General features: G+C 44.0%; 107 protein-coding genes and 1 tRNA gene (2 of these 108 only partly in view). 39 read left to right on the top strand and 69 right to left on the bottom strand.

All coding sequences use genetic code 11. The annotated features are described in order from the left end of the window. On the bottom strand, window positions 1-534 hold the 5' portion of the coding sequence (locus ABD894_RS17450; protein WP_345212350.1) for an FAD-dependent oxidoreductase. 1,281 nt of this gene lie to the left of the window's left edge; only the first 534 of its 1,815 coding nucleotides appear in the window; its start codon is at window positions 532-534; the stop codon falls past the left edge of the window. A gap of 66 nt (window positions 535-600) precedes the next feature. On the opposite strand from ABD894_RS17450, the gene ABD894_RS17455 reads away from it, so the two are divergent. Continuing rightward, window positions 601-1,137 (top strand): YfiT family bacillithiol transferase, encoded by a 537-nt coding sequence (locus ABD894_RS17455; protein WP_345212351.1) that lies wholly within the window; start codon window positions 601-603, stop codon window positions 1,135-1,137. A gap of 106 nt (window positions 1,138-1,243) precedes the next feature. Here ABD894_RS17455 and ABD894_RS17460 read toward each other — a convergent pair whose 3' ends face one another. The 11 genes from ABD894_RS17460 to ABD894_RS17510 all read right to left on the bottom strand — a co-directional run bounded on the left by ABD894_RS17460 (window position 1,244) and on the right by ABD894_RS17510 (window position 10,831). Further along, window positions 1,244-2,044, bottom strand: coding sequence for a hypothetical protein (locus tag ABD894_RS17460; RefSeq protein WP_345212352.1), 801 nt, complete (start codon window positions 2,042-2,044; stop codon window positions 1,244-1,246). 322 nt (window positions 2,045-2,366) lie between these two features. Then, on the bottom strand, window positions 2,367-2,864 hold the full coding sequence (locus tag ABD894_RS17465) for a heavy-metal-associated domain-containing protein (protein WP_345212353.1): 498 nt from the start codon (window positions 2,862-2,864) through the stop codon (window positions 2,367-2,369). An 84-nt stretch (window positions 2,865-2,948) separates the two neighbouring features. Beyond that, a complete protein-coding gene (locus ABD894_RS17470) occupies window positions 2,949-3,344 on the bottom strand; it encodes an HYC_CC_PP family protein (RefSeq protein WP_345212354.1) in 396 nt (131 codons plus the stop codon). A gap of 128 nt (window positions 3,345-3,472) precedes the next feature. Further along, window positions 3,473-4,156: a YiaD family glycine zipper/OmpA-like lipoprotein gene (locus ABD894_RS17475; RefSeq protein ID WP_345212355.1), complete on the bottom strand. Its 684-nt coding sequence runs from the start codon at window positions 4,154-4,156 to the stop codon at window positions 3,473-3,475. Window positions 4,157-4,380: 224 nt separating this feature from the next. After that, window positions 4,381-5,709: a sensor histidine kinase gene (locus ABD894_RS17480; RefSeq protein WP_345212356.1), complete on the bottom strand. Its 1,329-nt coding sequence runs from the start codon at window positions 5,707-5,709 to the stop codon at window positions 4,381-4,383. A gap of 4 nt (window positions 5,710-5,713) precedes the next feature. Then, window positions 5,714-6,397, bottom strand: a complete 684-nt coding sequence (locus ABD894_RS17485) for a response regulator transcription factor (RefSeq protein ID WP_345212357.1) — start codon at window positions 6,395-6,397, stop codon at window positions 5,714-5,716. Window positions 6,398-6,402: 5 nt separating this feature from the next. Then, window positions 6,403-7,278 carry a hypothetical protein gene (locus ABD894_RS17490; protein WP_345212358.1) on the bottom strand — a complete coding sequence of 292 codons (876 nt, stop codon included), beginning with the start codon at window positions 7,276-7,278 and terminating at the stop codon, window positions 6,403-6,405. A gap of 29 nt (window positions 7,279-7,307) precedes the next feature. Next, window positions 7,308-7,646, bottom strand: a complete 339-nt coding sequence (locus ABD894_RS17495; protein ID WP_345212359.1) for a hypothetical protein — start codon at window positions 7,644-7,646, stop codon at window positions 7,308-7,310. Window positions 7,647-7,793: 147 nt separating this feature from the next. Further along, window positions 7,794-8,699 (bottom strand): FAD:protein FMN transferase, encoded by a 906-nt coding sequence (locus ABD894_RS17500; protein WP_345212360.1) that lies wholly within the window; start codon window positions 8,697-8,699, stop codon window positions 7,794-7,796. Between the two features lie 200 nt (window positions 8,700-8,899). Then, on the bottom strand, window positions 8,900-9,973 hold the full coding sequence (gene prfA / locus ABD894_RS17505) for a peptide chain release factor 1 (RefSeq protein WP_345212361.1): 1,074 nt from the start codon (window positions 9,971-9,973) through the stop codon (window positions 8,900-8,902). A gap of 102 nt (window positions 9,974-10,075) precedes the next feature. Then, entirely contained in the window at window positions 10,076-10,831 is a 756-nt protein-coding gene (locus ABD894_RS17510; RefSeq protein ID WP_345212460.1) for a UDP-2,3-diacylglucosamine diphosphatase, read from the bottom strand. Window positions 10,832-11,208: 377 nt separating this feature from the next. Between ABD894_RS17510 and ABD894_RS17515 the strand changes: the two genes are divergently transcribed. After that, window positions 11,209-11,775 carry a sce7726 family protein gene (locus ABD894_RS17515; protein WP_345212362.1) on the top strand — a complete coding sequence of 189 codons (567 nt, stop codon included), beginning with the start codon at window positions 11,209-11,211 and terminating at the stop codon, window positions 11,773-11,775. Here ABD894_RS17515 and ABD894_RS17520 read toward each other — a convergent pair. After that, entirely contained in the window at window positions 11,764-12,834 is a 1,071-nt protein-coding gene (locus tag ABD894_RS17520; RefSeq protein WP_345212363.1) for a beta family protein, read from the bottom strand. The two genes, ABD894_RS17515 and ABD894_RS17520, sit on opposite strands and share 12 nt — an antisense overlap. Window positions 12,835-13,562: 728 nt before the next feature. On the opposite strand from ABD894_RS17520, the gene ABD894_RS17525 reads away from it, so the two are divergent. Then, entirely contained in the window at window positions 13,563-15,680 is a 2,118-nt protein-coding gene (locus ABD894_RS17525) for a prolyl oligopeptidase family serine peptidase (RefSeq protein WP_425562974.1), read from the top strand. A gap of 164 nt (window positions 15,681-15,844) precedes the next feature. Here the strand turns inward: ABD894_RS17525 and ABD894_RS17530 are convergent, their stop codons facing one another. The 3 genes from ABD894_RS17530 to ABD894_RS17540 all read right to left on the bottom strand — a co-directional run bounded on the left by ABD894_RS17530 (window position 15,845) and on the right by ABD894_RS17540 (window position 18,683). Further along, window positions 15,845-16,336 (bottom strand): hypothetical protein, encoded by a 492-nt coding sequence (locus ABD894_RS17530; RefSeq protein ID WP_345212364.1) that lies wholly within the window; start codon window positions 16,334-16,336, stop codon window positions 15,845-15,847. 295 nt (window positions 16,337-16,631) lie between these two features. Next, window positions 16,632-18,398, bottom strand: coding sequence for a S41 family peptidase (locus ABD894_RS17535; protein ID WP_345212365.1), 1,767 nt, complete (start codon window positions 18,396-18,398; stop codon window positions 16,632-16,634). Between the two features lie 69 nt (window positions 18,399-18,467). Beyond that, window positions 18,468-18,683 (bottom strand): hypothetical protein, encoded by a 216-nt coding sequence (locus ABD894_RS17540; RefSeq protein WP_345212366.1) that lies wholly within the window; start codon window positions 18,681-18,683, stop codon window positions 18,468-18,470. 129 nt (window positions 18,684-18,812) lie between these two features. Here ABD894_RS17540 and ABD894_RS17545 point away from each other — a divergent pair, with 129 nt between their 5' ends. After that, a complete protein-coding gene (locus ABD894_RS17545; RefSeq protein WP_345212367.1) occupies window positions 18,813-19,394 on the top strand; it encodes a porin family protein in 582 nt (193 codons plus the stop codon). Window positions 19,395-19,665: 271 nt separating this feature from the next. Here the strand turns inward: ABD894_RS17545 and ABD894_RS17550 are convergent, their stop codons facing one another. The 6 genes from ABD894_RS17550 to ABD894_RS17575 form a co-directional block, all read right to left on the bottom strand. Beyond that, window positions 19,666-19,860: a hypothetical protein gene (locus ABD894_RS17550; RefSeq protein WP_345212368.1), complete on the bottom strand. Its 195-nt coding sequence runs from the start codon at window positions 19,858-19,860 to the stop codon at window positions 19,666-19,668. 232 nt (window positions 19,861-20,092) lie between these two features. After that, on the bottom strand, window positions 20,093-20,695 hold the full coding sequence (gene ruvC / locus ABD894_RS17555) for a crossover junction endodeoxyribonuclease RuvC (protein WP_345212369.1): 603 nt from the start codon (window positions 20,693-20,695) through the stop codon (window positions 20,093-20,095). A 32-nt stretch (window positions 20,696-20,727) separates the two neighbouring features. After that, the gene (aat, locus tag ABD894_RS17560; RefSeq protein ID WP_345212370.1) at window positions 20,728-21,357 is read right to left on the bottom strand and encodes a leucyl/phenylalanyl-tRNA--protein transferase; all 630 of its coding nucleotides are present in this window, start codon (window positions 21,355-21,357) and stop codon (window positions 20,728-20,730) included. 9 nt (window positions 21,358-21,366) lie between these two features. Continuing rightward, window positions 21,367-23,289: a DUF3857 domain-containing transglutaminase family protein gene (locus tag ABD894_RS17565; RefSeq protein WP_345212371.1), complete on the bottom strand. Its 1,923-nt coding sequence runs from the start codon at window positions 23,287-23,289 to the stop codon at window positions 21,367-21,369. Window positions 23,290-23,295: 6 nt separating this feature from the next. Then, window positions 23,296-25,110: a DUF3857 domain-containing protein gene (locus tag ABD894_RS17570; protein WP_345212372.1), complete on the bottom strand. Its 1,815-nt coding sequence runs from the start codon at window positions 25,108-25,110 to the stop codon at window positions 23,296-23,298. Window positions 25,111-25,348: 238 nt separating this feature from the next. Beyond that, window positions 25,349-27,319 (bottom strand): DUF3857 domain-containing protein, encoded by a 1,971-nt coding sequence (locus ABD894_RS17575; RefSeq protein ID WP_345212373.1) that lies wholly within the window; start codon window positions 27,317-27,319, stop codon window positions 25,349-25,351. Window positions 27,320-27,494: 175 nt separating this feature from the next. On the opposite strand from ABD894_RS17575, the gene ABD894_RS17580 reads away from it, so the two are divergent. Then, window positions 27,495-28,646: an acetyltransferase domain-containing protein gene (locus ABD894_RS17580; RefSeq protein ID WP_345212374.1), complete on the top strand. Its 1,152-nt coding sequence runs from the start codon at window positions 27,495-27,497 to the stop codon at window positions 28,644-28,646. A 13-nt stretch (window positions 28,647-28,659) separates the two neighbouring features. Here ABD894_RS17580 and ABD894_RS17585 read toward each other — a convergent pair whose 3' ends face one another. From ABD894_RS17585 to ABD894_RS17645, 13 genes are all read right to left on the bottom strand, one after another. Then, a complete protein-coding gene (locus ABD894_RS17585) occupies window positions 28,660-29,334 on the bottom strand; it encodes an energy transducer TonB family protein (RefSeq protein ID WP_345212375.1) in 675 nt (224 codons plus the stop codon). A gap of 159 nt (window positions 29,335-29,493) precedes the next feature. After that, on the bottom strand, window positions 29,494-30,801 hold the full coding sequence (locus ABD894_RS17590; protein WP_345212376.1) for an alkaline phosphatase family protein: 1,308 nt from the start codon (window positions 30,799-30,801) through the stop codon (window positions 29,494-29,496). A gap of 149 nt (window positions 30,802-30,950) precedes the next feature. Next, window positions 30,951-31,655 carry a peptidoglycan DD-metalloendopeptidase family protein gene (locus tag ABD894_RS17595; protein WP_345212377.1) on the bottom strand — a complete coding sequence of 235 codons (705 nt, stop codon included), beginning with the start codon at window positions 31,653-31,655 and terminating at the stop codon, window positions 30,951-30,953. A 5-nt stretch (window positions 31,656-31,660) separates the two neighbouring features. Beyond that, a complete protein-coding gene (gene rbfA / locus ABD894_RS17600; RefSeq protein ID WP_345212378.1) occupies window positions 31,661-32,035 on the bottom strand; it encodes a 30S ribosome-binding factor RbfA in 375 nt (124 codons plus the stop codon). A 124-nt stretch (window positions 32,036-32,159) separates the two neighbouring features. Continuing rightward, on the bottom strand, window positions 32,160-32,534 hold the full coding sequence (locus ABD894_RS17605; protein WP_345212379.1) for a hypothetical protein: 375 nt from the start codon (window positions 32,532-32,534) through the stop codon (window positions 32,160-32,162). 9 nt (window positions 32,535-32,543) lie between these two features. Next, a complete protein-coding gene (locus tag ABD894_RS17610; RefSeq protein WP_345212380.1) occupies window positions 32,544-33,770 on the bottom strand; it encodes an FtsX-like permease family protein in 1,227 nt (408 codons plus the stop codon). 28 nt (window positions 33,771-33,798) lie between these two features. After that, window positions 33,799-34,440 carry an MBL fold metallo-hydrolase gene (locus tag ABD894_RS17615; protein WP_345212381.1) on the bottom strand — a complete coding sequence of 214 codons (642 nt, stop codon included), beginning with the start codon at window positions 34,438-34,440 and terminating at the stop codon, window positions 33,799-33,801. A gap of 58 nt (window positions 34,441-34,498) precedes the next feature. Further along, on the bottom strand, window positions 34,499-35,224 hold the full coding sequence (locus tag ABD894_RS17620; RefSeq protein ID WP_345212382.1) for a hypothetical protein: 726 nt from the start codon (window positions 35,222-35,224) through the stop codon (window positions 34,499-34,501). A gap of 56 nt (window positions 35,225-35,280) precedes the next feature. Then, window positions 35,281-35,859 (bottom strand): gliding motility lipoprotein GldD, encoded by a 579-nt coding sequence (gldD, locus tag ABD894_RS17625; RefSeq protein WP_486348228.1) that lies wholly within the window; start codon window positions 35,857-35,859, stop codon window positions 35,281-35,283. Further along, on the bottom strand, window positions 35,856-36,656 hold the full coding sequence (locus tag ABD894_RS17630) for a shikimate dehydrogenase family protein (RefSeq protein ID WP_345212384.1): 801 nt from the start codon (window positions 36,654-36,656) through the stop codon (window positions 35,856-35,858). Before ABD894_RS17630 ends, gldD begins: the two co-directional genes overlap by 4 nt. A 308-nt stretch (window positions 36,657-36,964) precedes the next feature. Further along, window positions 36,965-37,423 (bottom strand): hypothetical protein, encoded by a 459-nt coding sequence (locus tag ABD894_RS17635; protein WP_345212385.1) that lies wholly within the window; start codon window positions 37,421-37,423, stop codon window positions 36,965-36,967. A 506-nt stretch (window positions 37,424-37,929) separates the two neighbouring features. Next, a complete protein-coding gene (locus ABD894_RS17640; RefSeq protein ID WP_345212386.1) occupies window positions 37,930-38,154 on the bottom strand; it encodes a zinc ribbon domain-containing protein YjdM in 225 nt (74 codons plus the stop codon). Between the two features lie 66 nt (window positions 38,155-38,220). After that, window positions 38,221-39,204: a pyruvate dehydrogenase complex E1 component subunit beta gene (locus tag ABD894_RS17645; RefSeq protein ID WP_345212387.1), complete on the bottom strand. Its 984-nt coding sequence runs from the start codon at window positions 39,202-39,204 to the stop codon at window positions 38,221-38,223. Between the two features lie 138 nt (window positions 39,205-39,342). On the opposite strand from ABD894_RS17645, the gene ABD894_RS17650 reads away from it, so the two are divergent. Continuing rightward, the gene (locus ABD894_RS17650) at window positions 39,343-41,277 is read left to right on the top strand and encodes a DUF4153 domain-containing protein (RefSeq protein ID WP_345212388.1); all 1,935 of its coding nucleotides are present in this window, start codon (window positions 39,343-39,345) and stop codon (window positions 41,275-41,277) included. A gap of 64 nt (window positions 41,278-41,341) precedes the next feature. Here the strand turns inward: ABD894_RS17650 and ABD894_RS17655 are convergent, their stop codons facing one another. Both ABD894_RS17655 and amaB read right to left on the bottom strand, forming a co-directional pair. Next, window positions 41,342-42,991 carry a S8 family serine peptidase gene (locus ABD894_RS17655; RefSeq protein ID WP_345212389.1) on the bottom strand — a complete coding sequence of 550 codons (1,650 nt, stop codon included), beginning with the start codon at window positions 42,989-42,991 and terminating at the stop codon, window positions 41,342-41,344. Between the two features lie 50 nt (window positions 42,992-43,041). Further along, complete coding sequence (gene amaB / locus ABD894_RS17660) at window positions 43,042-44,583, bottom strand: L-piperidine-6-carboxylate dehydrogenase (protein WP_345212390.1); 1,542 nt, start codon at window positions 44,581-44,583, stop codon at window positions 43,042-43,044. 237 nt (window positions 44,584-44,820) lie between these two features. On the opposite strand from amaB, the gene ABD894_RS17665 reads away from it, so the two are divergent. Next, complete coding sequence (locus ABD894_RS17665) at window positions 44,821-46,224, top strand: tetratricopeptide repeat protein (protein WP_345212391.1); 1,404 nt, start codon at window positions 44,821-44,823, stop codon at window positions 46,222-46,224. Window positions 46,225-46,344: 120 nt separating this feature from the next. Here ABD894_RS17665 and ABD894_RS17670 read toward each other — a convergent pair whose 3' ends face one another. Then, window positions 46,345-46,998: a metal-dependent transcriptional regulator gene (locus tag ABD894_RS17670; RefSeq protein WP_345212392.1), complete on the bottom strand. Its 654-nt coding sequence runs from the start codon at window positions 46,996-46,998 to the stop codon at window positions 46,345-46,347. A gap of 116 nt (window positions 46,999-47,114) precedes the next feature. Between ABD894_RS17670 and ABD894_RS17675 the strand changes: the two genes are divergently transcribed. Both ABD894_RS17675 and ABD894_RS17680 read left to right on the top strand, forming a co-directional pair. Continuing rightward, the gene (locus ABD894_RS17675; RefSeq protein WP_345212393.1) at window positions 47,115-49,568 is read left to right on the top strand and encodes a TonB-dependent receptor; all 2,454 of its coding nucleotides are present in this window, start codon (window positions 47,115-47,117) and stop codon (window positions 49,566-49,568) included. Between the two features lie 320 nt (window positions 49,569-49,888). Next, window positions 49,889-52,132 (top strand): Tex family protein, encoded by a 2,244-nt coding sequence (locus tag ABD894_RS17680; RefSeq protein WP_345212394.1) that lies wholly within the window; start codon window positions 49,889-49,891, stop codon window positions 52,130-52,132. Between the two features lie 12 nt (window positions 52,133-52,144). On the opposite strand, the gene ABD894_RS17685 is transcribed toward ABD894_RS17680, so the two are convergent. After that, window positions 52,145-52,621 carry an Lrp/AsnC ligand binding domain-containing protein gene (locus ABD894_RS17685; protein ID WP_345212395.1) on the bottom strand — a complete coding sequence of 159 codons (477 nt, stop codon included), beginning with the start codon at window positions 52,619-52,621 and terminating at the stop codon, window positions 52,145-52,147. 153 nt (window positions 52,622-52,774) lie between these two features. On the opposite strand from ABD894_RS17685, the gene ABD894_RS17690 reads away from it, so the two are divergent. Beyond that, window positions 52,775-52,885 (top strand) — tRNA-Asp (locus ABD894_RS17690). A gap of 759 nt (window positions 52,886-53,644) precedes the next feature. On the opposite strand, the gene ABD894_RS17695 is transcribed toward ABD894_RS17690, so the two are convergent. The 3 genes from ABD894_RS17695 to ABD894_RS17705 form a co-directional block, all read right to left on the bottom strand. Then, window positions 53,645-54,049 carry an HIT family protein gene (locus ABD894_RS17695; RefSeq protein ID WP_345212396.1) on the bottom strand — a complete coding sequence of 135 codons (405 nt, stop codon included), beginning with the start codon at window positions 54,047-54,049 and terminating at the stop codon, window positions 53,645-53,647. 166 nt (window positions 54,050-54,215) lie between these two features. Beyond that, entirely contained in the window at window positions 54,216-54,689 is a 474-nt protein-coding gene (gene greA, locus ABD894_RS17700) for a transcription elongation factor GreA (RefSeq protein WP_345212397.1), read from the bottom strand. A 254-nt stretch (window positions 54,690-54,943) separates the two neighbouring features. Beyond that, complete coding sequence (locus ABD894_RS17705; RefSeq protein ID WP_345212398.1) at window positions 54,944-55,870, bottom strand: 2-hydroxyacid dehydrogenase; 927 nt, start codon at window positions 55,868-55,870, stop codon at window positions 54,944-54,946. 171 nt (window positions 55,871-56,041) lie between these two features. Between ABD894_RS17705 and ABD894_RS17710 the strand changes: the two genes are divergently transcribed. Continuing rightward, window positions 56,042-56,602, top strand: a complete 561-nt coding sequence (locus ABD894_RS17710) for a hypothetical protein (RefSeq protein ID WP_345212399.1) — start codon at window positions 56,042-56,044, stop codon at window positions 56,600-56,602. 1 nt (window position 56,603) lies between these two features. Here ABD894_RS17710 and rsmA read toward each other — a convergent pair whose 3' ends face one another. After that, the gene (gene rsmA / locus ABD894_RS17715) at window positions 56,604-57,386 is read right to left on the bottom strand and encodes a 16S rRNA (adenine(1518)-N(6)/adenine(1519)-N(6))-dimethyltransferase RsmA (RefSeq protein WP_345212400.1); all 783 of its coding nucleotides are present in this window, start codon (window positions 57,384-57,386) and stop codon (window positions 56,604-56,606) included. Window positions 57,387-57,569: 183 nt separating this feature from the next. Between rsmA and pdxA the strand changes: the two genes are divergently transcribed. From pdxA to ABD894_RS17765, 10 genes are all read left to right on the top strand, one after another. Then, complete coding sequence (pdxA, locus tag ABD894_RS17720) at window positions 57,570-58,625, top strand: 4-hydroxythreonine-4-phosphate dehydrogenase PdxA (RefSeq protein ID WP_345212401.1); 1,056 nt, start codon at window positions 57,570-57,572, stop codon at window positions 58,623-58,625. 281 nt (window positions 58,626-58,906) lie between these two features. After that, window positions 58,907-59,428, top strand: coding sequence for a YceD family protein (locus tag ABD894_RS17725; protein WP_345212402.1), 522 nt, complete (start codon window positions 58,907-58,909; stop codon window positions 59,426-59,428). A 17-nt stretch (window positions 59,429-59,445) separates the two neighbouring features. Next, the gene (gene rpmF, locus ABD894_RS17730) at window positions 59,446-59,637 is read left to right on the top strand and encodes a 50S ribosomal protein L32 (protein WP_345212403.1); all 192 of its coding nucleotides are present in this window, start codon (window positions 59,446-59,448) and stop codon (window positions 59,635-59,637) included. Between the two features lie 15 nt (window positions 59,638-59,652). Further along, window positions 59,653-60,591, top strand: a complete 939-nt coding sequence (gene plsX / locus ABD894_RS17735) for a phosphate acyltransferase PlsX (RefSeq protein ID WP_345212404.1) — start codon at window positions 59,653-59,655, stop codon at window positions 60,589-60,591. Between the two features lie 12 nt (window positions 60,592-60,603). Then, complete coding sequence (locus ABD894_RS17740) at window positions 60,604-61,593, top strand: beta-ketoacyl-ACP synthase III (protein WP_345212405.1); 990 nt, start codon at window positions 60,604-60,606, stop codon at window positions 61,591-61,593. 79 nt (window positions 61,594-61,672) lie between these two features. Then, the gene (gene accB / locus ABD894_RS17745; protein ID WP_345212406.1) at window positions 61,673-62,143 is read left to right on the top strand and encodes an acetyl-CoA carboxylase biotin carboxyl carrier protein; all 471 of its coding nucleotides are present in this window, start codon (window positions 61,673-61,675) and stop codon (window positions 62,141-62,143) included. Between the two features lie 152 nt (window positions 62,144-62,295). After that, window positions 62,296-63,639, top strand: a complete 1,344-nt coding sequence (accC, locus tag ABD894_RS17750) for an acetyl-CoA carboxylase biotin carboxylase subunit (RefSeq protein WP_345212407.1) — start codon at window positions 62,296-62,298, stop codon at window positions 63,637-63,639. A gap of 71 nt (window positions 63,640-63,710) precedes the next feature. Beyond that, window positions 63,711-64,577 carry a twin-arginine translocase subunit TatC gene (gene tatC / locus ABD894_RS17755; protein WP_345212408.1) on the top strand — a complete coding sequence of 289 codons (867 nt, stop codon included), beginning with the start codon at window positions 63,711-63,713 and terminating at the stop codon, window positions 64,575-64,577. 51 nt (window positions 64,578-64,628) lie between these two features. Further along, the gene (gene rpiB, locus ABD894_RS17760; RefSeq protein WP_345212409.1) at window positions 64,629-65,063 is read left to right on the top strand and encodes a ribose 5-phosphate isomerase B; all 435 of its coding nucleotides are present in this window, start codon (window positions 64,629-64,631) and stop codon (window positions 65,061-65,063) included. Between the two features lie 70 nt (window positions 65,064-65,133). Beyond that, entirely contained in the window at window positions 65,134-66,738 is a 1,605-nt protein-coding gene (locus tag ABD894_RS17765) for a M28 family peptidase (RefSeq protein WP_345212410.1), read from the top strand. 36 nt (window positions 66,739-66,774) lie between these two features. On the opposite strand, the gene ABD894_RS17770 is transcribed toward ABD894_RS17765, so the two are convergent. Together ABD894_RS17770 and ABD894_RS17775 are read right to left on the bottom strand one after the other, a co-directional pair. Further along, window positions 66,775-67,479, bottom strand: coding sequence for a hypothetical protein (locus tag ABD894_RS17770; RefSeq protein ID WP_345212411.1), 705 nt, complete (start codon window positions 67,477-67,479; stop codon window positions 66,775-66,777). A gap of 78 nt (window positions 67,480-67,557) precedes the next feature. Further along, the gene (locus ABD894_RS17775; protein WP_345212412.1) at window positions 67,558-68,142 is read right to left on the bottom strand and encodes a Crp/Fnr family transcriptional regulator; all 585 of its coding nucleotides are present in this window, start codon (window positions 68,140-68,142) and stop codon (window positions 67,558-67,560) included. Window positions 68,143-68,282: 140 nt separating this feature from the next. Here ABD894_RS17775 and ABD894_RS17780 point away from each other — a divergent pair, with 140 nt between their 5' ends. Together ABD894_RS17780 and ABD894_RS17785 are read left to right on the top strand one after the other, a co-directional pair. Beyond that, window positions 68,283-69,668 carry a LutB/LldF family L-lactate oxidation iron-sulfur protein gene (locus tag ABD894_RS17780; protein ID WP_345212413.1) on the top strand — a complete coding sequence of 462 codons (1,386 nt, stop codon included), beginning with the start codon at window positions 68,283-68,285 and terminating at the stop codon, window positions 69,666-69,668. Window positions 69,669-69,675: 7 nt separating this feature from the next. Then, window positions 69,676-70,227, top strand: coding sequence for a dihydrofolate reductase family protein (locus ABD894_RS17785; RefSeq protein ID WP_345212414.1), 552 nt, complete (start codon window positions 69,676-69,678; stop codon window positions 70,225-70,227). Between the two features lie 222 nt (window positions 70,228-70,449). Here the strand turns inward: ABD894_RS17785 and ABD894_RS17790 are convergent, their stop codons facing one another. Next, the gene (locus ABD894_RS17790; RefSeq protein ID WP_345212415.1) at window positions 70,450-71,304 is read right to left on the bottom strand and encodes a DUF4198 domain-containing protein; all 855 of its coding nucleotides are present in this window, start codon (window positions 71,302-71,304) and stop codon (window positions 70,450-70,452) included. A gap of 61 nt (window positions 71,305-71,365) precedes the next feature. Between ABD894_RS17790 and ABD894_RS17795 the strand changes: the two genes are divergently transcribed. Genes ABD894_RS17795 through ABD894_RS17805 form a run of 3 tightly spaced genes read left to right on the top strand, consistent with a single transcriptional unit; the run spans window position 71,366 to window position 74,172 of the window. Continuing rightward, the gene (locus tag ABD894_RS17795; protein ID WP_345212416.1) at window positions 71,366-73,342 is read left to right on the top strand and encodes an alpha-ketoacid dehydrogenase subunit alpha/beta; all 1,977 of its coding nucleotides are present in this window, start codon (window positions 71,366-71,368) and stop codon (window positions 73,340-73,342) included. 12 nt (window positions 73,343-73,354) lie between these two features. Further along, complete coding sequence (locus ABD894_RS17800; protein WP_345212417.1) at window positions 73,355-73,609, top strand: hypothetical protein; 255 nt, start codon at window positions 73,355-73,357, stop codon at window positions 73,607-73,609. Further along, window positions 73,609-74,172, top strand: a complete 564-nt coding sequence (locus ABD894_RS17805; protein WP_345212418.1) for an ATPase — start codon at window positions 73,609-73,611, stop codon at window positions 74,170-74,172. Before ABD894_RS17800 ends, ABD894_RS17805 begins: the two co-directional genes overlap by 1 nt. Before the next feature lie 85 nt (window positions 74,173-74,257). On the opposite strand, the gene ABD894_RS17810 is transcribed toward ABD894_RS17805, so the two are convergent. From ABD894_RS17810 to gcvH, 10 genes are all read right to left on the bottom strand, one after another. Then, window positions 74,258-76,150: a DNA topoisomerase IV subunit B gene (locus ABD894_RS17810; RefSeq protein WP_345212419.1), complete on the bottom strand. Its 1,893-nt coding sequence runs from the start codon at window positions 76,148-76,150 to the stop codon at window positions 74,258-74,260. A gap of 83 nt (window positions 76,151-76,233) precedes the next feature. After that, window positions 76,234-76,938: a hypothetical protein gene (locus tag ABD894_RS17815; RefSeq protein WP_345212420.1), complete on the bottom strand. Its 705-nt coding sequence runs from the start codon at window positions 76,936-76,938 to the stop codon at window positions 76,234-76,236. 178 nt (window positions 76,939-77,116) lie between these two features. After that, a complete protein-coding gene (gene ftcD / locus ABD894_RS17820; protein ID WP_345212421.1) occupies window positions 77,117-78,103 on the bottom strand; it encodes a glutamate formimidoyltransferase in 987 nt (328 codons plus the stop codon). Window positions 78,104-78,111: 8 nt separating this feature from the next. Further along, on the bottom strand, window positions 78,112-80,505 hold the full coding sequence (locus tag ABD894_RS17825; RefSeq protein WP_345212422.1) for an ABC transporter permease: 2,394 nt from the start codon (window positions 80,503-80,505) through the stop codon (window positions 78,112-78,114). Between the two features lie 701 nt (window positions 80,506-81,206). Next, on the bottom strand, window positions 81,207-81,788 hold the full coding sequence (locus tag ABD894_RS17830; RefSeq protein WP_345212423.1) for a SprT-like domain-containing protein: 582 nt from the start codon (window positions 81,786-81,788) through the stop codon (window positions 81,207-81,209). 63 nt (window positions 81,789-81,851) lie between these two features. After that, entirely contained in the window at window positions 81,852-83,966 is a 2,115-nt protein-coding gene (gene feoB, locus ABD894_RS17835) for a ferrous iron transport protein B (protein ID WP_345212424.1), read from the bottom strand. Window positions 83,967-83,975: 9 nt separating this feature from the next. Continuing rightward, window positions 83,976-84,191 carry a FeoA family protein gene (locus ABD894_RS17840; protein WP_345212425.1) on the bottom strand — a complete coding sequence of 72 codons (216 nt, stop codon included), beginning with the start codon at window positions 84,189-84,191 and terminating at the stop codon, window positions 83,976-83,978. 90 nt (window positions 84,192-84,281) lie between these two features. Beyond that, complete coding sequence (locus ABD894_RS17845) at window positions 84,282-84,419, bottom strand: hypothetical protein (protein WP_345212426.1); 138 nt, start codon at window positions 84,417-84,419, stop codon at window positions 84,282-84,284. After that, window positions 84,406-84,741, bottom strand: coding sequence for a VanZ family protein (locus tag ABD894_RS17850; RefSeq protein ID WP_345212427.1), 336 nt, complete (start codon window positions 84,739-84,741; stop codon window positions 84,406-84,408). The genes ABD894_RS17845 and ABD894_RS17850 overlap by 14 nt, the downstream gene beginning before the upstream one ends. A gap of 59 nt (window positions 84,742-84,800) precedes the next feature. After that, window positions 84,801-85,181 carry a glycine cleavage system protein GcvH gene (gcvH, locus tag ABD894_RS17855; protein ID WP_345212428.1) on the bottom strand — a complete coding sequence of 127 codons (381 nt, stop codon included), beginning with the start codon at window positions 85,179-85,181 and terminating at the stop codon, window positions 84,801-84,803. A gap of 151 nt (window positions 85,182-85,332) precedes the next feature. On the opposite strand from gcvH, the gene ABD894_RS17860 reads away from it, so the two are divergent. The 3 genes from ABD894_RS17860 (at window position 85,333) to ABD894_RS17870 (ending at window position 87,619) form a co-directional block, all read left to right on the top strand. Beyond that, window positions 85,333-85,914, top strand: coding sequence for a DUF4142 domain-containing protein (locus ABD894_RS17860; protein WP_345212429.1), 582 nt, complete (start codon window positions 85,333-85,335; stop codon window positions 85,912-85,914). A 119-nt stretch (window positions 85,915-86,033) separates the two neighbouring features. Further along, the gene (locus ABD894_RS17865) at window positions 86,034-87,050 is read left to right on the top strand and encodes a Gfo/Idh/MocA family oxidoreductase (protein WP_345212430.1); all 1,017 of its coding nucleotides are present in this window, start codon (window positions 86,034-86,036) and stop codon (window positions 87,048-87,050) included. Between the two features lie 23 nt (window positions 87,051-87,073). Continuing rightward, window positions 87,074-87,619, top strand: a complete 546-nt coding sequence (locus tag ABD894_RS17870; RefSeq protein WP_345212431.1) for a TlpA family protein disulfide reductase — start codon at window positions 87,074-87,076, stop codon at window positions 87,617-87,619. A 6-nt stretch (window positions 87,620-87,625) separates the two neighbouring features. Here ABD894_RS17870 and ABD894_RS17875 read toward each other — a convergent pair whose 3' ends face one another. The 7 genes from ABD894_RS17875 to ABD894_RS17905 all read right to left on the bottom strand — a co-directional run bounded on the left by ABD894_RS17875 (window position 87,626) and on the right by ABD894_RS17905 (window position 95,736). Continuing rightward, window positions 87,626-88,600 carry a transglutaminase family protein gene (locus ABD894_RS17875; protein WP_345212432.1) on the bottom strand — a complete coding sequence of 325 codons (975 nt, stop codon included), beginning with the start codon at window positions 88,598-88,600 and terminating at the stop codon, window positions 87,626-87,628. Window positions 88,601-88,629: 29 nt separating this feature from the next. Next, window positions 88,630-89,565: an alpha-E domain-containing protein gene (locus ABD894_RS17880; RefSeq protein ID WP_345212433.1), complete on the bottom strand. Its 936-nt coding sequence runs from the start codon at window positions 89,563-89,565 to the stop codon at window positions 88,630-88,632. A 149-nt stretch (window positions 89,566-89,714) separates the two neighbouring features. Then, window positions 89,715-91,163: a circularly permuted type 2 ATP-grasp protein gene (locus tag ABD894_RS17885; RefSeq protein ID WP_345212434.1), complete on the bottom strand. Its 1,449-nt coding sequence runs from the start codon at window positions 91,161-91,163 to the stop codon at window positions 89,715-89,717. A 547-nt stretch (window positions 91,164-91,710) separates the two neighbouring features. Next, window positions 91,711-92,496 carry a succinate dehydrogenase/fumarate reductase iron-sulfur subunit gene (locus ABD894_RS17890; RefSeq protein ID WP_345212435.1) on the bottom strand — a complete coding sequence of 262 codons (786 nt, stop codon included), beginning with the start codon at window positions 92,494-92,496 and terminating at the stop codon, window positions 91,711-91,713. A gap of 27 nt (window positions 92,497-92,523) precedes the next feature. Next, the gene (locus ABD894_RS17895; RefSeq protein WP_345212436.1) at window positions 92,524-92,889 is read right to left on the bottom strand and encodes a four helix bundle protein; all 366 of its coding nucleotides are present in this window, start codon (window positions 92,887-92,889) and stop codon (window positions 92,524-92,526) included. Window positions 92,890-92,966: 77 nt separating this feature from the next. Then, the gene (locus ABD894_RS17900; protein WP_345212437.1) at window positions 92,967-94,901 is read right to left on the bottom strand and encodes a fumarate reductase/succinate dehydrogenase flavoprotein subunit; all 1,935 of its coding nucleotides are present in this window, start codon (window positions 94,899-94,901) and stop codon (window positions 92,967-92,969) included. Window positions 94,902-94,956: 55 nt separating this feature from the next. After that, window positions 94,957-95,736, bottom strand: a complete 780-nt coding sequence (locus ABD894_RS17905; RefSeq protein WP_345212438.1) for a succinate dehydrogenase cytochrome b subunit — start codon at window positions 95,734-95,736, stop codon at window positions 94,957-94,959. Window positions 95,737-95,913: 177 nt separating this feature from the next. Between ABD894_RS17905 and ABD894_RS17910 the strand changes: the two genes are divergently transcribed. After that, complete coding sequence (locus ABD894_RS17910) at window positions 95,914-97,056, top strand: TlpA family protein disulfide reductase (protein WP_345212439.1); 1,143 nt, start codon at window positions 95,914-95,916, stop codon at window positions 97,054-97,056. 65 nt (window positions 97,057-97,121) lie between these two features. Here ABD894_RS17910 and pdeM read toward each other — a convergent pair whose 3' ends face one another. Continuing rightward, the gene (gene pdeM / locus ABD894_RS17915) at window positions 97,122-97,787 is read right to left on the bottom strand and encodes a ligase-associated DNA damage response endonuclease PdeM (RefSeq protein WP_345212440.1); all 666 of its coding nucleotides are present in this window, start codon (window positions 97,785-97,787) and stop codon (window positions 97,122-97,124) included. Between the two features lie 1,091 nt (window positions 97,788-98,878). Here pdeM and ABD894_RS17920 point away from each other — a divergent pair. Both ABD894_RS17920 and ABD894_RS17925 read left to right on the top strand, forming a co-directional pair. Next, window positions 98,879-99,367 carry a cytidine deaminase gene (locus ABD894_RS17920; protein ID WP_345212441.1) on the top strand — a complete coding sequence of 163 codons (489 nt, stop codon included), beginning with the start codon at window positions 98,879-98,881 and terminating at the stop codon, window positions 99,365-99,367. Between the two features lie 3 nt (window positions 99,368-99,370). Beyond that, window positions 99,371-100,030 (top strand): GDSL-type esterase/lipase family protein, encoded by a 660-nt coding sequence (locus ABD894_RS17925; protein ID WP_345212442.1) that lies wholly within the window; start codon window positions 99,371-99,373, stop codon window positions 100,028-100,030. A 53-nt stretch (window positions 100,031-100,083) separates the two neighbouring features. Here ABD894_RS17925 and ABD894_RS17930 read toward each other — a convergent pair whose 3' ends face one another. Next, complete coding sequence (locus tag ABD894_RS17930) at window positions 100,084-100,503, bottom strand: nuclear transport factor 2 family protein (RefSeq protein ID WP_345212443.1); 420 nt, start codon at window positions 100,501-100,503, stop codon at window positions 100,084-100,086. Window positions 100,504-100,678: 175 nt separating this feature from the next. Here ABD894_RS17930 and ABD894_RS17935 point away from each other — a divergent pair, with 175 nt between their 5' ends. Together ABD894_RS17935 and ABD894_RS17940 are read left to right on the top strand one after the other, a co-directional pair. Next, window positions 100,679-101,188, top strand: coding sequence for a YdeI/OmpD-associated family protein (locus ABD894_RS17935; protein ID WP_345212444.1), 510 nt, complete (start codon window positions 100,679-100,681; stop codon window positions 101,186-101,188). A gap of 36 nt (window positions 101,189-101,224) precedes the next feature. Next, the gene (locus ABD894_RS17940) at window positions 101,225-101,407 is read left to right on the top strand and encodes a hypothetical protein (RefSeq protein WP_345212445.1); all 183 of its coding nucleotides are present in this window, start codon (window positions 101,225-101,227) and stop codon (window positions 101,405-101,407) included. Window positions 101,408-101,685: 278 nt separating this feature from the next. Here the strand turns inward: ABD894_RS17940 and ABD894_RS17945 are convergent, their stop codons facing one another. After that, the gene (locus ABD894_RS17945) at window positions 101,686-102,117 is read right to left on the bottom strand and encodes a nuclear transport factor 2 family protein (protein WP_345212446.1); all 432 of its coding nucleotides are present in this window, start codon (window positions 102,115-102,117) and stop codon (window positions 101,686-101,688) included. 320 nt (window positions 102,118-102,437) lie between these two features. Here ABD894_RS17945 and ABD894_RS17950 point away from each other — a divergent pair, with 320 nt between their 5' ends. Next, on the top strand, window positions 102,438-105,233 hold the full coding sequence (locus ABD894_RS17950) for a DNA gyrase/topoisomerase IV subunit A (RefSeq protein ID WP_425562978.1): 2,796 nt from the start codon (window positions 102,438-102,440) through the stop codon (window positions 105,231-105,233). Window positions 105,234-105,243: 10 nt separating this feature from the next. Then, window positions 105,244-107,229, top strand: a complete 1,986-nt coding sequence (locus ABD894_RS17955; RefSeq protein ID WP_345212448.1) for a glycoside hydrolase family 35 protein — start codon at window positions 105,244-105,246, stop codon at window positions 107,227-107,229. A 72-nt stretch (window positions 107,230-107,301) separates the two neighbouring features. On the opposite strand, the gene ABD894_RS17960 is transcribed toward ABD894_RS17955, so the two are convergent. From ABD894_RS17960 to ABD894_RS17970, 3 genes are all read right to left on the bottom strand, one after another. Next, a complete protein-coding gene (locus ABD894_RS17960) occupies window positions 107,302-107,646 on the bottom strand; it encodes a hypothetical protein (RefSeq protein ID WP_345212449.1) in 345 nt (114 codons plus the stop codon). 87 nt (window positions 107,647-107,733) lie between these two features. Continuing rightward, entirely contained in the window at window positions 107,734-108,600 is an 867-nt protein-coding gene (locus ABD894_RS17965; RefSeq protein ID WP_345212450.1) for an aldose 1-epimerase family protein, read from the bottom strand. 68 nt (window positions 108,601-108,668) lie between these two features. Next, window positions 108,669-109,496: a 5'-nucleotidase, lipoprotein e(P4) family gene (locus ABD894_RS17970; protein ID WP_345212451.1), complete on the bottom strand. Its 828-nt coding sequence runs from the start codon at window positions 109,494-109,496 to the stop codon at window positions 108,669-108,671. Window positions 109,497-109,763: 267 nt separating this feature from the next. Here ABD894_RS17970 and galB point away from each other — a divergent pair, with 267 nt between their 5' ends. The 3 genes from galB to ABD894_RS17985 all read left to right on the top strand — a co-directional run. Continuing rightward, window positions 109,764-112,205, top strand: a complete 2,442-nt coding sequence (galB, locus tag ABD894_RS17975; RefSeq protein WP_345212452.1) for a beta-galactosidase GalB — start codon at window positions 109,764-109,766, stop codon at window positions 112,203-112,205. A 526-nt stretch (window positions 112,206-112,731) separates the two neighbouring features. Continuing rightward, entirely contained in the window at window positions 112,732-114,477 is a 1,746-nt protein-coding gene (locus ABD894_RS17980) for a class I mannose-6-phosphate isomerase (RefSeq protein ID WP_345212453.1), read from the top strand. Window positions 114,478-114,499: 22 nt separating this feature from the next. Continuing rightward, a protein-coding gene (locus ABD894_RS17985; protein ID WP_345212454.1) for a sugar porter family MFS transporter crosses the window boundary here: on the top strand, window positions 114,500-115,343 show its 5' portion. It continues 545 nt past the right edge of the window; the window shows 844 of its 1,389 coding nt (coding positions 1-844); it begins with the start codon at window positions 114,500-114,502; the stop codon falls past the right edge of the window.

The following is a 115,343-nucleotide window of genomic DNA, read 5'->3' on the forward strand; positions in this document are numbered from 1 at the left end:
AGCGCCGGCCATAGTGGCAACGTCGGCGGTTTCGGTACCATCTATCAGTACGCGGGCTTTTATGGTTACCGGTTTATTGTCAACCGTAATTTCAACCTCCCAGCCTGTACCATCTTTTTTTACAGAGGTAAACGGCGTGTTTAGTTTTACGGTAAGGCGCTTTACGGTATCGGTGATCTTTTTCAGGATAGCCGCGCCGGTGTATGGCTCAAAGCGGAGTACAGCGTTTTGAGTAGTATCATAACCCGGTGTTTTTTTATAAAAATTAACCACATGCTTGCGAAACTCGGCCCAGATGCCGGTTTTAACATTACGATTGGCATCCAGTATGCAAAAGCCTCCACTGGTCATGCTGCCGCCAAGCCATGGGCCTTGCTCTACCAGCATGGTTTTCAGGTTGCTTCGCGAACTTTGTATGGCTGCCGCCACGCCCGCCGCGCCGCCGCCAATAACCAGTACATCGGTTTTAATGGTTTCGGCATAACTGATAGTACATTGTAGAAGGAAACACAGCAGGAGTAACTTTTTTATCATCAGGTTTTAATAATAGATACAAAACGCTAAATTGCTTAAAAGCTTACTTAACCACAAAATATATTTATGGCACTTACCGACGAGCAAATGCGCTACCCCATAGGGAAATTTAGCCCGCCTGCATCTTATACCGTTGATGATATACGCAAATGGACCAATGATATCCGTATGCTGCCCGGCCTGCTGCGCCAGGCGGTTATCGGCCTTAGCGAAGACGAACTGAACACCCCATACCGCACCGGCGGCTGGACATTGCGCCAGGTTGTACACCATGTTGCCGACAGCCACATGAATAGTATCACCCGTATAAAGCTTGCCCTTACCGAAGATAACCCCACCATAAAACCGTACGAGGAAGCCTATTGGGCATTACAACCCGACTATCGCCTCGCCGTTGAGCCATCCCTGAAAATGCTGGAAGGCATCCATCAGCGCATGATAGCCCTCTTTGAAAGCTTTACCGAAAATGAATGGGAACGCACCTTTATTCACCCCGAAACCGGCGCGAGCAACTCACTCAAAAAAACGCTGGCCACCTATTCATGGCATGGCCGGCACCATTTAGCACACATAACGGAAACGAAGAAAAAGTTTACCCCCTAACCCCCTGAAGGGGGAATAAGTAAATCGCTTAAAAGGGGAAGCGCCATCTTGTTGGCGCTTCCCCTTTTAACTTATATATTAATTCCCCCTTCAGGGGGCGAGGGGGTTACAGCCCGAAAATATTATACTCCAGCCTAACCAGGTACATATTCTTGCTGTTTCTTTCCATGCTGTTGTATATAGGTGTACGGTACGATAGATCGACCCGGAAGATGCTGTTAAAGATGAACTGTACCGATGGGGCTACATCCAGGTAGCTTTGGCCGTAACCGGGATTGTTTTTTCCCAGCAGCTCAACATAAAGGTTGACGTTAGTTTGGTCGTAATCCTTATACGTTTTGGGCAGCAGCAGGTAACCGGCAGATAGGGTGTAACCAATACTGTTCACCGCGTTTGCCTGTGGCAGGTGATAATTACCCCGGTTATCAAATGCCCGTAAATAACTCGCAGAACCCGATATGGCCAGTTTGTGCAATAATTGAGTGAACACCAACCCGGTTTGTATGCCGGTATTATCACCTTCGAGCGAAATTTCCTGGTTAACAATGGGGTTATTAATGGTAGATGCTTTGGCAAAAATGGCCCCGCGAAAATGCCGTTGAACGGTATCTACCGACAGGAAACGGTATTTGGCATAAACGCTGCCACCTTCTAAACGCTGCTTGCTTTGATAATAATCAGAAACATAAGCGGAGCCATGTACCATCAAACTTTTGCTGGCGCCGTACATTACTTCGAGGGTAGTGCGATTTTTATAATCGGGTTTAAAAAAGCCCTGGTTCTCTAACCGTATACCTAAGGATCGTGTGGCCATATTGCTGGCCGGTTCAGTATTAACATAAAGTTCCTGCGCATGCAGGATATGGGTTAGCAGCATTAACAGGCTTGCTAATAGTATTTTTTTCATGAGGGATGGTAACCAGTTATGGATAGCTCCTTACGGAGCATTAAAAAATGTAAATAAGCATCTACAAATCGGTAGTCACTATGGGAAAATGTCAATCGGTTAAAAATCCACTATAATTACTCATCCGGTCTTAGCTTCGCTCGACCACCTTCTCTGCTGCGCAAAGAAGGATTTTTGATTTTTTCAACCCTCTTTGTGCTTGCGCAGAGAGGGTCGACCAGCGAAGCGTAGTCGGGGTGAGTTAATTAAAGCGAATCTCCAACCTAACAACATGACCCACCGGAACAAACCGATAAATAATGCAGATAAATTGCGTGCTTCTTTATATAACCACGCAATACACCTTTTTACCATCGCCCATGGCGGGTTTATGGCCCATGTATTTTTTGGCGACTGCGGTTGATGCAAGGCCTTTGTCAACAAACGTAATAGCTACCGGGCCATTAAGCTGTTTGTTATCGGCATTAACAAAATGGAAGTGATTGCCCGAATAATTGAACATGTTATCGCTAACCTGGGTGTTGGCAAAGTTGAATGTCGCTTTTAGGGTATTTACCGCGAAACCGGCATTTTCTACCTTTTTGCTGAGCATATCAAAGTTTACAGGGGCATCCTTTTTAAAGGTGATCACAAAGATATTGCGGTTAAGGTCGGGTTTAATATCGCTGATGAAATCGAGCGAACGCAGGGCTTTTTCGGTAGCCCTTGAACACATGGAGCAGGTAAGGCCGCTAACTTGTAATTCGGCTTTGGTGAATTGTGCGTTGGCCACGCCAACAGAGATAGCCATAATGGCTAAAAATATTTTTAGGGTTTTCATTATCAGTAAAAATTTAAATGGAATAAATAGTTAAGCGCATGGCATTAACCACGCAAATAATTTTGAGCCAATAAAAATTACTGATCAGATACGGAGATTGCAGTTCTTGATGAATACAGGGACTTTTGCTGCTTTGTCGGGCGGGGGAGGGCCACGGTCAAACAGTTTTTGTGATAATGCCTTTTGCGATGAGAGGATGAAGTCTTCAAACGGCAGGGCAGGCATATCGAACGAGAAAAGCTTGGCAAAGATGGAGGTCGATTTTTCGGCCTGGTGTACATCTTTTACTTTAACATCTATCTGCTTATCCTGGCAGCATTTCATTTTGCTTTTGGCCTCGGTGGGGCCGCATTTTTTGGCAGGCAGATCTATCTTTACAGATGCTATCTTTTTACCGCAATAATGCAAATTCAGGGCAAAGCCGGGTACTGTAGCAATGTACAGCAGCAGCAATAGTATGATCCCCGATTTTTTGAGCATGTACAAATTTACTATTATAATAGTTTATAGCAAGTTATTTAACATTTAAATGCAGGTTGTTATATAACAAAAAAGCCCTTGCCAAAATGGCAAAGGCTTCACAATTAACAATGTATTGATTAAAAAGATTATTGACCTGATTGTGTTTTAGCTTCTTGTTTCAAAGCGTCGTTAGCCACAATTACAATCTCTACCCTGCGGTTCTGAGCACGGCCTTCAACTGTTTTGTTATCGCCGATAGGCTCGCCCTCGCCTTTACCTACAGTGCTTAAGCGTGAGCCCTCAACACCGTTTGATGTAATGTATGATTTTACAGCTTGAGCCCTTCTAACTGAAAGATCCATGTTATGGCTGTCAGAACCGGTATCATCAGTATGACCGATGACAGAGATATTGGTTTGCGGGTTGTTTTTTAATGAGGTAGCTAAGTTTTGCAGGTTAGTTTGCGCAGCCGATTTTAAAGCTGTTTTATCTACATCGAACAAAATACCCGAATCAAATTTTACAATGATACCTTCACCTTCGCGGGTTACGGTAGCGCCCGGTACAGTTTGTTTAATTTCTGCAGCTTGCCTGTCCATTTTACGACCGATAAAAGCACCGGCTGTACCACCCACGGCACCACCAATTACGGCACCCAAAGCAGTGTTACCTGCCGCTTTACCTATAAATGCACCTAAAGTACCACCGGCACCTGCACCAATGGCCGCGCCTTTTTGAGTTTTGGTCAAAGAATCGCATCCCGAAAAAATTACGCCTAATGACGCTAATGCAATGCTATACGTAGCTATTTTCAATCTTAGAGTTTTCATAACGATATATGTATCTGATCTGGTTATTTATACTACTACATTGACAAAGCCAATGCCAAAAAGGTTTAAAAGTCTGTTCAGTATTTATTTTAGGGTATTAAATACTATCACTTCATTTTTTTAATATTTACGATAAACTTTTAAGAGCCCAATGCCTGACAAATTAGCCGTAGCTGAAATTGTGGCTATATTTTAGTACAACATATTAGTTTCAGTGCTTCTTTTTAATGCGCCACTAAATTGCGCGGGATGATCAATTTGAATACACTGCCTTCGTTTTTTACAGACGTTACCTCGATCTTTATCTGGTGAAAATCGGCTATGGAACGTACAATGGGCAGGCCCAGGCCAAAACTATCCTGCTGTAACGATTGCTTGAGCTTTTTAAAGCGGTTAAATATATATGGCAGGTCCTCCTCACTTATGCCTATACCGGTATCGGTAATGTTAATGCTTAGGCCTTTGTTGTCCATAGTTCCGTTGATGGTGATGCTGCCACCTTCGTGGTTATACTTGATGGCGTTATTAATCAGGTTGAAAAAAAGGTTGAACAGCAAGAATTTGTTAATATGATAAAGCACCCAATTATCGGGCACATCAATATTCAGCTGCACATTCTTTTGTTCGAGGCGGATGGAGATCTCTTCATAAACCTCTACCAGCAAATCTTTAACCGGGATGGTATCTTCCTTAATAAACTGCTCATTCTCAATTTGCGATATCAGCAGGAGCGTTTTGGTGATGCTCTTTAAACGGTTAAGGATCTTTTGCATCTCCAGCAGGCGCACTTTCATGTCGTCGGCAATGCCTTCCTCATCTACCATATTCTCAATTTTTGATTGCAGTATGGAGATCGGCGTCATCAACTCGTGCGAGGCATTGCTGATAAATTCGCGCTCTTTCTGAAATTTATCGGCAAGGGTTTCAATCATGCGGTGGATGCTGATATCGAGGTGCTGAAAATCGGCCGTAGTAGTCCTGATCTTTCGGTACGAACCAAAGGACGGGAATTTAGTGCCCACCAGTTTGGTTTTAATAATGAGCCGTAAAGGGCGCAGCACATAGTTGGAATATAGCTGATCTGCCAAAATGGTCAGCAAGATCATGCTCACCAACACCTGGAAAGCGATGTTTTGTAACGGGCCACTGGTATCGTCGAGCGTGTCCACGCTTTTACCAACTTCTAGCAGGTAGTTCTTTTTATTTACATGGAAAGTGTGGCTTAAAATGCGGTATTGTATGGTATCGCCCTCCACAATACGGCGTTCGTTTTGTATGGTGTCCATCCGCTGGTCGGGGGCAACTTCATCCAAACTGATGTATTCTTCTTTTAAAAGGGTATAGCTGCCGTAGCTTTCGCCATCGGTAATGTAGTTGCCGATGCCAAGGGTGTTTACAATTTGTAATACCTTTTCTTTTTGTTTGATCAGCTTACTATCGGTATAGTTAATGTTGATCTTGGTGATGAGGGTGGGCAGCAACGCAACAAAGAACACCACTATTACCAGTTTTGATATGGTATTAAACAGGGTGAGTTTGGTGTTCAGCTTCAAGGCGCTACTGGTTTACGGTGATCTTATAACCCAGGCCCCGCACGGTTTCGAGCCAGTTGGGCGGGGCAAAGGCATTTAATTTTTTGCGGATATTTTTGATATGCGCGTCAATATAATTAGAGTCGTAATCATCATTAACCACGCTGCCCCAAATATGTTCGCTTAACTGGTTACGGGTTAGAGTGCGGTTTTTATGCAGAATAAGGTACGCGATCAGGTCGAACTCCTTTTTGGTAATGGTGCTGATGGGCGCGTTGTCATAGCTGATCACACGTTCGGTAAGGTTGATCAAAAAATCGCCCAGCGAAACAATATTATGCTTAATACCGAACTTGCGGCGGGTAATGGCCTGCATACGGCTTTGCAGTTCAAGCAGCGAAAATGGCTTTGGCAGGTAATCGTCAGCGCCCAGATCAAGCCCTGTAATACGGTCGCTGATCTCGGCACGGGCAGTAAGGATAATGCAGGCTGCTTCGGGGTTATTTGTTTTGGCCTCTTTCAGCAGATTCAGCCCCTCATAATCAGGCAAACCAAGATCGAGCAGGATGAAATCGTACAGGTTTACCGCTATCTTTTCAGATGCCGATGCCCCGGTATGGCATATCTCGCAGATATAATTATAATTGGTCAGGAATATTTCGAGCTCCCTGGCCAGTGCTTTTTCATCCTCTACTATCAATACATTCATCAGCCCTAATAAAACAAATAATAAAAAGTTAAATTAAAAAATGATGCGTGTTTATTCATCAGCATGTTTTCCACATTAACGGGTATTGAGTAGCGGTAGGCGGCCTCAATGGTATAATGCGGCATATTGTAAGCTATAGGCACTTTTATATAATAGTTAAGCACCGCGAAACGGCCGTTGTCCTGGTCTTTAGGCGGGCCTTTGGTGCCGTATATGCTTGCTAGGTTGAGCCTGTAAAACCTGTCGTTCGAGTATTTATCTACAAAGTTTTGCGTACCGAAAATTACGTTGAACGATGGGTTGATGGTGAGGTAATCGTTATCGCTGAAAATGCTCCAATCGGGCTCAATCATTTTCGACTGGCTAAGTGTAAGAAAAAAATCATGCGATTTACCGAACAGGAAATCGGCCACTACGCTGGTTTTGGCAAACTTCCAATCGTACGAGTTTTTAAAGTTGATATCGTTTGATGCCGACGATTTAATGATACGCGCCGAATTATTGAAGATAAAGCGGGTATAACTGATAGAGCCCGAAAACTTTTTATTGAACTTATAAAAGTATCCGCCACCCAGGTCAATTTCATCAAACAGCGGATCGTAACCTAAAACCTTAAGCCCCGAACCGTAAATAAACAAGCCCGACTTATCATTATAAATAACATCGGTAGTTATAAAAGGGTATTTAACCGGGCCGGTACGACCAAAAAATATAGCATCGTTACCATAGCTTACCCCAACAGATATTGATTTTTTGCGGATGATGGTATCGCTGTCGGCAGCAAAACGTACGGTATTTTTTAGAAAAAGCGATGGCTCGGCTGCGGCGTTAGCTGCAACGGTAAAGGTTGTTAATAAGAGTAATAGGCCAAGATGCTTCATCTGTAAAAAAAATGGTTCTGTAATAATTATCAACCTCCGTTACGCCTGATAATTTCTGGCGGACGCTCCATACCATCCGGGCGGCGTTCGCGTTTCTTCTTCTTATCTTCAGTATCGTCATCAACCTTTTCGGGCTTTGTTTGCCGCTTAGCTTTAGCTATCTCCTTAATTTGGTTCTTCTCGTCTTCTTCGCGTTGCTTTTTGGTCTTTTTGTTGATGATTGTATCGCCCCTAAGTTGCTGAGTAAAAAGCAAACGTATGTTATATTCATGTAAAAATGAATGTTTGCTGCCATTTTTAATTTCAGCAATCGATAAACATGGCAGTAATACCAGTAACAGTATAATATACGTAAACCACTTTATCATTCAGGAGGGAGGGAGTATAATTATTTCAAATATCGTTTAAGTTATGATAAAATCAACGACTGATGAGGTTATTTTATGATTAACCGCCATAAGTAATTTACCTATGGCGGTTAAGTATTTGTAACGCTTATTTTAAAGCGGAGTAAACTATTTGCTTACGCTTACACCTTTTGAGGTATAAACGCGGTTATGATCGTCAATGATGATGCAAGCCAGCTGGTTTAACTGGTTAATAAGGTACATGCCTGCATTAATGCCAATGCTTAAAACAGGAGTTGCCATAGCATCTGATAGTTCGGCAGTTGGGCTAATGATGCTTACGCTTTTTATAGCGCTCACTTCAAAGCCGTTTTTAGGGTCGATAGCGCCGGGGATACGTTTGCTGTCAATAACAGCATATTTATCGGTATTTACCGAAGTAGCCACGGCCATGTTGCTGATCTCGATATCGGCATAAGGGCGACCTTCCTGTTCAGGATCGGCAGTGCCTATTGTCCATGGTTCGTTATCCGGCTGTAAGCCCCAGGTAAGTAAATCGCCGCCCGCGTTGATAACGCCGCCGCTAACACCCTGCATTTGCAACATTACCTTAGCCTTATCGGCCGCGTAACCTTTGCTTGTAGCCGCGAAGCTGATGCGCATACCTTGCTGTGTTAAAAACACGGTTTGTTTAGCGGCATCAAGCACAATGCTTTTATAGTTAACCGGGCGGGCAGGTTTATCGCTTGTTGAATAAGTAATATCGAACGCGCCGTAAGTAAGTTCAGATATTTCAACAGCACGTTGCACCAGCCTGAAAATTTCGGCATTAACTTTTACAGGTTCAACACCCGCGTTACGGTTAATAAGGTTGATATTGCTATCGTCGCCAAAAGTACTCAGCAGTTTTTCAACGCGGTTAATTTCTCTGATAGCGCTTTCAATATGCTCAGCAGCCCAAGCAGGGTTGCTGCCTACTATACTTATTTCGAAATTATTACCCATTAACATGGCAGTATGCCTGTAAACGGTTAAGTTATTATGGTTATTTACTAATGTTTTTATTGCCAGCATTTTCAGATAAATTAAGATGTACTTAAAAAACTGTGGCGGTTTGTGCCGGGTTATTCACCCTGTAAAAAGCACTTTGCTGCCATTATCTGAAAACGAAGGTAGCCGGGCTTTATGAAATTAAAATGAAAAGCCCTTTTAAGTTAATAAAAGGGCTCCTGTTGAAATATTGTGAGAATATTTTGACAAATAATGCGATAGTATTAAGCTACCGTGCCTTCTTTTAATTTTTCGGCATTTTCTGCAAACTGTAACGATTCCAGTATATCCTGTATACCTCCGTTCATTACTTCGGGTAAATTGTAAATGGTTAAGCCTATGCGGTGCTCGGTTAAACGGCCCTGCGGATAGTTATAGGTACGCACCTTGGCCGACCTGTCGCCGGTAGAAACCATGGTTTTACGTTTTTTAGAGGTTTCTTCAAGGTGCTTTTGCAGCTCCATTTCGTAAACCCGTGAACGTAATACCTGTAAAGCCTTATCGTAGTTCTTCAATTGCGATTTCTGATCCTGGCACTGCGCCACTATACCGGTAGGTAAGTGCGTTAACCTAACCGCCGAGTAGGTAGTATTTACCGACTGGCCACCCGGTCCCGACGCGCAGAACAGATCTTTACGGATATCGCTTACATGCAGTTCTATATCGAACTCATCGACCTCGGGCAGTACCACTACCGACGCGGCAGATGTATGTACACGGCCCTGGGTTTCAGTATCGGGCACGCGTTGTACACGGTGCACGCCCGATTCAAATTTCAGCGTACCGTAAGCATCCTCGGCCAGTACGTTAAACACGATCTCTTTGTAACCGCCCGATGTACCTTCGGTATAGTCAACCAGTTCGGTTTTCCAGCCGCGTTTTTCGCAGTAGCGCATGTACATACGGTAAAGGTCGCCTGCAAAAATGGCAGCCTCATCACCACCTGTACCACCACGAATTTCCACCAACGCGTTTTTAGCATCTTCCGGATCTTTCGGGATCAGCATCAGGCGGATCTTTTCTTCCATCTCATCCTGCTGGGTAAGCAACAGGTCAAGCTCTTCCTTAGCCATTTCGCGGAACTCCTGGTCTTTTTCAGTAGCCAGTATATCCTTATTGGTATCTATATTGCTCATAATGTTGCGGTATATGTTATACTCATCAACAATTTTGGCAAGGTCTTTATATTCTTTGTTCAACTGGGCAAAACGCTTCATGTCGGCCATGGCATCCGGGCTGCTTAGCTCACCTTCAACAGTTTTCCAGCGTTGATTTATTGCTTCTAATTTATCTAACATAGTATTATTCAGTTAATACGGAGCAAAAAGCCTGCCGTAAAAAGTGCACAAAAGTACGGAATTTTCGGGGAATATTTATGGTGTTATAAAGGCCGGCGACAGCTAAGTTAAATCGGGCTTCTCAAAGTATTGCAGCCGCGCTTCGGTACCGTCAAAAACTACATAACTGTTAAAGTTGAACCACTCGCCCAGGTTAATGTATTGGGCGTTATTATCCAGGTTGATCACTACCGGCCGATGATGGTGGCCGAAGATAAAATAATCGTAATGGGTTGTTTTAAGCAAATCGTTGGCAAAGGTTACCGCCCCGCTGTGTACATGGGTATAATCTTTTTTAAGATTACCATCCCTGCTATGCTGCGACCATCCTCCCGCTATGCCTATCCCTAAATTAGGGTGCAGCCTTGCAAAAAGCCACTGGCAAAGCGGACTGCGGAATACTTTTTTCAGTAGCTTATACATGTCATCGCCGGGGCCAACGCCATCGCCATGGTGCAGGTAGAATTTTTTGCCGCCGCGTTCAATCACCAGTTCGTTGCTGATAATGGTTGCGCCCAGCTCTTTGGTAAAGTAATCGAACATCCACATATCGTGGTTGCCTTTAAAAAAGTAGATCTTTACGCCTAAGTCGGCCAGTTCGGCCAGTTTACCCAAAAAGCGGATGTAGCCCCTGGGTACTACCGTTTTATACTCGAACCAAAACTCAAACACATCGCCCATCAAAAAAAGTTCGGCAGCATCATGCTTAATACTATCGAACCAGCGCACCAAACGGGCCTCCCGCTCGCGACTGGAGCTAAAGCTATTGGTACCCAAATGAAAATCAGAAGCGAAGTATAGTTTGTTGCGGGTTAACATGCCCGGCAAAAGTACGATGTTATGGTGAAAGGGCAAAGGGCAAAGGGGAGTTTTGAGGTGAAAGCTGAAAGGGTAAAGCTGAAAGGTGTAAGTGATTAGCGGCTTTCTCAAATCCCCTCCTTGGAGGGGGCGCGTAGGCCGGTGTGCGAAGGCAGGGGTGGGTTTATGCGCCCGGTTCTTATTTTGAAAATCACTGTCCCGTGTTTTTTTTGAAACGATAGCCCCGCTATCCGCTTATACGGCACAGGCATTAGGCGCGAGGCCGGTATTCGCTGCTATCGGGTTTAGGGGTGGGATGATTATACAATTTTACAGTTGAGTTTTGGGTAGTAGATTATATACTAAAAAACTTTGTAGGTTTGCAAAAAATAATATTTATGAAGGATATTGATATTCGACAGAAATTAAAAGATTCTAAACTAATTCATTTTGCTAACGATGGTAGCTCTAAAATTGTTGATGAATTTAGTTTTCCTTCAACTAAATCGAGAATTGATGTTGCTGTAATAAATTGCAGTTTGCATGGATATGAAATAAAAAGCGCCTCTGACACTTTACGACGCTTGCCAAATCAATTGTTAGGGTATTCTAAAATTTTAGATTATCTACATGTTGTTACTGAGCCCAAGTATGTGACACAATTGGAAAAAATAATTCCAGAATGGGTTGGTTTAATAGTATGTCAAGAAACTAATGGCGAAATAATATTTTCGGATATAAAATTGGCAAAAGCAAATTTGAATAAAGAGGCTTTTCATATTGCGAAATTACTTTGGCGTGAAGAATTACTTGGAGTTCTAAAAGAAAACAATATTAAACATATAAAGAAACACCGAAACTGGCTCCTTTGTGAGACACTTGCTAATAATCTTGAACTTGAACTTATTTCAGAGATAGTTCGAAATAAGCTCAAGTCAAGAGTTGATTGGAAATTAGTTAAGTAAGGAAACTATTTTTTCAATATGCCTTGCTGTACTTATTTTAACCCAACTTTCGGGATTGCCAGACGTAATGAGTTTTTTAGCACAATCATTAATTAGACGATCTGCTTCGCTGAATATTACTCCATCATAGTTAGGATTTCTGATTAATTGGGCACATTTATCATGATATTGCCCCATTCCATCTGGATGATTACCAGGTAAAATTCCTCTGAAAATCACAAAATCGTTTTCGCCTGTATATCTAATACTTGACGAGCCTGGAAAACTTTGTGTTGTATCTTCATAAATAGGGTGACGTGTTGCGTAATCTCCGTATGATATTGTGGTAGTTACATTATCATCACATGTTAAATTTTTCCAAATAATCCATTCTTGCCTTGCCATGTTTTTAATGGAATCAGTTGGTATACTACTTAAATCCTTTATAAAAGAACCACAAGCTACAATAACATTTAAATACTCATTTTTTTCAATTGATTTTAGAATCGTAGATATTGATGAAACTGTTGAAATAACATTATCTTCATCTACGTAACTGTAGTCTATAATTAGACTGATGTCATCTTCATTGTAGGTAAATAAATTTTTAATTCTATTAATATCGCCTTGGGGATTTTTTATAATAGGATGATCATTATTAATCCTTATGGCTATTGGGGTAGCACCATTAATCAATTTCCTAAAATATTCTAATGTGTCGTTAGAATATTTTATTCTTAACACGGGAATAACATTGACGCCACTTGAAGCTAATGAATTGTATATTTCTTTGAACTCACGAAACCCATTGCTGCTATGTGTAAGTAGGATATATGGGTCTATTAGAATTTTATTTCCTTCAAACGACCAATTTTCAATAATGTATTTTTTTACATTATTTCCACTGTTTGGTATAAGCTCAATAATTGGAATAGTCGAAGTTTTAGTTTCTAAAGATAATAGTTCTAAGGATTTCAATTCACCTCTCTTAGCTTTAAGTATAGGATAATACGATGTAGAAACATTTGCAACCTCAATAGCTAATTTATTTAATTCACTTTTTTGTTGATTTAATCTCATGGATTTTAATTTTTTTGTCTTATTTAATTCAGTAAATCATTGATTTGTAAGGTTTAAACAGATAAAAAATTAAAAAATTTGTATTCTTGTTTTTTTTTATACTTTTGTCGCGTCTCCGTCAAGACATTCTGTTTAAAAATAGGGTAACCAGCCCCATGAGATGTTTTAAGTCAATTAAAACATTTTTTAGGTTTATATGTATATTGGGCTTAGCAAGTGCCAAACATTATGCCATTTGCCTGATTTAGTGACACTAAAATTCGTTAATTCACTTTTAGGATAATTCGAAAAATACTAATTTAAATTATTGCCTATTACTTGATTCGCTGTCCTTTTGTCAGTGGCTGTACATAGATTTAGGTGCGTTTTTGGCAGTCGATTTGTCATGTGATTGCAAACGAAAGAGTCTTTCAGCTTTTGCGAAACAGCACAACCACAACATCCCTAAACCCGATAGCAGCGAATACCGGCCTCGCGCCTAATGCCTGTGCCGTATAAGCAAATAGCGGGGCTGCCCGAACCGAAGCACTACAGGCATTGATTTTCAAAAAAGATTGATGCTTATTGTAGAAACCCACCCCTGCTACTGCACATTTCCGCCCGCCCCCTCCGAGGAGGGGATTTGGAAAAACCAACAGACAGCTCCCTCCAAACCGCCCTTCAATTGTCACTTTCGGTGTAAACCGCTATATTAGCCACATACATACCCGACCTTGTAATAATTGATCATGAAGAAATTTATCTTTTTACCGGCCATTGCTGCATTGTTGTACAGCAATACCCACGCGCAAAAAATGACTATAAAAACTTTACCCTACCCGCAAACTAAAAAAGGCGATGTTACGGATACTTATTTCGGCACCACCGTGGCCGACCCTTTCCGCTGGCTCGAAGATGACCGCGCCGAAGATACCAAAGCCTGGGTGCAGGCCGAAAACAAGGTAACGCAAGATTACCTGGGCCATATACCGTACCGCGACGCGATTGCCAAACGCCTTACCGAACTATGGAACTACGAAAAGTACAGCGCGCCTTTTAAAGAAGGCAAATACACCTATTTTTATAAGAACGATGGCTTGCAAAGTCAGTCGGTATTGTGGCGGCAGGTAGGGGATGGGGCACCCGAAGTATTTCTCGATCCTAACAAGTTTTCGGCCGATGGTACTACTTCTTTGCAGGGTATCAGCTTTACCAAGGATGGCAGTATGGCGGCCTACCAGATTTCGGAAGGTGGATCGGACTGGCGCAAGGTGATCGTGCTGAAAACCGGCGATAAAAGCGTTGTTGGCGATACGCTGATAGACGTGAAATTTTCGGGACTGGCATGGCACGGCAATGCCGGCTTTTACTACAGCAGTTACGATAAACCTAAAGAGGGCAGCCAGCTTTCGGGTTTAACGCAATACCACAAGTTGTTTTACCATAAATTGGGCACACCGCAAACGGAGGATAAACTGATCTTCGGCGGTGATAAAACACCACGCAGGTACATCGGCGCGGGCCTTACCGAAGACGAACGTTTCCTGATCATCAGCGCGGCTAACTCAACCAGCGGCAATGAGCTGTACATACAGGATTTGAGCAAGCCGAACAGCCCGATTGTTAACCTGGTGGATAACTTTGAAAAGGAGCACAGCATTATTGATAACGAGGGCAGCAAGCTGTTCATTTACACTAACCTGAACGCGCCTAACTATAAAATAGTTACTGCCGATGTGGCCAACGCTAAACCGGCTGCCTGGAAAGACCTGATCCCTGAAACGCAAAATGTGCTTACGGTATCAACAGGCGGCGGCAAAATATTCGCCGAATATTTAAAGGATGCTACCTCGCTGGTGCAGCAGTATGATATGGCCGGTAAGCTGGAACGTACCATCGCCCTGCCATCGGTAGGTTCGGCGGGTGGTTTTGGCGCTAAACGGCATGAGAAGGAGTTATACTACAGCTTTACGTCGTACATATACCCAACCACTATTTTTAAGTATGATATTGCCAGCGGTAAATCAACACTGTACAAAAAGCCAAACGTGCAGTTTAACCCGGAACTGTACGAATCGAAACAGGTTTTTTATACCTCTAAGGATGGTACCAAGGTGCCGATGATCATTACCTATAAAAAGGGTACGGTGCTGAACGGCAAAAACCCAACGCTGTTGTATGCTTACGGCGGTTTCAACATTAGCCTTACACCGGCTTTCAGCACCTCTAATATTATACTGCTGGAGCATGGCGGCGTTTACGCGGTACCAAACCTGCGCGGCGGCGGTGAGTATGGCGAAAAATGGCACCGTGCGGGTACCAAGCTGCAAAAGCAAAACGTGTTCGACGATTTCATAGCAGCGGCACAATACCTCATTGATAATAAATATACCTCGAAAGAATACCTGGCTGTTTCGGGTGGCTCAAACGGTGGTTTGCTTATTGGCGCTACCATTACGCAACGCCCTGATCTTTGCCAGGTTGCTTTCCCGGCGGTAGGGGTGTTAGATATGCTGCGCTACAATAAATTTACCGCAGGCGCGGGCTGGGCTTTTGATTACGGCACAGCCGAAGACTCCAAAGAAATGTTTGAGTACCTGTATAAGTATTCGCCATACCATGCGGTAAAACCGGCCAGTTACCCGGCCACCATGGTTACCACTGCCGATCATGACGACCGTGTGGTACCTGCGCACTCCTTTAAATTTGCTTCGCGCTTGCAGGAATTGCAGCAAGGCCCGGCACCGGTACTCATCCGTATTGAAACCAAAGCGGGCCACGGCGCAGGTAAATCAACCGCCCAGGTAATTGCCGAGCAAGCCGATAAATGGGCTTTCATGTTCCAGAATATGGATGTGAAATGGTAGTTTTTGGGTTGTAAGTTGAAAGTTGTGAGTTGTAAGTAGGTAGTTGATAGTAGTGAATGGTGAGTTGAGGAGAATTAAGCTTGCCTGCTTGGATATATGCGAAGGGCTTCCCTGGTTGGGGAAGCCCTTTTGCTTTATCTAAACTATCAAATCAATCTGTTGTATTAGTCGCGGTGTTTGCCGCCTTTGTCGTGGCCGCGGCCTTTGTCTTTTTTATCCCAGCCTTTGTGTTTGCCGTTGTCGTGTTTTTCCACGTATTTAACGGTTCTTACTTCGGGCCTTCTGTCGCGGATGATCACCTGATCATGGCGACCCCTGTAACCTGAGTATTTCTCGCGGATCACGGTGTTGCGTACCCATGGGGTGCGTTCGTTTACCACTACCTTATAGCTTTTGTACGGATCATATCCGCGGTAGCGTGATGGTAAAGCTGAACGGTGTACCCAAACATTGTTTTCGTATACCACGTATTGTTTGGCAGGTACATCATAGTAGGCATCAATATCGGGCAGATAGTAATAATCTACATGGTTATAACCTACCGGTCCCCAGGCTGGCTGGCTACCTAAATTAATGTTTACACTTATTTGCGCGCTGGCACTTTGTATGGTTAATACACTTATTGCTATGGCTGCGGTTAATATTATCTTTTTCATGTTCGTATCGTTTTTGTATAGTTATGACAGGGTTAACTACGTAATAGTTTAACGGAACGATTGTAACAGGTTTATGTATTTCGGATTTTGGATGTTCGATTTCGGATTTGTTGAGGTGATTCATCAGCAAACCAGCTTCGGAGAAAAGCGGGTACAACGATGGGGACTATGGGCTTAGAGGCAGTCACGTAGTGCAAAAGGTTTGACAACTTTTTAAAAGTTGTCAAACCTCAAACTTTAATAAACGATGAGATTGCTTCATTCTTAGCAATGACAAGGCGGGTATAGCTATATACTACTGTTCATCATCCTCATCAACTGCTTCATCCTTTTTGTCATCAGCCTTTTTTGCCAGTTGAGCGGCTTGTGGTTTGCCTATGGTTTTGTAAGTACCTTGTCCGGTTAATATGGCGGTAAGCTGGGTTTGATCTTGCATGGTTTTAATAGCACGGGCAAGCTCTTTATCGTATTTGAAATGGGTTTCGTAACGGCCCTTTTCATAATAGTAACGCGATACTATTTCATTTTCGAGCAGTTGCTTTATTTCTTCTTTATGCTGTTTAACGTCGTTCTTTTTGCTGGTGAGCAGTTTGTTCTTCAGCACATCGTATTCAGCCTGTATCTCGTTGAATTGTTTTTCTTTGGTGGCCTCCGTTTTCAGTGTGTTCAGCAATTTTTCGGATGTGCTGGTGTAGCTGTAGTTTTTGTCGGCAAGGTATTTCACAAACTCATCGTACTCGGAATCGGTAAGGCTAAAGGTTTTCGCGTCGGCAATTTTGGGGTGACTGTCGTGATATTTAGTAGCATAATCAAACACCAGCAGCTTACCTACCAGGGCCTGGGTAACATTGGCAAATTTATCGCGCGGAATAACAAGATCAGGAGTTACACCACTGCCATCATAAACTGAACGGCCATTTTTTGTTTTATACTCGTGGATCAATGAGTCGGCTACCTTTACTACGCTGCCATCATCCTTACGGTGGGCGTAATCCAGCTCCTGTACGCAACGACCGGATGAGGTATAGTATTTGGCCACAGTGATCTTCACCAAGCTGTTATAAGGCAAGCTGAACGATTGCTGCACCAGGCCCTTACCAAAGCTGCGCTGACCGATAATAACGGCCCTATCCAAATCTTGCAGTGAACCCGCTACAATTTCAGATGCCGAAGCCGAGCGGCTATTCACCAATACCGTAAGCGGCAAGTTAGGCTCGGCAGGGGCACTCATGGTATTATAAACAAAATTCTTTTCCTTTATTTTGCCAATTTGCGATACTACCTTTACATCCTTCGGCACAAACAGGTTAACTATTTTAACAGCTTCCTGCAATATACCGCCACCATTAGAGCGCAGGTCGAGGATGATTCCCTTTGGATTGCTCTTTTTTACCGCGGCAAGCGCGGCAGCAACTTCATCAGATGAGCGCTCCAAAAACTTATCAAGCTTAATATAGCCCATGTTGCCATCAACCATACCGTAGTAAGACACGTTAGGTTGTTTTATTTCGTCGCGAATGAGGTTTTTCACTACCGGCTGGGCAGCGTTTTCGTGCTTTATCAGCATTTTTATAGTGGCTCCTTTAGCGCCTTTCAGTAATTGGCTTACCTGGTCGCTGTTTTTGCTGGTGAGTTCAATATCGTTGATCTTGACAATTTGGTCGCCTGCGCGGATGTCGTTCTTTTGAGCCGGGTAGCCCTCGAATACATCAGACACATACACTTTATTATTGCGCGAAAATATGGTAGTGCCTATACCGCCGTATTGAGTACTTACGTAGTGTAGTTTATAATCTTCAATTTCCGATTCGGGAACAAATTCGGTATACGGGTCGAGGCCGCCGAGCATTGCATCGGCTCCGCTTTTGATCATTTTTGATGAATTGATATCATCAACGTAATTAATGTTTACCTCTTTATAGAGTGATGCAAATACGTCGAGATTTTTGGATATCTGGAAGAGGTCGTCCTTAAAGCTCCATGTAGTAATGGCTGTAAGCGATAGCGCCGCGCCAACAATAAAAACCCTCACCCCTTTTTTGGTAGCCTTTCCCGTATTCATCTTTTTCGTATTAAAAAAATAAATATACGAAAAAGCCCCTCATATAGTATATGAAGGGCTGCAAGGTTTTTAAAGGCGGTTATTATCAATATTAACCAAAGCCTTTTTAAGGGTGAACACCACGTATTTGCGGTCGCGGTCAACCAGCTCCATTATTTTGCTGATCAGGCTGTCTTCCTGTCCTTCGGTATATTGTAATTGCGAATCGGTAAGGTGGTTGTACTTGCGCTGCAACTTTATCTTAACACGTTCCCAATCTTTATTTGAAATGGTTATCTCTGCCATGTTTTGTACTGTTTGTTGCAAAAATATAAAAATTACTATAGCGTCGCCCTAATATATTAACACAAAATGTATTAAACTATTGTTAACTATCATCATCTAAACCGATGTTGAACCAAATTTAATAACACGATGAAAAAGTTAATTTTATGCATAACCCTGCTTACAGCAGGTATTATTAGCGCTAAGGCCCAGGTAACTGTAGGCGCCAAAGCGGGTATCACCTTTTCAAAGATCAATACCGACCAATTAAAAGAATCGAGTGTTACCGGTTACCAGATAGGCGCGTTTGCCCGTGTGGGCGACAACTGGTTTCTGCAGCCCGAGCTTTACTTAGGCAGCAGCGGCGGTAAATTCAACACCAGTAATAACGGTACTGACTACAGCGCCAAAGTACGCTTCACTACCCTCAACCTGCCTGTACTGGTAGGTAAAACCTTTGGCAGCGAAGATTTGAACCTGCACGTAGTTGGCGGTCCGGTTTATTCTTACATTTTAGACGACAGCAAAAGTTTCAGCAGCAACATAGGCGGTGCCGTTAGCGACTTTAACGATTACAAAAAAAGCACGCTTGGTTACCAGGTAGGCGCAGGCCTTGATATTGGTAAAATTACTGCCGACCTGCGCTATGAAGGTGGTTTAACCAAGGTAAATGAACGCTTTGGTCAGCGCCAAAACCTTTGGGTGGTAAGTGTTGGTTTTAAATTTTTATAATGATGAAATATTGATGTGGCGATAGTAGTGTTGCTTCATTGCAGGTCCCTCTTTCCGGTTTAGGAAGAGGGATTTTTTTGTTTGTTAGTTATCATTAGGTTTTAAATCCGGAGAACTTAACAATACTTATATTTTATGCTTGTGCTGTAATTAACGGCAGTCTGCTCTTGGGCGCAGTGCCCCATTACTTTTGAGGGCAAAAGTAACAAAACCCATGTCCAGCAAAAGGCTTCTTTGCCGCACATGGCCAGTCCTGCAAACCGAACAGAACTTAGGGCTGGAACTTTTGCCCTACCGTACTATTCCTCCCCACATGCAACAAGTTCCTATGCCCGTCTTTGCGCTCCTGGCCTCCACAGTTCTGCTCGCTTTCGCCCGAAGCTGTTTGCTGACGAAGACGTATAACCGCCGTCGCTACGGCTACAGCCGAGTGACAGCTATTACGCGGCCTCCGGCCGCATTCCATATTATTAAACTAAGCAAGTTATATACTATAACTCTCTCATTATGAATATGCATAGCATAAAATTCGACTTAAAAATACTTTTACAATACAGCGGCGGGACGCCGCGAAATAGTCGTCACTCGGCTGTAGCCGTAGCGACTGCGGTTCTGTTAAGGCATTTAATATTTTTTTTCAAAGCCCTCTTTGCGAAGCAGAGAGGGTGATCCAGCGAAGCGTAGATCGGGTGAGTTATCTACTTTTTCACCTTCCCTACACCCGCTACCCTATTGGCATTATCCTTAACAAAGGTATCCCAGCCGGAGTATGATTTTTTGCTTCCTTCGCTGCTGCTGCCTCCTGTTATATTACGTTGAAAAGCGTGACAAACCGCTACGGCCAAACCATCGGTAGCATCCAAAAAATCGGGTGTTTCGGTGAAGTTGAGCAGGCGTTGTATCATGCCGGCCACTTGTTCTTTGGTGGCGTTACCGTTGCCAGTGATGGCTTGTTTTATTTTGCGGGGCGCGTATTCGGTGATAGACACATTGCGCGATAAGGCTGCCGACATGGCCACGCCCTGTGCCCTGCCCAGCTTAAGCATTACCTGTATGTTTTTACCGTAAAAAGGTGCCTCAATGGCCAAGCAATCGGGATGGTAATTATCAATAAGGGCTACTGTTTTTTCGAAAATGCGTTGCAGCTTCAGCATGTGGTCGTCAATCTTTTCCATCTTCACCACCCCTAAACTGATCAGTTCTATTTTTGAACCTACCTCTTTAATCAATCCATAACCCATTACGGCAGTGCCGGGGTCAATCCCTAATATGATACGTTCTTTTGTGTTTGATTGCTGCATTTGTTAATGCAAAGGTATTGTATAGTTACGGTTTATTTACGTAGTTCGGCCATATATTGCTGGCGCGATATCATTTTTGCCCCCATCGATTCGAGATGTTCGGTGTGTACCTGGCAGTCTATCAGGTTATAGTTGCCCGTTTGACATAAGGCGATGAGCGCTGTTTTTGAGGCGTTGCTTACTTTACTGAACATACTTTCGCCACAAAATACCTGGCCTGCATGTACGCCGTATAAGCCGCCTGCTAATTCGCCCTGCTGCCATACTTCAACCGAATGGGCATAACCTTGCCGGTGCAATTCTACGTAGGCGTTGATCATATCGTCGGTGATCCAGGTACCATCCTGTCCTTCTCGCGGCACTAATGAACAGGCTTTTATCACATCTGCGAAGGCGGTGTTCATGGTAACGGTAAATTTCCCCGACCGCAATACCTGTCGCATGCTTTTCGAGATCTTCAGTTCACCTGGATACAACACAAAGCGCTCGTGCGGCGAGTACCACAATATAGGCGTATCATCACTATACCATGGGAATATGCCATGCTGATAGGCCAGCAGCAAGCGCCCGGTTGAAAGATCACCGCCTACTGCCAGCAATCCGTCCTCATCGGCCAGTTCAGGATCCGGAAATACTAAGCGTTCATCAAGCCTGAAGATCATCAGGCAAATTTACGCCTTACGTTTTATTACCAATTTTTTATTTTGCGCTTTTGCAATGGCATCCATGTATTGCTGCATTTCGGTGTATTTGGCAGCCGGTATAATATGTGAGTTCAAATTGAATTTGGTAACGCTGTTTACCTGGTTTTTAGCGGCATCGTAACTGTAAGTTACATCGTAGTTGCCGTAAGTGAATTTGAGGCTTTGATTTGCAGGCAGGGTTTCTACCTCAAAACCTTCGGGCAGATCGATCACCGTATTACATACCTTCTGCATCGGGATGCTGAAATAATAATCAGACCGGCGTTTTTCAAGTACCGGGCAGGTATAGCGCCATATATCAAATATCCTCGGGCGATAAAATTGCTTGTTACCCGATGCTATATCATAAAGCTTATCGTACTCCAGCTCAATGTTCAACTCCTTTGTACCATCCTTATCATCAGTAGCTTTAAACTCAAAGGCGCTTGGCTGTTTTATGTTCATTACACGCTGAAAAAACTCTTTTTGGTCGTCGGTTTTCATGGCGGTAACACCTATGTAATCGCTGCGGTATTCGCCTGTGCCCATAATTTTTACTTCCGCTTTCGCGCTGCCATCGGCACTTAGTTTTACATGCACCTCGCTTTTGAACTGGTTATCTTCGGCCTTACTTTTTGGGGTATTAACCAATACACCGCCATTTTCGGTTATCAAAAGCGCGTTACGATTTTCAGTAAAGTTGCCTAATTTGCCAAAAGGCTGTGTATTGCTGGTACATTCCAGCCAGGTGGTGTCACCTTTAAAGGGCACACACAAAACAATATGGTTAAAAGGATCGCTCGGGAATGAAGGCTCGGCAGGTTCGCCATTTTCGCCGCCGTAAATAATGGCATAGTATGACGGGATGTTAACTGCTTTTAGTAAAGCGCCCATGTAGTTTGACAGCGCCTTGCAATCGCCATATTTTTTTTGATCAACAAACATGGCCGGGAAAGGCTTTAAACCGCCAATACCCAATTGGATGCTCACATAGCGCATATTCTGTTGCAGGTATTCGTATAAAAATTTGGCTTTCTCTTTATCCGTTTTCAGGTTGGCGGTCATCTGGCGGATCTCTTCGGCCCGTTGCGGACTAAGCGAGTTTACATCGGCATTAAGTGTTTGGTACCATTTGCCATAATTTTGCCAGCTGCTGATATCGCCCGGGCGACCATCAAACTCGAAGTTATTGGTATTAAAAAAAATACGCTGAGAAACCTTCCATGCAGGCACATCTTCTTCGGGCTTTATGGCCTTTAAGTTTTTAACACTCCAGGTGTAAACTTCATTGCCATCGGCATTGGTTTTAACAGGTTGTACTTTAGTGTTTTTGTTAAGATACCTGAACCCAACAGTCGATGGCGCCGTCACCTTACAAACAGAGTTTTGAACCGCCTGATCGGGCTTTTGTATGTACCAGGCACCCAGATCGAGGTAGCTGTTCATGTTTACCTCCACTGTTATTTCAATAGTAACCGGGTAGCTGGTAATGGTATGGCGGGCAGCTAAAAAACGGTTATCGGTTACTATCGATATACCATCGGTAGCGGCACCATCATACATATCGCTGCGCTTGTATTTCTTTATTAGCTTACCATCAGCATCATAAGCTATCATTTCTATCCGGCTGATGCTGTTGAACTTTTTATCGTAAGGCACCTGTATCACCGCCTCATTATCATCCTTTTCGTTTAATATGGTGGTAACGGTATGCATCTTATTCACCGCCCTGCCCGGGCCTTTTACCACATATTCTTCCATGGCATATCGCACTACCGAGTTCGCATCCTGCTTTAAAGAATCGGGCAAGGTAGATGCCTTATATAAATCGGCAGGGATATCCTGGGCATTAACAAAATCGCATACTGCCAACAGCAGTATGAAACACATCAGTACATTTTTTCGCGTCATCACTTATCAGGATTTTTTGAGGGCTATAGGTTCATTCAGCATTTCGTACATTTTTTTATTAAATTCACGAAACTCCGGGTAATCTTCTTTAAAGTAAATTGTTTTTAAATGGTCTATCGTGAACCTTATAATGATGTTGTCGTCAGATAGGCTTACAATACGTTTAAAGCTCATACTTCCGTCGGGCATAGTTAAACTTGCATTTTGGGGTAAACTTTCCGGTTTATAACCGGCAGGTATTTTATACATGCCACTTATGGTGTAATTATCGCGATATCCATAATCAATATCTGTAAACCTGTTCTCTTTCACAAAGGGGTTTTCTTCAAGTGAGGTTAAGGCATTAACCTTGAAGTAAAGATATTTATCATCAGAATTAGTTAAATCAAGGCTGAAATTCACATTCTGAACTAAAGGTAATGTATCAGTATCAGTATTTTCAAACTTTACCGATGTTATAGTTAGACTGTTATCTTTTCCTTTTAAATATTCAATAAATTTATTTTCGCCATCTGTTTTATACTTTGTAGTTCTGTTTATCTTATTATATCCGAAACTGCTAAGTTGTGCTGTTCCAACCATTTTACCATCCGGCTTAATTTCAGCGTTTACAAAACATGCTTGTCTTACGGGCTGCTCGTTTTGAATAAACACAAGGTCATGATCCTCTTTATCAGTGTCATAATAAAAGCCAAATGAATTAAGTGTGTTATCAGGTATCTCATTATATAAATTAAACTTGTTTGAAGCATCCAGCACGTAGCATTTCGAGCTATCTACGGGAATATAAACTACAGTTCGGTTAAATTGATTTAATACCGGATTGTATGGATTTACTTTGCCATGTTTACGTGTGCTTACCAGCATTGGGTAGGCCGGAATGTTTACTTGTTTCAGCAAGTGAAATAACATCATGTTTATTTCTGTTGCATTACCTGTCTTTTTTTCCCAGGCTTTAACAACGCCATCATTAGTATCCCAATAATCAAGGGCGTTACTTTTCATAGCAGTTTTAATATGATTAAACAGATAAGCAATCCTTTCATCCTGGTTTTTTTGTTGATTAGCTTTTGCTATAATCAGCTGCTCATCAGGTAGTTTCTTATTTAATTGTGCCCCGAAGTTATTGTTGGCGCTTAAATATTTAACTATCTTCTTCCAGGTGCCAATCTCATATTTTGAGCCTAACTCTGAAATTCCACTGAGGGTAAATGATATAGACTTTAAATTATCATATAAAGAACTCATGTAAGGCTCGTTCGGTAGTGAATGTACTTTTTCCAGCGCTTTTGTTTCGGTGATAACATTAAACGTAAAAGTGTTCGTGCCTTCTAACGTTTCATTTTTTTTGACAGTTGTATTTATAACATATGGTTGCCTGTTGCGAGATTGTCTTTTAAAATCAAGATTATCTGGTATGCTTGTAGTAAGCTGACTATAGCGTACCGGTATCAAATCCTGAAAGTACCATGTAGGAAAATTACTCAATGAGAGAGTTTTCCATTTGTATTGATACTCTACAACAGAGCCGGGCTGTACATTTGGAAACGCAAATACAATAGCCGATCTGAATTTATCGATCTGCTCAACATAAATTGACTTTTTATCAAGTTTAGTTATTTCAGTTTTGCCATTAGTAAGATTGATTGTTTGTGCCTTCAAATCCAAAACCTCTTCAAAATGTTGTGTATGGAAATATTCAATACGCACATTAGCATAACTTTTGCCTGCTTCGTTAAAAATTTTAAGGCGTTTATGCCTGTTTTCAATAATTTGTACGTCCGAATTTAATTCATAATGTACCTCTGCCTTATCAAACAATATTTCGGCATTAGCATCGGGTTCAAAATCACAGCTTTTCAGTTGAAGGTCGGCCATATCTACTTTGCCGAATGGTTGCGGCAAGGGTACCGTTTGAGCATGAACAATAAAAGTTATTGCACTTAAGCAACAGCTAAAAAATATTTTTTTCATGTAATAATATAGTATGTACGCAAATGCATTATTGTTATTAGCGCATAAATAAAGTATAGTCAGTTATAAGCTGTTAATAAGTTCATCAACCCTTTTTCAACGCTATAGGCTCGTTCAGCATTTCGTACATCTGCTTGCTAAACTCTCGGAAATCCTGATATTCTTCTTTAAAATAGGTAGTTTTTGCGTGATCAATTATATAACGCACTGTAATAGTTTGATCCTCCTGTAACAACATCCGTTTAAAGGTGATGCTTTTATCGGGCATTACAATGGTCATGCTTTTTGGCAATACATCAACTTTATATCCGGCAGGTATCTTGTAAATGCCACTTACGCTGTAATTATCGCGATATCCAAACTCAATATCTGTAAATCGGTTTTCGCTCAAAAAAGGATTGGTATGTAAAGAGGTAAACTGGTTAGGGTTAAAATAAATATAGTTATCGTCAGACCCGGTAAGGTCAAAATCAAATTTCATTTTTTGCAACAGCGGTAATGTGTCAACATCCATATTATCAAACTTCAGTTCGGATATTTTGAAGTTGTTATCATTGTGGCGTAAATAGTCAATATACTTAGTTTCGCCATCCGTTTTGTACTTGGAGGTACAATATATTTTGTTGTAACTGAAGCTGCTTATTTGTACCGAACCGGCCATTTTACCATCGGGTTTTATTTCGGCATTAATGAAATAGCTTTGCCTTACCGGTTCGTTGTTTTTCAGATACACCAGATCATACGTGTTGCTTTCTTTATCAATATATAATCCTGTAGAATTAAGCAGATTATCGGGCACCTCATTATAAAGATTGTACTTGTTTGTTGCATCAAGCACGTAGCGTTTGGTGCTATCAACCGGTATATATACTACAGCCCTGTTAAACTGGTAAAGAAATGGAGTATACGGGTTTACACGGCCATTGCTGCGGGTACTTACCACCATTGGGTAGGCCTTAACGCCCGATTGCTTAAGCAGGTGAAACAGTATCAGGTTAACTTCTGATGAGTTTCCTGTTTTCTTTTCCCAGGCTTTTACGGTACCATCATAGGTATACCAGCTATCGTCGCCGTTCCATTTCATGGCGTTTCTAACTTCCCTGAAAAGGTAGGCAATCTTGTCATCATCTTTAGCGAAGGCCTTTGCCTTGGTGATAAATGCTTCTTCACCGGCAAGCTTTCTTTTCAGCTGTTTGCCAAAATCTTCATCATCGGCCAGTAGGCCACCAATTTTTGGCCATGTATCGGCACCACTTTGTACAAAACCTTGCGGCGGCCTGATAGATGTAAGCGTGAAGTGTACACAATCCAAATTATCGGCATCCGAGCTCATGTACGGTTCATCGGGCAGCGAATGTACGTTGGCCAGCGCCCTTGTTGACGTTTCATAGCTATAGCTAAGTGTTTCGGTACCATAACCCAGGCTTTCCGAACCATTTTCAGTTTTGTTTTTAGCAAACATTTGCTTGGTACGAAACTGCGGCTTGTAATAAAACCACTCCGGTATTTTTGTGGTAAGCTCGCTGTACCTTACCGGGATCTTTTTTTGATAATACCAACTCGGGAAACGGTATATTGAGTTGTGGGTAATTTTGTACTTATACTCTATAACGCTGCCCGGTTTTACATTAGGTAACGAAAACACCGTTGCAGAAGTGGCCTTGTCAACCACTTGGGTAAATATTTGTTTTTTATCAATCTTGGTAATCTCCGGCTTGCCATCTACTAAATTTATGGTTTGGGCTTGCAGTTCGGTAATATACTCCAGGCGGTTAGCGCTTACATAAGTGATACGGATATCGGCATTCTTTTTACCGTTATCATTAAAAATTTTAATGCGGGTATGCCTTTCGGTAACAATATCAAACTGACGGTCAATGTACACATCGCCCTTGTCGAAAAGTACTTCGGCATTAGCATCAGGTTCAAATTCGCAGTTTTTTAGTTCGAGGTCTGCCTTGTCAATTTTCCCGAAAGGCATAATTGGGGTTACAGTTTGCGCGTTGACAGCTATTGCTGCCATGGCTAAGCATACGCTTAAGTAGAGTTTTTTCATGCAATAAGGTTGGGTATTAATCCAATAGTTTGGCATGAAAATAATTAAAACAATTGGATTGCCGAAAAAAATGAAAATATTTTAATTAACACTCAATTGGCTGTAAATCAAATAAATAATTATACGCTTGCATATTTTAATTGCTTTGCGTAAGTTCAGCCTTTCACTTATTACAATGACCACCATTGCAGCAACCACTAAAAAACGTATCGAGTCGATTGATATTCTTCGCGGAATAGTAATGATGATCATGGCACTCGACCATGCCCGCGATTTTTTCACCCATAACTCGTATGACCCTACCGATCTTACCAAAGCATCAACAGGATTGTTCCTTACCCGTTTTATAACGCACTTTTGCGCGCCAACCTTTGTTTTTTTGGCAGGCACCGGCGCATTTTTATCGCTCAACCGTGGTAAAACCAAGGGCGAGGCATCCGTATTTCTGTTAACAAGGGGTTTGTGGCTGGTATTGCTGGAGTTAACCGTAGTGGGAATAGGCTGGAGTTTCGATCCCGGTATCCATTTCTTATTTGTACAGGTAATATGGGCATTGGGTATCAGCATGGTGGTATTATCATTATTGATTTACCTGCCTGTGCCCGCTATAGCGGCGGTAGGCCTTGTTATGATATTTGGCCATAACCTGTTAGATAGCATCAAACCCGAAAACTTTGAGGGTGGTAAAGCAGCCTGGCATTTTATACACGTAATGGGCATGGCCGATTTAAGTAAAGATTACCATGTTTTTGTATTATACCCGCTTATACCGTGGATTGGCGTAATGGCGGTAGGCTACAGCTTTGGCAAGTTATTTAAACTGGAGCCCGATAAAAGGCAGAAACTATTTTACACCATAGGCGCATCAACGCTGGCCTTATTTGTTATCGTACGTGCCTACAACCACTACGGCGACCCTAACCAATGGACTGACCAAGGTGTTTGGTACCGTACCATCCTCTCGTTTGTAAACGTGCAGAAATACCCGCCATCGCTCGATTATTTATTGATCACCCTGGGCACTTCCATCACCATGCTGGGCGTGCTGGAACATGTGCAAAACCGTTTTACCAATATAGCACTGGTATTTGGCCGTGTGCCGCTGTTCTATTATATATTGCATTTGTACCTGCTGCATACCATGGGGGTGATCGCTTATATTGTTGTTAAAAACCATGCTCCCAATAGCGCAATCATGCAAAATGGCGCGCCACTGTATTTTGTATACATGATGTGGGCACTGGCACTGTTCATCTTATACTTCCCTTGCCGCTGGTATATGAAATATAAAATGACGCATAAGCAATGGTGGCTGAGTTATTTGTAGGATAGATTCCGTACTACTTATCGCAATATTTAAGCAAAAACACATCGGCGCGGGTACTGCCTATGTTACGGATGAACGTCCAGTCGTCGCAGGCTCCTTCGGTGTCGCCTTGTTTGAGTTTCTTTTTGGCACGGCTTAGTACATCGTCAATATAGTCGTCATCAAAGCCTAACTGGTCTTTCAGGCCTTGTACCTGTTTTTCGGCGTTGGCATCGGCCTTGCCCTCTCTTTTGTTTTTGTAATAGGTTACAACGGCATCTTCCAGGCTTTGGCGCCTTTGGTAAGCGGCAATGGCATTTTGTATATCAGCCCCGGTTGCGCCTGTGCACTTTGAAAGATCGGCAGTGAATGTTACCGGTAATACAATATTGCTTGAATGATCGTATCCTGCTGGGATTGTCCATTTGCCAGAGGTGAGTTTTACCACGCGTTTTGCTTCGGCATCCAGATCGATCCCCATGCCTTTTTGAACTTTTACATTGGTTACCCTGCCGCTGCTATCTAACCGGAAAGCAACCTGCACCATACCCGATATGCAGTTTTCGCTTGAATAAGCCGGGTATACTATTTTGCTTTGTATAAAATTATCGAGCGCGTAACGGCCGCCTTTAAAGGTGGGCTGTGGCTGCGCCGATGCTATGCTTAAAGCCAGTACGAATGCGGTAATGCAAAGGATGATCCGTTTCATAACAGCTAATATAGCACTAATAACTAATTGCTTAGCTTTTAGGCCGTATCCTCAAGCTGTAAGCTTCACCTACCAGGCGAAGAATTTATCAGCCAGCCTATCGTGTTAAACAAAGTTTCGACAGGCCAGCTGATAAATGTTTTGTATATGGAGATTCGGTTATTCCAGTAATCCTGCCGGGATTTTTCCATCCACTTTAGGGAACGGGATATCAAGCAGTTTTATCATAATAGGTGTCATATCGCGCAGGTTCATTTCTTCAATCACAGCGCCTTTATGTATTCCCGGGCCATGTGCTATGAGGCCGGTGCGAATATTTTTTGTATCCGGAAAATGGCCGTGCGTGCCGCCTTTGCCGGGCTTAACAGCATTGCCGGTAACAGAGCCGCTGAACGAGGCATCGTGCTCGCCGGTAAGGGCAAAAGCGACATTCGGGTTATAACCGCCTTTGGTTAATTGTTCTTTGCTGATGACGCGATAGTATTGTTTTACGCTATCAGGCTGTGCTTCTAATAATGTTTTCACCTTGTTAGCGGCAGCCTTATCAGATGGATCTTTCAGGTACAGGTACGCGGAGCCGCCAACTGAGTTGAATTGCGCTTTCCAGTCGCCTGTTTTAAGGTCGGTGATCAAGCCGGCTTCTTTCAGCCATACATTGGGCGATATGGTTTTCTTTACATCATAAAATCCGTGGTCGCCGCCAACAAGTAATACGGTACTGTCCCATATGCCTGCTTCTTTCAGGGCAGCTACGATAATGCCTACGGCTTCATCTGCATCGGCTACAGCTTCCTGTACGCGTGCGCCGTAACGGCCTTCACCATGTTCCGCGCCATCTACAGAAAATACGTGAATGGTCATCAATCCCGGTTTGCTTTTCTTTATCACGTACGCGGCAATTTTTGCTATGTTCTGGTTTTTTCCGTGGTCAATCTTGTCAACCCCGCCAAATACTTCCTTTTTCACATCGGCATAAAAGCCTTGTGGTAAAGAATACTGCTCGCGAACCTCATCGCCCAAACCGCCTATGTCCGGTATGTTATAATCAACAGGAGCATTGGCAGATACCGGCCAATAAAGTGAAGCTACCGTCATGCCTTTTGCTTTAGCCGCTTTCCAAATAGTAGGTACGTGGATAGAGCTATCCTGCCAGTAAGGCTGTTGCGGGGCTCCGTCCGGGGTAAATATGTTATTGTAAAATATACCGTGCTTCGCGGGTTGCACACCCGTAACTATGGTGGTATGCGAAGGGTAGGTCATTGATGGGAATACGCTGTTTACGCCTTTGGCATAAGCGCCATCTTTCATCAGCTCGCGCAGGTTTGGCGTTTTCCATTCGCTGTCGAGATAAAAATCAGGGCGAAAGCCGTCAATAGTAAGGAAGATAACATGCTTGGCTTTCTGCGCCATAAGCTGCCCTGTTGTAGCAAACAAGGCAAGTAGTGTAATTGATAATAGCTTTTTCATAAATAATGCCATCCGGGTATTGCGGGGGAGTTAAGGGTATACCCACATACCGGAATATAGAATGGGGCAAAATTGCCGGTAATTTTGTTAACTTATTGTGATGTTATAATTAACAAAATCTGCCTAAACAGCCTCAGGGAGCAGAATTATCAGCTTTTAATAGTGGCGGGAAACTGCAATATCAGGTTAGGATCGGGGATGATACTAAGCCAGCTTTCCTTCTCCGAAAACTTGGCTACGCCGGGATAATCTCCCTGTTTGCCTTGCATATCCAGCATCAATTGAAAATGTAAATGCGGCGACCAATGCCCGTTCTCCGGTATGGCGCCAAAAGTGGCTATTTGTGTGCCTTTATCAATTACCTGCCCAACGGCAAGGTGCAGCAATGAGGTGCGACTTAAATGGCCGTAAAGGCTATACAAAGTCAACCCGGCAATATCGTATTGCAGTATAATGGTTGGGCCGTAATCGCCAAAGTTATCGTTATCCTGAAAGCTGTGCACAATACCTGGTAGCGGCGTGTAAACAGGCGTATCTGCCGCTGCCCATATATCAACACCCAGGTGTAAGCGACGGGGGTCATCGCTCTCGTCAAACAAACTGCGGCCTGCATAAATGGTGCGGTGTTCCATATAACCGCCAACGGCGTAACGACTGCCGGTAGCTTTAAGTTTAGCGGTAAGCCATTCATCAAACTTTTGGGTATCGGCTATCAGGCCCGCGTTTAGTTCGGTATTATCAGCTGTAAGATCGAGTGGAAAAAGCTTATCATTCCCGGCATCAAAATCAACTACCTTGCCAATGGCATGGGGGTAATTATCGAGGTGTGTTGCCAGTGCATGGGTTGCATCCATTAGGCTTATTCTTCGGTATCGGGTTGCCTTGGCTCTTTGCTTATCTTGTCGAATATTTTATCCATGCGCTCAACATACTCGCTGGTATCATCAATAAAAAATTCCAGTTGAGGGATGATGCGCACCTGGTCTTTTATACGGGCACCCAGTTTATAACGAATTTCTGAAGCGTGCGATTTTACAGTTTGTAAGGCCAGCTGGTTATTGTTGTTATTAAAAAAACTTAAAAAAACACGTGCAATAGCCAAATCAGGCGTAACCCTTACTTTAGTAATAGTAACCATTGTGTTAGGCAAATAACTACTGCCCTCGCGCTGAAAAATAGCGGCAAGGTCTTCTTGTATCACTCCTGCAAACTTTTGCTGACGTTTTGATTCCATGATAAGTAATGTTTAAAGGCCGGTAGCCCTGAAGCGTAAAGCTAATATTAAAAAGATAATTGATGACAAATTGTTTGAGCAAAAAGCTGCACGATTGCCATACTGGTATAATAAAAATAAAAATTTAGTGGCAGGCGTCGGCCGGTATTTCTTTGGTTATTTTGATCACTTTTTTCACCACGAGGGTACTGTCATATTCCGATCCGAGGCCATCCTTTCCCGATGGTTCTTTAGTGCCTTCTACCTCAATATAAACTGGTTCGTAAGGTTTTTCAAAGTTCATGCGCGAGTATTGCAATTCAAGCTGTGATGAACTGTCGGTAACCCAAAATTCGTGGCCGTTGTCGCAATCTTCAAACGTACGCACCTCGGGGCCAAAGCTGTATAAGCCCTTGTATACCGAACGCCTGGCCTTACCGCCATTGTTATTACACGAGCTGGATACAGCAAAAAATATTGCCAGGCCTATTACTATATATGTTACGCGAGTTACCTGCATCCTTCAAATTTACAAATCCTGTTTAATTTCATCCAATCGTTTTACACTTAAGCGTGCGCTTATGCCCGATGCTATTACCGCAATTATACCTACTGTTAAAAACACCAGCCCTGTGTTTGATAGCTTAATATCAACCGGGTAAGCATCAATAACGGTTAGCCTGCCACCCATTTTTATGAGCCCGTATTGCTGCTGTACCACGCAAAATATCAGCCCTACAATAATGCCGCTAATGCAACCCGCTGCCGATATCAGCATTCCTTCGAAAAAGAAGATGCCCTGTATCAGGTTCTTATCGGCACCCAGGCTGGTCAGCACTGCTATGTCCTTACGCTTATCAATCACTAGCATGGTAAGCGAGCCAATGATATTAAACACGGCTATAATGAGCACAAAAGTTAATATCATAAACACCGACCAGCGCTCGTAGTTCAACGTTTTATACAGCTCGGTGTTTTGCTGGGCCCGGTTTTTTACCGTAAAATCTTTACCTATTTTGTTAACAATGTTTTGCTGCGCATCATCAAGGTTGGTGCCGGGCTTAAAATTAAGCTCAAGTGATGATACCATTTGAGGCTCATCCAGCAATTCGCGGGTAAAGTTTAGTGAGGTCACCACAATATCATCAAAATCCTGCTGAATAGCAAATACTCCTGATGGTGTAATACTTTTCAGCACAAACTCATTGAGCGGGTTTGCCGAATTGCCCGCGTTGCGCCGCGGCGAATAAATTTGCAGGGTAGCCACCTGGTCGTTAACGTTTACGCCCAGGCTGCCTTGTATTGTACTGCCTATAACTGCAAATTCGGTATTGTTTTCAAACAAGGTGAACGCACCATTAATGATGGTACTATCCAGCTGTTTGTTCTTCAAAAAATCGTTACTAACACCTTTAATGGTGCCTATATATTGCTTTTTACCGTAACGGATCAGCACCTTTTCCTGCAATACCTCGGTGTATGAAAATACCGTGGCATTTTTATGCAGCGAGTTAAAGTAAGGCGTATTAGGGTCGAAGGTTTTGCCCAGCCGGGCCTCAATTTTAAGCTCGGGGGTAAAGTTGCTGTACAGCGAGAGGATCACCTTCTCAAACCCGTTGAATACCGACAGGATGATGATGAGCGCCGCGCTGCCCACAAAAACGCCAAGCATGGAGATGCCCGAGATGATGTTGATGGCATGCATCTTTTTGCGCGAAAAAAGGTAACGCCTGGCTATATAGATGGAGGTATTCAAAATTGCGGGCTGATGGTATGTGTTATCATTAATCGTTAAAAAACGGATTATATTGCTTTTCAAACCTTATTGTTGTTTCGGGGCCGTGACCGGGATAAACCGTGCAATCATCAGGCAGAACAAATAATTTTTCGCGGATGTTTTTGATCAGCAAATTATAATTTCCGCCGGGTAGGTCGGCACGGCCAATACTTCCCCTGAACAGCACATCGCCGCCTATCAATACAGCAGCCTCTTTATCGTAAAAGCATAAATGCGCAGGCGAATGGCCGGGCGCGAAAATTAGTTCAAGTTCGGTATTGCCAAATTTGATGGTGCCTGTTTCGGGCAGGTAAAAATCGGGCAGTGGTGAGTTTTCGTACCTGATGCCGCTTTGGGCGGCATGTATTGGCACATAGTTAAGCACTACGGTTTCGCCTTCGTGAAACTGAGGTTTTAAACCATACTGTTCAAATACAAATTTATTACCCAATACGTGGTCTACATGGCAATGGGTGTTTAGCAGCAGTACCGGTTTAAGGTTGTTATCTTTAATAAAGTTAACCACGGCATTTTGCTCGGTCCCGGTATACATCCCCGGATCAATGATGGCGCATTCGCCGGTTTCATCATATAAAATAACGGTATTCTCCTGGTACGGATTATTTACAAATGTTTTCACTTTTGCCATAGGCCGTAAAAATACGGTTTTTAAATTTTGGAAGGTAGGCGGACATCCTTAATATTAATCACAAATTAATTGGATTTACGTCAAGAACACAAGGCACTCTATATGTTTTGATCTTAATATAACTCTCTTTGCGTTTCTTAGTATTTCTTTCCTGTAGATGAAAAATAATATAATTGCCTAAAAACACGTTCATACGATACTCATAGCTATGAATAGAACTGATGATAGCATTGTAATTTTGCCTTGCAAGAATATTGCAACTATCGAGAGGATTAGCACCAATGTCGACTATCTTATTAGAATCGGCTGCTGTAATTATGTTAGCTGCCCATGCAGTACCTAACATCTCACTTACCACATGATATCTTTCGTCCCAATCAGCCAAATTTAACTTATTTAAGGCATAATTAACTTCTGTTTCAAACGTTCCCGGTTTTAAAGCTACAGGCTTTGATGATGTATCGTAAACAAAATTCCAATAGCTTTTAAATCTTTGAGATGGTAAAGGCACCGCGTAAAACTGATCTTTTTTATTAGACAATACAATGATGTTTTGAGTAGTGTATCCACTATGCCGTAATTCATACAAGTGGATTTTTACGGCAGGTTTTTCTATTTCAACAGCCCGAATCAATTCATAATCTTTTATACCGAAAATTATTAATTGGGGGAATTTAGTATGTGCCGCGTTAATGGCCGCCGCGATTTCAGAGTTAGAATTTGGTTTGCATGAATTAAACAGAACAATAAGTAATGTTAATAAACAGATAGGTATAGGCTTCATATAAGATGAATTTTGTAAACTAAGTTATCTAAAATCCACCAAATTATAAGTTGTTACTATTTCCATTTAAAACTCTTAATCAGCACATCTATATCCTTCTTCACAAAATCAAGCACCGGCTGTATGGAATCAAGCTTGGGCTCGCTGCTGAAGTAGAGCGCGCCACGGAGGTAATGTTTGGTGCTGTCGGTTAAAAAGAATTGTACCGATGATGCCGCGTTGCCGTCAATGGTATAATACAAGCCGTACAATTTACGGTTGGGGTAACTGATTACGCCCTCGTCAATTGAGGTGGCCTTTACCGTATGCTTAAAGGCGAAAGTATGAGCATCTTCAATCAATTCGTCGAATACCTTTTTTGAAGTAACGGGCTGGTAGCTTAAATGCAATACACCTTTAAACTGCGGAAAGTTCATATTTACCCAGCATGGTTTGGCTTTGGCCTTTTCATCGGGGGTAATGTTGGCATAAGTGGGGTAGTCGAACGTAAAGGGGCAACCATCGTTGTATGCGCGGTAAGCCTTTTCGGGGAAATTGATACGGAAGTAGCCCCTCGGCTTAGGCGAATAATCACCATCACTGCCGCAGGCTGCCAAAAACAGTACACATACCAATATAAAAGCGATTATCCTCATGGATGCTTGGCTTTTGAGTTCCATATTTCCCAGGCTTTTTCGGCCTGTAGTATCAACATCTCTTGTCCGTTTTTTGTTGCAGCCCCTTTTTCTTCTCCCTTTTTCAGGAATAGGGTTTGCTCCGGGTTATAGATAAGGTCGTACAGTAAATGCTCGTCGGTAATATATTCGTAAGGTATAGGCGGACACTCATCTATGTTGGGCGATGTGCCTACCGGGGTAGTATTAATAATGATCTTGTGCGATTGGATATGCTGCTTGGTAAGATCTTTAAACAGGATATGATGCAGATTTTCGCGGCGGGTAACGGTACGGTGACCAATGCCGAGTTTATTAAGCACATAAATAACCGCTTTGGCCGCACCGCCATCGCCCAATATGAGGGCATGGGTATGTTGCTTTTTAAGCAGCGGCTTTAACGACATCTCGAAACCGTAAACATCGGTATTAAACCCTTCGAGCCTGAAATCGTGCCCTTTAATGCCTACTTCGCCCGAAAAAGCGGCCAGTACCGGACTTTCTGATGCTACTCGGATGCAATTGATAGCGCCTACCTGCTTGGCATCCTCATTTACCCAATCGATGTATTTGATCACATCTACCTTATGCGGAATGGTAACATTCAGCCCGCACAGGTCGGGATTGGCATGCAGCAGCGCCGAAAAGTCTTTAAGGTTTTCTATCGGGAAGAGGTCATACTGGGCATCGCTGATCTTCTCTTTCTCAAATTTTTCGGTGAAATACTTTTTTGAAAACGAGTGTGACAGCGGATAACCGATGAGGCCATATTTTTTCATCAGGACGAAATTATTTAACAGGCGAATATAACGATGTTATACAATAAAAAAGCGTAATTGCGAGGGATGAAGCAATCGCTATACTACACAGAGCGTCTCTGCAAATCGGTGATTGCTTCATACCTACCCGTGACGTGTTAAAAAAACTGTCATTCTGAACGTTTGAAGAATCTTCTTCGCCATGCTTATCTGCGATAGATGCTTCGTTCCTCAGCATGACAGTGGAGAGTGGGCGTGAGCAATCGTCATTTTACCTTCAAAGTCCAGAAAGGACTAAAATTCTCGCAATGACGTGGTTTTATTTAGCGTTACAACTTAGCAGAATCCTGCAATTCGGTTTCTACCTGGTCGTCGAAGTACAAGCGGTATATCATCCACTCGTTTTTAGGTTTGTAAAACATAAAGGTGAACCTAACCGGCTGCTTTTCGTGCTTCACGAGGTAGCTATACAGCACCAAACTGCCTGATGCTTTCTTTTGTACGATGAGTTCTTTTCCGTGGTAATCACCCAATAGGGCACGCTCAGCGTCAATTTTCGATACCAAATCAACCAGTTTGGTAGAATCAACCAGTTTATTGGTTTTAAATAAACCCATTACAGCGGCATTGGTGCTCTCTTTTCCGTAGGCTTTAAAAAACTTATCAATCAGCGTAGTTGCGCCGGTAACAGTACCTTGTGGTTTAGCCGCATCGGCAGTGGTTTGGGCATAAGCGCTGCCGCCAAGTAAAAAGCAAAACAAGGCAAGTACAAGGGCCGTTTTTTTCATATTAAAGTAATTGTGAGGCATAGTTTAATTGTTTGCCTATAAAATTAGCTATTTGATGTGGAATATAAAAAGGTGGATGATTTTAAGGGTATCAAGTGTAGATAAAGCATCGTCATTGAGGTACGAAGCTTCGTTTTTGCTCTAATTAACGTTAGTCTGCTCTTGGGCGCAGTGCCCCATTACTTTTGAGGGCAAAAGTAACAAAACCCTTTGTCCAGCAAAAGGCTTCTTTGCCGCACCTGGCCTTTGCCCTGCAAATCGTGCAGAACTTAGGGCTGGAACTTTTGCCCCATTTCTTAGCCTTGCCCATATGCAACAAGTTCCTATGCCCGCCTTTGCGCTCATGGCCCCACAGTTCTGCCCGCTTTCAGCCGAAGCTCTTTGCTGACGGAGAATACATGCACAAAAAACGCGTCATTGCGAGGAACGAAGCAATCTCTAAACTGTACAGAGCGGCTCTGCAAATCAGGGATTGCTTCGTTCCTCGCAATGACAAAGACTCAGCGTTATCGCTTCTTTAAAAACTCGGTACGCAGTACGATACTCATACCGTCAACTTTGCAATCAACCTCGTCGGGTTCATCAGTAAGGCGGATCTTTTTAACGAGGGTGCCTTGCTTTAGCGTGGTGCCGCCGCCTTTTACTTTCAGACTTTTTATCAACGTTACCGAATCGCCATCGTTAAGCTGGTTACCGTTGCTGTCTTTTACTATTACTTTATCGTCGCTCATGCTATTATATTAAAAAAGCCTGCTGTTGGGCAGGCTTTCGGTATTTATAAATGTTTTTAGTTACAATTATTTGGTAACGTACATTACTTGCTTAACTGCTTTAACCACTTTTTCCGGGTTTGGCAGGTACTCTTGTATTAAAGTAGGCGCGTAAGGCAATGGCACGTCGCCACCCATAATACGTTGAATAGGCGCATCAAGGTAATCGAAAGCGTCTTTTTGTACTTTAAAAGCAACCTCGGTAGCGATAGAACCTAAAGGCCAGCTTTCTTCAACAATTACCAAACGGTTAGTTTTTTTAACCGAGTTGATGATAGTTTCGTAATCAATAGGGCGTACAGTACGCAGGTCAATTACCTCAGCATTGATGCCTTCTTTTGCAAGCTCTTCGGCAGCGGCGTTAACCACTTTCATTATTTTACCAAAACCAACTAAGGTTACATCAGTACCTTCTTTAGTTACTTTGGCTTTACCAATTTCAATATAATAGGTTTCTTCCGGAACCTGGCCTTTATCGCCATACATTACTTCTGACTCCATGAAGATAACCGGATCAGGATCAAGGATAGCCGATTTTAACAGACCTTTTGCATCATAAGGATTTGAAGGTACTACTACCTTTAAGCCCGGACAGTTTGCATACCAGTTTTCGAAACACTGGCTGTGCTGTGAGCTAAGCATACCCGCGTTACCTGTTGGGCCGCGAAATACGATAGGCACAGAGAACTGGCCACCGCTCATTGACATCATTTTGGCAGCGCCGTTAATGATCTGGTCAATAGCTACCAGCGAAAAGTTGAACGTCATGAACTCGATGATCGGTTTTAAGCCGTTCATGGCCGAACCGATACCTATACCGGCAAAACCTAACTCAGAGATTGGCGTATCTATTACACGTTTAGCGCTAAACTCATCAAGCATACCCTGACTAACTTTATAAGCACCGTTATACTCGGCTACTTCTTCACCCATCAGGTATATTGTATCATCATTGCGCATTTCTTCTGACATTGCCTCGCGAAGCGCTTCTCTGAATTGTATTTCTCTCATTGCGTTAAAAAAGATGTTTTTTACGGTCGCAAATATAATCACTAATGTTTATAATACAACCCGTACTGCTTAGCTTACTAAAAAATTACCCGGCTTATTTATAAGTTTGTTACATTACGCCAACAAAACTTTATCGCTATGAAATTTCCTTCGGTTAAAACCCTGGCAGAAGGTGCTGCAAATACCATTAAACGCTTTCCATTCGAGGTGCTTTTCGCCCTGGCAGGTACTATAGCCGCCACCGTGCGGATCGAACTGCGCGATATTAGCCCGGCAAATGAAAACTGGTGTTACCGCACCATGATGGTTGCCAACCTTGGTTTTCTGCTAAGCCTATCGGTAACATTATATGCCGAAAGCCGCGCTTTAACTACAAATACCAGGTTGTTATTCCGGTTTGGTGCCGCGGTTATAGCCGTGGGCTTTATATTCCTGCTTAATCCCGGTGAGCGACAGGCCGATTATATACGCTTCACCCTGCTTAGCCTGTCGTTTCATTTGCTGATAGCTTTTGCCGCCTTTACAGCCCCGGGGCATGTGCAGGGCTTTTGGCAATTTAACAAAACCCTGTTTCTGCGGATACTAACCGCGGTGTTATACAGCATAGCGCTGGCGTTGGGTATATCCGCCGCTATTGCCGCTACCAATTATTTGTTCAATTTTAAATTTGAGTGGGATACCTATACCATTTTATGGACATGGATCATCGGCATGTTCAGCTCCGTTTTCTTTTTAGCCGGTGTGCCTGCCGATTTTAATGCGCTCGATGAAGATCTGAATTACCCTAAAGGACTTAAGATTTTCACTCAATACGTGCTCATCCCTCTGGCTACTGTTTACGTGCTGATATTGCTGGCTTACGAAACCAAGATACTGGTAGAGTGGAACCTGCCCAAAGGTGTGGTATCGTATCTTATATTGAGCTATTCGGTATTTGGCATATTATCGTTGTTGCTCGTATACCCCATTCGCGAGCAGGAAGAAAACAAGTGGCTTAAAACCTATACCCGTAGTTTTTATTTCTTGCTTATTCCGCTGTTGGTGCTGTTGTTTTTAGCGGTTGGGGCAAGGGTAAACAAATACGGCGTTACCGAATACCGGTACTTTTTAATATTGCTCACCTGCTGGCTGGCCTTTATCACCGCGTATTTCCTGCTGTTTAAGCAGCAAAATATCAAGCTGATCCCAATATCGCTGTGTGTACTTACCTTGCTAACCATATACGGTCCGCAAAGCGGCTTTTCCATCGCGCGGTATTCGCAGCAGCAAATACTGGTTAAACATTTTAAAAAGTACGATGCCTACAAAAACGGAAAGCTGATAAGCCTGAAAGGTAAAAAGATAAAGGGTATAGATGGCAGCCGGACTGTAGCCACGCTCGATTACCTGATAGAGCATTACGATTTTAACTCGTTGCAGCCTTATTTCAATACCGACCTCGGCAAGGTGAATGATTCGTTAAGCATCAAAAAAAGTAAATGGAACACAGGTTTTATTGTTAGCAGGTATGAACTGCGCGATAAAAAACTTACCTGGGTGAAAAAACAACTGGGGTTAACTAAGTACACGGGATATATCTACAACGACACCATTGCCAATGTATCTGTAATAAACGAAGATGCGCAGCGCTTTTATTTTAATAATGAGGATGGCTTAGTTAACGTAAAAGGGTTTGATTATATACTTAACTTAAATATATACGGCAGCGATGTTGCAAGCACCGTTAAAGAAAAGGGAATGGTAATTAAGCAAAGCAACAAGCTTCAAGAAACATATAACTTATGGATTAATGATGAGCTGTTTTCTTTTGATGCCACTGCTATTGCCAAAGAATTAATAGCCAATAAAAAAATTGCTGTTGCCGATACCAGCACAAATGCCGACGATGTTGACAGGCCGAGTTTAAATTATACCATCCCGGCTCAATACTTAACCGTAACAAAAGAGAGCAAAACTTACATCGTAACGCTGGTGCTAAGCGGTTTTGGATTTAGCTATGATGTAGATAAAGCAATAGTACCAACACAGGTGACAGGTACATACCTGCTAAAAAAGAAGATTGATAACAAATAGGCTATAAACAAGAGAAGCGGACTTTTGGGCCCGCTTCTCTTTTATCTAAGTTTGATATAAACTCTTAGTTCTTCCGCTCGCCTTTTAGGGTTGCGGCTATTTCTAATGCCTTCAAGGCGTTTACAATACCGCCGGTTTTTGATAGGGTTGCAAAATCAACTTTTTCATCTTTGCTGCCCGGTTTTAAAACCATAGTGCCATTAAGCGGGGCTGCCGATTGCAGTATTACTTGTTTCAGTTGTTTAGCGCTTAGTTTAGGATAATATTCTAACACCAAAGCTGCCACACCGGCCACAATTGGCGAAGCGAAACTGGTACCATCGGCAGTGTTAAATTCGGCATCCATATCAATAGAAGTTACTTTAACACCCGGTGCAAATACATCCACATTCTTTTTACCGTAGTTGCTGAAAGAACCAGCAAGCGTTTCGTCGTTCTTAGCGCCCGAAGCACCTACCACAATCACGTTATCGGCGTCGGTTGACGAACCATCTTCAAAGGTATCGTTCGGGAATTGCGGTTTGGCATCCACATCGCTGTTATCGTTACCTGCTGCCTGTACCAACAGCACATCTTTTGAGGCCGCGTATTTAAAGGCATCGTCCACCCATTTTTTGTGCGGAGATAGCTTTTTGCCGAAACTCATATTGATGACCTTAGCGCCATTGTTCACCGCGTAGCGGATGGCATTGGCAATATCCTTATCGTACTCATCGCCGTTAGGCACTGCTTTAATACCCATAATGCGTACATTATCGGCCACGCCGTTGATGCCGTAATTGTTATCGCGAATAGCGCCGATCAAACCGGCCACACCTGTACCGTGCGATGCATCAGGGAATTTGGTGATGTTGCTGCCGTAAGGTTTGCCGTCGTTCACATCCGGGTTATCGCCCACAATACGCTTGCGCGATTCCAGGTCGGGGTTGATATCGTTATTCAGCTTGGCCAGGTATTCGCTCAGGTCTTTAATGGTTTTTACGTTATCGTTATCACCGCCCTCCTGTGTAAATATCGACTCCCATATTTGCTTGCTTTGCATTACGGTATCGTTAGTGGTATTGATCTTAGCCAGGTCGGCTTTGGTGAAACCGGCATCCGCCTTTAGCTTCAATTCGTTTTTAAGATAACCGCTGGTGGTCATCAGTACATTCATCACCGGCTGTAGCTGATCAAATTCGGTTTTCGATTTGGTAACGGTAGTATCATGCGTTGAACGTACCTTAACCCAATATTGATATTCTTTTTTATCGGGCGCAGTGGTTTCGGTAAGCGTGGCGTATTTTGTTTTTAGGCGATTGTACTCACGTACCTCCTCGGTAGTTTCGGTATAATCGGCTTTGCCACCCGGACCGCCTAGAAAGTTCCAGCCGTGTACATCATCAATAAAACCATTCTTGTCGTCATCTTTACCATTGCCGGGTTTCTCTTTGGGATTGGTCCACAGTATAGCTTTCAAATCGGTTTGGGCGGTATCAATACCACTGTCAATAGTAGCCACTACCACCGTTTTGCTTTTTTTGCCCTTTAAAAACTCGTAAGCGGGGCCTAAGCTAATGCCAAAATATCCGTCTTTTTTAAGATCGAGCAGGTGCCAGTCTTTAGGAGTTTCTGCTGGCGGGGCAACCGGCGCTACCTGCGCGTAAGTGTTAATGCTGAAGAACAGCGCGCTGCTAATTAAAGGCGCTATTATGAATTTGCGGATATTAAACATGTATTAAATTTTGTTGTACTATTTTGTTTACTCTCTTTTTTAGATTTTGGTTACAGGTCAAACTTTATTCCCTGTGCTAAAGGCAACGTTTTTGAATAGTTTATAGTATTGGTTTGCCTTCTCATATATACTTTCCAGGCATCCGAACCCGATTCGCGACCGCCGCCGGTTTCTTTTTCGCCGCCAAAAGCGCCGCCAATTTCGGCACCCGAGGTACCTATGTTAACATTGGCAATACCGCAGTCAGAACCAACAGACGATAAAAATTGTTCGGCCTCGCGTAAATTATTGGTCATGATGGCGGATGACAGCCCCTGCGGCACACCATTTTGCATAGCGATGGCATCATCCAGCTCTGTATATTTTACAAGGTATAATATAGGCGCGAAGGTTTCGTGCTGTACAATTTCGAAATGGTTTTCTACCTCGGCAATGCAGGGCTTAACATAACAGCCCGATGTATAATCGCCGCCGCTTAAAGCGCCGCCTTCTACTACAAAATTGCCACCCTCGGCTTTGCACTTTTCAATGGCATTAAGGTATAGCTGCACCGCGTCCTGATCAATCAGCGGCCCTACATGGTTATGCTCATCTAAAGGATTACCGATGCGTATCTGCTTGTAAGCATTCACCAGTTTTTGCTTAAAAGCGTCGTAAACACTTTCGTGGATGATGAGCCTGCGCGTACTGGTGCAGCGCTGCCCGGCAGTACCCACCGCGCCAAATACCGCGCCTATCAATGACATATCCAAATCGGCATTTTCGGTGATGATGATAGCGTTGTTACCGCCCAGCTCAAGCAGGCTGCGGCCTAACCTCGCGCCCACGGCAGCCCCCACAGCCTTACCCATACGGGTAGAACCGGTGGCCGAAATCAGCGGCAGGCGTTTGTCATTAGCCATCAGTTCGCCAATAGCACGATCGCCTATGATGAGGCATGATACTCCTTCGGGGATATTATTCTGTTTAAATACTTCTTGTGCTATATGCTGACAGGCAATGGCCGTAAGCGGTGTTTTTTCAGATGGCTTCCAGATGCATACATCGCCGCAAACCCAGGCCAGCATGGCATTCCAGCTCCACACCGCCACCGGGAAATTAAAAGCTGAAATCACGCCTACAATACCCAGCGGATGATACTGCTCGTACATACGGTGGCTCGGCCTTTCAGATTGCATGGTAAGCCCGTACAACTGGCGGCTTAACCCCACCGCGAAATCACATATATCAATCATCTCCTGCACTTCGCCGTAGCCTTCCTGCAAGCTTTTGCCCATTTCGTAGGATACCAAAGCGCCAAGATTCTCTTTGTTGGCCCGCAGGGCATCACCTATTTGCCTTACAATTTCGCCGCGTTTCGGGGCCGGTGTTTTCTGCCAGCTTTTGAATGCTCCGGCTGCTTTTTCCACAACCTTATTGTAGTCATCGGCGGTAGCAAATTTTACTGCCGCAATGGTCTTACCATCAACCGGCGAGGTAATATTTTTCACTTCGGCACCCGCGCTGCTTCCCCACTCGCTACCTGTACTAAACGCATAGTTAATGTCGTTTATATGTAAATGATCCAAAATCTTTGCAATATCGAGGCTCATAATATGTAAATTTGTCAAAGGTAAAAATCTTTAAGGCAATTCATCAGCAACCCACCTTTTGCCGGCTAATTGGTTCATATTTATTATCAGGCAGTTGTATTTAACATCTGTTAATAATGTGCGAATGTTGAAAACTTAATTGCCATATCGATATTTATTGTATGTAATTTAAACGCAGTTAAGCCTAAATACAGTATTATAATTGCATTTAGCATGGTGTTCTGCAAACAAAAATGAATGGAAGAAGAATTTGAATTTGGTTTTACCGAAGACCCAAAATTCTCGGTAGAACGGTACGAAGAGATGATTCGGAATCATGATCAGTACTTTTTTGATGCCCAGGCGTTTGAGAACATTATCGACTACTATATCGAAAAGAACGATCCGCCGAAGGCACTGCAAGTTGTAGAGTATGCCCGTAACCAACACCCTTTTGCCGCTGTATTTTTAATAAAACAAGCCCAGCTATTGGTGGTAACCAACCGCGCGAGCGAAGCATTCGCGGCATTGGATAAAGCGGCTATGCTGGAAGCGTCAGACCCCGATATTTATATTATTCGCGGTAACCTGTACGAAAGCATGGAGCGCTACAGCGAGGCACTCGAAAACTACGAAAAAGCGCTCGACATGGCCGAGGAAACCGACGAGGTATTACTGCATATCGCTTACGTGCATCAAAACATGGGCGATTATGACCAGGCCATAAAATACCTGAAAATGTGCCTTGAGCAGAACATGGAAAACCAGGACGCTTTATACGAGCTGGCTTTTTGTTATGATGTGCTTGATAACCAGCAGGAAAGCGTACAGTTTTATCAGCAATACATTGATAACGAACCGTATAGCTACGCCGCATGGTATAATTTGGGCAACGCCTACACCAAGCTGAGCCTGTTTGAAAAAGCTATTGATGCTTATGACTATGCCATATTAATTAAGGATAGCTTTGCATCGGCCTACTTTAACAAAGGTAACGCGCTGGTTAATCTCGAAAAATATGCCGAAGCTATTGAAGTATACCGCCAAACCTTTGAGTATGAGCAACCCAATGCCGATACTTATTGCGCTATTGGCGAATGCTACGAAAAGCTGGAGCAAATGGACGACGCGCGCGCTTTCTACAAAAAATCGGTTAAGATGGATTCGAAACTGGCAGATGCCTGGTTCGGTATAGGTGTAACACTTGATTTTGAAGAGCGTTATTTTGAGGCTTTGCACTTTTACAAAAAAGCGCTGGATCTTGATATTGCCAATGCCGACTACTGGTTTGCCATTGCCGATGCCGAATACAAGCTGGGCCATATTGTAGAGGCCGAACAAGCCTACGAAAAAGTGGTAGAACTGAACCCGCTGGATGTGGATGCCTGGCTGGATTATTCGTCGATATTATACGAGCAGGATAATTTGGTGAGCGCCATAGAGATCATGACGCAGGCTATCAAAAATAACCCCGAAGCAGCCGAGCTATACTACCGCATGGTAGCGTACCTGTTTGCCAAAGGCGATTATAACGAAGCGCTGAGTCACCTCGAAATGGCATTAACATCCGATCCGGAGAAGCACTATATCCTGTTTGAATACCTGCCGCAATTGCAGCAGAATAAAGTGATCATTGATATCATTAACAGGTATACCCAATAATAAAAAGATTTTATTGTGATGATTTTTTGAGAGGGTCTGTATAGTAATACAGGCCCTTTTTTATTTAGAGGGATGGGGAGATAGGCACATACAACTTTCAACACACAACCTGCAACCAAACTACTCCACCAAAATATTCTCGCCGAACTTTTGCGAAACGGTGGTATTCTCGCGATCAGCAATGCGGATCACCAGTGAATTGTCATAGCTGATCTTTTCTACCAGCGCTATGGTAGTACCGATGCCTATTTCGAGTTTAAGCAGGTATTGGAGAAAGGCGCTGCTGGTATCTTTAACGGCAGCTACGCGACAGGTGGTGCCGGTTTTCATATCGGCCAGGGTTACCGAATAAGGCTTGGCCATTTTGCCGTTGGCCTTTGGTATCGGGTCGCCATGCGGATCATAATCCGGAAAGCCAAGGAATTTATCGAGCCTGTCGGCAAGGGTGGCATCATTAATATGCTCCAGCTCTTCGGCAATATCATGGATCTCATCCCAGTGATAACCCAATTTTTCCAGCAAGAAAACTTCCCATAGGCGGTGGCGGCGTACTATCAATACCGCGTTTTTTTGCCCTTGCGGGGTGAGCTCAACGCCCTTCTTTTTATCGTACTCAATCAGTTGCTTATCAGTCAGCTTCCTGATCATATCCACTACCGAAGCCGGATTATTGCCTAATGATTCGGCAATGGCTGTGGGGGTGATTTTTACGCCCTCATCCTGCGATAGCCGGTAAATGGCCTTTAGATAGTTCTCCTCTGATAAAGTATACATCCTGATATCTTATTTGAAACAAACATAGGCAATAGTCACAATAAATAAAATTAGGCAAACCTAATTTTATTTATTGTGTTAACTAAATTATTTTATATGTTTGTCCAAATTAATTTATGATGCGTAACCTTGCAATCTGCCTCCTTATATTATTATCAACTTTAGCCAAAGCCCAGCACATCAGCATTAAAGGCACCGTAATGGCCGATACCGTGCCCGTGTCGCACGTATCGGTAACTATTAGCGGTACCCGTTTGGGCACGCGTACCAATGCATCAGGTTATTACGAAATACGGGATGTACCGGCGGGAAATTACCGCGTAACATTTTCCAGCGTTAACTATGAGCAGGAGAAAAGCGCCGTAACCATCAGCAGCGACAAGACTGTAATTTTGAACACCAACCTCAAACCTTTTACCTCTAAACTGAACGAAGTGGTAGTAACCGGGGTGTCGCGAGCCACCACGCTGCGTAAAAACCCGGTGCCTATAGCGGTGCTCTCCAAAACCAATCTCGACCAAAACATCAGCACCAACATTATCGAAAGTATTGTAAAGGGTGTGCCGGGGGTAAATGCCGTAACTACCGGGCCTAATATTTCCAAACCCTTCATCCGTGGCCTCGGTTATAACCGGGTGCTTACGCTGTACGATGGCATCCGGCAGGAAGGCCAGCAATGGGGTGATGAACATGGTATTGAGATAGACCCTTATGGCATTGGCCGGGTAGAGGTAATTAAAGGCCCGGCGAGTTTAACCTATGGTTCTGATGCGCTGGCCGGGGTGATCAACATGATTCCGTTTACCCAGCATGATACCGTTGGTTTTAAGGGCGATTTCACCAGCGATTACCATACTAATAACGGCATGATCGGTTCGTCGTTAGGCTTATATTATAAAAAGAGCGACTGGAAATACATCTTCAGGGCTACGGCAAAAGGCGCGCATGATTATCGTAACAATGTGGATGGCTATGTATATAATTCCGGCTTCCGCGAGGTTAACTTATCGGCAATGGCACGCACCGATAAAAAATGGGGATATACCCAAATAGCGGCCACTTTATATAATAACCAACAGGAAATACCCGACGGCAGCCGCGATTCGCTTACCCGCCGTTTTACCAAGCAGGTAGCCGAAGCCGATAATATAAAAGACAGGCCGATAGTGCCCGATAACGAGTTACGATCATACTCCATTGCGCCGTTAACGCAAAGTATTAAGCATTACCGGGTATACTCGCAAAGCAAGTTCAACGTTGGCGAGGGCAGCATCAACGCTATTTTGGGTGTGCAGCAAAACCTGCGCCGCGAGTACACGCACCCAACTATGGTAGAACAACCTGCTTTAGATATCCAGCTAAACACGCTCAATTATGAGGCAAGGTATAACCTGCCAATTTTTTCGGGGTTTGAAACGACTGTTGGTGCTAACGGTTTTTACCAAACCAACCGCAATAAAAACGCCACCGATCTGCCCATCCCGGATTATAACCTGTTCGATATCGGCACGTACCTGTTCGTCAAAAAGAGCTTTGGTAAGGTTGATGTATCGGGTGGCATCCGTTATGATAGCCGCAATATAAAATGGAACGATCTGTATGTTGGGCACGATCCGCAAACGGGTTTCGGCAAGCAGGTTCAGTCCAATACACCCGGTGCCAACTTACAGTTCCCGGCGTTCAGGCATACGTATACCGGTCTTTCGGGGAGCCTGGGTTTAACGTATAACATTACCGACAGACTACTGTTGAAAGCCAATGTGGCTCGCGGCTACCGTGCGCCAAACATTACCGAGATCGGCTCCAACGGGCTTGATCCGGGTGCGCATATTGTTTACCTGGGTAACCGCGATTTCAATCCCGAATTTAGCTTGCAGCAGGATGTCGGTTTTATCGCCTACCTGAAAAATCTGGATATAGTGATGGAGGTTTTCAATAACAATATCAACAACTACATATACCAGGCAAAATTAACCGATGCCAACGGCAATCCGGTGGTGATAGTGCCTGGTAACAGTACGTATCAGTACCAGCAATCTAAAGCGCGCCTGTACGGTGCCGAGGTTACGCTCAACTTGCACCCCGAGGCTATAAAGTGGCTTAGCTTTAACAATAGCCTGGCATACGTGCGTGGTATCAATAAAAACGAGGAACTGATAGAGCGATCAAACGGCGCGGCTAAATACCTGCCATTTATACCGCCGCTGCATGTGCGTTCCGAATTACGGGGCAAGCTGAGCGGTACTTACGGTATCTTCTCAAAAATATATGCTGCTGTTGAAGCCGACATGTATTCGGCGCAAGATCATTTTTACGCGCTTGATAATACCGAAACTTATACACCCGGCTATACCCTCATTAACCTGAGCGCGGGCACCGCCATTAAACCCAAAGCCGCCAAAACATGGTTCGAGCTATTTGTACAGGCCGATAACATTTTCGATAAAGCCTATCAATCAAACCTTAACCGCTTAAAGTATTTCGAGTATTATACTGCATCGCCCAATGGCCGTTCGGGCATCTATAACATGGGGCACAATGTGAGTATGAAGGTGGTGTGGCATTTTTAGGGATTGAGTTATTGCGAGGTGTTTTAACCGCAAAGTGCACAGAGATTTTAGCACAGAGTTACACAAAGGGCTTAAATAGAGTATAAAAGAGAAATACTATATTGTACAATACTTATAATAATCATTCCCAAAAAAATCTCTGTGTAACTCCGTGGCAAACTCTGTGCACTTTGTGGTTAAATTATAAACCTATTCAATCATTATTCTGCGGTTAAAAATCCGGAATCATATTATTAAACCTGCAATCGCTTTAAATCTCCACAATACTTTGATTTCTGCTTAAAGTATCTCAACTTCGCATTCCGAAAAAACAGATACCTATGGTTACTCATTTCAAAAAGATCGCTGCCGAACTTTCCATTACCGAAAAGCAGGTTAACGCTACCGTTAATTTACTGGATGAAGGCGCTACCGTGCCTTTTATTTCCCGTTACCGTAAAGAGCTTACCGGCAGTTTAGATGAGGTAGAAGTGGCCGCCATCCGCGATCGTACACAACAACTACGTGATCTGGACAAGCGCCGCGAAGCCATCCTGAAATCGCTTACTGATATGGGCAAACTTACTCCCGAACTGGAAGCGAAGATCAATGAGGCCGAAACCATGGTATTGCTGGAAGATATTTATCTGCCATATCGCCCTAAACGTAAAACCCGCGCCACCACTGCCCGCGAAAAAGGGCTGCAACCGCTGGCCGACGTAATTATGGAGCAGGGCCGTTTTGATGTAGATGCCGAAGCCGAAAAATATATCGATACCGAAAAAGGTGTAAAAGACCTTACAGAAGCTTTGGGCGGTGCCCGCGATATTATTGCCGAAACCATCAGCGAAAATGCCGATGTGCGTACCAAAATGCGCGAACTGTTTATCGAAAAAGGCACTTTTCAATCAAAAGTGGCCGATGGTAAAGAGGAAGAGGGGATTAAATATAAAGACTATTTCGATTGGACAGAGCCTGTAAAATCGGCACCATCGCACCGGATACTGGCCATGCGCCGCGGCGAAAAGGAAGAAATTTTGTGGTTGGATATTAAACCGGCCGAAGATGAAGCCATCGCTTTGCTGGATGGTACGTTTATAAAAGGCAACAATGCCGCGTCAGACCAGGTGCGTTTGGCCATTGCCGACGGTTACAAGCGTTTGCTGAAACCATCAATGGAAACCGAAGTTCGCCTGTTCACCAAAAAGAAAGCCGACGAAGAAGCCATCCGCGTATTTGCCGAGAATGCCCGTCAGCTACTGCTTGGCGCGCCGCTTGGTCAAAAAAGGGTGATGGCTGTAGATCCGGGCTTTCGTACAGGCTGTAAGGTAGTGTGTTTGGATGAGCAGGGTAAACTGCTCGAAAACGCTACCATATACCCACACACCGGCGCAGGTAATGTTAAAGAAGCCGAGAAAACAGTTAAGCACTTAACTGAAAAATTTAATATCCAGGCTATCGCTATCGGCAATGGCACCGCAGGCCGCGAAACCGAGGTGTTTATCCGGAACCTTAATTTGCCGGGAGTTACCGTGGTAATGGTAAATGAAAGCGGCGCGTCAATTTATTCCGCTTCAGATGTTGCCCGCGAGGAATTTCCGGATAAGGATGTTACCGTGAGGGGCGCAGTATCTATCGGTCGCCGGTTGATGGATCCGCTGGCCGAACTGGTGAAGATCGACCCGAAATCAATAGGTGTTGGCCAGTACCAGCACGATGTTGATCAAAATAAACTGCAAACATCATTAGATGATACCGTAATCAGTTGCGTAAACGCCGTTGGTGTGGAACTGAATACGGCATCGAAACAAATACTGGCCTATATATCGGGCCTTGGGCCGCAACTGGCACAAAATATTGTGGAATACCGTGACCAAAACGGGGCTTTTAAACGCCGCGACCAGTTGAAGAAGGTAGCCCGTTTGGGTGATAAGGCCTACGAGCAGGCGGCAGGTTTCCTGCGTATCCGCGATGCCGAAAACCCGCTGGATACCAGTGCCGTACACCCGGAAAGGTATACTTTGGTAGAGCAAATGGCCAAGGATCTTAATTGCTCGGTGAAAGAACTCATGACCAGCGACAAGCTGCGCAAAAGTATTCCGCTGCAAAAATATGTGTCAGAAACTGTGGGTTTACCAACCCTTAACGATATTATAGCCGAACTGGCCAAACCGGGCCGCGACCCGCGTGAGCAGTTTGAAACTTTCAGCTTTACCGAAGGTGTAAACGCCATTGGCGATCTTAAGGTGGGCATGAAACTGCCGGGTATTGTTACCAATATCACCAACTTCGGCGCCTTTGTGGATATAGGCGTGCACCAGGATGGTTTGGTGCATTTGAGCCAGATCACCAACCGCTTTATAAAAGATCCTAACGAGGTGTTAAAGGTAGCTCAAAAGGTAGAGGTAACCGTTACCGAAGTTGATGTGAACCGCAAGCGGATCTCGCTATCAATGAAAGAGAACGAAAAACAAGCGCCGGCCAAAAAGCATACCGACCGGAATGTGGCAAACAGGCAAAGCAAGCCACAACCCGAAACGGATATAGCAATTAAACTGGCAGCGCTTAAAAATAAATTTAAGTAAGAGGTTTATCCCTTATTCGAGGGTTATTTGGCGTTTGATGCTCTCTTCCAGTGATATAAAGGTTTCGGTACGTTGTATGCCTTTTACGCTTTGGATGTTCTCATTAAGCACCTCGCGTAAATGATTGGTATCATGGCATACTATTTTAGCAAAAATACTCCAGCTGCCTGTAGTATAATGCAGCTCAACAATTTCGTTGATCTCCTTAAGCTGGGTTACAGCTTCCTGGTATTGCGAGCCCTTTTCAAGGTAAATACCCAGGAACGCGGTTATGTCGTAGCCTAACTTTTGGGGGTCAACCTCAAGGCTTGCTCCTTTTATAACTCCCATCTCCTCAAGCTTTTTCATACGTACATGTATGGTGCCGCCGGAAACAATTAATTCCTTAGCGATCTCGGTATAAGGAGTAGTCGCGTTCTTCATTAAGATTGATAATATCTGAATATCAAGATTATCAATTTCTAAATTTTGGGCTTTTCTGTGGGGCATAAATTTAAAAATCTATATTTTAATACAAGTTTAATTAAAATCTGAATAAAAATAAAATATTTTTGTTGAAATATTTGCAAGAAAGTGCCAAGTCCTTTAAATTTGTATCAAGCAAATGACAAAATGCTTATCGTTCATTAATATAAAACACAATGTTGGGTGGTGAAACTTTTGGCAGACACACCTCCTTGTCCCGGTGGCGGAGATCATAGGAAACCAGCAATGGCTAACTACTCTGTGGAGGTTCGAATCCTTCCCCAACAGCAATTCCAATGGCTTGGAATTAACAACAATACTGTAGGATGGTGAAATTTTTGGCAGACACACCTCCTTGTCGCGGTGGCGGAGAAACTGGGAAACTCTTAGCAATAAGAATAACCACTCCGTGGAGGTTCGACCCCTTCTCCTACAGCTCTTCTCATAATTTAGGTTTATAATTGGTTAGTAAAGGCCCCTGCCCATCAGGGGTCTTGCTATTTTAAGGCCTTTTTTCTTTTCAAATTTATATCAAGTTTCAGGGTTGTGGTTCGAGGTTTTCTGTATGATTTCATCAATATTATACGTAGCACTCAATTTCAATATCTTAGCAGTCGCGAGTTTAGCATAGCGCAACTCGTGACCAAGTATGGGGTAAGCTTTCAGCTTACACAAAATACATTGATGAGAGATGTTCTTTAGAATGAAGAAAATGAAACTATAATGAGCTTGAATCAGAGCGGCTGTACGCCTCGTAATACCCGTTGCCCGGCTGGAGCCACAAGTGTGGTAAGATGATTTTTTGTCAATTAGAACGAAGAACGGGAGGAACTACTCTCTTGAGCAATAGCGAAAATATTCTTCATCAAGCAAGTAGCAAACATGCGTAATGAAGAAGATCTCTCACTGCGTTTCGAGATGCCAAGTAGTTTTTCCAACGCCTGTGGGCCGGAGCGACTATATAGGTAAATTAAATCCATCCTAAAACTCCCTCTTTGCGCAGCAGAGAGGGACGTCGAGCGAAGCAAAGACAGGGTGAGTCCCTGGCTAATCCTCTTCCCTCAGCGCTTCTTTTATCTTCGCCGCAGTTTCGGCCAGTTGCTCATTGGTGAATGATAGTTTTGGGCGGGCGAAGTTGATATCGTCAACATTATTTACCGGGATGAGGTGGATATGGGCATGCGGTACTTCTAAACCGATAACCACTACGCCAACCTTTTTACACGGAATTGCTTTTTTAACGCCCTTGGCTACTATTTTGGCAAATAGCTGCAAGCCAACATACACGTCATCTTCCAGGTCGAAAATATAATCAACCTCTGCTTTGGGTATTACCAGCACGTGCCCCTCGGCCAGCGGACTAATATCCAGAAATGCCAAAAAATCATTGCTTTCGGCAACTACATGGGCAGGTATTTCACCCGCTATAATTTTTGAAAATATGGTAGACATAGGGAGGGAGTAGATAGTGGTGAGTAGATAGTAGTTTTTGAGTTAGTGATTTAGTGAATGAGCAAGTGTGTGATTTAGTGAGTGAGCGAGTAGTTTGGTATTAGTATAACATTCACTCATTCACTAAATCAATCCTTCACTTAATAAATTCCTTCACTCAATAAATTTACCTGCTTATTTCAAGTATTTCAAATTCTATTTTGCCGGCGGGTACGCTAATTTCGGTTTTGTCACCTACTTTTTTACCTAACAAGCCTTTGGCAATAGGTGATGATACCGATATTTTTCCGGCTTTAAGGTCGGCTTCGGTTTCTGATACCAGTTGGTAGCTCATGGTAGCGCCGTTTTTGATGTTCTTTATTTTAACAACAGATAGGGCCAGTACTTTTGATGTATCCAGTTTTGATTCGTCAAGCAGGCGGGCATTTGATAATACCTCTTCAAGCTTGGCTATTTTAGATTCGTGGTGCCCCTGCGCTTCCTTAGCGGCATCGTATTCAGCATTTTCAGATAGATCACCTTTATCGCGGGCTTCGGCAATCGCTTTCGCGATATTGGCACGCCCGGTTGTTTTTAAATATTGTACTTCTTCTTTTAGTTTGTCTAAACCGTCTTTGGTGTAGTATGCTACATCTGCCATAACGCACAGTTAATTTAAAAATTCAATTATTATTTTGATTCGCTTTGTCAAAAAAAAACCGCCCTCCCTTTTTTAAGAAGGACGCATTGACTTAGTTTAAAAAACAAACAAGACTATACGGGCCGTATGCCTGTATAGTCTTGCTTTGGTATAAAACGAAGATAAGAGATTTAAATTTTATAATCCAAATTTTTTTGAACGTTAAATTTTAAAGAAGCGTTAATAACCGTTTCTTCCTTATCGCTTAAGCGCTGTTATTTAGGGGGTTCCAGTTTTTGGGCAAGCACCTCGCTTATTTTGCGGTACGAGTCAAAGGTCCATCCCGCCACATGCGGACTAAGGATCACTTTATCTGATTTTCGCAGGTCTTCAAACCATTCTTGTTCGCCTAACGACGGGAACTTTTCTACCTCCAGTACATCCAAACCGGCACCTATAATTTTGCCGCTGTTTATGGCGTTCAGCACCGCGCGTACCCTCGCTGTTTTACCACGTGATGTGTTGATAAAGAAGATCGGTTTTTTAAAATGGAACAGGTATTCATCATCAACCAGGTACTGGGTTTCAGAGGTAAGCGGCACGTGCAGGCTCAATATATCGCTGTGCTTTACAATCTCTTCCATACTCACCTCGCGGGCGTAACGGTCTGAGAAACCGGTTTTATATTTATCGTAAGCTATAACATCAACCCCAAAGCCCGAGAGCTTTTGGGCGAAACTTTGCCCCATGTGGCCGTAGCCGATAATACCCACGGTTTTACCTTTCAGTTCGTAACCGCGGTTCTTTTCGCGCTGCCATAAACCGGCACGCACTTCGGCATCGCCCGGGTTAAGTTTGTTCATTAAAGAGAGCAGCAAACCCATCGCGTGTTCGCCCACCGCGTCTGAATTTCCTTCGGGAGCGTTAAGTATAGTGATGCCTTTTTGCTCGGCGTACTCACCGTCTATATTATCTATACCGGCACCGGCGCGGGTAATAAAACGCAGGTTGGTAGCGGCATCCATCACGGTTTTATCTACCTCAAATTTCGAGCGGATAGCCAGTCCCTGGTAATTGGCAATTACAGGCAGGGTATCGGCCAGTGTAAAATCGGGATGATAATCACATATATAACCTTTGGCCTCGGCGCCTTGCATATAGGCAGGGTGCAGGTCGTCAACAATTAATATTCTATTTTCCAAAATGTACAAGTATTATTAAAGCAAATGTATGAATCTGACGGCTTTGCAACCACTAAATTGAATACATATTGGTAGCAGATTTGTAATAATGCGGGCACTACTACACTCTAACATAAAACTGGCACGCGAATAGCATTATAAATGCAGGGTTTTTCCTTTATAAACATCAAAATGAAACCGATAAAACAAATAGGTACCGATATAAAAGTATACGCCGATAAATTATCCCGCGAGGGTTTCAGGCAAATTTTTGATCGTATAGATCAGCTCAATGTTAAAAAGGGCGTGGATACGCTGGGGCTGGATAAATTTATTAACCAATGCGCTTACCTGGCAGCAGGTTCGGGTGTAATATCGGGCAGCGGAGGTATAGTTACCATGCTGGTAGGTTTACCGGTTGATGTGGTTAACCTCATTACCCAGCAATTTAGGGTAACCATGGCCATTATGTACTATAACAAGGGCAGTTATAAGGTAAGTTTTGAGGAGTTTATGTCGCTGGTGGCAGCATCACTTAAGGTAGAAGCAGGTGTAGCCGTTACAAAAAATATAATGGAGGCCGTTGCCGAAAAACTGGTGATGAAACTTGGCGCACGCGCGGCCCAGCGCCTGATACCCATAGTAGGGGCGGTGATAGGCGGCACGGCCAATTACATCTTCATAAAAAGAATGTCGGAATCGGTTAAGGAGCTGCATACCATAACGAGGCCAATAGCCATACCGGTAAAATAAACTATTTACGACCGGCCTCTATTTTATTGGTCAGGTCTACAAAATCTTTAACGGTAAGGCGTTCAGCACGAAGATCGAGCAACGGTTCGTCGGTCATTTTTTCTTTATTAATGAGCGATGATACGGCGTTGCGCAAGGTTTTACGGCGTTGGTTAAACCCGGCCTTTACTACCTGCCAAAATAATTTCTCGTCGCAATCAAGCTTTTGGGTTTCGTTGCGGCTTAAACGAATCACGGCCGATAATACCTTCGGCGGTGGATTGAACACGCCTGCTTTTACGGTAAACAAATATTCTACCTTATAATAGGCCTGCAAAAAAACACTTAGTATGCCATACTCTTTACTGCCTGCCTTGGCGTTGCAGCGTTCGGCTACTTCCTTTTGAAACATACCTACCACTTCCAGTACCTGGTCGCGGTTATCCAGTATCTTAAAAAGTATTTGTGAGGATATATTATAAGGGAAGTTGCCTATTACCGCCATTGGGCCATTAAAGGTGGTTGCAAAATCAAGCTCCAAAAAATCGGCATTCAGCAAACGGCTGCCCAGTTGCGGATATTTCTTCTGCAAAAACAGGTACGATTCGGTATCGATATCTATCAGTGAAGTTTCGTATTCGGTTTTTTGCAGCAGGAAATCGGACAGTACGCCCATACCGGGGCCTACCTCCAGTACCTGTTGGTAACCTTTTTCGGGCCGCAGGCTCTCTACAATTTTTGCGGCTATATTTTTGTCAGTAAGAAAATGCTGACCCAGATGCTTTTTTGCCCTTACTAACGACATGCTATACAATTATTAAGCAAATTAAGGCATATTTGTGTTTTAATCAGGAACTTTAAACCTAAAAATCTTTTATTTGCAATTTGCTAAAGCTAAAAAGACAAAATAATAAGTATAAAATAAGGCATTAAAGTGCATAATACCGGCGTAATATTATTGCAGACCGGCGTAAACCACATATATAAAATGAGCGGAAAAATAAGAGTAGGTATCAGTATAGGCGACGTAAACGGCATAGGATTAGAGATAATCATAAAAACGCTGTCTGAAAGCAAGGTTTATGAATATTGTACACCTGTTGTTTACGGGCATACCAAGGTAGCCTCATTTTACCGCCGCATAGGCAATGCTACGGAGTTTAATTTCAATGTAATTACCCATCCATCGCAAATGCAGCATGGCAAACCCAACATGATCAATTGCTGGGAAGAGGATGTAAAGCTGGAGCCCGGTGTAATAAACGCTACCGGCGGCAAATACGCGCTGCTGTCACTGGCACGCGCTACCGACGACCTGCTGGCCGGCGAACTCGACGCTTTAGTAACCGCGCCTATCAATAAATATAACATTCAAACAGAAACGTTCAATTTCGCCGGCCATACCGAATATTTGCAGCAAAGGGATAACGCTGCCGAGTCGCTGATGTTTTTGGTGAGCGATACCCTGCGGGTAGGGGTGGTAACGGGCCATATCCCGGTTACCAAAATAGCGCAAAGCATTACGGTTGAAAAAATACTGGCCAAGCTTAAGCTGATGGATGCCAGTCTGCGTAACGATTTCTGGATCCGTAAACCTAAGATCGCCGTGCTGGGCCTTAACCCGCACGCGGGCGATAATGGCCTGATAGGCAGCGAAGAAAAAGAAATAATAATACCGGCCCTTGAAGAAGCCCGTGCTAACGGCATTATGGCGTTTGGCCCGTATGCCGCCGATGGTTTTTTTGCCAACGGCAGCTATATGCAGTTTGATGCCGTGCTGGCCATGTACCACGACCAGGGTTTGATCCCTTTCAAGCAGATCGCTTTTGAATCGGGCGTAAACTTTACCGCCGGGTTGAATTTTGTACGCACCTCGCCCGATCATGGTACCGCTTATGACATTGCCGGGAAGAATATAGCATCAGAAGTATCATTCCGCGAGGCATTGTTTTCGGCGCTGCACATCGTAAAACACCGCCGCGAAAATATTGAACTGAACGAAGATCCGCTGGCCTTTACCAAGCTAAGCCGCGACAGGGATTAAGTCCCCCGGCTTATAAATGCGGATTTTTTAAAGGTTATTTCATACACAGCGTTTAATAATAAGCATACCTTTGCAGTAATTACTGTAAGTAATTGGTGGTTAAGTATTGATAGCGGTACGAACACCTATTTGCGGCGAAAGCCGAATAAAAGGCAGGTGTTGCTAACCGGACGATCTTTATCATCAACACGGTCAGTTGGTTAGCGGGTGTTTTTCATAAATAAAAAAACACTTTACAGTTATAGTATTTTTCCATACATTTGCGGGCTAATTGTTGCTCATTGAAATCGCTTAGAAAATATTCGATTCCGTTTACAGGTTTGGCTTTAGGAAAGCACCGGTTTGAGTTTGATATCACAGACTCATTCTTTGATGAATTTGAATATTCATTGGTGAAAAAAGGCAACCTCAAGTGTGTGGTAGAACTGGAGAAGCAGGAAACTATGCTGATACTGGATTTCCATATTACGGGTACAGTTAATATGAATTGTGACAGATGCTTATCTGAATACCTGCAACCTGTAGATATTGAAGAACAGCAGATAGCAAAATTCACTGAAGAAGAAATTGACGGGGACGACGACATCATTACCCTCGGTAAAAATGATCACGAGATCAGTATAGCCGCGCTGGTGTATGAATATATTAATGTATCGGTGCCATTTATAGCAGCGTGCAGTAATGAAGGTAACGGCCGCGATTGTGATAAAGTAATGCTGGAAAGCCTTGAAAAGCTATCAGCTAATGATGAACAGGATGAGACGACGGACCCGCGTTGGGACGCGCTCAAGAAGATTAAATAAATTTATACCAGGAAGTTATGCCACATCCAAAAAGAAAAATTTCGAAATCAAGAAGAGATAAACGCAGAACGCATGATAAAGCAGTAGCGCCAACTCTAACTACTTGTGCCACTACAGGTGCAGTTCACCTGCCACACAGAGCTTATACTGTTGATGGTAATTTATACTATAACGGTAAATTACTTATAGACAACACAGCAGTAGCATAAGTTTAATTTTCTGAAATGAAGATTGGCTTAGATATTATGGGCGGTGATTACGCTCCCAAAGCTACGGTTTTAGGGGCTATCGAAGCTTATAAAACATTATCCGCTGACCAAAAGTTAGTACTTATTGGTGACAGGGAGATTGCTACATCCATTTTGCAGGAAAATAATGCGAACCCTGACAACTTCGAGTTTGTACACACAACCGAAGTGATAGGCATGGGCGAGCACCCTACCAAGGCCATTGTTCAAAAGCCCGACTCAAGTATTAGCGTTGGGTTTAAGCTGCTTAAGGAAGGCTATATTCAGGCTTTCTCATCGGCAGGTAACACAGGTGCCATGCTGGTAGGCGGTATGTTCAGCGTTAAAACCATTCCGGGTGTTATACGCCCGGCCATGACTACCATTGTACCCAAACTGAAAGGCGGTTTGGGTATTTTGTTGGATGTAGGTGCCAATGCTGATTGCAAACCCGATAACCTGCTGCAATTTGGCGTGCTTGGCAGTTTGCTTGCCGAATCGGTATATGGTATCAGCAATCCTCGGGTAGCGTTAATGAATATTGGCGAAGAAGAGGAAAAGGGTAACCTGCTTACCCAGGCATCATACCATGTAATGAAGGATACCAACATGTTTAACTTTGTAGGTAATATTGAAGGCCGCGATTTATTTAGCGGCGAGTTTGATATTGCCGTTTGCGATGGTTTTACAGGTAACGTTATCCTTAAACTTGCCGAATCCTTTTACGTGATCACGCTTAAAAAAGGATTTAAAGACGAATTTTTTGACAGGTTCAATTACGAGCAATACGGCGGCAGCCCTATACTCGGTTTAAACCAGCCTGTTGTTGTGGGGCATGGCATATCAAGTCCTGAGGCCATAAAAAATATGGTTCTGTTATCAAAAAATATGGTTGAGAGCAACCTTATTGATAAAATTAAGCAAGCATTTCAGTAAAATATTGAAAAGATGAGTAAAATTCATGCTGCTATTACCGCTGTTGGAGGTTACGCGCCCGATTATATTTTGACCAACCAGGAACTCGAAACCATGGTTGATACAAATGACGAGTGGATAACTTCGCGCACCGGTATTAAAGAGCGGAGAATACTAAAAGGCGAAGGTTTAGCCACATCAGACCTCGCCGTGCCCGCAGTTCAGGATCTTCTGAAAAAGCGTGGTATAGGCCCCGAAGAAATAGAACTTATTATATTTTGTACTACTACCCCCGATTTGCAATTTCCGGCAACGGCAAATATTTTCGCGCATAAAATTGGCGCGGTAAACGCCTGGGGCTGGGACATGCAGGCTGCATGTTCGGGTTTCCTTTTCGGCTTAACTACCGCGGCGCAATTTATTGAGAGCGGTAAACACACTAAAGTACTGGTAGTAGGTGCCGATAAAATGTCGGCCATGATTGATTATACTGACCGTGCCACTTGTATCATTTTTGGCGATGGCTGCGGTGCAGCTTTAATTGAGCCCGATTATGAAGGTAACGGCGTAATTGATTCTATATTAAAAAGCGATGGCTCGGGTATACCGTTCCTGCACCAAAAGGCAGGTGGTTCACTACGCCCGGCAAGCCACGAAACCATTGATGCCCGCGAACATTTCGCTTACCAGAACGGCCCGGCTGTATTTAAGTTTGCTGTAACCAGCATGGCTGATGTAGCTGCCGAAATTATGGAGCGTAATGAGCTTGGCGCCGATGATATTGCATGGCTTGTACCACACCAGGCCAACAAACGTATTATTGATGCCACTGCCAGCCGTACCGGCGTAAGCCCCGAGAAGGTAGTGATAAATATTGAGCGTTACGGCAACACAACAAACGCAACCATCCCGCTATGCTTATGGGAGTGGGAAAATAAATTTAAAAAAGGCGACAACATTATTTTAGCTGCTTTTGGCGGCGGGTTTACCTGGGGTTCTGTTTATTTAAAATGGGCTTACTAAAATAATTTTCGCAACTTTTTTCATTTAATTTGTTATAACTTAGATAATCACTTTATCCCCCAACCAATTAATACCAGATATGGATATTAAACAAATTCAGGATCTTATTCGCTTTGTTTCAAAAGCCGGTGTAAACGAAGTGTCAATTGAGCAAGTCGACTTTAAGATCACGATAAAGACGAACCAGGCGCCAACTATTGTTAACGCTACCATACCGGCACAACCTGTTGCAGCACCTGCACCGGTTGCCGTTGCTAACATTGCCGAGCCTGTGGCCGCCGCTGTTACCGCGGTTGCCGAAAATGCTAACTACATTACTGTAAAATCGCCAATGATCGGTACTTTCTACCGTTCGGCCGGACCCGAAAAACCTATGTTTGTTAACGTAGGCGACGAGATAAAACCGGGCACTGTGGTTTGCATTATTGAAGCCATGAAACTTTTCAACGAGATTGAGTCGGAAGTATCGGGCCGTATCGTTAAGATACTGGTTGATAATTCTTCTCCGGTTGAGTACGATCAGCCTTTGTTTTTGGTTGAGCCAATATAATATATACCGATGTGCAGATGTACAATTGAAAGATAATTGATGTGCAAATGTGCAGATACGCGAATACCTTATTCAACCATCTGCACATTTGCACTTTTTAGCTTTGTTACATTTGCATATCGGCACATTTACACATCTGCATATTATAAATTATGTTCAAGAAAATATTAATAGCTAACCGTGGTGAAATTGCCCTGCGAATTATTCGCACCTGTAAGGAAATGGGCATCAAAACAGTAGCTGTATATTCAACTGCCGACCGCGAAAGCCTTCACGTGCGCTTTGCCGATGAAGCGGTTTGTATCGGTCCGCCGGCAAGTAAAGATTCTTACTTAAATATCCCTAATATCATTTCGGCTGCCGAGGTTACCAACGCTGATGCTATCCATCCGGGTTATGGTTTCCTGTCTGAAAACGCCAAGTTTTCGGCTATTTGCGCAGAGTATGGTATTAAATTTATAGGTGCCACTGCCGATCAGATCAACGCTATGGGCGATAAGGCATCGGCAAAGGAAACCATGAAGAAGGCCGGCGTGCCAACCATTCCGGGTTCGGAAGGTTTGCTTAGCTCGGTAAAAGAAGGTATCGCCATTTCACGTAAAATTGGTTATCCTGTAATACTTAAAGCTACTGCCGGTGGTGGTGGCCGTGGTATGCGCGTGGTATGGAAAGATGAAGAGTTTGAAAACGCATGGGATTCTGCCCGTGCCGAATCAGGCGCAGCCTTCGGTAACGATGGTATGTACCTGGAGAAGTATGTAGAAGATCCGCGTCACATCGAAATACAGATAGTGGGCGACCAATACGGTAAAGTATCGCACCTTTCAGAACGCGATTGCTCTATCCAGCGCCGTCACCAAAAACTGGTAGAAGAAGCGCCATCGCCATTCATGACCGAAAAATTGCGTAAAAAAATGGGTGATGCCGCTGTAAAAGGCGCTAAAGCCGTTAAGTACGAAGGTGCAGGTACCATTGAATTTTTGGTTGATAAGAACCGCAACTTCTACTTTATGGAGATGAACACCCGTATACAGGTAGAGCACCCGGTTACCGAAGAGGTAATTAACTTCGACTTGATCAAAGAACAGATCAAGGTTGCTGCCGGTATCCCTATCTCGGGTAAAAACTACGAGCCAACAATGCATGCCATTGAGTGCCGTATCAATGCCGAAGATCCTTTCAACAACTTCAGGCCGTCACCGGGCCGCATTACCAATTTCCACTCTCCGGGTGGCCATGGTGTGCGTGTAGATACACATGTGTACTCGGGTTACAGCATTCCGCCTAACTACGATTCAATGATAGCGAAGGTTATTTGCGTGGCGCAAACCCGCGAAGAAGCCCTGAGCACCATGGAGCGCGCGTTGAGCGAATTTGTTATCGAGGGGATAAAAACAACTATTCCTTTCCACCTGAAATTGCTTAAAGACCCTAACTTCCGTGCGGGTAACTTTACTACCAAGTTCATGGAAACCTTTGAATATTCTGCAGATTAAAAAACTGATTTGATACAATAGAACGTAAATGCCCTTGCTACCCTAAAGCAAGGGTATTTTAAAATACATACATGAGCGACGATAACAAACTTATTAAGGCCATCAAAGATAAAGGCAAAACCATGGAAGCCGAAATGTCTTTCTTTGATCATTTGGAAGCCTTAAGATGGCATTTAATAAGAGCCTCCATCGCTATCGTTTTCTTTACCATCCTGGCGTTTTGCTTTTACGATTTTGTGTTTGATAAAGTAATTATGGGCCCAATGGATCCGCAGTTCTTTACCTATCGCATGCTTTGTAAACTGGGTGATTACCTGCACAGGCCGGGCTTTTGTATAGATAAAATACCGGGTAAAATTATCAATACCGAAATGGCCGGGCAGTTCACGCTGCAGATCAATTCGGCGCTCATCATCGGTATTACGCTTGGTTTCCCTTATTTACTATGGGAAATATGGCGCTTTGTTAAACCTGCGCTCCACGAAAAAGAACGTAAATCGGCCAGTGGCTTTGTATTTTACGCATCGATGCTGTTTGTATTAGGTATCCTGTTTGGTTACTATGTGGTTACGCCAGAGTCTATCTCGTTTTTGGCGGGTTACCAGGTAAGTAAAATAATTGAAAATACGTTCACGATAGATTCATACCTGTCATCGGTAGCTACGCTTACGCTGGCTACGGGGATAGTTTTTGAGTTACCAATTATTGTTTACGTACTATCGAGCCTTGGTGTTTTAACCGCCAAGTTTATGAAGAGCGGCCGCCGTTACGCGGTGGTGGCGATACTGGTAGTAGCAGCGGTAATTACCCCTACACCCGATATTTTAACCATGACGGTGGTTGCCATACCGCTGTTCCTGCTTTACGAAGTGGGTATTGTGGTAGCCGGTGTGGTGGAGAAAAGAAAGCTGAAGAAAGAAGAGCTGGCCGCACTGTAATATCAAAATAGTTACTTATAACTTTACACAATTATTAATACATTTAAAGCCATGAAACAAGGTTTAAAAATTGCTATTGGTGCAGATCATGCCGGGTTCGCGTTAAAGGAACAGGTAAAAGAATTGCTGGGCGATGCAGAGGTAAAAGACTTTGGTACTTACTCTACGGAATCAGCCGACTATCCTGATTTTTCACACCTTGTAGCATCAGCAGTTGAAAAAGGCGAAGCCGATTACGGTATCCTTTTATGCGGTACCGCTAACGGTGTTGCCATTACTGCCAACAAACACCAGGGCATCCGCGCTGCACTTTGCTGGAAACCCGAAGTAACCGTACCTGCACGCAGTCATAACGATGCCAACGTACTTTGCATACCGGCGCGTTTTGTAACCCTTGAAGAAACCAAAGAAATACTCGATATATTTTTCACTACAGAATTTGAAGGTGGCAGGCATGCTACCCGTGTAGGTAAAATATCTTGCTAATAATAAAGCATAAAGACCTATCCCGGGAGTAATTCCGGGATTTTTTAGTTGATAATAATTGTACATGAACATGAAGAAGGTAACATTATGGGTTGCGGCAGCGGTGGTAATCACCTCGGCTGCGTATGCCCAAAAAAATCCTGTCGCGGTGAAGTATGCAAAATACATTAGCGTAGAGGATGCGAAAAAACACTTAACCATACTGGCATCTGACGAGTTTGAAGGCCGCGAAACAGGCAAACCGGGTGCCGATAAAGCAGCGAAATATATAGCCGCCGAATTTAAAAAACTGGGCTTACAGGCCCCGGTAAAAGGATCGTACTTTTTAGATGTGCCTTTAACCGAAAACTCTTTCAACATCAGCGCGTTTACCGCCAACGGTACTTCATTTGCAAGCGGTAAAGATTTTTATTCTTTCGGTCCGGCTGTTGCAAAAACAGTTACCGCTAACGATATCGTTTTTATAGGTTATGGTATTGGCGATGAAAAATACGACGACCTGAAAGGTATTGACATTGCAGGCAAAGTAGTAGTTTACATTTTTGAAGGTGAACCCATGAAAGGCGGCTTATCGGTAATTACCGGTAAAGCCGAAAAATCAGAATGGGCTACCAGCCGCAGCAAACGCGTGCAATACATCCAAAGCAAAAAACCTGCGCTTATATTGGGTGCAAGTCCGGCGGTGGCTAACAATATTAAACGTTATGGCACAAGTATTTTGGCACCACGCTTAACCCTTAAAAAGGAAACTGTTGCGGCAACCGCTCCTGAATTGCCTGTGGTAATTAACATCACTACCGATGTATTTAACCAACTACTGAAAAGCACAGGTAAAACTTATGAGCAACTGAAAGCCGAAATAGATTCAACAGGTACGCCAAAATCGCAGGTGGTTAAGGCAGAGGTATCGGTATCTTACGGTACGGTAAATAAAGATGTAAAGGCTGTTGACGTATTAGGTTTCCTTCCGGGATCAGATCCTAAACTGAAAAAAGAAGTGCTGGTAATATCGGCCCACTATGATCATATTGGTTTAGAGCCCGAAGGCAAAGCAGGCGACCGCGTTAATAATGGTGCCGATGATGACGGATCAGGTACTACAGGTGTATTGGAAATTGCCCGCGCTTTCACCCAGGCTAAAAAAGCAGGTAAAGGCCCTAAAAGGAGTATCCTGTTTTTAGGTAACGTAGGCGAAGAGAAAGGTTTATTAGGTTCTGAATATTATTCGGAACACCCGGTATTCCCGTTGGCTAATACCATTACCGATTTGAACATCGATATGATCGGTCGTGTTGACCCGGCCCATAAGGATAACCCCAACTATTGCTACCTGATAGGTTCTGATAAATTGAGCACTACGCTTCATAAGATCAGCGAGAAAGCTAACTCAACTTATACCAACTTAACAATTGATTATAAGTATAATGACCCTAACGATCCGGAGAAGATCTACTACCGTTCTGATCATTATAACTTTGCCAAGCACAACATCCCGATCATTTTTTACTTTAACGGTGTGCACGAAGATTATCACCAACCCGGCGACGAGGTAAGCAAGATCGACTTCCCGATGCTGGTTAAACGCGCGCAACTGGTATTTTATACCGGCTGGGAACTGGCCAACCGTGCCGAGCGCCCCGTGGTGGATGTAAAGAACGATATGCCTGCTGAATAATATTAGGCATTATTGAATATTATCAAGAGGGATGGGTTAATAACTCATCCCTCTTGTTTTTTGCCAGGATTTGGCTTTAATAAGTTGTTTGATAGAAACTAAATGCGCGAACAGTACTGTTGGTACTACAAAACAAGGCAGCCAATAATAAGGGAATTGCAGGATAGCGATGTTAGGCTGATCGAAACCAAACTGCTGCACCGACGATGGAGCCGATAATAAGGCGATGACCACAATGTTGAGCAGCAAAGCAATGCAGATAAAGTTCCAGGCCAATAAAATAGTTTTGTTGAGGAACGGTTTATAATAGCCGAACAGCAAAATAAACGGTGCCGTTAACCCTGATATGATATCAAAATTATGACCCTCAAAAGTCATGATACGAGGGATGTAGTTATGTTGATAAAGTAAAAACAGCACAATTTCTACCGCTATGCGTATGGTATGCAAGCCGGTAAGCCAGCGGGCGTTGCTGTTATCTATAAATGCTTTGCCTGCTTTGGTTATAAATAATAATATTATCAGGAGTACAGGTGGCGCCACCAGGAAAACGAACCTTGGTGGTAAACTGGTTATGTTGTGATAAAAACCGGAGTTCACTACAAAGGCTTGTATAACTAACCAGGTGATCACAATCGCCGCTACGATGGCGGGCTTAGGAGTTGCTTTAAGTAATATAACTAAGGTAAGTAAAGCGGTAACTATAAATAAGGCGTTTACATAAATTGGTAAAGTTTCCATTTGCGTTGTTATTAATGTAATGCAAATGAATGGTTATGCGGCGGTAATAATCTTGCCATTTGGCAATAAATGAGTGTGTTAGCTTTTTTTGCCAATTTCCTTACGGATGCGGCTGAGCGAAGTGTCGGTAATACCAAGATAGGATGCAATGGTTTTTAGCGGCGCGTTCCTGATAATTTCCGGATTGGTTTTTAATAAGTTCGCATACCGCTCTTCAGCAGTTTCGGTAATCATAGATAGTGTGCGGGTTTTAAGGGCGGTAAACCCCTTCACCAAAACAGATCGCCCAAACTCCCGGAACTCCGGCATGGCATGAAACAGCGTATTCAGTTCTTCATAAGTGATAAACCAGCCTTTGCTATCCACTAAAGCCTGAATGTTCTCTTTAGACGTAACCCTGTTAAAATACGATGATACTTCAAATACCATTTGATTTGGTGAGTAAAATCCTGTGGTAACTTCATTGCCCTCTACATCGTGGGCAAAAGCTCGTAGAAAACCACTGGCTAAAAAAAGATAATGGCTGCAAATATGGCCGCTTTCTAAAAAGTACTCGTTTTTGGCAATAGCTTTCTCTTTAAAATGGGTGGCAATCTTTTGCGCCCCTGTTAACGATACCAGTTGACTATTGTGTAAAAACTGAACTAATTGAGCGTTATCCATCAAATAAAAATAGTTAAAAAACGGTTGGCTTTCTTTGGAGCTGTAAAGAAACCATTTTTAGGTATTCATGTTCACAGCCATTGGGGTTTTAAAACTTTAAGCAGGTACAGTTTTTTGTAAAAAATATTAACTTAGCCTTTATGGGAAACACTGCCGACGATTTTTTGATTGCTGCTGAGGATAAGGCATTTGACATGAACCACCGCGCCATTATCAATAATAGTATTGATAAGTATGACAACGCGGTAAAGGTGGGGCTATCAAAAATAGCCAACCTTGAAAATGCCAAACGCAAAGCGCACGTCATTAAATGGAAGGTGATGGAAAACCTGGATAAGCTGTTGCCCGAGTTTGAATCTAATTTTCAGCGCCGCGGCGGCAAGGTGATTTGGGCTAATGATGCTGAAGAAGCCAACAAGGAGATCCTGAATATATTACAGCGGGTAGGGGCCAAAACGGTAGTAAAATCAAAATCGATGGCTACCGAAGAAATTCACCTGAACGAGTTTTTGCAGAATAACCAGGTAGAGGCCATAGAAACCGACTTGGGCGAGTATATATTACAACTGCTGGGGCAGGCGCCTTACCATATTGTAACCCCGGCCATGCATCTCTCCAAAGAGGATATCGCTAAGCTGTTCAACGAAAAATTTGGTACGCCGATAGATGCTACGCCCGAGCAGATCACCCAAAAAGCACGCGAACTATTACGCGAAAAATATTTGCAGGCCGAAGTAGGCATTACAGGCGCTAACTTCCTGATAGCCGATTCGGGCAGTATTGCCATCAGCGAAAATGAGGGTAACGCAAGGTTGAGCACCTCCTTCCCGAAGGTACACATCGCGGTGGTAGGTATTGAAAAACTGATCCCATCCATTACCGACCTCGACCTGTTTTGGCCTATGCTGGCCACACATGGCACCGGGCAAAACTTAACGGTATACAACACCATATTAAGCGGTCCGCGGCAGGCCAATGAAACTGATGGCCCCGATGAAATGTATGTGGTATTGTTAGATAACGGGCGCACTAACCTGCTGGCTCAAAAAGATCAGCGGCAGGGATTGTATTGCATCCGTTGCGGGGCATGTTTAAGCGCTTGTCCGGTTTATCAAAACATAGGGGGCCACAGCTATCAAGCTACTTACAGCGGCCCAATAGGCTCTATCATTACCCCGCATACTGATGGTATGGATAAGTTTAAGCACCTGAGCTACGCATCGAGCTTGTGTGGTAAATGCAGCGAGGTGTGCCCGGTTAAAATTGATATCCATAAAATGCTATTGCTTAACCGCCGCGACGCGGTAAACAGCGGATTGGTAACCAAAAAAGAGCAATGGGGCTGGGCCTTATGGAAAAAGGGCATGCTAAGCCGTAAACTCACCGATTTTTTTAGCGGGAAAACTAAAAACTATTTCATCAAAATGTTCTTTAATAAAACCTGGGGCCACCTGCGCAATCTGCCAAACGTAGCGGATAAATCATTTAGCAAGCAGTGGCAGCAAAAGGATAAATCAGAACTATAACAATAACATGCGGAAGATAATATTGAACCTGGCCATGAGCCTTGATGGTTACATTGAAGGCCCTAACGGCGAGTACGACTGGTGCTTTGCCGACCAGGATTACGGTATGGAAGAGTTCACCAACAATACCGACGCGATATTCATAGGCCGCAAAAGTTATGAACTGATAGCCGCCGAACCCGAAATGTTCGGCCCTAAAAAGCTGTATGTGTTTTCGGATACACTGCAACAGCCCGGAGGTAATGTAGAAGTGATCAGAAGTACCGATTTTGTAGATGCCATTGAGCGTATCCGCCACGAGGAGGGACTGAATATATGGCTTTTCGGCGGCGCGAGTTTGGTATCAAAATTCATTGAACACGATCTGATCAACGAGATGATGTTGTCGGTTCACCCGGTAATTTTAGGCGCAGGCAAACCCCTGTTTCAAGATATTAAAGAACGTACCGAGCTTACGCTGATCAAACACATCCCTTATGATACCGGTTTAGTGCAGTTGTACTACACCACCAAACCCAAGTTTGATTTGAGCATGCTGGATATTGATCCTAACTTTTAGGAAGGATACCATAAAAATGTCATGTTCCTTGCGCTCGTTTGTAACGAGCGCTTAACATGGGATAGCGATTGCATCGCACCGAGGCGTCACAGACGCCAAGCCACTTTAAGCACTCGTTGCAAACGAGCGCAAGAGTATATGAGTGCAAGGGTATATAAACCAAAAAACGGGGCCATCAAATGACGGCCCCGTTTTAGTTTGAAAAATTATTAATGTTAAAGTTTAGTGTTTATCGCCAAAGCCAAACTCTTTGTAGGTGTTCGGCAATTCGTTAGCGCTACTGAAAGCGAAGGTGTATGATGTCCACCAGGTATCGAAATCAGCATTTTTATCGGCAGATGCTTCGGTACGTACCGCTTTTAACATGTAAATACCTTCGCGGCTTAATTTAAAAAAGAATTGTCCGTTGGCATCGGTTACAAAACGTTCGGGGTAAAGGCTGCCCTTACTCGTCCTGATGTACAGGTCAACATGGCCCGATTGTAGTAACTTTCCCTTAAAATAAAGGAGCCCGGTAATGTCATCGCCGTAGTTTAATTTGTACGGGTTGTTCTTCAGCACAATCTCGTATTCATCGCCCAATACCTTATCAAACACATTGCCCGATTGCTTGTCAACCATCACGAGTGTTTTCAGAAAGCGGCTGTAGCGCTCGCGGATATATTCGTCTTTAATGCTTTTCGCTTTGGTGGCAGCCTCGGCCATATCCTCGGTTTCGAGATGTTTTACATAATCTTCGCTCTCGGTTTCGTGTATCACCGGCGCGTGGGTAAGGTGCAACAGGGCCAGGCCGCTGTTCAACATTTCGTGCTCGGGGATGGACAGGATGCTATCCTTTGTTGATGCCGGAACATCCGCCTTTTTTGAGCCTTCGTACAGTTCAAATTTGGGTGCCGATGGTTTCGGACTTACATAGTAATCATCTTTTTGAGGCAGTATGCCGCTGAATATCTTCACATTCAGCTTATCGCCCTTATGCAGAAAGAAGTTTTCGGCCAATAGATAATAGTCGTTGCCGGCCGTAAAGCTGACGAGGACAAAGAACAGTAATTTTAAAGGATAAAAAATGCGTTTCATGGGCCGTGGAGATTAATTATCCAAACATACAAAGTTTTAAAAACTTCAGTAGCTTAGCTATATGATTTTTGACCGCAAAAACCTGGATAATGACACTTTATTGGCATTTTACAAAAAGTTGTTATGGCCTCGCCTGGTTGAAGAGAAAATGCTGATACTGTTGCGGCAGGGGCGTATCGGCAAGTGGTTTTCGGGGATAGGGCAGGAGGCTATTGCCGTAGGCAGTACGCTGGCCATGCACCCCGACGAATATATTTTACCCATGCACCGTAACCTTGGTGTATTTACCACGCGCGATATCCCGCTTTCGCGCCTGATGGCGCAATGGCAGGGCAAGGCTTCGGGTTTTACCAAAGGGAGGGACAGATCTTTCCACTTTGGTACACAGCAATACAAGATCATCGGGATGATATCGCACCTGGGGCCGCAATTGGCTTTAGCCGATGGTATTGCGCTGGCAGATGTTTTGGCAGGACGCAATAACGCTACGCTTGTGTTTACAGGTGAAGGAGCCACCAGCGAAGGTGATTTCCATGAAGCGTTGAATGTGGCCGCGGTATGGGATCTGCCGGTTATCTTTTTGATAGAGAATAATGGCTATGGCCTCTCTACACCAACCAATGAGCAATACCGATGCACCCATTTGGTTGATAAAGCCATTGGTTACGGTATGGAAGGTCGGCGGATAGACGGCAACAACATCCTCGAAGTATACCATACCATCAGCGAACTGGCGGCCGATATAAGACAACGCCCGCGCCCGGTATTAATTGAGTGCGATACCTTCCGGATGCGAGGACACGAGGAAGCATCGGGCACTAAATATGTGCCGCAGCATTTCTTTGACGAATGGAAACAGAAAGACCCGCTGGATAATTATGAGCAATACCTCATTAGTGAGGGTGTTTTGAACCAGAATATGATAGCCGGGTTAAAAGGAAATTTCTGGTTATCTATAGAGCAGCAACTGGAACAGGCTTTTAACGAACCGGATATTATTCCATCGGTAGAGACGGAACTGGCCGATGTATATAAGCCACACGATGCCTCGCCAATACCTCATGGCAACACGTTTACCCAAAAGCGATACATTGATGCCATAAGCGATGGCTTGCGGGCTGCTATGCGCGAGCACGATAACCTGGTAATAATGGGGCAGGATATTGCCGAATATGGTGGCGCGTTTAAAATAACACAAGGTTTTGTTGAAGAATTTGGCAAAGCAAGGGTGCGTAATACCCCGATATGTGAGTCGGCCATTGTGGGCGCGGCCATGGGCTTGGCATTAAATGGCTACAAAGCGATAGTTGAAATGCAGTTTGCCGATTTTGTAAGCAGTGGCTTTAACCAGGTAGTAAATAATTTGGCTAAAACATGGTACCGCTGGCAGCAGGGGGTAGATGTGGTAATTCGCATGCCCGCAGGCGGCGGTACAGGAGCAGGGCCCTTCCATTCGCAAACCAATGAGGCATGGTTCACCAAAACACCCGGACTAAAAGTAGTTTATCCCGCCTTCCCGGCAGATGCCAAGGGTTTGCTGCTTGCCGCTGTGGAAGATCCTAATCCCGTAGTGTACTTCGAGCATAAATACCTGTACCGCAATATCAGCGCGGAAGTGCCCGACGGCTATTATACCATTGAGATAGGCAAGGCCGCTACAATACAAAGCGGCAACGAGGTAAGTATTATTACCTACGGATGGGCGGTGCACTGGGCTATGGAATACGCAGCTGCGCACCCGGATATATCTATAGAGATCATCGATCTGCGAAGCCTGCAACCCTGGGATAAGGAAGCGGTAGAAGCAAGCGTGAAGAAAACCGGGAGGGTTGTGATCTTACACGAAGATACCCTGACCAACGGTTTCGGCAGCGAAATAGCCGCGCACATTGCCGAACATTGTTTTGCCTGGCTGGATGCCCCCGTAATGCGTTGCGGTAGTCTGGATACGCCGATCCCCATGCATATTGGCTTGGAAAACCAGTTTATGGCAAAGAGCAGGTTAGGGGAGGTGATGGATAAATTGATGAAGTATTAGTATCTTAGTATTATGAAGACTCTGGAAGAGATTTACGCGGAAGACCCTACCCAACGCATTATTGATGAAGGCGCCGACTTTGGCGCTAAAGAAATGCTGCGTGCCGGGCTGCCTATTTACTACCGTGATGAGGCTTACCCGGAAACAATGAAAGGCAATTTTTTTGTAAAGGAGTATCCAAACGGTGCAAAGTTTTTAATACATAAAGAGCTAACAAGTGATTTTCGTTTGCTTGAAGAACAAGTTAAGCTACTAAACGAACAATAATGCCTCACCTTACGGTAATTGCCGGACCTAACGGTTCCGGTAAAACAACTTTATCGGCCTATCTTATTAATAAAGGACGCATTAAAACCACGGTGATTAATCCTGATGAAATTGCTAAGCAAGAATTAGGAAGTTATGAATATCAAACAAAAGCCGCAAAAATCGCTCTCGAACGGCGCGCAGATGCACTAAATGATCATACCGATTTCGCTTTTGAAACTACCTATTCCGGTAATACAGAAATTGCTGCTATACAAAAGGCTAAAGCAAGCGGATATTATATTACATTATACTTTGTGGCACTGCAATCGGTAATTGATAATATGACGAGGGTAGAGGAGCGCCGATTAAAATCGGGACATGACGTGATGAAGGAAGATATATTTCGGCGTTATGATAAATCGAAATCCAACTTGTTAAACAATATAAAGCTATTTGACAAGGTTTATTTATTTGACAACTCGGGTACACAGCGATCAAGAGTTGCCATATTTAATGAGGGCAAGTTAGTTTGGCTCAACTCAAAGCATGCTACTCATCCTTTTTATCATGAATTATTTTGATATAGCGGCAAATTCAATATTATAAAAAAACAGGGATACCTTTAAAAAGGTATCCCTGCTTTTTTATATATGATCGGCTAACCCTTTACACTGCCTCTGCCAAATCCACTTCCGGTTCGGTGGCTATTAGCGGGTTGATTGTTTCGTCGTCTTTTTCAACTCGGAGGTTTTGCACAATGTGCTGCTGGCGGGTTGGGGTATTTTTGCCCATGAAATATTCCAGCAGGCCTTTAATGTTGGCATCTTTTAATATCACCGGGTCAAGGCGGATATCTTTACCAATGAACAAACCAAACTCTTCGGGCGATATTTCACCCAAACCTTTAAAGCGGGTTATCTCGGGTTTGTTGCCCAGTTTGGCAATGGCATTGCGGCGCTCTTCATCGCTGTAGCAATAAATAGTTTCCTTTTTATTACGTACCCTAAACAGCGGTGTTTGCAATATAGATACGTGCCCGGCCTTCACCAGATCGGGGAAGAATTGCAGGAAGAAGGTCATCAGCAACAAACGGATGTGCATACCATCCACATCAGCATCCGTAGCCACTACTATATTGTTGTAGCGCAGCTGATCAATACCATCTTCAATATTCAAAGCGTGCTGTAACAGGTTGAACTCCTCATTCTCGTACACTACTTTTTTGGTCAGCCCGAAACAGTTGAGCGGTTTACCCTTTAGGCTGAATACCGCCTGAGTCATTACATCGCGCGATTTGGTGATCGATCCGCTGGCCGAGTCACCCTCGGTGATGAACAGGGTTGTTTCCTGCTTGCGTTCGTGGGTATCATCAAAGTGCAGTTTGCAATCGCGCAGCTTACGGTTATGCAGCGATGCTTTTTTTGCACGGTCGTTAGCGAGTTTTTTAATACCGGCGATATCCTTACGTTCCCGTTCAGATTGTAATATGCGCGCTTTTAAAGCATCGGCAGTTGCCTGGTTTTTATGCAGGTAGTTATCCAGTTCGCGCTTTACAAAATCATTGATAAAGCCACGTACTGAAGGCCCGTCAGGTGCAACACTTTGCGATCCCAGTTTGGTTTTTGTTTGCGATTCAAACACCGGTTCCTGCACTTTAATAGCTATCGCGGCTACTATTGATGCACGGATATCAGCCGCGTCATACTCTTTATCATAATGCTCGCGAACGGTTTTTACCACTGCTTCACGGAAGGCGGCCTGGTGTGTACCGCCCTGGGTAGTATGCTGTCCGTTCACAAAAGAGTAATACTCTTCGCCATATTGCTGGCCGTGGGTCATGGCTATTTCTATGTCTTCGCCTTTCAGGTGAATAATAGGATAACGAAGGTTAGCGGTATCTGAATTGCGGTTCAACAGATCGTAAAGGCCGCGTTCCGACAGGTATTTTTGTCCGTTAAAGTTGAGTGTAAGCCCGGCATTCAGGAACACATAGTTCCATATCATGTTCTCCACAAACTCCGGGATGAAACGATAGTGACGGAAAATGCTGTCGTCAGGTGTAAAGTTGATGGCCGTACCGTTGCGTTGGGTGGTTTCTTTTTCGGCTTCGTCACGTATTAGTTCGCCCTTTTGAAACTCGGCTATTTTGGTGCGCCCGTCACGGTACGATTGTACAGTAAATGCGGCCGACAAAGCGTTTACCGCCTTGGTACCCACACCATTTAAACCTACCGATTTTTGGAAGGCCTTGCTATCATATTTACCACCGGTATTGATCTTTGATACGCAATCGATCACCTTACCCAGCGGTATACCACGGCCATAATCACGAACAGTTACTTTCTGATCGCTCATATTCACCTCTATGGTGCGGCCGCTGCCCATCACAAACTCATCTATCGAGTTATCAATGATCTCTTTCAGCAATACATAAATACCATCATCATAGGCCGATCCATCGCCCAGCTTACCGATATACATACCGGGGCGCAGGCGGATGTGCTCTTTCCAATCGAGCGACCGTATACTATCTTCACTATAATTTGCTGCTTCTGCCATATAATAAGCTGATATAAAAAATTTACAGGGCAAAAAAGCCTGTGTTTAAGCAAAAATAAAATTTTGAGAGAAACCTGCGGCAGTTAATCTGCTAACTTATTAACAATTGTTGCCGATTGCCTGAACTTAAGGCTGTTACCCGCTTTGTCAACATTCTTAAAAAACTCGGGGTTCTTTTCGTTGGTAAAGCATATCATTACAATATTACCGGTGTGGTATTTTTGAAGCGTGATCAGCAGCGCGTACTGGTAACGTTTAGTATCGGGCAGATCGAGCAGGTTAAGCATGTATGATTTGCCTGCATCGGCCCGGTAGCGGTTTAATACCGTTGCGGGCAGGTTTTTGGTAAACGACGACTGATCGCCGGTTAAGGCCGAAGCCTGCGCTTTACCAATTTCGATATAAACCGAATCGGGATTGGCCAGTTTAAGCTTTTCATCGCCCATTACACGCTCGTAACTTGCCCAGTTTTCTTTTTGCGACCGCACCTGAAACCATACCTCGAAATCCTTCCCCGGAATTTCCATCGCGTAATCAAAAGAAAAATCTTCGTTATTAACCGCCGGAATTTCTTTAAAACCCTGCGGCATTATAAAATCGGCATTGGCGCGGTTGGTGATGCGTTTAAACTCGGCAAGTTGCTCGCTGATAACTACAGCGGGTTTTGGCTTGGGTGCAGCAAGTTTGTGTTTACCCTTTGTTTTAACCTGTGCAGTGCCATGTAACGCTATAAAAGCGCATAGCAATACAAGCGATAAGGTTTTCAGCAGTTTAAGTATAGGGTTCACTTTTAGCAGGTAACTTTATATCCGAAGGTAGTTCAAACAAACATTAATTCAAAATTATAATATCAATTCAAAAAATATTTAATAAGCTAATTATAACTTTAAAATTACTTTATAAAACATTTTGAGGCGGTTATGAAACCTGCAATCGAATGTTTGGTTAAAGCACCGCCGGGGGTATTTAATTCAGCAAATATTCTATCACTCTTTTCTGCGGATCAAACTCACCTAATGCATCCAGTTTTAAATATTTTACAGCCGTATATACCAGTTCACTTTCAGCTGCATCGGGCTGTAAACCTTGCTGTGCGCGGCTAAAACTTCCGGCTTGCAGCAGCGCGTTTAAAGGAACAAGACCGATCAATTCACTTCCGGTTAGCGATGTGCCATGTTTGGCCGCCTGTGCTTTTACTTCCTCAAATACGGTATGTACAGGTGTTTGGCTAATGTTGGTGAGGTTCATGGATACCTGGGCCGCGCCATACTCTTCCATATACCAGCCGATGGCCTTCACAAATTTTAAAGCCCCGGGCACACCTTTGTGCCCGCGCTGCCTTACGGCGTAGGCAATGGCATTGGCCACAGGTACTGATGTGGTATCAAGCGTGATATTGTAGGCTACCAGGTAATTGCGTGCACCAATAACGGTGGCGCCACGTTTGACATCCAGTTCCAGCGGGCCAAAATCAGGTTGCCAACCCGGTTGTTTTATCTTGCTGAAAAAGCCCTCATATTCTCCCGAACGGATAATGGCCAAGTCGCTTCGGCTTTTATTGGGCTGCGATTCTTCGTACAAATAAACGGGAATCCCCAATTCATTACCCACACGTTCGGCAAGGCGGGCGGCATAGCCCACAACTTCCTGCATGGTAACGCCGCTCACCGGCACCAGCGGACAAACATCTGTTGCGCCCATGCGCGGATGTTCGCCTTTTTGGGTACGCATGTCTATCAGCTCACCGGCTTTTTTAATGGCTAAAAACGCGGCTTCAATTACACCTTCGGGTTCCCCCGCAAAAGTGATCACGGTACGGTTGGCATCTTTTCCGGGATCCACATTTAATAATTTTACACCGGTGGTGCCCGCTATTTCGTTCGCCATAGCGTTGATCACTCCGGTATTGATACCCTCGCTAAAATTGGGTACACATTCTATAATTCGCTTCATGCGATGGGTTATTCTGTTCGTAAACTTTTTACAGGATTGGCAATGGCTGCCTTTACTGTTTGAAAACTGATGGTAATAAATACCACTGCTAAAGTAGCAAAACCCGCGGCGGCAAACATCCACCAGGTTATATTTATGCGGTAGGCAAAGCCCTGCAACCAGCTTTGCATAAACAGCCAGCTTAAAGGCGCGGCAATTATAAAGGCTATTGCTACCAGCCAAACGGCCTCTTTACCCAGCATATTTACTATGGTAGCTACCGACGCGCCAAGTACCTTGCGGATACCGATTTCTTTACGGCGCTGCGCGATGCTATAGGCTGATAACCCCAGCAAACCCAGGCACGATATCAGGATAGCCAGTGTTGCAAAGCAACTAAACAGCTTACCAAAACGCTCTTCCGATTGGTATTGGGCATTGTAAGCTTCGTCGGCAAAAAAGTAGCTCATGGGCATGCCCGGTGTAAGTTTTTGCCATTGGTTTTGCAGGCTGGCAATGGTTTGTTTAATGTTTTGGGAAGATACATTGAGCGTTAAAAAAGTATAAAAGCCGGGTGCCATGCGCAGGGTAAGCGGTTGCACCTGCTCCTGGTAGGAGTGGTAATGAAAATCTTTCACCACACCTATTATAGTGCCTTTTTTGTGCAGTTGCTCAAAGTGTTTGCCAATGGCCTCGGCGGGATTGTTGTAGCCCAAACTGCGGGCGGCGGTTTCATTAATGAGCATGGCTTCCCACTTATCGGTACTGAACTGCTTGGAGAAGTTTCGGCCTGCTACGATCTTTATTTCGTACTGCTTCAAAAAGTCTTCGTCAACCATGTAGGCGTCGGGTTGCATGTCGACCATTTCACGGCGGGCATCTTCTATTTTGGTTGGGAACTTGCGGTTGGCACGCCCCGGTACACACGATGCCAGGCTGGCTTTGCTCACGCCCTGTATTGCGGTAAGTTGCTCTTTCACGGCATCGGCATGGTCGTATATGCGGTCGTCGTGATGGAAATCAATTACCAGCGTATGGTCTTTTTTAAAGCCCAGCTCGTGGTTCTGCATAAAATCGAGCTGCTGATATACCACAATAGTACCTACTATCAATATCACCGAAATGGCAAACTGACCAACCACCAATACCTTGCGAAATGTAACCGCGCTTACACCCGATGTTATTTTGCCTTTGATAGTGCTTAATGGCTCAAAGCCCGAAATAAACAGTGCCGGATAAATGCCCGATAATAAGCCTAAGATCAGCGTAACCCCAAAAAGCAGCAGAATATAAATGCTCTGTTCAAAAATGCCGGTAGCGATGGTTTTGCCGGCCAGACTGTTGAACAAAGGCATCAAAAGCAGACTTAATAATACAGCTACAGTAAATGCCAGCGCGCATAACAAAACGGCATCCAACAGGAACTGAATAATGAGCTGCCCGCGCGATGCGCCCAATACCTTGCGTACGCCTACTTCTTTTGCCCGGTTAAGTGACAGCGCCGTGGTGAGGTTAATAAAGTTAAAGGCGGCTATAAACAACACGAAAATGGCTATCACACCAAATATATATACGTTGGTAATATTTCCTGTTAAAATGCTGCCGCCTTTATTGCCGCGTGGTTTCCCCTTCAGATACACATCAGTAAGCGGCTCGATATTTACAGTGTATTTAGCTTTGCTTTGGTCGAAATTTTTGTTGACGAAGCCCGGCAACATGGCTGTTAGCTGCGCCGGGGCATAATGCTCATCCAGCAATATATAGGTATTAAAACCGAACTTGCTCCAGTCGCTCATCCAGCCATTATAGTTTTCGGCGCCCATCAGGCTTTGCATAGATAGCAGTATGTCAGTCTTAAAATGCGAATTGTTCGGAATATCTTTCATTACCCCGGTAATGGCCGTGTTGTACTTGCCATCAAGCAGCAGGGTTTTACCCACCGGGTCTTCATTGCCGAAGTAACGGTGCGCGGCACTTTCAGATAGCACGGCGTTGTAGGGCGCGTTAAACACGGTAGCCGGTGTGCCGCTGATCAGCGGGAGCGTAAATACATCAAATATAGAGCTATCGGCATACGCAATGGTTTCCTCACTAAAATGGTCGTCGTCCTTACGCACAATATAATAGTCCATAAAAACGCGGGCGTAGGCTCTTACTCCCGGCGAAGCCTGTTGCAGAAAAGGCCCCATGGCCGCGGGCGCGCTTTCGTAATTGGTACCCGCGCCGGTTTTAACATCGGTAACCACGCGGTAAATACGGTTGGCCTTGGTGTTAAATTTATCGTAACTCAACTCAAAATTGATATACAGCAACGCGAAAAAGCATACACAAAGTCCGCAAGCCAAACCGGTAAGATTGATGCCTGTAAAAACCTTATTGCGCCACAAATATCTGAAAGTAGTTTTAAAATAGTTTTTTAACATAGGAAGATGTGTTTAACTTTTTAATTGCTGTAAGATAGGGAAGTGGGTTTTGATATGCAAATGAGAGGAGAAGTAGAGGATGATAGAATCAACGGAAAAGTCGCTCGTTTCTACAGCAGTCGCTACGGCTACGGCCGAGTGACAGCTTTCCCGCGGCGTCCCGCCGCTGTACTGTAAGACATTTCATTAGCCGGTAAGCTGAAAGCTTACCCCATGCATACGTCACGAGTTACGCTATGGCTAAACTCGCGACAGCGGGTAGGTTAGCTTTGATAACTTTTTAAAAGTTGTCAAAGCTGGGGCACGCTTTTCGTCAGCAAACAGCTTCAGGCGAAAGCGGGCAGAACTGTGGAGGCCAGGAGCGCAAAGGCGGGCATAGCGGACTTGTTGCATGTGGGATGGAAAGCGGGGCGGGGCAAAAGTTCCAGCCCTAAGTTCTGTCCGGTTTGCAGGGTATGGCTCTGTGCGGCAAAGAAGCCTTTTTGCTGGACATGACCTTTTGCTACTTTTGGGGCATAGCCAAAAGTAGTAGCCTCTGCGGCAATGAGCAGGCTGATATTGATAATAGCACAAGCTTAACCTAAGTAGAGATTGCTTCGTGCCTCGCAATGACGCGATTTATATACGAAGCACAGAATGCAACAGGATTGCTTCGCAATCACAAAGCACTTACAACTTGCAACACACAACCTACAACCAACTCAATCCTCCACCAATTCCACTTCAGCTACCGGGCTAAACAGATATACCCGCTTAGTACTTACTTCTACACATTTATATCGCTTACGCAGCTTTTCTTCCTTACGAAAAACTCGGCCATCTTTTAGTTTGAAGAGGGCTTTCATGGGTACCTTTTCTACCACGTGGATCGACTCATCCTTTACATCGTACTTGCGGAGCGAGCGGTACAGATTAAGATCGCTGCAACTGGATGCGGCGGGGTTATTAAGATAACTCGTTATGGCCTGTTTAATATCAGGCGGAAATACCTCTTTATCAAAAAATGGCTGCATCATCTTCTTAAAGTTGAGCTTCCACTCGGTGCCGTGGGGTTTTGCCTTTTGTTTATGCTCGTTCCAGGTGTGTAGGTGGGCGAACTCATGCACCGTTGTTACTAGGAAAGCGTAAGGGTTGAGATCAAAGTTGACCGAAATGCGGTGTCCTTTGCCATCATAAGGCGGACGATAGTCGCCAAATTTGCTGTTACGGTTACGTGATATTTTAAACTCGCACTTAAAGTAGTCGATCCAGCGGCCGATAAGCGGGGCAGCTTCGACGGGCATGTATCTTTCAAGAATTTTTACTTTATCCAATTTTTACCTCTATTCAAATATAAGCTTTTTGGCTTATTTTAAAATAATGTAAGTAAGTAAACTCGTTACATAGGCCAGTATGGTCATGTAGGCGAATTGTATTGCAGGCCATTTCCAGTTTTTGGTTTCGCGATAAACTACCGCTACCGTGCTTGAACATTGCATGGCAAAGGCATAAAACATCATCAGTGAAAACGCCACCGCGGTAGTAAACACCGGCTGCCCGGTTTGCGGATTAGTAGCACTATGCATTTTTTCCTGTACCGATTCTATCTTGTCGGCATCGCCATCCACACTGTAAATAGTGGCCATGGTACCTACAAATACTTCACGTGCGGCAAAAGAGGTGATGAGTGCTATGCCTATCTTCCAGTCGAAACCTAATGGACGTATCACCGGTTCAATAACGTGACCCAGCACACCGGCGTAAGAGTTTTCCAATTTTTCGGATGCTACTATGCGCTGCAATTCGTCAGGGGCCACCTTTTGGGTATATTGAGGTTGACTGTACTGTTTTTCTATTTTTTCAAACCGATCACCTGGTCCGTAAGAGGCCAGCACCCAAAGCACTATGGATACTGCGATAATCACCTTACCGGCTTCCAGCACAAAGGCCTTTGATCTTTCGTACATAGAATACAGTACGTTCTTCCAGCGTGGCATGCGGTAAACGGGCAACTCCATAATGAAGTAGCCGCGTTCTTTTGCCTTCAGTATAAATTTAAATACGTAAGCCACTATAATTGCCGATAGCAAACTGAACAGGTACATGGCGGTAAGCACCAAACCTTGCAGGTTAAATATCCACCAAACATTACGGCTGGGTACTACCAGGGCGATCAACAGGGTATAAACCGGTAAACGTGCCGAACAGGTTACCAATGGAGTAACCATAATGGTGATCATGCGGTCTTTCCAGTTTTCGATAGTACGGGTACTCATAATAGAGGGCACCGCGCAGGCAAAACCGCCGATAAGCGGCACTACCGATTTCCCGCTGAGGCCTACCTTGCGCATCAGCTTATCCATCATAAAAGTAACGCGGGCCATGTAGCCGGTATCTTCTAGTATGGATATAAACACAAACAGGATAGCAATTTGCGGGATAAACACCATTACACCGCTTAAACCTGCAACCACCCCGTCAATTAATAAACTGGTGAGCGGCCCGGCAGGCAGGGCATCGGTAAGGATGCCTTCGAGCCATACAAACAGGCTTTCTATCAAATCCATCGGGTATGATGACCAGGCAAATATCGACTGGAACATAAACAACAGTATGCCCAGAAATATCACAAAGCCGAATACCTTATGCGTTAAAACATGGTCTATTTTATTGCTGAAAGTTTCTTCGTGCGCGGTATCGGGTTTCTTAACGGCATCGTATAACAGATCGTTAATGAAATTGTACCGGGCTATGGTTTCAACCGCCTGCGATTTTTGCGAGTGGAAAGAAAATTCCTGCTCTATGCACTCGATACGATCGCTTTGCTCGGTTGATAAAAATTTTAAAGTTTCGTGTTGATGAGCCAGTTGCAGCGCAAAGTAGGAGTTATCAACCTCAATTTCCTCGCTGATCTTGGCGATCAGTTCGGGCGCTATTGATCTGATGTCGATAGTATCCTGTTGCAGCGCGAATTTATTGGCGTAAGAGATCGCTTCCTTTAACGGCACGATACCCTCACCTTTACGGGCGGCAATGGGTATAACAGGCACACCCAGCTTTTTAGCGAAAAGGTCAACATTAATATCGATTCCCGATTTACGTGCCAGATCCATCATGTTAAGCGCAACGATAACGGGGATCTTTAAATCGGCAACCTGGGTGTATAGTAAAAGGTTACGCTTAAGGTTGGTAGCATCTAAAATAACCACCACCAGATCGGGTGTTACAGTGCTGTGTTTATCGGCCAAAACCGAAAATACGATAGACTCGTCGTGGCTTTTAGGGTAAAGGCTATAGGTGCCGGGTAAATCGATGATCTCGGCGCGGCGGCCATCAGGCAGTTGAGTGTAACCAACTTTTTTATCAACAGTAACCCCGGGGAAATTACCTACTTTTTGGTTTAACCCGGTTAGTATATTAAAAAGACTTGATTTACCGGTATTGGGGTTCCCTACTAATGCTACTCTGATGTCGGCTCTCAATGCTAAAAACTATTGTAAAATAATGGTTGAAGCCTCAAATTTGCGTAGGCTCAACTGGTATCCTGATACATTTATAGCTATGGGGTCGCCCATGGGGGCAATGCGGGTAACTTTAATAGGTTCGCCGGGAAGGCAACCCATTTCCATTAGTTTAACAGACATTTCCAGATCGGTAAATTCCTTAACTACTCCGGTTTCTCCTACTTCAAGTTGCGACAGATCCATTTGCTAATTGTGTACGCAAATATAAGCTTATTTAAACCCAATCCAAATAAGCACTGTCACTAAAGCATAATAAAGGAAAAAGAAAGATGTTTAAACCGCCTTTTTTGCCTTAGCAGGATTTTGATAGCTGAAATGCGGGCACTGGCAATCTTTTTTAAAGATACCGCATGATGATGCCGCCATGGCCATCACTAAACCTACCGCAATTAAAACCTTATTTTTTAACATACTTCACCGTTCCAAGTGTAATTAAAATACTGAATGCGCCCATGCAAGTACCTACACCATCGGCAAAAAGATCATTCCAATCGGCGCTGCGCCAGGTAAATACGTAGAGCTGCAATAGTTCTATAACGCCGCCAAAAATTATTATTGCCAGCGTTATGGCTATGCCGGTTGTATACGATAGCACTGTTGCATTTTGTTGCCTCATTTTACCGTTAAAGCAAAACACGGCAAATACGAAAAACAGGCCGCAGTGCACCAGTTTATCAAAGCCGGGGAAAAACTTTTTTGATTCGGTAGCCTGCCCCATCGGCATATTGCACATTATTAAAATAAATAAGGCCCACAAAATTGCGGGCCCGTAATATTTAAAAGCTTTTGCCATTAAGCGCCCACCAATGCTGAATAATCGTCTGCCGATAAAAGGCCTTCAATATCCGCTACATCTGCAGGGGTAATTTTCACTAACCAGCCATCGCCGTAAGGATCGGTATTTACCAGTTCAGGCTCGCTGTCTAAAGCAGGGTTAACCTCTACAATAGTACCGGTTACCGGTATAAACAGGTCTGATACTGTTTTAACGGCTTCGATAGTTCCAAAAACTTCTTCTTTGGCAACTTCCTGGCCAACGGTAGTAATATCTATATAAACAATATCACCAAGTTCTCGCTGAGCAAACTCAGTAATACCAATGTAGGCATCGGTGCCATCAACTTTGATCCACTCGTGATCTTTGGTGTATTTTAATTCGGCCGGAAAATTCATGTCGTTAATATTTTAATGCCCAAAAATAGTAAAACTTTAAGCTAACGCAATAGGCAAGTTTTTATAATCATATATATCAACCTTATTTAATAATTAGGTAATTAAAACCTATCGTGGTAAATATTGTTAATTAATAAATAAAAATACTACCATGAAAAAACTAAGTTCAATGATGATGATCGCCCTGGCAGCACTTGCTTTCCAGGCATGTAACAACAGCGCTAAAGACAGTAAAGAAACTGCCGACAGTGTTAACGAAGTAAAAGACACCACCACTACAGGTGCCACAGGCATAGCGGTAGATGAAGGCGATGCCAAATTTACTACTACAGCCGCCAGCGATGGCATGGCCGAAATTGCCTTAGCTAAATTAGCGCAGGAAAAATCAACCAATACCGATGTAAAGAGCTTTGCCGCCATGATGATCACCGATCATGAAAAGGCTGCTGCCGAGCTTAGCGCCATAGCCGAAACAAAAAACATCACCCTGCCATCGGCACCAACCGAAGAACAGCAAAAAATGCAGGCCGATCTAACTGCAAAAAAAGGCGCCGATTTTGACAAAGCTTATATTGATGGCATGGTTAAAGCGCACGAAAACGCGGTATCGTTATTTGACGATGCTTCAAAAAATTGCAAAGATGCCGACTTGAAAGCTTTTGCTACCAAAACACTGCCTACTTTAAAAGCGCACGAAACGCACGTAAAATCAGTGCAGAAAAAGTTAAAATAAGCCTAACCACCGCTTATTTGTATAACAGGAGAACCCCAAACGGTTCTCCTGTTATGTTTTAAAGGTAATTTTTTAGTGAGGTTATTCATCAAGCGCACCATTAATTGTATAATTGTACTATGGCAGCACCTATTGTAGCAGGCTTAATGGCCTTTGGCATGTCGGGCAGGGTTTTCCACGCCCCTTTCCTCGAAACCAGTCCCGATTTTACACTGAAAGCCGTGGTTGAACGCAACCAGAAAAAGGCACAGGAACTTTACCCGGATGTGATCAGCTATGATGCTTTCGACGAATTACTGGCCGATGATGAGATTGAGCTTGTAGTGATCAACACCCCAAACTATACGCATTACGAATACGCCATGCGCGCGTTAGGTGCAGGCAAGCATGTTTTGCTCGAAAAACCTGCCGCGGCTACCGTTGCCGAAGTAACCGAAATGTATGACCTTGCCCGCAAGGTTGACCGTAAACTGATGGTTTATCAAAACCGCAGGTGGGATAGTGGCTTTCTTTCTGTAAAGGAAATAATAGAAAGCGGCCGTCTTGGCGACCTGATAGAAGTACACTTCCGTTTCGACAGGTATAAACCACAACCGGGGCCAAAACTTTTTAAAGAAACCAAAGAGTTTGCCGCCAACGGCGTAGCTTATGATTTAGGTCCGCATTTAATTGATAACGTGATCGCCCTGTTTGGCCGCCCGTTGAACTTTCATAAAGTAACGGCATCACACAGGGACAATTCGGAAGTGGTTGATTACTTCCAGTTCCACATGGCTTACCCTAACCAGGTGAACGTTTACATTACCGCCGGTTTACTTATTGCCGAGCATTTACCCGCATTTGTGATACATGGCAAACTGGGCAGCTTTGTAAAAACCCGTACTGATGTGCAGGAGAGCCAGCTTGATGCAGGCATGATGCCTACCGACCCGGCCTACGGTATTGAACCCGAAGGCAGCGAAGGTAAACTGGTGACCTTTGACGAGAACGGCGAAAAACAAATAGAATGGATAGCCTCGAAAAAAGGCGATTACAAAAGTTTATTTAAAGCGGTGTATCATACCATCCGCGAAAACGCGTTATTCCCGGTAACTGAAGAACATATAGCCTGGCAACTGGAATTATTAGAGGCTTAAGGTTTGATAATATAAAAATGAAGATGATCAAGAAATTACTTTTCCTGGTGGCTGCCGTAGCGATGGTAGCTTGCATACAAGCAAAAAACCACGATAACACTACCGCCGACGGTAGCGCGGCCGCTACAAAGCAACAAACACCGCAAACCGGCAACATTGACCATGTACCGCCGTTTAAAATAGTAAATACCGATAGCGTTACTATTACCCAAAACAATCTTAAAAAAGATAAGCCGGTAATGATCATCTACTTCGCGCCTGATTGCGGCCATTGCCAGCATTTGGTAAAAAGCCTTAAACCGGTGATGAAACAGCTATCAAACGTGCAGGTAGTAATGATCACCTGGACACAGCTTTCTACCGTTAAAAAATTCTATAAAGATTACGGCCTGGCCGCTTACCCTAACTTTACTTTGGGTACCGAAGGCTACTCGCTGAATGTACAACGCTATTACCAGGTAAAAGAAACCCCTTACATCGCTATTTACGATCATAAGGGGCAACTTGTAAAGGCCTATGAAAAGGTACCTGAAATTGATGAGCTGATGACTTCCGTTAAAAAGGCTTAAACCTTTTTATTGTTGCTGCTGTTGTTGTTGCTGAATCATTTCCATATAGCGCTGGTAACTGTTTTTTGAAAACTCGGTTACCTGATCGGCTATTGGTACTTCAATAATTTGCCTGTCGCTATTGCTGCCAAAGGCGTTTTCTTCGTTTACCGATACCGATACTACCAGTTTGTGCTGCGACGAGCCTTTGTAAACTCCCTTAACCGGCGAGCAATCCGAAAAGTTACGGCCTACGGCTAAACGCACGTGGGTTTCGTTAGCTATACAGTTATTGGTTGGGTCGATACCTAACCAGCCAAAATCGGGGATGTAGGCTTCAACCCAGGCATGGGTAGCACCTTCGCCGCGCATACCGTTGCTGTTGGTACAAATGTATCCGCTTACATAACGTGCCGGGATGCGAACAATCCGCAGCATTTCAGTAAGTATATGGGCAAAATCCTGGCACACACCGCCTTTTATTTTCCATATTTCATCCAGCGTGGTATCTACCGTGGTAACACCTTTTATGTATTCAAAATTATCAAACACGTACTGGCAAAAGCGCAGCACTATCTGGTAAGGGGTATCATCGGGTTTGCGTTCGCTATCTACCACTTTTTGCAGTTCGGCCAAACCTTCAAAATACTCCTGCCTTAAAAAATCGATATAAGGCACCATGTTTTGCAAACGCTGAAGATCATCCCACTGGTGCGACGGAAAAATATCATTTACCGGCAATACACGGTGGCGCGTGCTCACATGTATTATCGAGTTTATCACCAGTGAATTGTGCGATTCGCTGTAGGTAAAGCTGCCTATCTCATTGCCGAAATAATCGGTATGGCGATCAACGTTGGGGTTACCGGTAATGGTTACCTCCTGCTTTAGCACCTCCTGGTATTCATCATTTATAGGAAACAGGATGACCTGGTTGGCACTGTCGCGCACAAAGCCATCATATATATATTTGGTGACATGCTGTATCTCAAATTCGGGCATAATATATTGATTTAGAACCGGTACTTAAATTATGAATTGGCAAAGTAATACTCGTTAAGGGCATTGCCTATGCCATAAAGTTCGCTCCGTATCTGGGTTAAAAACAGATGCAAACCTTCCTGCCTGATGCTCCTTACCGAACTGTATTTGATACGGCTTTGCAACCTGCCTATCTGGAACGACATTTCCCTGAAGTTCTCCAGGTTGTTATCATTCTTCAGCCTGTCGAAATAGCGCTGTATATTGTTTACCGAATAAATTACCGAACGCGGGAAATCATTATTTAAAACCACCTGCTCCAGTACATTTTCGGCCTCAAAACCCTCGCGGTATGTTTTTAAATACAGCTCGTAACCGCCTAATGATAACAGCAGGTGCTTCCAGTATGTGGTATCAGTTAACAGGTCGGGGTTATCACTTATCGAGCCAAACTTCATATCCAGTATATCAACCGACTGGATGGCCCGCTCCAGGTACTTGCCTATGTTCATGAAACTGCGGCCTTCGCCACGCTCCATCGTAATTTCTACTGTACCATAATAAAGCATTACCTGTTTTATCAACACATCCAGTACGCCGATAGGGTCTTCGCGTTGAAGGGCACGTTCCAGCTTATTGTCTTTTACCGCGTGGTAATATTCGTTAAGGCACTGCCAAAGATCTTTGGTGATGTGCTCCTGCACGCTGCGCGCGTTTTCACGAGCCAGCGTAATAATGTTAAGGATAGAGTTTGAATTGGTTTTACCGATAACCATATCTTTTAATACGGCACGGCTGTCATTCTCCAGCTTTTGCGCTTCCTCGTCATCCAACCCCGCGAAAATGCGGATCACCGGCTCCCAGGTAAACTCCTGAATGGTATCCTGCGATGAAGCGTAATTAATTTTAAGCATACGTAAAATACCATCGCTACGCTCAATGTACCTGCTTAACCAATAAAAACTTGATGCTACTCTACTTAACATAGTTTGCTATTTCGAATTTCGAATGTTCAAATTCGGATTTATAATTTCTGTAACTAATCTCTGTGCCTGATCTTCTGTTCAATTTCAATTATAAGTGCTTATATAATAGCACCGGTAAAAATTCGAAATTGAACATTCGAAATCCGAAATCAGGCTAATACCCAAGTATCCTTACTGCCGCCGCCTTGCGAGCTGTTTACTACCAGCGAGCCTTCTTTGAGGGCTACACGGGTTAGGCCGCCGGGTACAATCTCAATACCATCCGGACCGAACAGGGCATAAGGCCGCAGATCGATACGGCGGGGCTGCAATTCGCCCTGCATATAACATGGCGCTGCCGACAGGTTAATGGTTGGCTGGGCGATAAAGTCGCGCGGGTTCTTTAATATTTCAAGCTTGTACTCTTCGGTTTCTTTTTCGCTGGCCGCGTGGCCCATCAGCATACCGTAACCGCCACTTCCGTTGGTTCTTTTAACTACCATGCTGTTAATATTCTTGAAAACATGCTCACGCTCATCCGGGTTTCCCAACTGAAAAGTAGGCACATTTTTAAGTATCGGCTCTTCGTTCAGGTAATATTTGATCATGTCGGGCACATAGGCATACACGGCTTTATCATCGGCCACGCCATTGCCTATGGCATTTACAATGGCCACGTTCCCTTTACGGTAAGCGCCCATAATACCTGCCACACCCAGCATACTGCCCGGGTTAAACACCAGCGGATCAAGATAATCATCGTCCACACGGCGGTAAATTACATCTACCTGCTGCAAGCCGGTGGTGGTTTTCATATATACTTTGTGGTTGTTCACCACCAAATCGCGACCCTCTACCAGTTCAACCCCCATTAAGCGGGCGAGTGTGGTATGCTCAAAATAGGCCGAGTTATATATCCCCGGACTAAGCAATACGATAGTTGGATTATGAATTTGCCTTGGCGATAAGGCCACCAGGTTCTTATATAAAATATTAGGGTATTCAGTCACGCTGCGAACACTGCATTGCGGCAGCAGATCGGGAAACAAACGCTTGGTGATCTCTCGGTTTTCCAGCATATAGCTTACGCCCGATGGGGTACGCAGGTTATCTTCCAATACATAGAATGTTCCATCGTGATCGCGGATCAGGTCAATCCCCGAAATGTGTACATAAATATCGTAAGGTACCTTCAAGTTATACATCTCGCGCAAAAAGTGCGGGCACGAGTAAATGATCTCGATAGGAACTATGCCATCTTTAATGATGAACTGGTTGCTGTAAACATCTTTAAGGAAATGGTTAAGCGCGGTAAGCCTCTGCTTAATGCCCCGCTCTACAAATGCCCACTCGCTGGCCGTTATAATACGCGGAATAATATCAAAGGGAAAGATCTTTTCGATACCCTCGCCGCTGTTATAAACGGTAAAGGTAATACCCTGGCTCATGAACAACCGTTTGGCTAATTCTTCCTTTTTGTTCAAATCATCAGCCGATTCGCCGGAGATATACTCTATTACTTTACGATAATGCTCTCGCACGTTATTATCCGCGCCGTACATTTCGTCCCAAACACCATTTATTGGGCTATATTTATTAAAATAAGCTGATTCCTGCATAAATAACTACCTTAAATTCAAATATTTTATAACAACTTATTTTCAACATTGTAATTTATGAAGTAATTTAATAAATAAACAATATAAAATTGAGATTTTTATAATTTTATTCAGTTAAACAAGCATATTTTTCATTGTTGATGGATTTTAAGGTAAGATTTTATAATTATAAAATAATTGTAAAGTGTAATTTGTTTGAGTTAACAACAAATAAAGGAATTGAGGTTTTGATTATCGGGTGTGGGATAGGGTTTGACATTTTTTTAAAATTGCCAAAGCCGCGATGATGAAGCAGTTTTGCCAAATATACGATACAGTGTGTATAATTACGTCATTGCGAGGAACGAAGCAATCCCCGACTTGCAGAGCCGCTCTGTATAGTATAGAGATTGCTTCGTTCCTCGCAATGACGATAGTTGGAGGTAACACGATCCAGAACGCGACGCGATTGCTTAGTACCACAACGACGACACTCAAAAAAACTCCAATAAAAAAGGCCTGAGAATAATCTCAGGCCTTTTAATGTTGTGAATTTTTAAAGTATCAATTACTCCGCATGCTCATTAGCATGTGCTTCCCTGAATATTTTAGCACTCAGGAAATCGTTGTTCATGCGGGAGATATTGGTTAATGTAATTTCTTTAGGGCACTCCGCTTCGCAGGCACCGGTGTTGGTACAGTTACCAAAACCTTCTTCGTCCATTTGCGCCACCATTGATTGTGCACGGCTGTAACGCTCGGGCTGACCTTGCGGTAACAAGCTGAACTGTGTTATTTTAGCCGATACGAACAGCATGGCCGAAGCATTTTTACATGCTGCCACACAAGCGCCGCAACCAATACAGGTAGCAGAGTTAAATGCTTCATCAGCAATAACTTTAGGAATAGCGATGGCATTGGCTTCTGGCACGCCACCGGTATTTACCGATACGTAACCACCTGCCTGTTGTATACGATCGAACGCTGAACGGTCAACCGCCAAATCTTTTACTACCGGGAAAGCAGCCGCGCGCCATGGTTCAATGGTGATGGTTTCGCCATCTTTAAATGAGCGCATGTGCAACTGGCAGGTAGTAATGGCGCGTTTTGGTCCGTGCGGACGGCCATTGATGTACAATGAGCACATACCGCAAATACCCTCGCGGCAATCATGATCAAAATATATAGGCTCCTCACCTTTGTGGGTAAGGCTTTCGTTCACCACATCGAGCATTTCAAGGAACGACATGTCCGGTGAAATCTGCTCTGCTTTATAAGTTACAAACTTACCTGAAGTTTGTGAGTTTTTCTGGCGCCAAACCTTCAGCGTCAGGTTCATATTTCCGTTACTCATCTTTTATTAGATTTGAGATATGAGATTTTAGATTTGAGACATCGCTTTTAACTTCTGCTGAAATGCATAATTCATTTTCTGCAATTCATCTATCTGTTTAAGCAAGCTATTCATCAAATCATCATTTAATAGTCTTAACCTGTTTGAAATTACCAACTGGGTTTGCAACTCGTAAGAAGATCCGTTCGCGATCCCTAAAAAATTACAAAACTCCTTGTTTGAATTTCGTCCTGCACCCTCTGCTATGTTTGAAGATATTGAAACTGCTGCCCTTCGTGATTGATTAGTTAATCCAAATCTTTCATCTGCCGGAAAACTTGATGTGGCTTTGTAAACCTCCACTGTCAAGTCTATCGCTTTATTCCATATTTTCAGTTCTTTCAGGTTGTGCATTTTATTTGCTGATATCAGATTCAGATACGGTTATGAACATTTTGATGTCTCAAATCTCATATCTAAATTCTCATATCTTACTTATAATTTCTCTGTGCTAACTTAACGTTTTCAAATACCAGCTCTTCTTTGTGCAGTTCTTCGGGTTGGTTTTCACCTGTAAATGCCCAGGCTGCCACAAACGCGAAGTTTTCATCGTCACGTAAAGCTTCACCTTCTTCTGTTTGCGATTCGAGGCGGAAGTGGCCACCGCATGATTCACGGCGCATTAAAGCGTCGGTAACCATCAGTTCACCAAGCTCGATAAAGTCGGCCACACGACCGGCTCTTTCAAGCGCCGCGTTGATCTCTTCGTTTTCGCCTGTTACAATAGCATTCTTCCAAAAATCGGCTTTCAGCTCCTGTATTAAACCTTTAGCTTTTCTCAAACCTTCGTCGGTACGTGCCATACCGCAGTACTCCCACATAATGTGGCCAAGCTCGCGGTGGTATTCGGTAACGGTTTTGGTACCTTTAAGTGCCAGCAATTTATTTACGTAAGCTATTACATCCTGTTTGGTTTGTTCAAAAGCAGGGTGTTTGGTATCAACCGGCTTAGGGCCTGTAGTAGCTAAGTAATCGCCCAAAGTATAAGGGATAACGAAGTAACCATCAGAAAGACCTTGCATTAATGCAGACGCGCCCAAACGATTAGCACCGTGATCGCTGAAGTTACACTCGCCCAAGGCATATAAGCCCGGTACGTTGGTGCTCAGGTTATAATCAACCCAAAGGCCGCCCATGGTATAGTGTACCGCAGGGTAAATACGCATTGGTTGCTTATATGGGTTTTCATCGGTTATCTGGATGTACATATCAAACAGGTTACCATATTTGGCGGCAACTGTTTCCTGGCCTAAACGCTTGATAGCGTCGGCAAAATCCAAAAATACCGCGAAGCCCGAACCGCCCACACCTTTACCTTCGTCAACCATTTCTTTAGCGTTACGTGATGCCACGTCGCGCGGTACAAGGTTACCAAAGGCAGGATATTTTCTTTCGAGGAAGTAATCACGGTCGTCCTCTTTTACCTGGTCGGCAGTGATCTCTTTTTTGCGGAGTTTCTCGGCAACTTCTACCGTTTTAGGCGCCCATATACGACCATCGTTACGTAACGATTCAGACATCAGCGTAAGCTTCGACTGGTGATCGCCGGTTACCGGGATACAGGTAGGGTGAATTTGTGTGTAGCAAGGGTTGGCAAAGTAAGCACCACGCTTGTGCGCGCGCCATGCCGCGGTAACGTTTGAACCAATAGCATTGGTTGAAAGGTAAAACACGTTGCTGTAACCACCGGTACACAATAATACCGCATGACCTGCATGGGTATCAATGTCGCCTGTTTTTAAGTTACGGGTTACAATACCTTTGGCATGGCCATCAATGGTAACCACGTCAAGCATTTCGTGGCGGGTATACATTTTCACTTTGCCGGCATGTATCTGGCGGTTTAATGCCGAGTATGCGCCTAACAGTAATTGTTGTCCGGTTTGGCCGCGGGCATAAAACGTACGCGATACCTGCGCGCCACCAAAAGAACGGTTATCTAACAAACCGCCGTATTCGCGGGCAAAAGGAACACCCTGTGCCACACATTGGTCAATAATATTTACTGATACTTCGGCCAAACGATAAACGTTGCCTTCGCGGGCACGATAATCGCCACCTTTAATAGTATCATAAAACAAACGGTAAACACTGTCACCATCGTTTTGATAGTTTTTTGCTGCGTTTATACCACCCTGTGCAGCAATGGAGTGCGCACGGCGGGGGCTATCCTGAAAGCAGAATGCCTTAACATTGTAACCAAGCTCGGCTAACGTTGCCGCTGCCGAAGCGCCTGCCAAACCTGTACCTACAACAATAATGTCGTACTTACGTTTGTTGGCGGGGTTAACCAGTTTCAGGTTAAATTTATGCTTGCTCCATTTTTCGGCCAAAGGGCCTTGAGGAATTTTAGCATCTAAACTCATATCTAATTATCTCTAAAGTCTAATTCCTATACAATTCAAATCCGCTTCTCTGCAATTAGTGCTTGCAGAAAAAATAAACTATCGGCATGGCGGCAAAGCCAATCGGTATAATAACCGCGAAGAACCAGGTGCCGATAAACTCAACAATTGGGGTATACTTACGGTGTACCCAACCTAAGCTGCGGAACGCGCTCTGGAAACCATGTAACAGGTGGAACGATAATGTACCCATTGCCACTACGTATAGTATTACATACCATAGCTGGCTAAAGCTGCTGGCTACCTTGGTATGAATGTCTTTTACACGCACAATTTCTACATTGTTTTCGGTGGTGTAAGAATGCTCAAACTCCGGGCTTTCGGGTTTAAAATCGGTAACGGTGCGTTCGCCGGTAAGCACGTTGGTGCGGTACTCTTTAAAGCCTACGGTATCAGTATATTTATACTTATACCAAAAATCGCTCATGTGTATCACAATGAACAGGAACAGGATAGAACCCAGCAGCCCCATGTTTTGCGACGACCATGAAGTAGGTGATTTTGGTGCCGAAGCATACCTTACCGGGCGGGCCTTACGGTTTTTAACAGTAAGCACAATGGCATACAACGCGTGTACCAATATGCTTATGTACAAAATGTAAGCAATTACCTCGATAGGCGGAAAGTGGGTTAAGAAATTTGCGTACACGTTAAAGCTGTAGCCTGCATCATTAGCAAACAATTGCAGGTTACCGGCTAAATGCACGATCAGGAAAGTACACAAAAACAAGCCTGTTAAAGCCATTATCAGCTTTTTGCCCAGCGACGAGTTAAAGGTTTGTTTAAATTCGCTCATTATACTGTAAAATTATTTCGGCAAAAGTATCCATTAAATACTAAAACCCGGTTAATGGTTTAGCTATAATCGATTGAAAAAGTTTATTTAGAAACAATCTAAGTGTTGCCGCCTTATTTGTAACTTTTACAGTTATAATTAGATATTCTTATATATTCGTAGCATAAATCTATTTGCATGAAATACGTATATATTGTTTTAATGGCACTTGTAGTTGCCGGCTGTAACCGATCGGCACGCATAGAAATTGATGGCACCGCCAAGAACCTGCCCAATGGCGTTTTCGGTATTGAAGATGTTGCAGGCAAGCCCGTTTATGGTAATAATGTTGCCAATGGCAAATTCGCGGTGAATGAAATACTGGAGTATCCGGGTTATTACGCCATGAAATTATCTGATGGTGGCAACAGCAAAGAAAAGCCCACTCTGCACGAAATTTATCTGGAGAATGGTAAATACACCATAGCGATAGACGGCAGTAACCTGGCTGCTTACCCAACTATTACATCACCTTCAAAAATACAGCAGGAGCTTTCTGCCTATTACAAACTGGTGGATGAAATTTCTACCGAAGGCAACAAACAGATCAACATGCTTACCGCCGTTTTAAACAGCGATATGGCCAAAACAATGGCGCAAGACAGGTATGTAGAAATGGTGAATGAGCTTAAAAAAGCGCAGGACGAGAAAACGGCTAACGAGGCTAAAGCGATAGGTAAATTTATTGATGCCAATCCAAAAAACGTTATCGCGCCGCACATCATGATCAATCTTGATTATCAAACCAACCCTAAGTATTACTACGATATATTTAACAAGCTGGAGCCGGAAGTAAAGAACAGCGAAGAAGGTAAACAGTTAGGTGAAAAACTTGGTCAGCTGGTAAAAGTACTGGAAGGTCAGCCCGGTCCGGAAATTTATGGTACCGATCCGGAGGGTAAAAAATTCGATCCGAAAAGCATCCAAACTAAAGTAGTGCTGGTTACTTTTTGGCGTGCCGGTAACGAGGTGAGCCGTAAAAACCATAAAGATATTATAGATGGTGTATTGCCGCAGTTTTCTGCCAAAGATGTAAGCGTGATCAGCATCGACCTTGATACCAAGAAAGACTGGTGGACCGATGCCGTTAAGGAAGACAAACTGCCCTGGGCACAATACAGCGACCTGAAAGGTAACGATTCGCAAAACGCGGCGGTATGGGGAATAAGCCAGGTACCATCTTACTACCTCATGAGCGGCGACTGGAAAATAATAGCCCGCAACCTGCCTTTTGAAAGCATTGCTGATGCTATTGCTACACAGTTAAAGAAAAGCAAGTAATATATAAAGTATACAAACCTTATGTTTCAACCCTCTTTATGCCGTGCATAAAGAGGGTTTTTAGTTTATGCTATCGCGATCACCTTATCTTTCAGCACACCGAAGATTCTGTCTTTTTGCAGGTTGCGGATAGCCACCCTACCGGTAAACTTACCGAATGAAGGCAAAATAGCCTGTTTATCGCCAAAGGCGAAACATGGCAGGGTGATGCGCTGCCGTCCGCGGCCTATCATTTCAATACCGGGGTGAATGTGGCCGCAAAGCACGTAGCCTTTAGCCTTAGCCGCGGTTACCTCCGTAAGCGGATGGTGCAGCATTTGGAAAGGGCCAACCAGCAACTCATGATGCAAAGCGATGTTAAGCGCATGGTAATGGCTATCGTGAATAATATCGTGATTGCCGCGAATCAGGATGATCTCAATTTTGGCATGTTGTTGCCTCCACAGGGCAAACCAGTCCCAATCGGCATTCATATCGCTATGAAAAAGATCACCCAAAAAGATGATCCGTTCGGGGCGGTGCTCATGTATAATATCTGATAGCGCGGCCAGATCATCCTGCTCCATATCCCTCGGCACGGCAATACCCGCCTTACGAAAATGCCCCACCTTACCCAAATGTACATCAGCCGCAATTAAGGTTTTTTGCTGCTGCCAGTAAATGGCGCGTTGTGGTAATAATAAAAGATCCTGATCCAGAAAGTTAAAAGGCAATCCCGCACATATCGTCATAGTAACAGCAAAGTTAATAAATGAAATTGCTAAAAGGAATAGTAATTTAAGGTTGTTATCATAGTAAGAGTGAGGTTATCTTGTCGTATCATAATTAATGATTTATACCATCGTTATTGCGAGGAACGAAGCAATCTCTACTTAGGTTTGTGCTGTAATTAACGTTAGTCTGTTCTTGGGCGCAGTGCCCCATTACTTTTGAGGGCAAAAGTAACAAAACCCTTGTCCAGCAAAAGGCTTCTCTGCCGCACTTGGCCATGCGCTGCAAAACGTGCAGAACTTGGGGCTGGAACTTTTGCCCCAACACGTTATTACTCCCCACATGCAACAAGTCCGCTATGCCCGCCTTTGCGCTCTTGGGCTTCAACGTTCTGCCCGTTTTCGCCCGAAGCTGTTTGCTGACGGCTGTGGCGACGCTACTACCTTCAGCTTTGACAACTTTTTAAAAGTTGTCAAAGCTTTTTTTGTTTTGTGAAGCCTCACCTAAATCCTCTCCAAGGGAGAGGACTTTAAAAAAACTGCTGTCGTGAGTTTAGCGTAACTCGTGACTTACGCATGAAGTATGCTTTCAGCTTACCGGCTCTACAGTACAGCGGCGGGACGCCGCGTAATAGCCGTCACTCGGCCGTAGCCGTAGCGACTGTTGCTGTTTTTATTTTCTTTACCCTCGTTTTCGCTTGCGAAAGAGAGGGTCGCCCAGCGAAGCGTCGGCGGGGTGAGTCCGCGCCATCAAATAAAAGCACAACCCCAACATACCCCCCCCCCAAAAAAAAATGCGGCATCGTAAGGAACGGATAGCACAGAACCTGCCCAAGCACAACCCGAACATAGTTCCTTGCGCAGCCGCGACTTTTTTCTTTGGTTACTTTCTTTTTTGAGAGAAAAAAGAAAGTAACATCCATTAACGTTCAGTTAAAGCACACCCATTCCTAACGAAGAACAAATCGCAAATTAGATGTTTCGTACCTCAGCATGACAGGTGGGATGGGGAATGTATACAGGGATCATCTATTCAAATGACAAATAAATTATTGATTTACTTATGATAAAACCTATATTGTATCCCCCTTCTTTAAAAGGGGATAGTAATAATGACTAACCACGAGATAAAAATAAATTTTGAAGAATATACTTCTATAACCGAACTCTCTGCCGATGATCAGCATTTATGCCGGGAAGCGGTAAAAGCCCTGGCTAATTCGCACTCACCATATTCAAAATTCAGGGTAGGGGCGGCGTTGCAATTACAAAGCGGAAAGATACTGCATGCCAGTAACCAGGAGAATGTGGCCTATCCATCGGGTTTATGTGCCGAACGTGTGGCACTGTTCAATTGGGGGGCAAATCATCCTGACGATGCTATAGTAACCATGGCCGTTACAGCTAAAACAGACGAATTTAAATTATTAAAACCGGTTACTTCGTGCGGGGCATGCTTGCAGGTAATGGCCGAATGCGAAAAAATGCAGGGCAAACCGTTAAGGGTAATATTATATTGTATCGACGGACCTGTATGGATTGTTGACGGAGTACAAAGTTTTTTACCATTTTTGTTTTTTGAGGACAGGCTAATTCACTAACCTATGAAAACTAAATTATTTCTTTTCTTAATTATATCTCTATTGAGTTCGCAATTGTATGCCCAAAAGGGCTTTCCGTTTGATAATGAGATCCATGCGTTTAAGCAGCTGGATAGTTTAAACATGCCCAAACCGGGCGGTATCCTGTTTGTAGGCAGTTCGTCAATCCGCTTATGGGACGACCTGGAGCAGCGTTATGCCGGTAAACCCATCATCAAACGTGGTGTGGGCGGTTCGGAGTTGTGGCAATGGGTGCAGTATTTTCCGCAGTACCTCATCTACCCGTATAAACCTAAAAAGGTATTTATTTACGCGGGTGAAAATGATATCGCTTCGGGCAGGTCGGCAGAAGATGTTGCCGGTAATTTCGAAAAGCTTTGGGAGATGATTCGTAAGGAGCTGCCCGCAACCGAGATCTATTTTCTTTCGATAAAGCCAAGCCCGAGCAGGGCTAAGTTTTACGCGGTGGTAGCAGCGGCTAATAGCCTGATCAAAACCTCGGTAGCTAAGAAGCCTAAAACGAAATATATTGATGTGGCTTCAACCATCCTCGATCCTAAAACGCAGTTACCTGATTCCTCTTTATTTAAGCCCGACTACCTGCACCTGAAAAGTACAGGGTATGACAGATGGCAAACGGTATTGAACAAGTACGTAAAATAAAAAAAGCCCCGATAGGGGCTTTTTTTACATAAACAAAAAACTGATTGTACTTCTTATTTGAACACTGAGTGAACAGCGGTAATTTTCCAGCCGCTACCGGTGTTTGATACTGTAACTAAATTGCTGCGGGTAAAGCCATTGTATTGCATATCTACTTTTACTATGGCAACCTCGCCGTTGTTTTCAACTGTTGAAGAGCTTACTTTGCACTCTTGCTCGGTATTTTCGGTTGTTTTTAAATAGTCAACCATTTGTTTTTTGCTGAATGAAAGTACTTTGTTACCGCGCATCATACTGAATTTCGCGCTGCTGTCAAATACATCATTCAGGCCTTCAACTTTACCGTGTGCAAGGGCGTCTATATAGGTAGCAACTGCATAATCTTTAGTTAATTTTGCTACGTCGTCGGCTTTAACTACATTGGTTACTATTATTAATGCTAAGCCTAAAATTATTGATTTTAAAGTTTTCATGATATTGGTATTTAAGGTGTTGTGTAAAATTTAATTATTTAATTTATATCTATAAGACAGTGCCGTATTACCAAACGTTACAAGAAAATTTTAAAATCGTCACTTTTAACAGTTATTTAACATTTGGCCTGCAACGCGTCATATATTCATAATTTTAAGGGCACTTTTGATAGCTATGATTGAATTTTCGACAATTATTTTGCGTTTTGGTGAAATGGGCGAAAAAACCGGATGGACATTTATTGAGATTCCGGCAGACATCGCGCAGGAATTAAAGCCCGGCAACCGGAAATCTTTCCGCGTGCGTGGCAAATTAGACAGCCATCCCATCGCCGGCGTTGCCCTGATGCCCATGGGCGACGGTAAATTTATTATGGCCCTTAATGCCGATATGCGCAAAGGCATCCGTAAAAGTGAGGGCGCTATGTTGAAACTACAATTAGAAGAGGACACAGAATTTATAGTAACCGTTCCGGATGATTTGGCCGAATGCTTTGAATATGAGCCCGAAGCCTTTGGATTTTTTAACAGCCTGGCAAAATCGCACCGCAACTACTTTATCAAATGGATAGACAGTGCCAAAACCCAACCCACCCGCGACAAGCGCATAGCCCTCACCGTAAATGCCATGGTAAAGCGCTGGGATTATAGCCAGATGATAAGGGCTTCAAGTAAAGGGGTATAGATTTTTGTATTTTTAGATGTGCAAATATGCAGATGTGTGGGACGTGCCTGTCACCTCGTTTCTAAATATGATTATCTTTTCCGTCAGCAAACAGCTTCGGGCGAAAGCGGGCAGAACTGCGGGGGCCATGAGCGCAAAGGCGGGCATAGGAACTTGTTGCATGCGGGCTGGGAAATGAGCGGCGAAGCATGGGGCAAAAGTTCCAGCCCTAAGTTCTGACAGCTTTGCAGGGCAATGGCCATGTGCGGCAAAGAAGCCTTTTGCTGGACAAGGGTTTTGTTACTTTTGCCCTCAAAAGTAATGGGGCACTGCGCCCAAGAGCAGGCTAACGTTAATTACAACACTGTCCTAACATAAAAAGACTCCGAACAGAATGAGGTTGCTTCGTAGATCACAATGAAGGATCAAACTTCACTATATACCAAAATATCTTTAAAACGAAAAAGGCTCCGGTAACCACTCCGGAGCCCAATACACAATTATTATTCAACCAATTTTTACTTAAAAACGGAGTAAACATTAGTTATCTTCCAGCCGCTGCCGGTGTTGGCAATGGTTACGTAGTTAGTTCTGATAAAGCCGGGGTAGTACTGGTTTACCTTGATAACCGATACATCGTTATCTTCTTCCATTACATCGGCAGTGGTTGAGCAGGTTTGCTCAATGTTGCGCAGGCTTTCGAGGTGTTTAATCATTTCTGTTTTGCTGTAGCTTACCACTTTTTTGGCTTGCACCATGTTAAACTTGGTGTTGTTGTCAATGATCTGGTCAAGCCCATCCACTTTACCATGGGTTATGGCATCTATATAAGTGTTTACCGCGTAGCTTTTGGTTAGCTTTTCTACCGGTTGTTTGCCATCCTCGGCTTTTGTTATGTTAACGGCCAGCATTAATGCTATGGCAGGGATAATTAATTTTAACGTTTTCATTGTGTGATATTTAAGGGTTTGTATTCTTTTAATTTATTTATCTATAAGACACAGGTTCATTTTAATAGGTTACACTTTTTCATCAACTATTTGCAATTAGTGTCTTTCGCACATTTCTATATTTGTTATCTACGAATTTCTTCGTACAAATATCTACGATAGATTTCGTATATCAAAATGTTTTTTAAAATTTATGTTTGTCAACAGGGGATATGTAACGATGATAAGTTTACCCTGTAATATTTAGGCCTTATGCCTTATATTTACCAATCCTTAATTTTTACTGCTGCTAAATGAGTGACGATTTAACTCCAAAAGATATGCCGGTAAACGGCGAAGACAGACTGCATAATGTTACCTCACTTGATGGCTTGTACGAAAACTGGTTTCTGGATTATGCCTCGTACGTAATACTCGACCGTGCCGTACCCCACATAAACGACGGTTTAAAACCCGTACAGCGCCGCATATTGCACTCGCTTAAGGAGATGGACGACGGGCGCTTTAACAAGGCTGCCAACGTTATTGGTAATACCATGAAGTATCACCCGCATGGTGATGCCTCCATTGGCGATGCCATGGTGCAGATAGGGCAAAAGAACCTGCTGATAGATTGCCAGGGTAACTGGGGCGATCCGGTAACGGGCGACTCGGCCGCGGCACCACGTTATATTGAGGCGCGCTTGTCGAAATTCGCGCTCGATGTTGTTTTTAATGCTGACACTACCATTTGGCAGGCCAGTTATGATGGTCGTAATAAAGAGCCTATTACACTACCTGTAAAATTCCCGCTGTTGCTTGCGCAGGGCGCCGAAGGTATCGCTGTAGGTTTGGCCACTAAAATATTACCGCATAACTTTATTGAATTGCTTGATGCATCGATAGAAGTATTGCGCGGCAACCGGCCCAATTTAGTGCCCGATTTTTCAACCGGGGGTATGGCCGATTGTTCGGCTTATAACGAGGGACAGCGTGGCGGTAAGGTACGTGTGCGCGCCAAAATTATGGAGCGCGATAAAAAAACGCTGGCCATTACCGAAATTCCTTTTACCACAACTACCGGCGGACTTATCGATAGCGTTATCGCGGCTAATGATAAGGGTAAGATCAAGATCAAAAAGATTGAAGATAATACCGCTAAAGATGTAGAGATCATCATTCACCTGGCACCCGGTATATCGCCCGATGTAACTATCGACGCGCTTTACGCCTTTACTGATTGCGAAGTATCCATATCACCCAATACCTGTGTAATACAGGATGATAAGCCGCGCTTTATGAGCGTGAACGATATGCTTACCGAAAGCACGTACAAAACGCGCGATCTGTTAAAAATGGAGCTGGAGATCCGTTTGAAGGAATTGATGGAGAAGATCTTCTTCAGCTCGTTGCTCAAAATATTTATACAGGAAGGGATGTACAAGCACCCCGACTATGAAACTTCATCGACCTTTGAAGGTGTGGTTGAGGTATTGAACAGGTTATTTGAGCCGTTCTTTCCGCAGTTTTACCGCACCATACTGGCCGAAGATTATAAGAAGCTGATCGATAAACCGATGAGCAGCATTACCCGGTTCGACTTTAAGAAAACCGACGAGCAGATCAAAAATCTGCAAGAAGAAATAAAACAGGTTAAACATCACCTGAAACATATTATTGACTATACCATTGCCTGGTTCGAAAAACTGAAGGAAAAGTATGGTAAAGACCGCGGCCGTAAAACCGAATTACGTACGTTCGACAGGGTGGAGGCCGCGCAGGTGGCATTGGCCAATGTTAAGCTGTATGTTAACCGCGAAGATGGTTTCATAGGCTCGGGTCTTAAAAAGGATGAGTTTGTGTGCGACTGTTCGGATATCGACGAAATTATCGTGTTCCGCGGGGATGGCCGTTTCTCGGTTACTAAGGTTCAGGATAAGGTTTTTGTGGGTAAAGATATTATCCACGTAGCCGTATTTAAAAAGAACGACGAGCGCACCGTATATAATATGATATATAAGGATGGGCAAAGCGGTATAGCCTATATCAAGCGTTTTTCGGTTACAGGGGTAACGCGCGATAAGGAGTACGACCTTACAAAAGGTACAAAAGCTTCTAAAACACTGTACTTTACAGCCAATCCTAATGGCGAGGCCGAAATTGTGAACATTGCGCTTAAGCCGCATTCGAAGCTCAAAAAACTACAGTTCGACGAGAACTTTGCCGAAATAGGTATAAAAGGACGTAATTCCATAGGCAATATTATTACCAAATATCCAGTTAAGAAGATATTGCTGAAAACAAAAGGCGTATCAACCCTGGCCGGACGTAAAATTTGGTACGATGATATTTTGAAACGCTTGAATGCCGATGGCAGGGGCAAGTATCTGGGTGAATTTGATGGCGACGACCGCGTACTCAACATTTTCAGCAATGGGGTGTACGAGTTGAAAAATTTCGACCTCAATAATCACTTTGATGATAAAATGATCGTTATTGAAAAATACGATGCGGAGAAGGTTTATGCTGCGGTGCATTTTGATGGCAAATCAAAAAATTACATGGTGAAGCGTTTTGTGTTTGATAATACCGCTATAGGTAAACAAACCAGCATCATCAGCGAAGAAAGCGGATCGAAACTGGTATTAATATCGGGCGCGGCACAACCGGTAGTAAAGGTAGAACAGGTAAAAGGTAAAGGCGGAATTGTAGAGCAGGTAGAACTTAACCTGACCGACTTGATTGATGTGAAAGGGATGAAGGCGATGGGCAACAGGCTATCGGCACATATAGTTCAAAAAATTGAACTGATAGCCGAGCACGACGATGAGGAAGATGTACCTGATCCGGCACCTGATACCGTAGAAGCTACCGAGATCATTGAAACACCGGCAGATAAAACAACAACCGATTTGCCACCTGTAGCGGATGCTGAAATTGAAGAAGAAGTTGCTGAAGAGCAGGAAGAAATAACACCTGTTGAACCGGAGGAAAAGAAAGAAGAGAAAGTAAAAGAGAAAAAGCAGGAAACACCACCGGAACCGCAAGCGGATAAGCCGGCAAAAAAAATTGATTTTGAAATAACTAATCCGGATGATATTGATATAGACGACAAGGGGCAGTTAGGATTATTTTAATGGTTAAATTTTGAAAAAAATACGTTTTATTATATGGGTGCTCATCTGTGCGATGAGTATTAACCTGAGTTATGCACAACGATCGAAAAGCAAATCAAAAAAAAGCAAATCGAGTAAATCGGTAAGTCATAAAACTACTAAGAAGAGCAAATCAAGCCGGAGTAGTAAATCAAAAAAATCGCGCAGGGGCAGGTCGCGTTCTTATGCACGGGTGCGCGAAGAAAGCGTGCGCCATACCTTCGCCTTAGGCGATTCTACCTTTTTGCTGGATGACGAGCCCATGCAAATGATCTCGGGCGAAATGCACTATACCCGCATACCCCACCAGGAATGGCGCGAGCGTATGCGCATGGCCAAAGCCATGGGTTTAAACACCATAGGCACTTATGTTTTTTGGAATGCGCACGAACCCGTACAGGGCCAGTATGATTTTACCGGCGAAAATAACATTGCCGAATTTGTGCGCACCGCTAAGGAAGAGGGCCTGTTTGTAGTACTGCGTCCAAGTCCGTACGTATGTGCCGAGTGGGAGTTTGGCGGTTACCCGTGGTGGTTGCTGAAAGATAAAAACATGAAGGTGCGCAGCCAGGATCCTAATTTTATCGCCGCTTACCGCAACTACATTCTGCAATTGGGCAAGCAGCTGTCGCCATTATTGGTTACCCATGGCGGTAATATATTAATGGTACAAATTGAAAACGAATATGGCTCGTACAGCGATGATAAGGAATACCTCGATCTTAACCGTAAGATATTTTTAGAGGCCGGTTTTGATGGACTGCTTTTTACCTGCGATGGTGCCGAGCAAATGCCTAAAGGCTACCTGCCGGGCTTTTTACCTGCCGTAAATGGTTTGGATAACCCAAAGGAAGTAAAAGAACTCATTAATAAATATCACAATGGCAAAGGCCCGTATTATGTGGCCGAATGGTACCCGGGCTGGTTTGATGTTTGGGGAACCGGGCACCATAAAAGCAATGCTGATGCCGATGCCAAAAAGCTGGACGAAATATTATCGGCAGGCATCTCTATCAATATGTATATGTTTCATGGCGGCACCACGCGCGATTTTATGAATGGCGCCAACATGAACACCAAAGACCCATATGCGCCGCAAACATCAAGCTACGATTATGACGCGCCGTTGGATGAAGCCGGTAATCCTACTCCTAAATATTACAAGTTCAGGGAGGTAATAGCCAAGCATTTGCCGCCGGGAACACACCTGCCACCTGTGCCCGAAAAGCACAAGATGACCATGGCGCTCGAACTCATTAAGCTGACTACCGTAGCTCGTTTGTTTGATAACCTTCCGCAACCGGTAACAAATGACAGGCCAATGGGCTTTGAAGACCTTAACCAGGGCTATGGCTTTGTATTATACCGCACTACTATGCACAGCGTAAACAAGGCCCTGTTGCAATTAACACAATTACGAGACTATGCTACCGTATATGTTAACGGAAGCCAGGCAGGTATTATGGATCGTCGTTTAAAGCAGGATACCTTGACACTGAACAATGTACCTGAAAATGCCACGCTGGATATACTGGTTGAAAATAACGGACGCATAAATTACGGTCCTTTTTTGACCGATAACCGACACGGTATCACCGAAAAAGTTACGCTTAATAATACTGAACTGATTGGCTGGAAAATGTACCGCTTGCCGTTTGATAACCTTACGCGCCTGCGTTACGTGCCAAACAGCAATGCCGAACAAGTGCAGCCTGCTTTTTATAAAGGCCGTTTCTCGTTACGTATTACGGGCGATACCTATTTTGATATGACGGGTTTCGGCAAAGGCTTTGTGTTTTTGAACGGGCATAACCTGGGTAAATACTGGGGCATCGGTCCGCAGCAAACCATTTATGTCCCGGCCGCATGGCTTAAACGAGGGCTTAACGAAGTAGCCGTGTTTGATGAACTGAACACCAACCATACAGGGCTATCAACATTAGATCATCCTGTACTGGATAACGTACCCAAAAACTAAACGGAAATATAACCCAAAAAGAAAGCGCCCCTTTAACAAAAAGGGCGCTTTCTTTATATGCAGCGAGGTTGATTACAAGATCAGGATCAATACTAAGATGATAATGATGATAGCACCTACCGAAAGGTAAATACCGCCGCCACCCATAGCCTGGGCTTCGCTTTTAAGGCTTTTAAGTTCGTTTTTAACATCTTTACGCTCTTGTTTGGTCATTTGAGATTTGTCCATCTCTTTAATTTCCGCAACGCGTAACTTTATTTCTTCTATACGGGCTTCTTTTTGCTCCTCGGTCATGTTGGCAATAGCCTCTTTATTTACACCACCGTTTACTTTATCATCAAGCGTAGCTGCGTTCGAGTTAAAACCAGCCACTGTAAGCAGCATTGTAATCGCGATTAAATAAATTTTCTTTTTCATAGCTTTAAATTGTTGTGTGTTTTAACAGATAAGTTTTAAATGCTCAAAAATGTTTTATGAAAAAGCAATTTTTTAACATAAACTTCATCAAATGCTGATAAAAAAGGCAGCTTCAAAAGTATGGCCGAGTTTCAGGTGCTGTATCGCGTCTTTTTTGCTGATGTCGTGCGGCTCGCCTTCGGTATCGGTATAGCCCAGCCAGGGCTCAATGCACACAAAGTTTGCCTTCGGCTTGGCCCATATACCCAAATGGTTAAAGTGTGGAAACTCAACCGATATGGATTTATCGTGATTGTCGCTTTTTATACTGACCAGCTTCGAACTTATGTTTTTAAATATCAGCGCGTCATCATTAAAAATATCGCCGGTAAGGTAAATACGGTTGCCTTTCATTGGCACGCTTTCGGTACGGCCGTCAAAATAACCGTTCTTTGATATCAGGTGCCTGGTAAGCGGTTCTTCGGTTTCAAACTCTACATAATAATCCTCGTATTTTTCGCCTTCCAAAAAAGGAACTCTGAATGCCGGGTGCCCACCTACCGAAAAATGGATGGTTTTATCATCGTGATTAATTACCTTATAAGTAACACGCAGGGCATTATCAATTAAGGTATAAATAACCTGGAAATCAAATTTATAAGGGTAAGCCTGTAAAGTATGCTCGCTGTTAGGCAGCGAAAACACCGCGTGTACGTCGCTCGATTCGAGCAAAATATATTCCGAATGCCTGCCGAAGCCATGTTTAGGCATAGGATAAGTCTTACCGTCAACCAGCAACTCGTCGTTCAAAACACCGCCCACAATAGGGAACAGGTTTGGCGCGTGCCATGCCCACACCGCCGGATCGGCCTGCCATAGCTGCTCGGTACCGGTAATTTTGTTGTAAATTGAGGTGAGTTCGGCTCCCTTGGTACGCATGGTAACCTTTAGTGATTCATTTTCAATAGTGATCATTTGGTTATTAATTGTTTATAATAAAGGTAGATTTTCCTGTAAATCAAACGCTATGGTAATTGAAATTATTAATTGCTTAATCCCGTAGTTTTTAGTTTGGCCTTAATTACCGAATCTTTTTGCGCAGGCTTCAATCCATAGTTAAATTGGTACAAAGCACCCTCCCAATCCCCATACGACGGATTAGGCAGTACAATATACCTGCTGCCAAAATCTTTAAGCAGTTTGGCTGTTACCTCATCGCGGTTTTGCTCGGTTATGGGGTTCTCTTTATGGTTATCGTACAGCACATCAAAATCGGGCAGGTTATCGCCGCATAATAAAACTATCTGGTGGGTTTTCAGCACCTCGTTGCGCCTGGCTTCTTTGCTTGATGCGCCTTGTTTTAACTGCAAATGCGCGTTATCGGCATTGGGTAGATTATACAACCGGAGGTTTTTGAGGGTGTTTTCGCGTTCGTCCTCGTCGCGGTTGGTAATGTAAAATACGGTTACGCCCTTTGATGCCGCGTATTTAAAAAATGCCGGTGCGCCGGGTACGGTGTCGGCTATGGCTTTGGCGGTCCACTCTTTCCAGGTTTTGGCATCGTAATCTAAATTGGCAATGGCACGCGCCGCATCATACGGACTATTATCCAGCACGGTTTCGTCAATATCAGTCACTACAGCTAATGGCTTGCCCGCAGGCGGATTTTTCAGCGCTTCATCCAACCGCAAACGGGCTATGTTATAAGCCTGAAAGCACAAGGCCTTATATTCTACCGAGCGTTGCTGCCATAAAGACGACCACACTTTGCCGTTATTAGCTGTCGATACCGTACTCACTTTTTTAGCGGGAGCGCAGGCGGCAAGCAACCCTATACTTAATGCGAAGAGCTTGATGCGGGTATGTTTCATGGTATGTTTGAGATTACAGCTTGGTGCTTGTTTAAAATAGTGTATAAAATTATTCAACTTAAGCCGAATAACAAATTCACCGCAAAGGTTTGCACATTAAGCTAACCAATTATGCAGCTATTGGTTTAACAAATATGAAGCTTTAATACCGGTGCCTGTAACGGATAGCCGCGTTAATTATTTAATGACATAGTGATGTTGGTTTTTTCTTCGGGATGACAAACAAATACGCATAATTTGTGTACAATATACATTCATTAATTATTCATGCCCATCAACCGTAATTACAGCTTTATTGCAAAGGTATACCTGCTTTTGGTATTGGCGTTATGCAGTACCCCGGGTTTTGGCCAGGCTTTACGGTCGGTAAAAGATTTTGATAATGGTTGGATGTTTCATTTGGGCGATGTGCCCGGTGCCGAAAAGCTTACGTTTAAGCCGGTTGGCTGGCGCACGCTCAACCTGCCGCACGATTGGAGCATAGAAGGGCAGTTCAGCAAAGATAATCCCGCCACTCCCGAAGGCGGCGCTTTACCCGGCGGCATTGGCTGGTACCGCAAGGTTTTTACAGTGCAGTTAAGTTCAAAAGGCAAACTCACTTATATTGATTTTGATGGCGTATACCAAAAAAGCGAAGTATGGATCAACGGCCATCGCTTGGGTTTCAGGCCTAACGGCTATATCTCGTTCAGGTACGAGCTTACTGATTACCTGAATTATGGCACCAAGCCTAATGTAATAACGGTTAAGGTAGATAATTCAACACAACCCAATTCGCGCTGGTATTCGGGTTCGGGTATTTACCGTAATGTATGGCTGGTAACCACCGGGCAGGTAGCGGTTGACCAATGGGGAACTTACGTTACCACTACCGACGTTAGTGAAGAAAGTGCCGTGATCAGCATCAAAACAACTATCAATAACAACATACTTAATCCTGATAAAAAGTTCACGCTGTCTACCGCTATTTACGGGCCCGATGGCAAACCGATAGCGGGCAACATCTCGCCCGAATATTATTTGAAGGATGGAATGGTGAATACCAGCCAGGGCATCAGGATACTGAAACCTAAGCTGTGGAGTGTTGATAGTCCGTATTTATATAAGGTGCTCACTAAGGTAATAATGGATAATAAGCCGGTAGATGAGTACTGGACTACCGTAGGCATCCGCTATTTTGATTTTGATAAGAATAAGGGCTTCAGCCTTAACGGCAAAGCCATGAAGATACTGGGCGTATGTAACCATCACGATTTGGGGAGCCTCGGCGCGGCCATCAATATCCGTGCTATGGAGCGGCAACTACAAATGCTGAAAGAAATGGGCTGCAATGCGATACGAACCTCGCACAATCCACCTGCCCCCGAACTGCTCGATCTTTGCGATAAAATGGGTTTCATTGTAATGGATGAAGCTTTCGACTGCTGGGAAAAACCAAAAGCCAAGTTTGATTACCATCTTTATTTTAAAGAATGGGCCAAGCGCGACCTTACCGATCAGCTACTGCGCGACCGTAACCACCCCAGCGTATTTATATGGAGCATAGGCAACGAAATCCCCGAACAGGGCGACAGCACCGGTACCCGTATAGCAAAGGAGCTTGCCGCGGTTGTAAAGGAGTACGATAACCGGCCGATCACCACGGCGAATGATAAGCCATGGAACGGCAACTTTATTGTAAAATCGGGCGAGCTGGATCTGGTGGGATATAACTATCACCATAACGATTACGAGAGCTTTCATAAAACATTTCCGGGCATGAAGTTTATCGGCACTGAAACTACATCGGCCTTGCAAACGCGGGGGCACTATGATATGCCTTCGGATAGTATTCGCCGCTGGCCAAATAATAAGGAGATGAAGAACGGAGTGGGCATTATGAATGCCGATTACACGGTATCAGCTTATGATAATGTATCGGCGCCATGGGGCTCAACGCATGAGGAAACCTGGAAACTCATCAAAAAGCACAATTACCTTTCGGGCATGTTTGTGTGGACGGGGTTTGATTACCTGGGCGAACCTACGCCTTATACCTGGCCTGCCCGCAGTTCGTATTTTGGCATTATCGATCTGGCCGGTTTCCCGAAGGATGTTTATTACATGTACCAAAGCGAGTGGACCAACAAGCCCGTACTGCACATTTTTCCGCATTGGAACTGGGAAGCCGGTAAAACGGTTGATGTTTGGGCCTACTATAACAATGCCGATGAAGTAGAGCTTTTTCTGAACGGCAAATCGCAAGGCGTAAAACGCCGCCGCGGCGAAGACCTGCATGTAATGTGGCGCTTGAAGTTTGAACCGGGCACGCTTAAAGCGGTCTCGCGCAAGAATGGCGAAGTGGTACTTACCAAAGAGATCCATACAGCAGGAGCGCCTGCTAAAATAGAACTGGTGGCCGATAGAAACAACCTTACCGCCACCGGTAAAGACCTTGCATTTATAACCGCCCGCATACTCGATGCCGACGGCAACGTGGTGCCCAATGCCGATAACCGCGTCACCTTTAAACTTACCGGCAACGCCTTTATAGCCGCTGTTGATAATGGCGACCCGGTAAGTCACGATCCTTTTAAGGCCGACAACGTAAAAGCCTTCCATGGCCTCGCGCTGGGCATCATACAAGCCCGGGATACCCCCGGCACCATAGCGGTAACAGCCGTTTCTCCCGGTTTATCTACTGCGGTAATTTATTTGAAGATTAAGTAGCCCTCTTATATCGTCATTGCGAGGTACGAAGCAATCTCTAAGCTATACAGAGCAGCTCTGTAAATCGGGGATTGCTTTAATTCCCTCCTTGGGGAGGGGTGTGATGGAAAGTGTAGTGGCAGGGAGGGGTTTATAGAGCGTTTCAATTAACAGACAGTGTTGACGAAACCCCTCCCTCCACCCTCCCAAGGGAGGGAATCGCACATGCCCCCGCTTTTTCTTTGCAAAACCCACGCCCTAAGCCTGTAGTCTGTGGTATCACACATCACAATTTAACCTTGCCAAACCTTGAAAACTATGTATGAACAATCTTATTCAGCCCAAAACTTATTGTGATAAATATGATTGTACTTTTATACGTTAAAAGTCAAAAATTATTTATTTATTTGCTTTAGAAAGTATTGTATTACAAATAAATTGCTGTTTTAAGCTATTTGTGCTTTGCAAAAAGTAGTGTTACATTTAAGCGATAGTATGTAATAACATATATACTTTAATACATCAATACAACTAAAGCACCATTACATTGAAAAAGGCTAATTATCAAAAGTTTCCTTACGTTCAGGTTGAAACAGAAAATACATCATGCGTTAGCGGCTGGGCAGCAGTTACAGCTAAGCTTAATGATGAAATTCAATCAGGCAAAAAGCGCATAGTTATTGAAACTTACCAGGGGGTAATTGATGCCGAGCTGGTTGGTCACATTAAAGGTGCTGTAAAGTACGATCACTGGATTGATGCCGCCGATGCTTTTAAAAGCGAAGAAGAGATCACCGCGCTAACCTATGCCGATGTTACCGACGACCGCATCTTCGGTTATATAACCCGCCTTAATATTGAGGATTACCTTGATGCCGAAAAAGCTGAAGCGCTAAATGCAGAAGCAAAGTCGGCAGATGGAGTGGTGATTGTTTATGGTACCGGCGCGAGTTTGATACTGCCCGAATTTGACTTGCTGGTTTACGCCGACATGGCCCGCTGGGAGATACAGCTGCGCATGCGCGAAAAACTGGTAAACAATATCGGCCTGAAAAATAACGACGAAGAATTTTCTATTCAATACAAACGGGGCTTTTTTGTAGACTGGCGCGCCTGCGACAGGTTAAAGAAAAGGCTGTTCAGCAAGATCGGTTACGTACTGGATACCAATAAACAAGGTCAGCCTATTTTAGTAACCGGCGAAGCCGTTTTACGCGGCCTGGAGATCAGCGCGAAACGTCCTTTCCGTGTGGTGCCGTTTTTTGATCCGGGCCCATGGGGCGGGCAATGGATGAAAGAGGTTTGCGATCTTGACCGCTCGGCAACCAATTATGCCTGGTGTTTTGATTGCGTACCCGAAGAAAATAGTTTGCTGCTCCGCTTTGGCGATACTGATGTGGAGATCCCATCCATCAACCTGGTGTTTTATAAAACCGATGACCTGCTTGGTCCGAAAGTACATTCACGTTTTGGGGACGAGTTTCCTATACGGTTCGACTTTTTGGATACCATTAAAGGCGGTAATTTGAGCTTACAGGTGCACCCGCTTACCCAATACATCCAGGAAAAATTTGGCATGCACTACACGCAGGACGAAAGCTATTATTTTTTAGATGTGGATGGCGAGGCCGATGTATACCTTGGCTTGCAGGAGGGCATAAACCCCGATGAAATGCTGGAGGACCTTCGTGCTGCAGACAGGGGCGAAAAGCTCTTCGAAGATGAAAAATATGTAAAGAAATGGCCGGTTAAAAAGCACGATCACGTGTCTATCCCGGCCGGTACCGTGCATTGCTCGGGTACGGGCGGTATGGTGCTCGAAATTAGTGCTACGCCATATATCTTCACCTTTAAACTGTGGGATTGGGGTAGGTTAGGGCTCGATGGTAAACCACGACCTATCAATATTGAGCATGGTAAAAATGTGATCCAATGGGATCGTACCGCTTCATGGGTGGAGAAGAACGCGCTTAATTTGGTTGAGCCATTAGGCGAAGGCGATGGCTGGCGCGAGGAACGTACCGGCCTTAACGAACTGGAGTTTATTGAAACCCGCCGCCACTGGTTTACCGGCAAGGTGAGCCACAATACCAACGGAATAGTGAATGTGCTTAACCTGGTGGAAGGCCGCGAAGTAATAGTAGAAAGTCCGGCCAATGCTTTCGAACCCTACGTAATTCACTACGCCGAAACCTTTATAGTACCCGCCGCGGTAGGCGAATACACCATTCGCCCGCATGGCGAATCGGAAGGGCAGGAGTGTGCTACGCTGAAGGCCTACGTACGAGTATAAACCAATTGATACCCTAAATATTATGAGTAAAGAAGCGCAACTACAACCATCCACCACGGGTTTTGTAGTTAAAATTACGGTGGTGGCCGCCCTGGGCGGTTTATTATTCGGGTATGATACCGCTGTAATTGCAGGCGTTATCGGCCTTATAAAAACAAAGTTCGGGCTTACACCTGCAATGGAAGGCTGGGCTGCCAGCAGCGCGATATGGGGTTGCGTTATTGGCAGCGGTGTTGCCGGTTATATGAGCGACAGACTGGGCCGCAAAACTACATTGATATTTACAGCGATACTATTTGCCGTATCATCCATAGGCGCGGCTTTGCCAACTAATTTAACGCAATTTGTGCTGTTCCGTATTGTTGGCGGCATTGGTATCGGGGCGGCATCTATGTTGTCGCCATTGTATATTTCGGAGATAGCTCCGCCTAAAATACGCGGTAAACTGGTGAGCGTTTACCAGTTGGCTATTGTTATCGGTATTAACCTCATTTACTTTGTTAACCTTAAAATAGCTTCGTTAGGTACCCACGAGTGGAAGGTAGAAACAGGCTGGCGCTGGATGATCGCTTCAGGTTTGCTGCCATCGGCCTTGTTCCTGATACTGTTGTTCCTGGTGCCCGAAAGCCCGAGATGGCTGATCAAAAAGAACCGTTCGGCAGAAGCCTTGAATACATTAGAACGCCTGAACGGTAAAGAGGAAGCCTTAGCCGTAGTACAAGAAGTAGAACTTACCCTCAACCAGGAGAAAGGTACCATTGCGGAATTATTTAAACCCGGCCTGCGCAAAGCGATGATAGTTGGTGCCGTACTGGCGCTCTTCTCGCAGATCACCGGGATAAACGCTATTATTTACTATGCCCCCA

This window comes from Mucilaginibacter gynuensis, from assembly GCF_039541195.1.
GTDB classification, from domain to species: domain Bacteria; phylum Bacteroidota; class Bacteroidia; order Sphingobacteriales; family Sphingobacteriaceae; genus Mucilaginibacter; species Mucilaginibacter gynuensis.

What these genes read in the sequence shown, in the direction of transcription:
- ABD894_RS17455 (WP_345212351.1), top strand. Translation starts at nt 601, where the DNA reads ATGGCACTTACCGACGAGCAAATGCGCTACCCCATAGGGAAATTTAGC.
- ABD894_RS17460 (WP_345212352.1), bottom strand. Translation starts at nt 2,044, where the DNA reads ATGAAAAAAATACTATTAGCAAGCCTGTTAATGCTGCTAACCCATATC.
- ABD894_RS17465 (WP_345212353.1), bottom strand. Translation starts at nt 2,864, where the DNA reads ATGAAAACCCTAAAAATATTTTTAGCCATTATGGCTATCTCTGTTGGC.
- ABD894_RS17470 (WP_345212354.1), bottom strand. Translation starts at nt 3,344, where the DNA reads ATGCTCAAAAAATCGGGGATCATACTATTGCTGCTGCTGTACATTGCT.
- ABD894_RS17475 (WP_345212355.1), bottom strand. Translation starts at nt 4,156, where the DNA reads ATGAAAACTCTAAGATTGAAAATAGCTACGTATAGCATTGCATTAGCG.
- ABD894_RS17485 (WP_345212357.1), bottom strand. Translation starts at nt 6,397, where the DNA reads ATGAATGTATTGATAGTAGAGGATGAAAAAGCACTGGCCAGGGAGCTC.
- ABD894_RS17490 (WP_345212358.1), bottom strand. Translation starts at nt 7,278, where the DNA reads ATGAAGCATCTTGGCCTATTACTCTTATTAACAACCTTTACCGTTGCA.
- ABD894_RS17495 (WP_345212359.1), bottom strand. Translation starts at nt 7,646, where the DNA reads ATGATAAAGTGGTTTACGTATATTATACTGTTACTGGTATTACTGCCA.
- ABD894_RS17500 (WP_345212360.1), bottom strand. Translation starts at nt 8,699, where the DNA reads ATGCTGGCAATAAAAACATTAGTAAATAACCATAATAACTTAACCGTT.
- prfA (WP_345212361.1), bottom strand. Translation starts at nt 9,973, where the DNA reads ATGTTAGATAAATTAGAAGCAATAAATCAACGCTGGAAAACTGTTGAA.
- ABD894_RS17510 (WP_345212460.1), bottom strand. Translation starts at nt 10,831, where the DNA reads ATGTTAACCCGCAACAAACTATACTTCGCTTCTGATTTTCATTTGGGT.
- ABD894_RS17515 (WP_345212362.1), top strand. Translation starts at nt 11,209, where the DNA reads ATGAAGGATATTGATATTCGACAGAAATTAAAAGATTCTAAACTAATT.
- ABD894_RS17520 (WP_345212363.1), bottom strand. Translation starts at nt 12,834, where the DNA reads ATGAGATTAAATCAACAAAAAAGTGAATTAAATAAATTAGCTATTGAG.
- ABD894_RS17525 (WP_425562974.1), top strand. Translation starts at nt 13,563, where the DNA reads ATGAAGAAATTTATCTTTTTACCGGCCATTGCTGCATTGTTGTACAGC.
- ABD894_RS17530 (WP_345212364.1), bottom strand. Translation starts at nt 16,336, where the DNA reads ATGAAAAAGATAATATTAACCGCAGCCATAGCAATAAGTGTATTAACC.
- ABD894_RS17535 (WP_345212365.1), bottom strand. Translation starts at nt 18,398, where the DNA reads ATGAATACGGGAAAGGCTACCAAAAAAGGGGTGAGGGTTTTTATTGTT.
- ABD894_RS17540 (WP_345212366.1), bottom strand. Translation starts at nt 18,683, where the DNA reads ATGGCAGAGATAACCATTTCAAATAAAGATTGGGAACGTGTTAAGATA.
- ABD894_RS17545 (WP_345212367.1), top strand. Translation starts at nt 18,813, where the DNA reads ATGAAAAAGTTAATTTTATGCATAACCCTGCTTACAGCAGGTATTATT.
- ABD894_RS17550 (WP_345212368.1), bottom strand. Translation starts at nt 19,860, where the DNA reads ATGGAATGCGGCCGGAGGCCGCGTAATAGCTGTCACTCGGCTGTAGCC.
- ruvC (WP_345212369.1), bottom strand. Translation starts at nt 20,695, where the DNA reads ATGCAGCAATCAAACACAAAAGAACGTATCATATTAGGGATTGACCCC.
- aat (WP_345212370.1), bottom strand. Translation starts at nt 21,357, where the DNA reads ATGATCTTCAGGCTTGATGAACGCTTAGTATTTCCGGATCCTGAACTG.
- ABD894_RS17565 (WP_345212371.1), bottom strand. Translation starts at nt 23,289, where the DNA reads ATGACGCGAAAAAATGTACTGATGTGTTTCATACTGCTGTTGGCAGTA.
- ABD894_RS17575 (WP_345212373.1), bottom strand. Translation starts at nt 27,319, where the DNA reads ATGAAAAAACTCTACTTAAGCGTATGCTTAGCCATGGCAGCAATAGCT.
- ABD894_RS17580 (WP_345212374.1), top strand. Translation starts at nt 27,495, where the DNA reads ATGACCACCATTGCAGCAACCACTAAAAAACGTATCGAGTCGATTGAT.
- ABD894_RS17585 (WP_345212375.1), bottom strand. Translation starts at nt 29,334, where the DNA reads ATGAAACGGATCATCCTTTGCATTACCGCATTCGTACTGGCTTTAAGC.
- ABD894_RS17590 (WP_345212376.1), bottom strand. Translation starts at nt 30,801, where the DNA reads ATGAAAAAGCTATTATCAATTACACTACTTGCCTTGTTTGCTACAACA.
- ABD894_RS17595 (WP_345212377.1), bottom strand. Translation starts at nt 31,655, where the DNA reads ATGGATGCAACCCATGCACTGGCAACACACCTCGATAATTACCCCCAT.
- rbfA (WP_345212378.1), bottom strand. Translation starts at nt 32,035, where the DNA reads ATGGAATCAAAACGTCAGCAAAAGTTTGCAGGAGTGATACAAGAAGAC.
- ABD894_RS17605 (WP_345212379.1), bottom strand. Translation starts at nt 32,534, where the DNA reads ATGCAGGTAACTCGCGTAACATATATAGTAATAGGCCTGGCAATATTT.
- ABD894_RS17615 (WP_345212381.1), bottom strand. Translation starts at nt 34,440, where the DNA reads ATGGCAAAAGTGAAAACATTTGTAAATAATCCGTACCAGGAGAATACC.
- ABD894_RS17620 (WP_345212382.1), bottom strand. Translation starts at nt 35,224, where the DNA reads ATGAAGCCTATACCTATCTGTTTATTAACATTACTTATTGTTCTGTTT.
- gldD (WP_486348228.1), bottom strand. Translation starts at nt 35,859, where the DNA reads ATGAGGATAATCGCTTTTATATTGGTATGTGTACTGTTTTTGGCAGCC.
- ABD894_RS17630 (WP_345212384.1), bottom strand. Translation starts at nt 36,656, where the DNA reads ATGAAAAAATATGGCCTCATCGGTTATCCGCTGTCACACTCGTTTTCA.
- ABD894_RS17635 (WP_345212385.1), bottom strand. Translation starts at nt 37,423, where the DNA reads ATGAAAAAAACGGCCCTTGTACTTGCCTTGTTTTGCTTTTTACTTGGC.
- ABD894_RS17640 (WP_345212386.1), bottom strand. Translation starts at nt 38,154, where the DNA reads ATGAGCGACGATAAAGTAATAGTAAAAGACAGCAACGGTAACCAGCTT.
- ABD894_RS17645 (WP_345212387.1), bottom strand. Translation starts at nt 39,204, where the DNA reads ATGAGAGAAATACAATTCAGAGAAGCGCTTCGCGAGGCAATGTCAGAA.
- ABD894_RS17650 (WP_345212388.1), top strand. Translation starts at nt 39,343, where the DNA reads ATGAAATTTCCTTCGGTTAAAACCCTGGCAGAAGGTGCTGCAAATACC.
- ABD894_RS17655 (WP_345212389.1), bottom strand. Translation starts at nt 42,991, where the DNA reads ATGTTTAATATCCGCAAATTCATAATAGCGCCTTTAATTAGCAGCGCG.
- amaB (WP_345212390.1), bottom strand. Translation starts at nt 44,583, where the DNA reads ATGAGCCTCGATATTGCAAAGATTTTGGATCATTTACATATAAACGAC.
- ABD894_RS17665 (WP_345212391.1), top strand. Translation starts at nt 44,821, where the DNA reads ATGGAAGAAGAATTTGAATTTGGTTTTACCGAAGACCCAAAATTCTCG.
- ABD894_RS17670 (WP_345212392.1), bottom strand. Translation starts at nt 46,998, where the DNA reads ATGTATACTTTATCAGAGGAGAACTATCTAAAGGCCATTTACCGGCTA.
- ABD894_RS17675 (WP_345212393.1), top strand. Translation starts at nt 47,115, where the DNA reads ATGATGCGTAACCTTGCAATCTGCCTCCTTATATTATTATCAACTTTA.
- ABD894_RS17680 (WP_345212394.1), top strand. Translation starts at nt 49,889, where the DNA reads ATGGTTACTCATTTCAAAAAGATCGCTGCCGAACTTTCCATTACCGAA.
- ABD894_RS17685 (WP_345212395.1), bottom strand. Translation starts at nt 52,621, where the DNA reads ATGCCCCACAGAAAAGCCCAAAATTTAGAAATTGATAATCTTGATATT.
- ABD894_RS17695 (WP_345212396.1), bottom strand. Translation starts at nt 54,049, where the DNA reads ATGTCTACCATATTTTCAAAAATTATAGCGGGTGAAATACCTGCCCAT.
- greA (WP_345212397.1), bottom strand. Translation starts at nt 54,689, where the DNA reads ATGGCAGATGTAGCATACTACACCAAAGACGGTTTAGACAAACTAAAA.
- ABD894_RS17710 (WP_345212399.1), top strand. Translation starts at nt 56,042, where the DNA reads ATGAAACCGATAAAACAAATAGGTACCGATATAAAAGTATACGCCGAT.
- rsmA (WP_345212400.1), bottom strand. Translation starts at nt 57,386, where the DNA reads ATGTCGTTAGTAAGGGCAAAAAAGCATCTGGGTCAGCATTTTCTTACT.
- pdxA (WP_345212401.1), top strand. Translation starts at nt 57,570, where the DNA reads ATGAGCGGAAAAATAAGAGTAGGTATCAGTATAGGCGACGTAAACGGC.
- rpmF (WP_345212403.1), top strand. Translation starts at nt 59,446, where the DNA reads ATGCCACATCCAAAAAGAAAAATTTCGAAATCAAGAAGAGATAAACGC.
- plsX (WP_345212404.1), top strand. Translation starts at nt 59,653, where the DNA reads ATGAAGATTGGCTTAGATATTATGGGCGGTGATTACGCTCCCAAAGCT.
- ABD894_RS17740 (WP_345212405.1), top strand. Translation starts at nt 60,604, where the DNA reads ATGAGTAAAATTCATGCTGCTATTACCGCTGTTGGAGGTTACGCGCCC.
- accB (WP_345212406.1), top strand. Translation starts at nt 61,673, where the DNA reads ATGGATATTAAACAAATTCAGGATCTTATTCGCTTTGTTTCAAAAGCC.
- accC (WP_345212407.1), top strand. Translation starts at nt 62,296, where the DNA reads ATGTTCAAGAAAATATTAATAGCTAACCGTGGTGAAATTGCCCTGCGA.
- tatC (WP_345212408.1), top strand. Translation starts at nt 63,711, where the DNA reads ATGAGCGACGATAACAAACTTATTAAGGCCATCAAAGATAAAGGCAAA.
- rpiB (WP_345212409.1), top strand. Translation starts at nt 64,629, where the DNA reads ATGAAACAAGGTTTAAAAATTGCTATTGGTGCAGATCATGCCGGGTTC.
- ABD894_RS17765 (WP_345212410.1), top strand. Translation starts at nt 65,134, where the DNA reads ATGAAGAAGGTAACATTATGGGTTGCGGCAGCGGTGGTAATCACCTCG.
- ABD894_RS17770 (WP_345212411.1), bottom strand. Translation starts at nt 67,479, where the DNA reads ATGGAAACTTTACCAATTTATGTAAACGCCTTATTTATAGTTACCGCT.
- ABD894_RS17775 (WP_345212412.1), bottom strand. Translation starts at nt 68,142, where the DNA reads ATGGATAACGCTCAATTAGTTCAGTTTTTACACAATAGTCAACTGGTA.
- ABD894_RS17780 (WP_345212413.1), top strand. Translation starts at nt 68,283, where the DNA reads ATGGGAAACACTGCCGACGATTTTTTGATTGCTGCTGAGGATAAGGCA.
- ABD894_RS17785 (WP_345212414.1), top strand. Translation starts at nt 69,676, where the DNA reads ATGCGGAAGATAATATTGAACCTGGCCATGAGCCTTGATGGTTACATT.
- ABD894_RS17790 (WP_345212415.1), bottom strand. Translation starts at nt 71,304, where the DNA reads ATGAAACGCATTTTTTATCCTTTAAAATTACTGTTCTTTGTCCTCGTC.
- ABD894_RS17795 (WP_345212416.1), top strand. Translation starts at nt 71,366, where the DNA reads ATGATTTTTGACCGCAAAAACCTGGATAATGACACTTTATTGGCATTT.
- ABD894_RS17800 (WP_345212417.1), top strand. Translation starts at nt 73,355, where the DNA reads ATGAAGACTCTGGAAGAGATTTACGCGGAAGACCCTACCCAACGCATT.
- ABD894_RS17805 (WP_345212418.1), top strand. Translation starts at nt 73,609, where the DNA reads ATGCCTCACCTTACGGTAATTGCCGGACCTAACGGTTCCGGTAAAACA.
- ABD894_RS17810 (WP_345212419.1), bottom strand. Translation starts at nt 76,150, where the DNA reads ATGGCAGAAGCAGCAAATTATAGTGAAGATAGTATACGGTCGCTCGAT.
- ftcD (WP_345212421.1), bottom strand. Translation starts at nt 78,103, where the DNA reads ATGAAGCGAATTATAGAATGTGTACCCAATTTTAGCGAGGGTATCAAT.
- ABD894_RS17825 (WP_345212422.1), bottom strand. Translation starts at nt 80,505, where the DNA reads ATGTTAAAAAACTATTTTAAAACTACTTTCAGATATTTGTGGCGCAAT.
- ABD894_RS17830 (WP_345212423.1), bottom strand. Translation starts at nt 81,788, where the DNA reads ATGCCCGTCGAAGCTGCCCCGCTTATCGGCCGCTGGATCGACTACTTT.
- ABD894_RS17840 (WP_345212425.1), bottom strand. Translation starts at nt 84,191, where the DNA reads ATGGATCTGTCGCAACTTGAAGTAGGAGAAACCGGAGTAGTTAAGGAA.
- ABD894_RS17845 (WP_345212426.1), bottom strand. Translation starts at nt 84,419, where the DNA reads ATGTTAAAAAATAAGGTTTTAATTGCGGTAGGTTTAGTGATGGCCATG.
- ABD894_RS17850 (WP_345212427.1), bottom strand. Translation starts at nt 84,741, where the DNA reads ATGTGCAATATGCCGATGGGGCAGGCTACCGAATCAAAAAAGTTTTTC.
- gcvH (WP_345212428.1), bottom strand. Translation starts at nt 85,181, where the DNA reads ATGAATTTTCCGGCCGAATTAAAATACACCAAAGATCACGAGTGGATC.
- ABD894_RS17860 (WP_345212429.1), top strand. Translation starts at nt 85,333, where the DNA reads ATGAAAAAACTAAGTTCAATGATGATGATCGCCCTGGCAGCACTTGCT.
- ABD894_RS17865 (WP_345212430.1), top strand. Translation starts at nt 86,034, where the DNA reads ATGGCAGCACCTATTGTAGCAGGCTTAATGGCCTTTGGCATGTCGGGC.
- ABD894_RS17870 (WP_345212431.1), top strand. Translation starts at nt 87,074, where the DNA reads ATGATCAAGAAATTACTTTTCCTGGTGGCTGCCGTAGCGATGGTAGCT.
- ABD894_RS17875 (WP_345212432.1), bottom strand. Translation starts at nt 88,600, where the DNA reads ATGCCCGAATTTGAGATACAGCATGTCACCAAATATATATATGATGGC.
- ABD894_RS17880 (WP_345212433.1), bottom strand. Translation starts at nt 89,565, where the DNA reads ATGTTAAGTAGAGTAGCATCAAGTTTTTATTGGTTAAGCAGGTACATT.
- ABD894_RS17885 (WP_345212434.1), bottom strand. Translation starts at nt 91,163, where the DNA reads ATGCAGGAATCAGCTTATTTTAATAAATATAGCCCAATAAATGGTGTT.
- ABD894_RS17890 (WP_345212435.1), bottom strand. Translation starts at nt 92,496, where the DNA reads ATGAGTAACGGAAATATGAACCTGACGCTGAAGGTTTGGCGCCAGAAA.
- ABD894_RS17895 (WP_345212436.1), bottom strand. Translation starts at nt 92,889, where the DNA reads ATGCACAACCTGAAAGAACTGAAAATATGGAATAAAGCGATAGACTTG.
- ABD894_RS17900 (WP_345212437.1), bottom strand. Translation starts at nt 94,901, where the DNA reads ATGAGTTTAGATGCTAAAATTCCTCAAGGCCCTTTGGCCGAAAAATGG.
- ABD894_RS17905 (WP_345212438.1), bottom strand. Translation starts at nt 95,736, where the DNA reads ATGAGCGAATTTAAACAAACCTTTAACTCGTCGCTGGGCAAAAAGCTG.
- ABD894_RS17910 (WP_345212439.1), top strand. Translation starts at nt 95,914, where the DNA reads ATGAAATACGTATATATTGTTTTAATGGCACTTGTAGTTGCCGGCTGT.
- pdeM (WP_345212440.1), bottom strand. Translation starts at nt 97,787, where the DNA reads ATGACGATATGTGCGGGATTGCCTTTTAACTTTCTGGATCAGGATCTT.
- ABD894_RS17920 (WP_345212441.1), top strand. Translation starts at nt 98,879, where the DNA reads ATGACTAACCACGAGATAAAAATAAATTTTGAAGAATATACTTCTATA.
- ABD894_RS17925 (WP_345212442.1), top strand. Translation starts at nt 99,371, where the DNA reads ATGAAAACTAAATTATTTCTTTTCTTAATTATATCTCTATTGAGTTCG.
- ABD894_RS17930 (WP_345212443.1), bottom strand. Translation starts at nt 100,503, where the DNA reads ATGAAAACTTTAAAATCAATAATTTTAGGCTTAGCATTAATAATAGTA.
- ABD894_RS17935 (WP_345212444.1), top strand. Translation starts at nt 100,679, where the DNA reads ATGATTGAATTTTCGACAATTATTTTGCGTTTTGGTGAAATGGGCGAA.
- ABD894_RS17945 (WP_345212446.1), bottom strand. Translation starts at nt 102,117, where the DNA reads ATGAAAACGTTAAAATTAATTATCCCTGCCATAGCATTAATGCTGGCC.
- ABD894_RS17950 (WP_425562978.1), top strand. Translation starts at nt 102,438, where the DNA reads ATGCCGGTAAACGGCGAAGACAGACTGCATAATGTTACCTCACTTGAT.
- ABD894_RS17960 (WP_345212449.1), bottom strand. Translation starts at nt 107,646, where the DNA reads ATGAAAAAGAAAATTTATTTAATCGCGATTACAATGCTGCTTACAGTG.
- ABD894_RS17965 (WP_345212450.1), bottom strand. Translation starts at nt 108,600, where the DNA reads ATGATCACTATTGAAAATGAATCACTAAAGGTTACCATGCGTACCAAG.
- ABD894_RS17970 (WP_345212451.1), bottom strand. Translation starts at nt 109,496, where the DNA reads ATGAAACATACCCGCATCAAGCTCTTCGCATTAAGTATAGGGTTGCTT.
- galB (WP_345212452.1), top strand. Translation starts at nt 109,764, where the DNA reads ATGCCCATCAACCGTAATTACAGCTTTATTGCAAAGGTATACCTGCTT.